The sequence below is a fragment of the Microbacterium sp. NPDC056234 genome (assembly GCF_042267585.1).
In the GTDB taxonomy this organism is placed as follows: domain Bacteria; phylum Actinomycetota; class Actinomycetes; order Actinomycetales; family Microbacteriaceae; genus Microbacterium.
This window is the reverse complement of sequence record NZ_JBHJTE010000002.1, coordinates 168730-280283: the sequence shown is the minus strand read 5'-3', so window position 1 is coordinate 280283 and position 111554 is coordinate 168730. Positions and strand designations below refer to the sequence as shown.

Genomic DNA, 111554 nt, shown 5'->3' with positions numbered 1-111554 from the left:
CTCGTCCCGCAGGCGACGACGACGAAGGCGGATCCGGCCGGATTCTCGGACGGTCTGCAGGCCGGCTGGAACGGCCTGATCGTGTCCCTGAACGCGCTGGTGATCTCGCTCGGGTTCTTGCTGCCGTGGATCGCCGTCGCAGCGGTGGTGCTCGTGATCATCTGGTCGATCCGGCGCGCACGACGGCGGCGAACTGCCGACAGCGCACGGCTCGATCCTTGATTTCACGGGGTATACAAGAAGTCTTGTGAGAGTTTGCATTCCCGCATAGCGTTGCCTGCGTGGAACCGATATCCGTCATCACCGCCGTGCACCATCCCCTGCGCCGGCGCATCATCGACTACCTCCAGCTGCACGACGCGACCCAGGTCGGCACGCTCGCACGGGCCTTCGACGCGCAGGTGGGAAGCATCAGCCACCACCTGCGGATGCTGCAGAAGGCCGGCGTGATCGAGCAGGTCGACGACCCCACCGGCGACAAGAGGACGAGCTGGTGGCGGTTGTCGCGCCGCGGGTTCAGCTGGTCCGAGTCGGACTTCGACTCCCCCGCAGACGCGCTGCTGGCCCGTGAGGCGCAACGCGCGAACGTACGCCATCAGCTGGAACTGCTGCAGCGGTGGCACCGCACCGGGCGCGACAGCGACATCCAGGGATTCGCGACCGACTCGTTGAACTGGGCGACTCCCGGCGAATTGCGCGATCTCGGCCAACGGCTGACCGCGATGCTGAACGAATGGAGCTCAGGGATCGACCGCGAGGACGGGCAGGAGCGCCTTCCCGTCTTCTTCTTCGCCCACGGCTTCCCGACGGAGGTGTGAGGTGACCTCGACGATCGAACCGCGCATGCTCCGGCAGCCGCCGGCGTTCTCCCGCGACCGGATGGTGCAGTCCTGGCTGCTGGTCAAGGCGCTCTCGGACGCGGGAGACGCCGTCTTCACGATCGCGTTCGCGTGGACGGCCGTGCAGATCGCTTCCCCGGCCGTCGCCGGACTGGTGATCGCCGCCGGAACAGTGCCTCGGGCCGTCGTGCTGCTGATCGGCGGCGCCTACGCGGATCGCGGCAACGCGCGCCGGCTGATGGTGATCTTCAACGCGCTCCGTGTCGTCGTGCTGGTGAGCGTCGCGATCTGGTGCCTCGCAACGCCGCCGACCGTGGCGCTCCTGCTGATCGCCAGCGTCGCTTTCGGTCTGTGCGACGCGTTCTTCGAGCCGGCCGCGGGCACCATGCCGCGCCAGCTCGTCGCGCCCTCGGATCTCCCCGCGTACTCCGCCCTCAGCCAGACCCTGTCACGGCTGGGCACCATGGCCGGTGCCGCGGTCGGCGGATTCCTCGTGGCGATGTTCGGCATCGCCGGAAGCGCAGCGATGAACACTCTGACCTACACGATCGTGATCGTTTTCATCGTGCTGTGGATGCGACCACGGTTCGCGCTGCCTCGTGCATCGACCGAGCAGAGCGTGCTCCGAGGCGTCGCCGACGGTTTCCGCCATCTGCGCGACGAACGGGCGACGCGCACGCTGGTCATCGCGCTCTCCGGATTGAACCTCGCCGTCGGGCCTGCGATCGCCATCGGCATCCCCCTGCAGGCGACCGAACGCGGGTGGGGAGCCGGCGCGGTCGGAATCCTCGAGGCACTCGTCGGCGGTGGGGCGATGGTCGGCGCCCTGGTGGTCGTGCGCTGGCGACCGCGCCACGAGGCGCGCGGCGCCTTCATCGCTCTGATCGTCCAGGGCTCGGGAATCATCGCGCTCGGAATCGGCTCGCCCTTCATCGTCGGGGCGGGCGCCCTCGTGATCGGCGTCACGGCCGGGTTCGCCTCCGCGCTGCTGAGCGCGACGTTCGCGGCGACGGCGGCACCGGACTTCCTCGGCCGGCTCGGCTCCGTCCTCCGGCTGGGCGATGACTGCCTCATGCCCGTCGCGATGGCCGCGTTCGGCGCTCTGGCCGGCATCCTCCCGCTGTGGGTGCCGTTCGCCCTGTACGGCGGCGCGATGGCCGTGCTGATGACGGTGCCGCTGAGCAACCGCACGTTCCGACAGATGTCGCTGCGGACGCCCGAACCTGCGCAGTGACGGCTTCCGGCCCCACGGGGTCTGCTCCTGACTCGCACCGAGCGACCACGAAGACGATCCCGACCGGATACGCGAAAACCCCCGGCTGAGCCGGGGGTTCTCGGTGTTGTGTGACCCCAGCGGGATTCGAACCCGCGTTACCGCCGTGAGAGGGCGGCGTACTAGGCCGCTATACGATGGGGCCGTCTTGCGGAGCGTTTCCGTCCCGCGACAACCGTTCAAGTATGCCACGGCGATTCTCGCTCCGCAAAATCGAGGCCGGGCTGACGCAGATCCCGGGCGTGGCGCGCCGATTCGGGTTTGCCGCGGGCGCCTGGAGGGAGTTGACTCTTCCCATGCGCGTCACCAAGTACGAACACGCCGCACTCCGCATCGACGAGAGCGGCGACACCCTCATCGTCGACCCTGGCTCCTTCACGACGCCGCTCGACGACCTCACCGGCGTCGTTGCCGTGGTCATCACCCACGAGCATCCCGATCACTGGACGCCGGAACACCTCGACCGGATCCTGCGCGATGCACCCGGCATCCCGGTCTTCGCTCCGGCCGGCGTGTCGGCGGCCGCCGCGGATCACGAGATCACGATCGTCTCCCCCGGCGAGACGGTCACCGCAGGCAACTTCACGATGCGCTTCTTCGGCGGCGCGCACGCCGTAATCCACGAGTCGCTGCCCACGATCGAGAACGTCGGCGTGCTCATCAACGACGAGCTCTACTATCCCGGGGACTCCTACGCGGTGCCCGAGGATGTCGCGGTGAGCACGCTCGCCGCCCCTCTCGGCGCGCCGTGGTTGAAGATCGGCGAGGCCATGGATTTCGTCCTCGCGGTGAAGCCGCGACGCGCGTTCGGCGTCCACGACATGACGCTGTCCGTCATCGGCAAGGACATGCACCGTGCGCGTCTGCAGTGGGCGACGGAGCAGGAGGGCGGGGAGTTCTTCGTCCTCGAGCCCGGCGAATCGCTCGACCTCTGACATGGCGGACTCCCCTGTCGCCGAGCTCTCCCTCGGCGAGGACGACGTGCGCGCGCTCCTGCGCGCGGGTGCCCCGCACCTGGCCGACCTGCCTCTGTCGTTGGTCACCGAGGGATGGGACAACGCGATCTGGCGCCTCGGCATCGACCTGGTGGTGCGCATCCCTCGTCGCGAACTCGCCGTCGCGCTGATCACGCACGAGCAACGGGCACTGCCGGAACTCGGTCCACGCCTGGCTGCGTTGGGCATCCGCACACCCGTGCCGATCATCGCGGGTCGGCCGAATGCCGGCTTTCCGTGGCCGTGGTCGGTCGCGCCGTGGATCGAGGGCGCCCCGGCGTTCGAGACGACTCGCGCCGACAACGGCCACTGGGCTCCGCGGCTCGCCGCCGTCCTGGGTGCGCTGCACGAACCGGCGCCTCAGGATGCTCCGGTCAATCCTGTCCGCGGCGTCCCGCTCGTCGCACGCGATGCCGTCATGCGTGAGCGACTGACCGAGCAACCCGATCACCCCATGCTGCGCGAGGCATGGGAGGCCGGACTCGCCGCCGCGGCGAGCAGCGAACGCGTCTGGATCCACGGCGACATGCACCCGGGCAACGTCCTGATCGAAGACGGCACCCTGAGCGCGTTGATCGATTTCGGCGACGTCACCGCCGGTGACCCGGCCTACGATCTCGCCGTCGGCTGGCTGCTGTTCGATGCGGAGGGGCGGTCACGATTCCGCGCTGCCACCGGCTCTCGATATGACGAGGCGACGTGGACGCGAGCACGCGCCTGGGCGGCGTACCTCGCCCTCGTCTTCCTGACCCTCAGCGACGACCGCCCGGAGTACCTCGCGCTCGGGCTCAGCACCGCCGCAGAGTTGACGCCCCGGCCGTCCGATCAGCTCTGAGCGGCTCGCACACGCAGATCTCTGGCCAGATGATCGCGCTGTTCGATGACGAGCCGGCGCAGGGCGCCGGGAGCGTCCGCGTTGTCGTCCAGCCAGCCGTCGACGAGCTCGAGCGTGTCCGATTGCGGGAAAAGCCCCCTCACGAGGCGCGATGCGATCTCGATGCTGCGCTCGGACCACGCCGGCCCGATTCGCTCGAAGTATTCGCCATCATGACGTCCGATGAGATCGCGTCGCCCACCGGCGCGGAATCCACCGATCGTCGCGTCCACATGGTCGTTCGACAGGGTCGTGTCCGACCACGCGGCGGTCCATGCGGCATCCCGCACCGCGGCCTGCGGCCGTGCGGCCAGCGCGCCCAGTGCTGCCGTGCGCCCGTCGGCGGTGTCGTCGCGGGCCTGCTCCGCGGCGATCTCGTCCTCGCCGATGGCTCCCGTGGTGGCCAGCGCGGTGACGAATGCCCAGCGCAGCTCCGGGTCGACCGGCAGGCCGGCCGGACCCGCACCCGCCAGCACGGCTCGCACGCGGCCGGCCGTACCGGCATCGAAGGCGGATGCCGCGGCGAACGCCCGCGCCCAGGAGAGCTGGGCGTCGCTGCCGGGATCCGCGGCGTCCAGCGCGTGCTCGGTCGTGCGCAGCCACGCGGTCCGCTCTGCGGCACGCGCCGTCTCCGGGACGTAGTGGCTGAGCGTGAATGCGGCGTTGGCCAGCACTCCGGCGAGCAGGGAGATGTTCGCCTCGGCCGCGGCGTGGGCACGGACGATCTCGAGGTATCGCGCCGCCGAAAGCTCGCCGTCGCGCGTCGCGTTCCACAGCGCAGACCAGACGAGCCCCCTGGCCAGCGCGTCCTCCAGCGTCGAAAGCGCGGCCGTCACGGTCACGAGCGAGCGCTCATCCAGTCGCACCTTGGCGTAGGTGAGATCGTCGTCGTTGAGCAGTACGAGGTCCGCCTCGGGCTGTCCGAACGGGGTGCGCTCCTCCGTGATGTCGAGTTCGACCTTCTCCCGCAGCACCAGTCGCCCGTCGGCGAGGTCGTACAGTCCGACGCGCAGACGATGGGGACGCGGGTCGGTCTGCACGAGCATCCGCCGACCGTCGGCGCCCGACTCCAGCTGGAGAGTCGAGACGCCCGTCGTCTCGAGCCACGCGCGCGACCAGGCGCGCACATCGCGTCCCGAAACTTCCTCGAGCTGCACCAGCAGGTCCTCGAGGGTCGTGTTGCCGAAGGCGTAGGCGGCGAAGTAGCGCCGAGTTCCTTCGAAGAAGTCGTCCTCCCCGACGAACGCCACCAGCTGCTTGAGCACCGAGGCGCCCTTCGCATAGGTGATGCCGTCGAAATTGAGCTTCGCGGCCTCCAGGTCGGGGATGTCGGCGACGATCGGATGCGTCGTGGGCAGCTGGTCCTGCTGATAGGCCCAGGCCTTGCGACGGTTGGCGAAGGTCACCCAGGCGTCGGTGAATCGCGTCGCCGCGGCCGACGAGAGCGAACCCATGTAGTCGGCGAACGACTCCTTCAGCCACAGGTCGTCCCACCAGCGCATCGTCACGAGGTCTCCGAACCACATGTGCGCCATCTCGTGCAGGATCGTGTTCGCGCGCCCGGCGCGTTGCGCGTCGGTGGCGGCTCCTCGCGGGATGTACGCCTCGGTGAATGTGACCAGCCCGGGGTTCTCCATCGCGCCCAGGTTGTATTCGGGCACGAAGATCTGATCGTACTTCCCCCACGGATACGGGTAGGCGAACGCGTCGGTGAAGAAGTCCAGGCCCTGCTGCGTGATCGTCATGATCTCGTCGGCCTCGAGGTGCTCTGCGAGCGAAGCGCGGCACAGGATGCCGAGATCCACGATCTGCTCACCACGCTGCCAGGAGCCATCGACCCGATGGTAGGGGCCGGCCGCGACCGCTGTGATGTAGCTGGAGATCGGCAGCGTCGGCGCGAACTCGACGGTCTGCACCGCATTGTCGATCAGGGTCGAGGCGGGTTCCTGATTCGAGAGCACCTGCCAGCCGGTCGGGGCCTGAACGACGAAGGTGTACGACGCCTTCATATCGGGCTGTTCGAAGCACGCCATGACGCGGCGGGCATCGGCCGGCTCGTACTGGGTGTAGAGGTACGTGGCGCCGTCGACCGGATCGACGAAGCGGTGCAGGCCCTCACCGGAACGGCTGTAGGCGCCCGTCGCGCGGACGATGACCGAGTTGGATGCGGTCAGCCCGGAAACCCGGATGCGCGCGCCGTCGTAGTCCACGACCTGCTCGACGCCGTTGACGACCACCGCGTCGACGGACTCGCCGATGAAGTCGATCCAGGTGGTATCGGTCGTCGCGTCGAAGCTGAGCGTCGTCACGGTCGAGAACCCTGTTCGATCCGGGTCCGGCGCATGCCTGAGATCCAGTTCGACGCGGATGCTGTGCACGATTACGGTCGCGGATCGCGCGGCTGTCTCCTGGCGGGTCAGGTTCGCTGAACTCATGCACCCATCGTTTCATGACACGTTTATGACACGCCCGGCATGTTCGCAGCCGGTATGGGCTAGGCTGAACACACAACTACACGATGGCGGTCGGGCTCTCCGGCTTTCCATCAGTCCGAATGCGCATCGCGCAGGGTGGCCGCTTCCCTTTCATCCTCCATCTCATCCCTCATCGTCACGGCCGCAAAGACCGCCGCCGTCAGCCCGAGGGCACACAGACTGCTCCGTCGAATCATTCGGCAGAGTATGACGGGTCGAATACTGGCCCACGAACACACAAAGGAAAACACAGCATGGCCACTGGCACTGTCAAATGGTTCAACTCCGACAAGGGCTACGGCTTCATCGCTCCCGATGACGGCTCCGCCGACCTGTTCGCGCACTTCAGCGCGATCGCAGGCAGCGGACACCGCAACCTCGAGGAAGCGCAGAAGGTCGAGTTCGACACGGAGCAGGGCCCCAAGGGCCCCCAGGCGACGAACATCCGCGCCCTCTGATCTGATCCGAAAGGACCCGGTCGCGTCAAGCGACCGGGTCCTTTCGTGTATCCAGCCAGCCGAGACCGGCGTTGCGCCGCTCCTGTCAAGGCACTGCGCGATCCTCGCACGCAGCCGTAGCGTGTCCTCGACGAAGGAGGTGCGCGATGACGCACGAGCAGCGCGACGAAGTTGCTGAAGAGCCTCGCGAAGAGGTTCCCCCTGGCGGGGAAGGCGCTGACAGCGGCGCAGTGGACGCGGTCGGTGTCAGCGACGATCAGGTGGGCGAGGTCCCCGATCAGTCTCCGCAGAACGACATCCCCGGCGTCGGCACACGACGCTCCCGCCGATAGAGCGGTCAATTCCTGCGCAGGTCCTCGGCGAGCATCACGAGAATTCCGCTGGGTCCGCGCAGATACGTCAGCTTGTAGACGTCCTCGTAGGTCGCGACGCCGCGCAGCGGATGACACCCGTGCCGGGCCGCGATCTCGAGCGCAGCATCGATGTCATCGACCGAGAAGGCGACGCGATGCATGCCGATCTCATTCGGACGCGTCGGTTGGGTCTCGATCGCCTCAGGGTGGATGTATTCGAACAGTTCAACTCGACCGTTGCCGTCCGGGGTCTGCAGCACCGCGATCCGAGCATGATTGCCGTCGAGTCCGACTGCGGTGTCGGCCCACTGCCCGCTGATGGTGTCCGTCCCGAGGACGGAGAGCCCGAGATCGGTGAAGAACGCGACGGCCTCATCCAGATGGCGCACGGTGATGCCGACATTCTCCAGCGTGATGGCCATACGGAGGATGCTACCGGCCGGGATGCAGAAAATCCCCGCCGAAGCGGGGATTTCGTCACTGCTGGGGTACCTGGACTCGAACCAAGAATGGCGGTACCAGAAACCGCTGTGTTGCCAATTACACCATACCCCAAGGGCGAAACCTGAGCTTCGCACCGAGAGTCAAGCTTACCCGAGCGGCGGCCATAACGCCAAAACGAGGCCCGCAGGCGCCGCCCGGGCGCGTCGTCAGTCGGCCAGGACCTGCGACAGCCCGCGCAGGCGCGAGAGCGTCACATCCTTGCCGATCAGCTCCATCGACTCGAACAGCGGCGGCGACACACGGCGACCGGTGATCGCGACACGCGGCGGTCCGTACGCGACACGGGGCTTGAGTTCGAGGTCATCCACCAGCGCCTTGGCGAGAGCATCCTGAATCACCTGCGGGGTGAAGTCCGTGATCGGTTCGAGGGCGGTGACGCAGGCAGCCAGCACCTCGGCGGCGTTCGCAGGAAGCCCCTTCAATGCGTCGGCGTCGTACGAGACCTCGTCGGTGAACAGGAAGCCGAGCATGCCGGGCACGTCGCCCAGCAGCTGCACCCGCTCCTGCACCAGCGGAGCAGCACGGAATGCCAGCACGAGCTGCTCGTGCGTCGGCTCGTCGAACAGTCCGGCCGCGGCGAGGTAGGGCACGATCCGCTCGGCGAAGTCCTTCTCAGCCAGCATCCGGATGTGGTCGCCGTTGATCGACTCGGCCTTCTTCTGGTCGAAGCGCGCAGGGTTCGGGTTGACGTTCTCGATGTCGAACGCCGCGATGAACTCGTCCAGCGAGAACACGTCGCGGTCCGGTCCGATGGACCAGCCCAGCAGCGCCAGGTAATTCAGCAGACCCTCGTGGATGAAGCCGCGCTCGCGGTGCAGGAACAGGTCGGCCTGCGGGTCGCGCTTGGAGAGCTTCTTGTTGCCGGTCTCGCCCAGCACGAGCGGCATGTGGGCGAAGCGCGGGACGAATGTGGTGACGCCGGCATCGATGAGCGCCGCGTAGAGCGAGAGCTGTCGGGCGGTCGAGGGCATGAGGTCCTCGCCGCGCAGGACGTGCGTGATGCCCATCAGCGCGTCATCGACCGGGTTCACGAACGTGTAGAGCGGGACGCCGTTCGGCCGGACGACGACGAAGTCGGGGAACGAACCGGCGGGGAAGGTCACCTCGCCGCGGATGAGGTCGACGTAGGTGAGGTCCTCATCCGGCACACGCAGGCGCAGAGCAGGCTCGCGGCCTTCGGCCCGGAACGACGCCTTCTGCTCTTCGGTGAGCTCACGGTCGAAGTTGTCGTAGCCGAGCTGCTTCGCGCGTCCGTTCGCCTCGTTGCGCGCGTCGATCTCCTCCGCCGTCGAATAGCTCTCGTAGAGCGCGCCAGTGGCGAGCAGCTTGTCGATCACGCCGCGATAGATGTCGTGACGCTGGGACTGACGGTACGGCGCGTGCGGGCCGCCGGTCTCGACGCCCTCGTCCCAGTCGATCTTGAGCCAGGTCAGCGCGTCCACGAGCTGTCGGAAGCTCTCCTCGCTGTCGCGCGCCGCATCGGTGTCCTCGATGCGGAAGATCATCTTGCCGCCGTTGTGCCGGGCGTAGGCCCAGTTGTACAACGCCGTGCGCACCATGCCGACGTGCGGCAGGCCCGTCGGCGAAGGGCAGAAGCGGACACGGACGTCGGCACCACTGGCGGTCGTGGTGAGAGGATGCGGAGTAGCCATAGCCCTTTGATTCTACGGGGGTGCGGATGCCTCGCCAGGCGCGTTCGACGTGACCTCAGTCGCGGGCTCGACCCACCGCCATCACGGCGACGTGCTCGAGCGGGATCGCACCCCGCACGACGCGCCGCTCGCACACCGCGTCGAAGCCGCCGCGGAACCGCGCGCGATCGTCGGGAGCGAGGGCTGCGTAGAACGCCCCTGCCGATGCGACCCCGCCTTCGGCCGACGCCCACAGGACAGCGGGTTCGGCGTACCACGTCCAGGCGCGCTCGTCGAGCTTCACGTCCCGCCAACCGGCATCCGACAGCATGCCGGCGAAGCCGTCGGCCGTGCGTTCGAAGTCTTTCTCCGCAGGCAGACGTTCGCCGGCGGCTGGGGTGATGTCGGCGCTCTCGCAGACTTCGAGCCAGAACCACGACGGCGATCTGCTCCAGATCGTCGCCGCCAGCACGTCGGCGCTCACCCGCGCCATCTCGCTCGCGGACGCCCGCGGATCCTGGACGTGGTTCAGCACGAAGTTCGCGGTGACGGCGTCGAAGGCGGCATCGCCGAGCCGCAGGTCCGGCAGAGCGCCGTCCCGCATCGGGATGCGGGGGTGGTCGCGCTGCGCGACATCACGCATCGACGGCTCCGGTTCGCAGCCGGTGGCATCCCAACCGGCCTGGGCGAGACGTGCGGCGAGGGCGCCGGTGCCTGCCCCCACGTCGAGGACAGAGCGCCCCCGCGGCGGGCCGAGACCGACGATCAGCGCTTCCGCGGTACCGAGGCACAGCTGCGCGTACGACGCGGCGAACGCCTCCCCCGTGCCGGCCCAGTCCTTCATCGCAGGATGTCCGCCTGCGGCATCCGTCCGCGCGGTGCCAGCGCCGTGATCGCGATGACGAGCGCGAACGCCGCAACGCCGAGTCCCGAGTACTGGAAGTTCGACAGCACGATTCCCGCGAGCACGGCGCCCGCGGCGGCCGACAGGCTCATCAGGGAATCGCTTCGCCCCTGCCGGCGCGTGCGCAGCTCGGGTGCTGACGCCTCGGTGAGAAGGGCCGCGCCGGCGACGGTCGCGGCGCTCCAGCCGAGCCCCAGCAGGATCAGGGCGGTCATGACTCCCCACGCCTGATCGTTCGCGAAGATCGCGAACAGGAGGGATGCAGCGAGCAGCGCCTGACCGAGAAGCACGACGCGAAGCCTGCCCCAGCGGTCGGCGAGGATACCGAACACCGGCGACAGGGCGTACATCCCGGCGACATGCAGAGCGATCGTCACTCCGACGAGCAGCGAGACGTCAGCAGTCGTCGCGTGTCCGCCATGCGACGCGTGCGCCATGTGCGACAGATGGATCGGCGTCATCGCCATGACCGACGCCATGACGACGTGCGATCCGGCGACCGCGAACATCGCGTAGCGCGCGACCGTGGGCCGGTCGACGATCCGAGCCGCGGATGCGGTCGCCGCGGCATCCATCGTCAGTCGCTGTGCGGAAAGCAGCGGATCCGGGCGCAGAGCGACGAGGTAGAGCACGAACGCGGCTGATTGAGCCACCAGCGAGAACAGGTACGAACCGGTCTGCGGCGGCATGCCGACGGCCTGGCCCACGATCTCTCCGGGCCCCAGCAGCAGCGGCCCCGCGACGCCGCCGACGGTCGTCGCCCACACCACGATCGACAGATCCCTGCCACGGTGCTGCGGAGCGGCCAAGTCGGTCGCAGCGAAGCGGGACTGCAGATTCCCGGCGTTGCCGGCACCGATCAACAGGATGCCGACCAGCAGCAGCGGGAATATCCGCAGGGCCGCCGCGAGGATCACGATGGCGATGCCGACCAGGGCGAAGAGATTCCCGAGGGTCAGCGCACGACGCCGCCCGACACGGCTGGCAAGACGCGCGAGCGGGATCGCGCACAGCGCCGCACCCAGGGTGACGGCGGCCGTCGCGAGACCGGACAGAGCGTCATCGCCCGAGAGATCAGCGGCGAGCAGAGCACCCAGCGAGACGGTGGCGCCGAAGGCGATGCCGCCGAGCACCTGCCCGAACGACAGGATGAGCACCGTGCGGCGCTGGACGACCGCCTGCTCGGCCGCCGTCAGAAGAGTCATGCCACAGGTGACGCGTCGCGCGCCTGGTTGCGCAGCACGCCGATGCCCGAGACCTCGACCTCGACCGTGTCGCCGGCAGAGAAGGGCCCGACACCCGCCGGGGTGCCGGTGAGGATGACATCGCCCGGGAGCAGCGTGAACACCGCGGAGGCGTACGCGATGATGTCGGCGACCGAGTGGATCATGTCCGTCAGCGGCGCCTGCTGGCGCACCTCTCCGTTGACGCGGGTCTCGATGGTTGCGGCATCCGCATCGAACTCGGTCTCGATCACGGGACCGAGCGGGCAGAAGGTGTCGAAACCCTTGCCGCGGGTCCACTGGCCGTCCCGGCGCTGCAGATCACGTGCCGTGACGTCGTTGGCGACCGTGTAGCCGAAGACGTACTCGTGCGCGCGATCGGCCGGCACGTTCTTCGCGATCCGTCCGATCACGACGGCGAGTTCGCCCTCGAAGTCGGTCTGCTCGGAAAGAGCCGTCGGGCGGAAGATCGTGTCCCCCGGCCCGATCACCGACGTGTTCGGTTTGAGGAACAGCAGCGGCTCCTCCGGAGCCTCGCCGCCCATCTCCTTCGCGTGGTCGTGGTAGTTCTTGCCCACGCAGACGACCTTCGAGCGCGGGATGACGGGCGCGAGGAGTGCCGCGTCCGCGAGCGGAACGCGATCCCCCGTGGTCTCATAACCGGCGAACATCGGGTCCCCCTCGAGGACGACGAGCTCGCCCTCGTCGAGGATCCCGTAGCGGATGGCGTCGTTGTGGCTGAACCGTGCGATCTTCACCCGACCAGCCTACGACCTCGCGCGCCTCAGGCGTCCAGACGCAGCAGCCAGCCGTGCTTGTCCTCGCGACGGCCGTACTGGATGTCGGTGAGCTCTTCGCGCAGCGACAGCGCGAGTTCGCCCAGCGGCTGGGCATCCTCGAAGTCCGCTGTGACCAGCGCGCCGATCGGCGTCACGACCGCGGCGGTGCCGCACGCGAACACTTCGACGATGTCGCCCGATGCGACGCCATCGCGCCACTCCTGCAGCGACACCGCGCGACGCTCGACCTTGTGGCCGCGGTCCTCGGCGAGCTGCAGGATCGAGTCGCGCGTGATCCCCTCGAGGATGCTGTCGGACTGCGGCGTCACGATCGTGCCGTCCTTGTGGACGAACACCACGTTCATGCCGCCGAGTTCTTCGACGTTGCCGTCCTGGTCGAGGAACACGACCTGGTCGCAGCCCTTCTCGTAGGCTTCGGCCTGCGGCAGAAGGCTGGAGGCGTAGTTGCCGCCGGTCTTGGCAGCGCCCGTTCCGCCCTTGCCGGCGCGGGCATACGTCTCGGACAGCCAGATGCGCACCGGCTTGACGCCGCCCTTGAAGTACGACCCGGCGGGGCTCGCGATCAGGTAGTAGGCCACCTTCTGGGCGGGACGCACACCGAGGAACGCCTCCTTCGCGAACTCGAAGGGCCGCAGGTACAGGCTCTGATCGGCGCCGGACGGCGTCCATGCCCCATCGACGGCGATGAGCTCGCGCAGCGACTGCAGGAAGTACTCGGTCGGAAGCTCCGGAAGCGCCATGCGACGGGCGCTGCGGCGCAGGCGCTCGGCGTTCTTCTCCGGACGGAACGTCCAGATCGAGCCGTCCGCGTGACGGTATGCCTTGATGCCCTCGAAGATCTCCTGGCCGTAGTGCAGCACGGCTGCCGCAGGGTCGAGCGGGATCGGCCCGTACGGCTGGACGCGCGGGCGGTGCCAGCCGCCCTTGGCCGACCAGCAGATGTCGACCATGTGGTCGGTGAAGACGGTGCCGAAGCCCGGCTCCTTGAGAAGCTCATCGCGCTGCGCTGCGGACTTCGCGGCGAGGTTGCGGGTCACGGAGAACTCGAGCGGAGCGAGTTCGGTGTCGGTCAGTGTCATGTTCACATCCTGCGTTCGATGCGGCGGGCGCTCGCGTGCACTCAGACTACGCCTGAAGCCGTGCGATGATCGCGTCGCCCGTCTGGCTGGTGGTGCGCGATCCGTCGCGCTGAGCGATGTCCTCTTCGACCGCGCGGCTGATGCGCGCGGCTTCGTCGCGCAGCCCGAGATGATCGAGCAGCAGCGCGACCGAGAGGATCGCTGCGGTGGGATCGGCCTTCTGCTGACCCGCGATGTCCGGTGCCGATCCGTGGACGGGCTCGAACATCGACGGGAAGTCCCCTCGGGGGTTGATGTTCCCCGAGGCGGCGAGGCCGATGCCACCGGTGACGGCGCCGGCCAGATCAGTGAGGATGTCGCCGAAGAGGTTGTCGGTGACGATCACGTCGAAGCGAGCCGGGTTCGTGACCAGGAAGATGGTGGCCGCGTCGACGTGCAGATAGTCTACGGCCACATCAGGGTGCTCCTGCGCCACCTCGTTCACGACGCGCTGCCAGATGCCGCCGGCGTGCACGAGCACGTTGGTCTTGTGCACGAGCGTGAGCCTTCTGCTCCGGCGCTCCGCCAGGTCGAACGCGTAGCGGACGACGCGCTCGACGCCGAATGCGGTGTTCACACTCGTCTCGTTCGCGATCTCGTGCGGCGTCCCCGTGCGGATGGAGCCGCCGTTGCCGACGTATGGCCCCTCCGTGCCTTCGCGCACGACGACGAAGTCGATCGCCCCCGGTTCGGCGAGCGGGCCCGCCGCTCCCGCGTACAGCTTCGACGGACGCAGGTTCACGTAGTGGTCCAGGGTGAAACGGAGTTTGAGCAGCAGCCCTCGCTCGATGTTGGCGTCCTTGAGGCGAGCGTCGCCCGGCTGGCCGCCCACGGCTCCGAGCAGGATGGCGTCGTGCGCGGCGATCGCTGCGAGATCGTCGTCGGTGAGCGTATCGCCGGTCGCGAGGTAGCGAGCCGCTCCGAGCGAGAAGCGGGTCTTGTCGAAGACGACATCGCTCGAGGCGGTGACGGCGTCCAGCACGCGCTCCGCCTCCGCGACCACCTCGGGACCGATGCCGTCACCGGGGATGACGGCCAGCTTCACGACACGCGACATGACACTCCTTGCATCGGGGAATGCTCCCAGCGTACTGGTCAGTGCCTGCGCGACGCGCGCAGTGTGACGGCCGCGATGACACCTGCCGCGACCACGAGACCCGCTCCGATCAGCGAGGTCACCGTCACACCGGAGCCGAACGCGGATGCCGCTGCATCCCACAGCGCGTCGCCGAGCTCCGCCGGAAGTCGATGGGCCTCGGTGTACGCTCCGGCGAGCGTCTCGCGGGCGGCATCCGCGGCGCCTGCAGGAATCCCGTCCGGGATCACCAGCGAACCACGATAGAACGCCGTGATCAGTCCACCGAGCACCGCTGTGCCGAGCACGGCACCGAGTTCGTACGCCGTCTCGGAGACCGCGCTGGCGGCGCCCGCCTTCTCGGCAGGTGCGCTGGAGAGGATCAGCTCGTTCGAGATCGTCTCGGCCGCACCGATGCCGACGCCGAGCACGATGAACGCGATCACCAGGGGAAGGACGCCGTGATCCTCCGTGCTGAACGCGACCATCAGGTAGCCGAGCACGGAGAAGACCAGCGCAGCGGGCACGACAACGTGCGGGGGCACGCGCCGCGAGACAGGCACCACGGTGAGACCGGCGACGATCATCGCGACCATGCCGGGCACCAGGGCGAAGCCGGCCTGCATCGGCGACAGTCCGAGGACCAGTTGCAGATGCTGCGACACGAAGTACAGGAACCCGACCAGTGCCACGACGCTGAGCAGATTCACCAGGATGGCGCCCGAGAACGAGCCGCGCCGGAACAGCTGCATGTCCAGCATCGGCGTCTGCGCACGCAACTGCCGCCGCACGAACAGCGCGCCCATAAGGATGCCGAGCGACGCCCAGGCGCCGGCACTCCACGTCGGACCGTCCACCGCGAGCGACTTGATCGCGTAGACGACAGGGATCATCGTCGCCATCGACAGCACGATGCTGATCGGGTCGATGCGTCCGGGGTTCGGATCACGGCTCTCCGGCACCAGCAACGGAGCGGCGATCAGCAGCGGGATGAGCACCGGGACCGCGATGAGGAACACAGAGCCCCACGCGAAGTGCTCGAGCAGGAAGCCGCCGACGATCGGGCCGAGGGCTGATCCGGCGGAGAAGGCGGACGCCCAGACGGCGATCGCGAAGCGCCGCTGGTCGCGGTTGCGGAAGATGGAACGCAGCAGGGACAGCGTCGAGGGCATCAGCATCGCGCCGAAGAACCCGAGCAGCGCCCTGGCCGCGATCAGTGCTCCCGCTGTCGGTGCGAAGGCGGCGAGCACCGAGACGGCGGCGAACCCTGTGGCCCCGATCAGCAGCGTCTTCCGGCGGCCGAAGCGGTCACCGAGGGTGCCCATCGTGACGAGCAGTCCGGCGAGCACGAGCGGATAGACGTCGATGATCCAGAGCTGCTCCGCACCGGTCGGCTCGAGCGCGATGGCGATCTCGGGCAGCGCGAAGCTGAGCACCGTGTTGTCCACCGAGACCAGAAGCACCGGGAGCATGAGCACGATGAGCGCCCACCATCCGCGCGCACCGGCACGGGGTGCCTCCACTTCGGCTCCCGTCGTCTGGATCGACGCGGTCATCTTCCACCTCTGCACTCTCCACGACGGTTACTTTACCGTCCGGCTGGTATAGTAACAGAGTTCGAGCTGATCACATCCTGAGCAGAGGTGCCTGATGCCCCGCCCACCCCTCGCGCGCGAGCGCGTCCTCGACGCCTTCGAGGCGATTCTCATCGAGGACGGTGAGCGCACGGCGACCCTTGAGGCGACAGCCAAGGCCGCCGGCGTATCCAAAGGCGGGCTGCTCTATCACTTCGGGTCGAAGGAGGACCTGGCCGCCGGCCTTCTCGAACGCCTCATGCGACTGACGGACGTGGATCTGGTGCGCATGGCCGATGCGCCTGAAGGACCGGTCGCGTACTACATCCGCACCTCCGTCATGGAGGACGACGCGTTGGATCGCGCGCTGATCGCGACGTCACGGCTCGCCCAGGGCGGTGATCCCGCGGCATCCGATGCCCTGCGAGAGGTACGGCGGCGGTGGGCCGAGACGATCCGGCCCCACGTCCGCGACGACGCAGCCCTCGACCTCGTGATGCTTGTGAGCGACGGGCTCTACTTCAACAATTCGCTCGACGTGCACGGCCCCGAGCGGCTGGTCCCCCACGGACCCGAACTACAGGCGCTGATCGACCTCGTGCTGCGCGCGGCCGGTTGACCCCTGCCTGGCAGGTCCCGGCGGGCACGTCGGAGCAGCCGGACCACGTCGTCACGAGGAACGAGGAACGAGGAACGAGGAACGAGGAACGAGGAACGGTATCGCACTCCCCCGCTCGCCCTATCAGTCCTCGGTGATCTCGATCTGGCGGATCACCGATGCATCGATGTCGGCACCGACCTCGGCCAGCAGCTCCTCCGGCACTCGCGAGTCCACCGTGAGGATCGACAGTGCCTGGCCGCCGGCTTCACGACGAGCGATCTGCATGCCTGCGATGTTGATGCCGGCCTCGCCGAACTTCTGGCCGTAGACCGCGACGATGCCGGGGCGGTCCGTGTAGAGCATCACGATGTGATGCTGCTCGAGCGGGACCTCGATGTCGTAGCCGTTCACGCCGACGATCTTCTGCACCATGCGGGTGCCCGCGAGCGTACCGGCGACGGTGAGCACCGTGCCGTCAGCGAGCGCGCCGCGCAGCGTCGTGAGGTTGCGGTACTCGGGGCTGTCCTTCTCGACGATCAGCCGAGCCTCGATGCCGCGCTGCTCGGCGAACAGCGGTGCGTTCACGTAGGAGACGTTCTCGCTGACCACGTTGGACAGGATGCCCTTGAGCGCCGCCAGCCGGTAGACGCTCACGTCGTAGTCGGCCAACTCGCCTCGGACCTCGATGTCGAGGCTGGTGAGCGCGGAGCCGGCCAGGCCGCTGAACACCTGACCGAGCTTCTCGACGAGGTCGATGCCTGGACGCACGAACGGGTCGATGACCCCGCCGGCGACGTTCACGGCATCCGGAACAAGGTCCCCTTCGAGGGCGAGCTTCACCGAACGGGCGACCGACACGCCCGCCTTCTCCTGCGCCTCATCGGTGGAAGCCCCGAGGTGCGGCGTCACGACGACGTTGGGCAGGTCCAGCAGTGCGCGGGCAGAGCCGCCCTCGGTCGGCGGCTCTGAGGTGAAGACGTCGAGTCCGGCGCCGGCGATCTCGCCGGCGACGAGCGCTGCGTGCAGCGCCTCCTCGTCGATCAGACCGCCGCGGGCGACGTTGATCACGTAGCCGGTCTTCTTCATCGCCGCGAACTGCTCGGCACCGATCATGCCGGTCGTCTCCGGCGTCTTGGGCATGTGGATCGTGATGAAGTCGCTCTCCGCGACGAGCTCATCCAGACTGCGCAGCTCGACGCCGAGCTGCTGGGCGCGGGCGCTGGTCACGTACGGATCGAACGCGACGACCTTCATGCCGAAGCCCTGCATGCGCGCGGCGACGAGCGCGCCGATGCGGCCGAGACCGATGATGCCGAGCGTCTTCTCGAACAGCTCGGTGCCGGTGTACGCGCTGCGCTTCCACTCGCCAGCGGCCAGCGAGGCGTTCGCCGCCGGCACGTGGCGGGCGAGGCTCATGATGTGCGTGCAGGTCAGCTCAGCGGCCGAGATGATGTTGGAAGTGGGCGCGTTGACGACCATGACGCCGGCAGCGGTCGCCGCCTTGATGTCGACGTTGTCCAGTCCGACGCCGGCGCGCGCGATGACCTTCAGCTTGGGCGCGTGTCCCAGTGCCTCCTCGTCGACCCTGGTCGCAGAGCGGATCAGCACCGCATCCGCGTCAGCCAGCGCCGAGAACAGTGCCTCCCGATCCGTTCCGTCGACATTGCGGATGTCGAAGTCGGGGCCGAGGGCCTCGATCGTGGCGGGCGAGAGAACTTCGGCGATGAGCACGACGGGCTTCGGCACAGGTGGATCCTTCAGTGTGAGCGTCACAACGCGGGTGGGGATCGATGCGCCGCACGCCTTCGGGGCGCGATCGTCTCCACTGTACCGGAGGGCGAAAGGCTCCCCGTTCCGTGTGACGGCCCGCTCAGGACAGATTCACCAGTGCACTCATGTTCAGGATGCTGTAACCCACCAGACTCAGCCAGAACACGGCGACGACCGACAATCCGGTGAGCATCACGAGCGCCAATTCGCCCACGTTGCGGCGCCGCCCGATCACCCATGCAAGTGCGAACACGATGGCGGGGAAGGCCGCACCGAACACCAAAGTGATCCATCCGCTGCCGGTGAGCCCGGCCGGCCGCGACATCGTGACGATGTGCGCGATGGCGTTCCAGATGGCGTAGGCGTAGAAGAGCCCGCTGACGCCGACGACGAGTGCGGCAAGCCAGCCCGGCGTCGGGCGGTCGGGTGCCTGTTCGACGGTGTTCCCGCTCATGATCCGATCGCTCCCACCATCACGAAGGGCCAGGGCACCAGCAGAACGACACCGGCCAGGAGCAGCAGCACGCGGATCCATGCCTGCGCTCTGCGAGTCAGCACCCAGACGGTGAGCATCCACAGCGCCGGGGCCGCGACGGCCAGCACGAACCAGGGCACATACATCGCGTCCGCGACGATGAGGTTCGCGAGCGGCTTCAGATTGAGTCCGCCGATGACCCACCCCACGGCGTACAGCAGGTAGATCCCGCCGAAGATGCCCACGAACAGCAGCATCGCGGGGCTCATGGCCGCGGATGCCGCCGTATTCGCTGATGTCTCGGCCGCCGGCGCGTCGTCCGCCGGCTCGCGCTCGACCTGCTCGCTGCCCTTGCCGACAGCATTCCAGCCCTGCGGCAGTGCCGGCCTCTGCGCTGGACGATCTTCGTCGCCCTCCCACGAGAGCGCGTCGTCCGGATCCGGTGTCATATCTCCAGCGTAGCGATGCCGCGAGCCCTCCCAGTAGGCTCAGGGCCAGCATTCGATGAGGGGAAGCACACGGTGGCTGAGCAGAACAAGGAATCGGTCGGCGCATCCGCACAGGTGGGCTCGCCCGACGCCGGAGCGGATTGGACGCCGACACCGACGGCGAAGAAGCGGTCGATGACGTTCCGGTGGATCGCCCTCGCACTCTGGGTGCTCGCGATCGCCACGGAGGCGGTCGGGATCTTCTGGCTGCTGCGGCAGCGCGTCTATGTCGGCGAGGACGGCACGCTGGTGCGCGACCCCGATACCGGGCTGCTGGAGGAACAGGGCGTCACGGCGACCTTCCCGCAATGGGCGTTCATCGCACTCATCGTCCTGCTGGTGGTCATCGCCGCTCTGTCCATCGGCGGATCCCTGCTGTGGAAGAAGGCGAACCGCCTGGACCCGGCGAAGAAGTCGGACACCGTCAAGTTCTTCGTACAGAACCAGCTCGGCGTGATCATCGCGATCATCGCGTTCGTGCCGCTGATCATCCTCATCTTCCTCAACAAGGACATGGACAAGGGGCAGAAGGCGACCGCCGGGATCATCGGCATCGCCCTCGCCGCCCTCGCCGTCGTGTTCGGCATCGACTTCAACCCGCCGTCCGTCGAGCAGTACACGGCCGATCAGTCGGCGGTGATCCAGCTGCTCGGCAAGGACGAGGTCTTCTGGGTCGACGGCGGTCAGGTGTATCACGTGTGCGATGAGGTGTCCGACATCCAGACCGGCAGCGAGATCGTCTCGGGCACCACCGCCCAGGCTGTCGAGGCGGGCAAGATCCGGCTGACGCTGAAGTTCGAATCCGAGCTCGAGACCTGTGGCCTGCCCGTGCCGGAGAACGCAGACGAGATCACCGAGGCACTCCGCGCCATCCAGGGCGGTCAGGTCGACACCGTCCTGCCTGCCCCGGTGTGGGCGGAGGACATCGAGCCGCCCATCACTGTGGAGGACGCTCCGGCGGAACAGGAGTAGCCCGGACCAGCAGCACCGCAGAGAACGATCTGTGGCCCTCGAGTCCGGGCCCGATCAGGCCAGCGCCTCGACGAGGCGTTCCTCCGCCGCCGCGAGGTGCTCGGTCAGGAGCCTCGCCGCCCGCTCGCCGTCTCCGTCCGCCACCGCGGCGAGCATGGCCTGGTGCTGGTCGGCGATGGCCGCGGCATCCAGCAGCCTCCTGCCCTGCACTTGCGCCATGCACAGACGCACCTCGTCCAGGACGCTCGCGTACATCCGCGAGGTGCGCTCGCTGCCCAGCGCGTGGATGAGCGCCCGGTGGAATCGCAGGTCTGGGTCGACCGTCGCAGGGTCGGGACCGGCCGGCATCGCCAGGATCTCGGCGTTCGCCTCGGCTGCGGCGGAAGGCACCCGACCGGCGTGCGCGAGTTCGCGCAGCGCGGCGCTCTCCAGCCGGGTGCGGGTCCGGTAGACGTCGCGCACGACCTCCGCATCGATCGCGACGACCCTCGCGCTGCGGTGCGCCGTGCGGACCAGGAGGCCGGCGGAGACGAGCTGCTCGATCGCGGCCTTGGCGCTGGGCCGGGCGACGGCGTACTCCTGGGAGACTCTCGCCTCGGTCACGGCGGTGTCGGGCCGGAGATCGCCGCTGAGGATCCGGGTGCGCAGTCGCTGCGTGACCGCATCCACGACACCGACGACCTCCAAAGCGGGGCCAGGAACGTTCGACATGCGGGTCAGCTTAACGCAATCGCACCCACTCGGTACACTTGTCAGACAATCTGACGCGAAGGAGCTTCTGTGTCCACGACACTCGCCCATCCCCTCGACTCCGACGTGCTCGGACCGGACACCACGGTGACCTCGCGATCGATCGACCGGTTCGCCCGCGCGCACGACGCGTCGCACTACCTGCTGATCCCGGATGCCGTCCTCGCGCCTCAGGACGCCGAGGGCATCGCGCGCGCGTTCGAGGCGGTCCGGTCGGCCGGTCGCTCGCTGACCTTCCGCTCCGGAGGGACGAGCCTGTCCGGTCAGGGCGTCACGGGCGACATCCTCGTCGACACCCGCACGGCGTTCCGCGACATCAGGATCGAGGACGAGGGGGCGCTCGTGCGCGTCGGCCCCGGCGCGACGGTCAGGCAGGTGAACACGCGACTCGCGCGCTTCGGACGCAAGCTCGGCCCTGATCCGGCGAGTGAGATCGCCTGCACGATCGGCGGCGTCGTCGCGAACAATTCCAGCGGGATGGCGTGCGGCATCACCGAGAACTCCTACCGCACGATCGATTCGCTCGTCCTCGTGCTGCCCAGCGGCATGATCCTCGACACCGCGGCTCCGGACGCGAACGAGCGCCTCCGGTCGGCGGAGCCGGAACTGGCCGACGGCCTGCTCGCGCTGCGCGCCCGGCTGCTCGCGTCGCCGGAGGCCGTCGCCTTCGTGCGCGCGCAGTTCTCTATGAAGAACACCATGGGCTACGGGCTGAACTCCCTGCTCGACTTCGACGACCCGGTGAAGATCCTCGAACACCTCGTGATCGGGTCGGAGGGCACGCTCGCTTTCGTCGCCGAGGCTCGGTTCCGCACGATCCGGATCCGCCCGCAGATCGCGACCGGGCTGCTCGTGTTCACGACGCTCGCCGATGCGATGGCGGCCCTTCCCGGACTGGTCGATCAGGGACTCGCCACCGTCGAGCTGCTGGATGCCGCGTCGTTGCGCGTGGCCCAGGGACTCAGCGATGTCCCGGCATCCATCTCCGAGATCGCCGTCGATGCACACGCGGCGCTGCTCGTCGAAGTGCACGCCTCGGACGCCGACGAGCTCGCTTCCGCGTCGGCCGCGGCCATCGCCCGCTTCCAGACCCTCCCGCTGGCCGTCGAGCCGAGGCTGACGACGGATGCCGCCGAGCGCGCATCGCTGTGGCATGTCCGAAAGGGTCTCTACACCGCTGTCGCCGGCGCGCGCCCGTCCGGCACGACCGCGCTGCTCGAGGACATCGTCGTCCCGGTCGACCGTCTCCTCGTGACCTGCGAGCGCCTGATCGAGCTCTTCGCCGCCCATGACTACGACGGTTCGGTGATCTTCGGGCACGCGAAGGACGGCAACGTCCACTTCCTCCTGAACGAGCGCTTCGACGACGAGGAGAGCCTCGCCCGGTATCGCCGCTTCACCGCCGATCTCGTCGACCTCGTGCTCGGCCAGGGGGGCTCGCTCAAGGCGGAGCACGGCACCGGGCGCATCATGGCGCCGTTCGTGCGCCGCCAGTACGGCGACTTCCTCACGGACATGATGTGGGAGATCAAGCGTCTGCTGGATCCCGCAGGGATCCTGAACCCCGGCGTCGTCCTCTCCGACGATCCGGACTCGTATCTGTACGACCTCAAGCGCGTCCCGACCGTCGAGAGCGAGGTGGATCGCTGCGTCGAGTGCGGGTACTGCGAGCCGACGTGCCCGAGCAAGGACATCACCCTCACGCCGCGCCAGCGGATCGTCCTGCGCCGCGACATGGCGTGGGCCGAGGAGCAGGGCGACACCGCGCTGCTCGAAGAGCTCCGGGCGGACTACGACTACGAGGGCGTGCAGACGTGCGCCGTCGACGGCATGTGCGGCGTCGCCTGTCCCGTCGACATCAACACGGGCGACCTCGTGCGCCGACTGCGCGCGGAGGAGGCCTCCAGGATCGCGGACGGCGCGTGGGATGCCGCGGCGAAGAACTGGGCCGCTGTCACCAGGATCGGCGGCGTCGCGTTGAGCGTCGCGGATGCTGTGCCGGCACCGCTCGTGACCGGCGTGACCCGACTCGGCCGCGCGGTTCTCGGCGCCGACACCGTGCCGCTGTACGACGCGGGTCTGCCACGCGGCGGCACGCGTCCGGCTCGCCCCGTCGCCCCGGCGGACGCGCAGGCGGTACTCTTCGGCGCGTGCATCGGGACGATGTTCGGTCCGGAAGGCCACGGTGAGGGATCGCGGGATGCGGTGATGGCGCTGCTCGATCGAGCAGACATCGCCGTCGTCATCCCCGACGACACCGGCGGCCTGTGCTGCGGGACGCCGTGGAAATCGAAGGGGCATCTCGCCGGCTACGACCGGATGACCGACCGAGTGCTGGCGTCGCTGTGGGACGCCAGCCGTCAGGGCGAGCTGCCCGTGGTCTGCGACGCCGCTTCGTGCACCGAGGGCCTGCATGTGATGCTCGCCAAGTCCGTTGCAGAGCGACCGGAGTACACGGGGCTCGTGATCGAGGATGCGACGACCTACATCGCCAGGGAAGTGCTCCCCCGCCTGGCCGTGTCGGCGAAGCTGGACCGGATCGCTGTGCACCCGACCTGTTCGACGACCGCGCTGGGCGCGACCGGCGCGCTCACGGCCCTCGCCGCCGCAGTCGCCGACGAGGTGTACGTCCCCGACGGCTGGGGGTGCTGCGCGTTCGCCGGGGACCGCGGCATGCTGCACCCCGAGCTCACGGCCAGCGCGACGGCCGTCGAGTCCGCCGAGATCGCAGCAGCCGATGCCGAGCGGGGCGGATTCGACGCGTTCGTCTCGGCCAACCGGACGTGCGAGATCGGCATGAGCCGAGCCACCGGCAAGCCCTACCGTCACGTCGTCGAGGTGCTGGAGGAGCTCACGCGCTGAGGCATCCGTCCCTCTGATACGAAGAACGGGCGCCCCGCGAGGGACGCCCGTTCTTCGGTTCCGGAAGGGTCAGCGCGCGGCCGAGCCCTCGGTGTAGTCCTCGTCGGTCTGCTTCCACGAGAACAGCGAGCGCAGCTCGCGACCGGTGACCTCGATCGGGTGCTCCTGCTCCTTGGCACGCAGCTCCAGGAATTCGGCCGCGCCGTTGTCCTGGTCCTCGATGAAGCGCTTCGCGAACGCACCGGACTGGATGTCCGAGAGCACGCCCTTCATGTTCTCCTTGACACGAGCGTCGACGACGCGCGGACCCGAGACGTAGTCGCCGAACTCGGCCGTGTCGGAGATCGACCAGCGCTGCTTGGCGATGCCGCCCTCCCACATCAGGTCGACGATGAGCTTGAGCTCGTGCAGTACCTCGAAGTAGGCGATCTGCGGCTGGTAGCCCGCCTCGATGAGCGTCTCGAAGCCGGCCTGGACGAGGTGGCTCATGCCACCGCAGAGGACGGCCTGCTCACCGAACAGGTCGGTCTCGGTCTCCTCGGTGAAGGTCGTCTTGATGACGCCGGCGCGGGTGCCGCCGATGGCCTTCGCGTACGACAGCGCGACGTTCCAGGCCTGGCCGGTCGCGTCCCGCTCGACGGCGATGATGTCCGGGATGCCGCGACCCGCGACGAACTCGCGGCGCACGGTGTGGCCCGGGGCCTTCGGAGCGATGAGGATGACGTCGACGCCCTCGGGCGCTTCGATGTAGCCGAAGCGGATGTTGAACCCGTGCGCGAAGGCGAGGGTCTTGCCCGCGGCCAGGTTGGGTGCGATCGACTCGGAGTAGATCGTGCGCTGGTGCTGGTCCGGCGCGAGGATCATGATCAGGTCGGCCCAGACGGTCGCGTCGGCGACGTTCTTGACCGGGAACCCGGCCTCCTCGGCCTTCTCGATGGACTTCGAGCCGTCCTTGAGGGCGATGGCGACCTCGACACCCGAGTCGCGCAGGTTCATCGCGTGGGCGTGGCCCTGCGAGCCGTAGCCCACGATCGCGACCTTCTTGCCCTGGATGAGCGACAGGTCGGCGTCGGCGTCGTAGAAGATCTCAGTACTCACTTGTATTTCTCCTTGGTGGTGGTCTGGGTTGGTGTCAGCCGCGCAGGACGCGCTCGGTGATGCTCTTGCCGCCGCGCCCGATGGCGAGCAGGCCGGATTGCGAGAGCTCCTTGATGCCGAACGGCTCGAGGGCGCGGAGGATCGCATCGATCTTGCCCTTGTCGCCCGTGACCTCGATCACGACGGCATCGGCTGCGTAGTCGACGACGGAAGCGCGGAACAGGTTCACGATCTCGATCACATTCGAGCGCGTGGCGTTGTCCGTGCGCACCTTCACCAGCACGTGGTGACGCTGCACGGAGGTCGCGAAGTCGAGCTCGACGATCTTGATGACGTTGATGAGCTTGTTCAGTTGCTTCGTCACCTGCTCCAGCGGCAGCTGGTCGACGTCGACGACGACGGTGATGCGCGAGATACCCGGCACCTCGGTCACGCCCACGGCGAGTGATTCGATGTTGAAGCCGCGACGGGCGAAGAGCCCGGCGACGCGGGTCAGCAGACCTGGGGTGTCTTCCACCAGCAGGCTCAGCACGTGAGTGGACATGAGCTCACATCTCCTCTTCGAAGGACGGCGCGTGGTCGACGGCGTACTGGACGTAGCTGTTGCTGACGCCCTGCGGCACCATCGGCCACACCATCGCGTCGGCGGACACCACGAAGTCGATCACCACGGGTCGGTCGTTGGTCTCCAGCGCCAGCTTGATCGCGGCATCCACTTCCTCTTCCTTCTCCACCCGGATGCCGAGGCAGCCGTATGCCTCGGCGAGCTTGACGAAGTCGGGGACGCGAATCGTGCCGTGACCGGTGTTCAGGTCGGTGTTGGAGTGCCGTCCGTCGTAGAACAGCGTCTGCCACTGACGCACCATGCCCAGCGACGAGTTGTTGATGATCGCGACCTTGATCGGGATGTTGTTGATCGCGCAGGTGGCGAGCTCCTGGTTGGTCATCTGGAAGCATCCGTCGCCGTCGATCGACCACACCACGCGGTGCGGCTCCGCCACCTTCGCTCCCATGGCGGCCGGCACCGAATAGCCCATGGTCCCGGCTCCGCCGGAGTTCAGCCACGAGTTCGGACGCTCGTACTTGATGAACTGCGCCGCCCACATCTGGTGCTGACCGACGCCTGCCGCGTACACGGCCTCCGGTCCTGTCAGCTCGCCGATGCGCTGGATCACGTGCTGCGGTGAGAGCAGACCGTCGCTGGTGGGCTGGAAGCCGAGCGGGAATTCGTCTCGGAGCCCGTCCAGGTAGGACCACCACTCGTCGGTGTCGGGCTTGTCCGCACCCATCGTGCTGCGGAACGCGGTCTCGAGGTCGACGAGCACGTCGCGCACATCGCCGACGATCGGCACGTCGGCATTGCGGATCTTCGAGATCTCGGCCGGGTCGATGTCGACGTGGACGACCTTCGCGTTCGGCGCGAAAAGCGCCGCCTTGCCGGTCACGCGGTCGTCGAAGCGTGCACCGAGAGCCAGGATCAGGTCGGACTCCTGCAGGGCGAGCACGGCCGGGACCGTGCCGTGCATGCCCGGCATGCCGAGGTGCTGCGGGTGCGAGTCCGGGAAAGCGCCGCGTGCCATCAGCGTCGTGACGACGGGTGCGCCAGTGGTCTCGGCGAGGCTCTTGAGCTCCTCCGATGCGCGCCCACGGATGACGCCGCCGCCGACGTAGAGCACCGGCCTCTTGGCCTCGGCGAACAGGTTGGCCGCAGCCTGGATCTGCTTTCCATGCGCCTTCGTCACCGGGCGGTAGCCGGGAAGGTCGATCCTGGGCGGCCAGACGAAGGGAGCCTTGGCCTGCTGGGCATCCTTCGTGATGTCCACGAGGACGGGGCCCGGGCGCCCGGTCGAAGCGATCTCGAAGGCCGCTGCGATGGCACCGGGGATCTCGTTCACGTCCTTGACGAGGATGGAGTGCTTCGTCACGGGCATCGTGATGCCGACGATGTCCGCCTCCTGGAATGCGTCCGTGCCCATCAGGGTCGAGAACACCTGTCCGGTGATCGCGACGATCGGCACGGAGTCCATGTAGGCATCCGCGATCGCGGTGACGAGGTTCGTCGCGCCGGGACCGGAGGTGGCGATCGTGACGCCGACCCGGTTCGAGGCCGACGCGTATCCTTCGGCCGCGTGCCCGCCGCCCTGCTCGTGACGGACCAGGATGTGGCGCAGCTCGGTGGAATCCAGGAGCGGGTCGTACACCTCCATGATCGCGCCGCCGGGGATGCCGAACACATCGGTGACGCCGAGCAGTTCGAGCGACCGGACGACAGCCTGGGCGCCGGTGAGTTCTGGGGCCGCGGCCTGACGGGCCGGCGGCCGTGGCACGGCGGACACGGAATCAGCAGTCATGTTTGTTTCCTCGGATCTGATGAGCGACGTCGATATGAGGCCGACGGGCCTCGGGCGGCCAGAGAGTCAACCGGTCGTCGCTCCCTCGGCTGCGGAGCGCACGAGGGCTGCGTACTTGGCAAGAACGCCACGGGTATAGCGCGGGGGAAGCGGCTCCCAGCCAGAGCGGCGGGAGGCGAGCTCCGCCTCGTCGACGAGTAGGTCGAGAGAGCGAGCTGCGATATCGACCCGTATCAGATCACCATCGCGCACGAAGGCGATGGGACCTGCGTCCACCGCTTCGGGTGCTATGTGGCCGATGCACAGGCCGGTTGTGCCGCCTGAGAATCGTCCGTCCGTCAAGAGTAGTACATCTTTTCCGAGCCCAGCGCCCTTGATGGCTCCGGTGATCGCGAGCATCTCGCGCATGCCGGGCCCGCCCTTGGGACCCTCGTAGCGGATGACGACCACGTCACCGGCCTGGATCGCACCTTCGGCGAGGGCATCCATGGCGGCGCGCTCGCGTTCGAACACGCGCGCCGGCCCTTCGAAGACATCCGCGTCGAAACCGGCGGACTTCACGACGGCGCCTTCCGGCGCCATCGAGCCGTGCAGGATCGTGATGCCTCCCGAGGCGTGGATCGGGTTGTCGAACGTGTGGATGACCTCACCGTCGATCGGGTCCGGGTCCAGGTCGCGGAGATTCTCGGCGACGGTCTTGCCGGTCACGGTGAGAGCGTCGCCGTGCAGGAGACCTTCGTCGAGCATCGCCTTCATGATGACCGGGATGCCGCCCTGACGGTCGACGTCGTTCATCACGTACTTGCCGAACGGCTTCATGTCGGCGATGTGCGGCGTCCGGTCGCCGATCCGGTTGAAGTCGTGCAGATCCAGTTCGACCTGGGCTTCGCGGGCGATCGCGAGCAGGTGCAGCACGACGTTGGTCGAGCCTCCCAGCGCCATCGCGAGCGCGATCGCGTTCTCGAACGATTCCTTCGTCAGGATGTCCTTCGTGGTGATCCCCTGCCGGAGCAGGTTGACGACGGCCTCGCCCGAGCGGTGTGCGAACAGGTCGCGTCGACGATCCGCCGACGGCGGAGCTGCCGAACCCGGCAGGCTGAGCCCGAGCGCCTCGGCGACGGATGCCATGGTGTTCGCCGTGTACATGCCACCGCACGCGCCCTCACCCGGAGCGAACGCGCACTCGATGCGCTTGAGGTCCTCCTCGCTCATCCGGCCGGCGCGGCAGGCGCCGACGCCCTCGAACGAGTCGATGATCGTGATGTCCTTCTCGGTGCCGTCCGAGAGCTTCACCCAGCCGGGGGCGATCGATCCGGCGTAGAGGAACACGCTGGACAGGCCGAGTCGGGCGCTGGCCATGAGCATGCCGGGGATGGACTTGTCGCAGCCCGCCAGCAGCACGGTGCCGTCGAGACGTTCGGCCATGATGACCGTCTCGACCGAGTCAGCGATCACCTCGCGCGACACCAGCGAGAAATGCATGCCCTCGTGGCCCATCGAGATGCCGTCCGAGACGGAGATCGTGCCGAACTGCAGCGGGTAGCCGCCGCCCGAGTGCACGCCCTCCTTCGCTCCCTGCGCGAGCCGATCCAGACTCAGGTTGCAGGGTGTGATCTCGTTCCAGCTCGAAGCGATACCGATCTGGGGCTTGTCCCAGTCCGCATCGCCCATGCCGACCGCACGGAGCATGCCGCGCGACGTGGTGGCTTCGATCCCGTCCGTCACGACACGGCTGCGGGGCTTGATGTCGACGGATGCGTCCGTGGATTCCTGCGAGGCCATGACGGCAGTCTATTCCCGTCCGGCAGCCCGCTCCGTAGCCACCTGCGCCAGAAGCTCGGCGATCTGCTGTGGGCTCTCCACACGCAGCGTCGCCGCCGACTCCCCCGGCCCGACCCGGACGCCGAGGTCGCCGTCCTTGAGGACGCGCAGGGCGTCCTCATCCGTCACATCATCGCCCGCGAACAGGATGCCTGTGGCATCGAAGTGCTCGCGCAGAACGCCCATCGCGGCGTCCTTGCCCTCCGTGCGCGACGAGAACTCCAGAACCCTGTGTCCGGAGCGTCGACGCCAGTGCGGGAAGCGCTCGGCGACCAGCGCGTCGATCTCGGCGAAGACCGCGGCCTCGACCTCGGGCGTCGCGCGGCGGGTGTGCACGCCCATGCCGAAGGTCTTCGGCTCGAACTCAGCCCCCTCGTAGCGCGCGATGATCGGCTTCGCGGCTTCCCAGAGCTCTTCACGCGCCCCGTCCTCGGTCGCCTCGCCGGTCGACGCGGCATCCCCGGAGCCGGGGAACCAGTACTGCGCCCCGTGGGAACCGGCGAGCGCGACCGACGAATCGTCATCGTGCTCGGTGATGATGCGCAGATCGTGCATGCTGCGGCCGGAGACGAAGGCGACCTGCGTGTCGGGAAGCGCGACGAGCCGTTCGATCTGCTCCTTGACCGCCGGCAGAGCCCTGGCGGCCATCGGTTCGGGAACCAGCGGCGAAGCGACGCCGTCGAAATCGAGCGCGATCACGAGCCTGGGCGTGGTGGCGATGGCGGTCAGTGCTGCGTCGGCGGTTCCGGGCGTCCAGGTGCGGGTCACTGCGGTTTCTCCTCAGGAAGGCGGGTTTGCCCTCAGCCTCTCACGGCAGCGGCGTCTGCTTCTCCTTCGCCGCTCGCAGTGCCGCCAGGAAGGATGACGACCACGCGTTCACGTCATGCTCGAGCACGCGCTTGCGGAGCGCTCTCATGCGCTTGCCCTGCTCAGCGGCGGGCATCTGCACGGCGGTCATGATGGCGTCCTTGAGGCCTTCGATGTCATGCGGGTTGACTCGGACGGCCTGGCGCAGTTCATCGGCCGCGCCGGTGAACTCGCTGAGCACCAGGACGCCGCGGTTGTCACGCCGCGTCGCGATGTACTCCTTCGCGACGAGGTTCATGCCGTCGCGCAGTGCGGTCACGAGCATGACATCGGCCGCGAGGTACAGCGCGACCATCTCCTCCCGAGGGAACCCCTGATGCAGGTAACGGATCGCGGTGTGTCCCATGGTGTCGTAGTCGCCGTTGAGACGGCCGACCGAGAGCTCGATCTCATCACGCAGCTGCACGTACGAATCCACCCGCTCGCGGCTGGGACTCGCGACCTGGACGAACGTGACGTCCTCGACGTTCAGCGTGCCCTGTGCGACCAGTTCGGCGTACGCCTTGATGCGATGCCGGATGCCCTTGGTGTAGTCCAGGCGATCGACGCCCAGCAGGATCTTGCGCGGGTTTCCGAGGCTCTCGCGGATCTCCGCCGCCCTGGCCTGGATGTCGGGACGTGCTGCGAGCTCGATGTACGGAACGGTGTCGATCGAGATCGGGAAGGCCTTGGCGAGGACCGTGCGGGTTCCGTCCTCCTCCGGGACGGTGACGTTCGAGCCCTTGACCTCGTGGCGCAGTCGCCGACGGACCGCCGCGAGGAAGTAGCTGGCGTCCTGCGCGCGCTGGAATCCGATCACATCCGCCCCGAGCAGTCCCCGCAGCACCTGGTCGCGCCAGGGCAGCTGTGCGTAGAGACCGTGCGCCGGGAACGGAATGTGGTGGAAGTAGCCGATCGTCACGTCGGGTCGGAGCGCCCGCACCATCTCCGGCACGAGCTGCAACTGGTAGTCGTGCACCCATACCGTGCCGTTCGGTGCGACCGCGGCCGCCGCGGCCTCCGCGAAGCGGCGATTGACGGTCACGTACGCCTCCCACCATTCGCGGTGGTACTGCGGCGGCGATATCACGTCGTGGTAGAGCGGCCAGATCGTGTCGTTGGCGAAGCCCTCGTAGTACTCCTCGACCTCGTCCTCGCTGAGCGCGACAGGGATCAGCCGGAGACCGCCCGTCTCGAACGGTGCGAGTTCGAGGTCCGCCTGACCAGCCCAACCGACCCACGCCCCGTCGACCGAGTGCATGACGGGCTCGAGCGCCGCGACCAGTCCCCCGGGCGAAGTCCGCCAGATCTCCTCGCCATCCGGCCCCTGGACGCGGTCGACAGGCAACCTGTTCGCGACGACGACGAATTCCGCAACGGCCATGGAGACTCCCTCACCCTGATCGGTCTCTCCAGAGTAGCCGGATCGCACCGGAGGGCTCGGGCGGCGCCGTCACGCCCCCGCGCGAGGTGTCCGGCGCGGATCGCTGAGGAACCAGTTCGCGATGCCCGCCATCAGCACGACGGCTGCCGCGCCGGCCGGCAACAGCAGCGCGGCGCCCGTGCCGAGGGACTCCGCGACCTCGCCGGTGATCGCGGATGCCGCGGCCTGGCCGACCACGACCCCTGACCCGAGCATCGTCATGACGGTGGCAGAACGGCCCAGCGGGCTGCGGGCTGCGCCGAAGCTGTACTGCGTGACGAGTGTCGGGCCGATGCCGATCCCCATGATCGCCAGCGCTATCAGCATGGTCTCGACCGAGGAGGCGGAGGCGACCAGCAGCGTGCCGAGGAAAAGGATTCCGCTGAACACCAGCCAGCGGGCTCGCAGCGTGAATCGAGGAGGCAGCCACGCGACGCCGAGCGCCAGCGCCGCCGAGCCGATGCCCATCACTCCGTAGAGAAGACCGGCTTGCTCGGCATCCCCTCGGTCGGCCATGAAGGAGGTGAGAGAGGTCAGCATCGCACCGAAGAAGAGCCCGACGCCCAGGATGCCGAGGACCACCACGAGCAGTTCAGGACGGAACAGCTCGGAAGCCTTCGACGGCGCCGAACCGTCGGCGTGCCGCTCGGCGGAGATGTGGCGTGCTGTGGGGTGCAACGCGAAGGCGCCGACGAAGACGAAAGTGAGGGCAGCGGCGCCCACCAGCGGCGCCCACGGGGCGATGGCCGACGCGAGCACGCCCACCAGGAACGGCCCGAACACGAAAACGGTCTCATCGGCTGCCGACTCGTAGGAGAACGTGCCCGAGATGGTCTTGGTCCGGGTGCTCTCCGGCATCCGCTCGGAGATGATCGCGACCAGACGCGAACGCGACATCGGCGACACCTGCGGCGCCGAGGCCCCGATCAGCAGCGCCGCGATCAGCAGGATCGGGTCCGCGGCCGGGCTGTACACGACCCAGGCGAACACGGCGAGCATGGTGCCGTTCACGACCGCGGAGATCATCAGCACGACGCGCTGGCCGTAGCGGTCGGCCGCAGCACCGAGCAACGGGCCGACGACGGCGGTGCCGAGGCCGACGGCTGCGGAGGTGAGCCCGCCGAGCGCGAGCGAGCCGCGGGCGGAGACGACGACCGTCAGGACGCCGACCACCATCATGGCGAACGGCAGGCGCGCGATGAAGGCGATGATGAAATACGGCAGGCCGGCAAGGCGCAGCAGGCTGGGGGCCGCGGCAGAAGGGGTGTGTGTCTGGGTCATGGCTCTCGCGCGCCCGTGGACGCGGGGATCGGGTGCCGCCGCTTTCCGCCGGGATGCCGACGGCCGGTAGATACACAACTGGGACGCCGAAGCGCCGACCACATCTTACCCGCGAGCACCTGAACGAAACCAGGGGCCCCTTCCCGCGTAGCTCGTCGACTACCGTTGAGCCATGCGCTACCTCTTCAGCACCGGACTTGTCGCAGCGATCTCCGCTGGTGTCTCACTGCTACGCGGCACACGCGCGGAACCTGTGACCTGGCGGGCGGTGCTGTCCTGGGTCAGCTGGGGCATCACGATGGCACTCGCCGTCGGAGCCGTGGTCGATATGAACCGCGAGCGCCGCGGCGTGCTGGTCGATGCCGACTCGCCCCAGTCCGTCAAGAAGGCGAAGAAGGCCCAACGACTGCAGTTCCGGTCGCAGAAGGCTCTCGCGGACGCGCAGGATCACGCGAAGGACCGACGCTGACTGCCCCTCATCTTCCGGGGTGAGGTCCGGGCCTCGCCCGGCGGGTGACACCTCGGTGCGTCAGAGCGTCAGGATGAGCGCCTCCCCCTGACCGCCGCCTCCGCACAGCCCGACGGCGACCGTCCCCGATCCCCGGCGCGCGAGCTCATGCGCGAGATGCACGACCAGGCGATTGCCGCTGGCGCCGATCGGATGCCCGATCGCGATGCCGCCGCCATGGATGTTGACGATGTCGCTCGAGACCCCCAGCTCGGTCTGGGACCGCGCGACGACCGCACCGAACGCCTCGTTGATCTCGACGAGATCGAGATCGGCCGGAGTGATGCCCTGCTTCTCGCACGCCTTCTCGATCGCTCGTGCGGGCTGCGCCTGCAGGGAGTTGTCCGGGCCGGCCGTCTGTCCACTCGCCCCGACGACCGCGAGCACTGTCCAGCCGTGGGCGTCGGCGTTCTGCCGCGTCGTGACGACGACCGCCGAAGCGCCGTCGGAGATCTGTGAGGAATTGCCCGCGGTGATCGAGCCGCCGTCGGCGAAAGCCGCGCGCAGCCCGGCGAGCGTCTCGACGGTGGTCTGCGGACGCACACCCTCGTCCTTCGAGACCACGATCGGTTCTCGGCGACGCTGGGGCACCTCCACCGTCACGATCTCCGCCTCGAAGACCCCGGCATCCTGCGCTGCGGCGGCCCGCTGGTGGGACGCCGCCGCCACCGCATCCTGCGCCTGCCTCGTGAGTTCGTACCTGGCATTGTGACGCTCGGTGGAGGCGCCCATGCTCTCGCGGTCGTACGCATCGGTGAGTCCGTCGAAGGCCATGTGGTCGAGCACCTCGACGCTGCCGTAGGTCCACCCGTCCCTCGAGCCCATCAGCAGGTGCGGCGCGCGGGTCATCGATTCCATACCGGCGGCCACGACGGTGGTCGCATCGCCCGTGCGGATCATCCGCGCGGCGTCGATGATCGCGGTGAGTCCGGAGAGACACACCTTGTTCACGGAGTGCGCCGGGACGTCCCAGCCGATGCCGGCGCCGATCGCCGCCTGACGTGCGGCGTTCTGCCCGGAGCCTGCGGCCAGGACCTGCCCGACGATGACGGCGTCCACGTCGCCGGCGTCCACAGCACCCTGCGCGAGTGCGCCGCGGATCGCGAATGCCCCCAGCTGCGGAGCCGTGAACGAAGCGAGCTGCCCTTTGAGTCGACCCTGCGGGGTCCGGGCTGCGGCGACGATGACGATGTCGGTCATGAGAGCTCCTTCAGGTCCGGTGAGATGACGAGCGCCGGTTCGGTTGCGTCGATGACATCCTGCACCGAGATGCCCGGCGCGGTTTCGACGAGCACGAGCCCGTCCTGAGTGATGTCGATGACGGCGAGATCGGTGATGATGCGATCCACCACCCCTCGTCCCGTCAGCGGCAGCGAGCATTCGTTCACGATCTTGGCCGAGCCGTCCTTGGCGACGTGCTCCATCAGCACGATGACGCGCCCCGCGCCGTGGACGAGGTCCATGGCGCCTCCGGGCCCCTTGACCATCTTCCCCGGGATCATCCAGTTGGCCAGATCACCGGATGCCGAGACCTGCATGGCGCCGAGGATCGCGGCGTCGATCTTGCCGCCGCGGATCATGCCGAAGCTGGTCGCCGAATCGAAGAACGCGGATCCTGGCAGCACCGTGACGGTCTCCTTCCCGGCGTTGATGAGGTCGGGGTCGACGGCATCCTCCGTCGGGTACGGGCCGACGCCGAGGATCCCGTTCTCGGACTGCAGCACGACGGTGACGCCGTCCGGTACGTGGTTCGGTACGAGCGTCGGCAGGCCGATTCCGAGGTTGACGTACGAGCCGTCCTGCAGCTCGGCGGCGGCGCGCGCTGCCATCTGATCTCTGGTCAACGCCATGTCAGGCTCCTTCCTCGGCAGCCGGAACCGTGACGGTGCGGCGCTCGATGCGCTTCGGGATGTCCGTGCCGACCTCGACGATGCGATGGACGAAGACTCCCGCGAGATGGACGCGATCAGGGTCGATCTCGCCCGGTTCCACGAGCTGCTCCACCTGGGCGATGCAGATGCGCCCAGCCATCGCGGCGAGCGGATTGAAGTTGCGGGCCGCCTTGGTGAACACGAGATTGCCGTGCCGGTCGCCTGCCGCGGCGTGCACGAGCGAGAAATCGGTCGTGATGGCATCCTCGAGCACGAATTCCTTCGGTGCCCCTCCGACGTCGAACGTGCGCACGTCCTTGCGGGGTGAGGCGACAGCGATCGTGCCGTCCGAGTTGTAGCGGCGCGGCAGTCCGCCCTCGGCGACCTGCGTTCCGACGCCCGTCTGCGTATAGAACGCCGCGATCCCCGAACCGCCCGCGCGCAGCTTCTCGGCCAGTGTGCCCTGTGGTGTGAGTTCGAGTTCGAGTTCGCCGGAAAGGAACTGCCGCTCGAACTCCTTGTTCTCACCGACGTAGGACGAGGTCATCTTGCGGATGCGGCGAGCGCCGAGCAGGACGCCGAGGCCCCAGTCGTCCACGCCGCAGTTGTTGCTGACGACGCTGAGATCCGTCGTTCCCCGCTCCAGCAGCGCCTCGATGAGGGCGATCGGATTGCCGGACAGCCCGAAGCCGCCGACAGCCAGAGATGCGCCGTCGGGGATGTCTGCCACGGCGTCCGCCGCCGAAGCCCATTGCTTGTCGATCACTCATCACTCCTTCGTGGGTGTCCTTCCAGCATCCGCCTGTCGCGTCCGGTTCTGAAGGGGGGTGCTTGCCATGTGGTCGAATGCGCGGGTAGCGTCCACTATGTGGAACCCACGACGGTGCCCGGTGCACAGGCGGTGGCAAGGGCCGCGCATCTGCTCAGACTGGTGACCGCTAGTGGCGACCTGGGCGGCAGCCTTCAGGAACTCGCACGGGCGGCGGAGCTGTCACGGTCCACCGCCCATCGGCTGCTATCGGCGCTGCGCGCGGAGGGTCTTGTCGATCAGGACGATGCGACGTCGCGATGGATGCCGGGGCCGGAGCTGTATCTCATGGGCACCGTGGCAGCCGCACGGTACGACATCACGGCACTGGCCAGGGACATCGTCCGCTCGCTGGCAGTGAAGACCGAGGAGAGCGCGTTCCTCTCGGTGCGCCGCGCCGATGAGACGGTCTGCCTGCTGCGCGAGGAGGGAGCGTTCCCCATCCGCTCGTTCGTCCTCAGCGAAGGCGTGCGCTTCCCCCTCGGCGTCGCCAGTGCCGGACTCGCGATCCTGGCTTTCCTCCCTGACCACGATGTGGATGCCTACCTCGATCGCCACCCCGACCTGGCCGATCGCTGGGGCCGTTCGCACCGGGAGAAGCAGCTGCGGACCAGACTCGGCGAAACCAAGGAACGCGGTTATGCGATCAACCCGGGGCTGATCGTCGAGGGCAGTTGGGGCATCGGGGCCGCGGTCTTCGATCGACAGGGGCGGCCGGAGTGGGCGCTCAGCCTCACCGGGGTCGAGTTCCGGTTCGGCCCCGACCGCATGGCCGAACTCGGACGGACGCTTCTCGCGCACGCGCATCAGCTGTCATCGCGCATCGCCAATGCTCGGAGGTAACCGAGGAGGTTGCATACCAACGGGTATATACTTGACGGTATGAATCGTTCCGACGTCGTCCCCTCCATCGTGTTGTCGGCGCACGCGCTGGCTCGTATCGCGGCACAGGATGCCAAGAACGAGGCACCCTCGGCGCAATGGCGCGTACTCAGCATCCTGGAGCGCGAAGGCGGCATCCGGCTCGGCGCTCTCGCGAGAACGGCCCGAACGACGCAACCAGGGATGACACGGCTGATCGGCGATCTCGAGCGGGCCGGTCTCGTCGCGCGCGCCGGCGACCCGGTCGACTCGCGAGCCACCGTGGTGAGCATCACGACAGCCGGACAGGAGGCCGTTCGTGCGTGGCGTGCCGAGTTCCGCAGGACGCTCGAGCCACGATTCGTGGATCTCGAGGATGCGGACTGGCAAGTGCTGTCCCGCGCAGCGGAGATCCTCGCGGCGCACACCGCCGCGTCCACAGGCACGAAGACAGGAGACAGCGAATGAGCACCGCGAAAGCGACCGGATCCGTATGGCACCAGCCCGCGCAGGTGTGGGCGGTGGCATTCGCCAGCGTCGTCGCGTTCATGGGCATCGGACTCGTGGACCCGATCCTCCCGGCGATCGCGGAGTCGCTCGAGGCGACCCCGACCGAGACCGAACTGCTGTTCACCAGCTACCTGCTGATCACCGGCCTCGCGATGCTCATCACGAGCTGGATCTCCAGCCGCATCGGCGCCAAAGCGACGCTGCTCATCGGACTCGCACTGATCGTCGCCTTCGCCCTCGCGTGCGCACTGAGCGGCAGCGTGGACGCGATCATCGGTTTCCGCGCCGGGTGGGGTCTGGGCAACGCTCTGTTCATCTCCACCGCGCTCGCGACGATCGTCGGCTCGGCGTCCGGCGGGAGCGCAGCGGCCATCGTGCTGTACGAGGCCGCGCTCGGGCTCGGCATCGCGATCGGTCCGTTGCTGGGTGGCCTGTTGGGCGAACTCAGCTGGCGCGGCCCGTTCTTCGGCGTCGTGGCCCTCATGGCGATCGGATTCATCGCGGTGCTGACCCTGCTGCGCCCCGGTACCGAGAAGCGCGAGCCGGTGCCGTTCTCCGCTCCGTTCAGCGCGCTCGGTCGCCCGGCGCTCGCGATCCTGGCTGTGGCCGCATTCTTCTACAACATCGGCTTCTTCGTTCTGCTGGCCTTCTCCCCGTTCCCCCTCGGCTTCGGCGCCATGGGCATCGGCTTCACCTTCTTCGGATGGGGCCTCGCGCTGGCGGTCACGAGTGTCTGGGTGGCGCCCTGGATGATGCGTCGGATGCGCCGCACCACGATCATCCTGACGATCCTGCCGCTGCTCGCCACGGATCTGATCGTCGCCGGTCTCGTCGCGGAGACCCCGTCGTTCCTGGTCGCCTGCATCATCGTCGGCGGACTCCTTCTCGGCATCATGAACACCGTCCTCACCGAAGCAGTGATGGAAGCGACCGATCTGCCGCGCTCCGTCGCCTCGTCGGCATATTCGTCGGTTCGTTTCATCGGCGGCGCGGTCGCTCCCCCGGTCGCCGCGCTGCTGTGGCACCAGTTCAACGCGACGGTCCCCTACCTGTTCGCCGCGGCCGCCGTGCTCATCGCGACATTGACGATCTTCCTGGGCCGACGCGTGCTCGCACACATCGATGATGAGCCCGAGGATGCCGCGGCGGAGGATGCCGAGGCGATCCTGATCGGCGACGCCGCCTGAGCCGCAGCGGCGGCCACCCCGCGGGTACGGTATCCGTATGAGCGATGCGACCCGCCTGCCCGAACGCTCCCGCCTTGTGCTCCAGCACCTCGCGGATGCCGGCGTCGACGTCGAGATCCGCGTTCTGCCGGACTCGGCCCGCACGGCACCGGAGGCCGCAGCAGCGATCGGCTGCGATGTCGCCGCGATCGCGAACAGCCTCGTGTTCGTCGCCGATGGGGAGCCTGTGCTGATCATGACCAGCGGGGGCCACCGGGCAGACCCGTCGATCCTGGCCCAGCAGATCGGCGTCGGCGAGGTCACGATGGCCCCGGCATCCGTCGTCCGCGAGGCCACCGGCCAGGCGATCGGCGGCGTCGCGCCGGTCGGGCATCCGGCTCGGCTGCGCACCTACGTCGATGAGGCGCTCGAGGTGCACACCGAGATCTGGGCCGCCGCCGGTCACCCGCACACCGTGATGCCGCTGACCTTCGAGCTGCTGCGTGCCCTGACGGGCGGGCAGGCCATCGCCGTCGCCTGACGGTGACCGCGGTCGACGACGAGAACACCGACCTTCTCGCTCGACCACGACCTCGATACCCGCTGCATCCCGGCCCCAGCACCTCGCCGCGCTTATGCAGCGCTCGAAGCTCACAGTGCACTCTTAGGTTCAGAGTGCAAACTTGCATTTCATGAGCGATAGTGCAGATTCATTGCGGGATCAGCGGAAGCGCGAGACCGCTCGGGCCTTGACCGAGGCCGCTCGTCGACTGACGACAGCCCATGGGTTCGCCGGCTTCACCGTCGAGGAGCTGTGTGCCGACGTGGGTGTGTCCCGCCGGACGTTCTTCAACTACTTCGAGAGCAAGGAGAACGCCGTCTTCGGCTTCGCTCTGATGGATGACGCCGAGCACGCGATCGCCGAGGACTTCGTCTCCCAGAGCGGAGACATCGTCGACGACTTCGCGGCGATGCTGACTCGGCGTTGGACGCTCTTCGATCCGATCGCCGAGGCCCCGGCCGTCCTCGCCATCGTCGAGGAGGAGCCCCGGTTGCTCAAGGCGGCTTTCGCGCACCTCGCAGAGAACGAGCGCAGGGACGTCGAACTCATCCAGCGTCGTATCGGCGACACCGATGGCTCCCGCGTCCACGCTGAGGTCATCGTGCAGGTGTTCGGCGCGCTCGTCAGGCTTTGCCTGGACGAGCTGCTGCACCGGCACTCCCCCGATTCCTTCAACGATCTCCTCACCCGAAGACTCGAGATCGCCCGTTCCACCCTGACCTCGTCACAGAAAGCCGACTGATGTCCGCCACCACCACCACGGATGCGCCTTTCCTGCTCACGAAGCGGCGCATCTGGATCATCTTCAGCGCCCTCATCGCGGGCATGCTGCTGTCCAGCCTCGATCAGACGATCGTCTCCACCGCCATGCCCACGATCGTCGGTCAGCTCGGCGGCGTGGACCATCAGGTCTGGATCACGACCGCCTATCTGCTCGCCACCACGATCGTCATGCCCATCTACGGCAAGTTCGGCGACGTGCTCGGTCGGCGCAACCTCTTCCTCGTCGCGATCGCCCTGTTCACTCTGGCCTCTGTCGGATGCGCCTTCGCCACCGACTTCTGGATGTTCGTCGTCTTCCGCGCGATGCAGGGCCTCGGCGGCGGTGGATTGATGATCCTGTCACAGGCGATCATCGCCGACATCGTGCCGGCGAACGAACGCGGAAAGTACATGGGCCCGCTCGGCGCCGTGTTCGGCCTGTCTGCCGTGGCCGGGCCGCTGCTCGGCGGCTTCTTCGTCGACCACATGACCTGGCAGTGGGCGTTCTACATCAACATCCCGGTCGGCATCGCCGCCTTCATCATCGCGCTCGTCGCGCTGAAGCTGCCGAGCAAGAAGGCCGACAAGCCGATCGACATCCTCGGAGTGATCTTCCTGTCGATCGCCACGACGTGCCTCATCTTCTTCACCGACTTCGGCGGCGACAAGGAGTTCGGATGGGACTCGCTCGCCACCTGGGCGTGGGGCGCCGGACTCGTGGTCGCTGCGACCGCCTTCGTCGTCACCGAATCGCGCGTGCAGGACCCGATCATCCCGCTGAGCCTGTTCCGCAATCCGATCTTCGTGAACGCGACCGCGATCGGGCTGGTCCTCGGCATCGGCATGTTCGCCGCGATCGGGTTCGTCCCCACGTTCCTGCAGATGTCCTCCGGCACGTCGGCCGCGGCATCCGGTCTGCTCATGATCCCCATGATGGTCGGCCTGATGGGCACATCGATCGGGTCGGGAATTGCGATCTCCAAGACCGGGAAGTACAAGATCTACCCGATTCTCGGCACGATCATCACCGGTCTGGCCATGGCCGCGTTCACCACGCTCTCCGCATCGACACCGATCTGGCTCATCTGCGTCTTCCTGTTCTTCTTCGGCGCAGGACTCGGCCTCATCATGCAGGTCGTCGTCCTGGTCGTGCAGAACGCCGTCCCCGCGAGCGAGATCGGCACGGCCACGAGCACGAACAACTATTTCCGCGAGGTCGGCGCGTCGCTGGGCACCGCGGTTTTCGGAACGATCTTCACGACCAGGCTCACAGAGAACCTGCTGGGCGTGTTCGCCGAGGCAGGAGCATCACCGGATGCCGCGTCGCAGGCCGCGTCCACGATCGACCCGGCGACTCTGAGCACTCTGCCTGATGAAGTCCGCGACGGCATCGTGACGGCCTACGCGGATGCCCTGGCGCCGGTGTTCTGGTACCTCATCCCGTTCGTCCTGCTGGCGCTCGTGCTCTCGCTGTTCCTCAAGCAGATCCCGCTGTCGGACCAGGCGGGCCTCGTCGCACGAGGGGAAGCGATCGGCGGCGACGAGGCGGAGCGGCTGGAGGCCGAGCTGCGCGGCGGTGGCGCGGGCGCCGCCACCGCTTCGGGCTCGGATGCCGTCAGCGACGACACCGGGACCGTGCCCGTCGCGCGCTGACCGCGAACGATCCGCCACCGGGCCCACCGTCGAATGAGACGGTGGGCCCGTGCGTCGATCTCACGAGCCTGCGAGCGGAATGCGGATGACTCGGTCATCATCTGTGTGCGGGTCTCCGCGACCGTCGGTGTTGTTCGTGATCACCCAGAGTGCGCCATCCGGGGCGACGACGACGTCCCGCAGTCGCCCGTATTCACCGACGAAACGGTCCATGGAGGCCGCAGAGTCGGACAGCGGGACTTCGCGCAGTCGCTCGCCACGCAGGTTGGCGACGAAGACGGTGTCTTCGACGATCGCGATGCCACTCGGGCTGGCGTCCGCCGGCGCCCACTGCGCGAGCGGATCGATCCGTCCCGATAGATCCGCCGCGCCTTCGGCATCCGGCCATCCGTAGTTGCCGCCGGGCTCGATGAGGTTGAGCTCGTCCCAGGTGTCCTGCCCGAACTCGCTCGCGTACAGCAGACCGTCCTCGTCCCAGGTGAGCCCCTGAGGATTGCGGTGACCATAGCTGTACACGGCGGATCCGGCGAACGGGTTGTCGTCCGGGATCGCCCCGTCCGGTGTGATGCGGAGGATCTTTCCCGAGAGGGAGTCCAGATCCTGAGCGGCGGAGCGGTTCCCGGCGTCTCCCGTCGTCACGTAGAGCATGCCGTCCGGACCGAAGGCGATGCGCCCGCCGTTGTGGTTCGTCCCCGCCTCGATTCCGGCGACGAGCGTCTCCGCGGAGCCGAGTCCGAGTTCACCCGCACGACCGGTCAACTCGTAGCGATCGATACGGTTCTCCTGCTCGGCGGTGAGATACACGTACAGATGGCCGTCGTGAGCCGCGATGCCCAGGAGCCCTCCCTCACCACGCGGCTGCACATCGGCGATGGTGCCCACCTCCCGCAGGGCGCCGTCACCGCCGATCTCGAGGATGCGCGCCGACTCGCGTTCGCTCACCAGTGCCGCATCCTCGTGGAACGTGAGGGACCACGGTACGTGCAGACCGTCGGCGACGATCGAAACGGGTCCGGGAGTCGCCGCGACGCCGTCCGCAGGAGCGCTCGTATGCGTCGGCGTGGCCGGAGTCCGGGTCTCCACGGCCGGGGTGCAGCCCACCGCGACGATCATGACGGCCAGGAGCGCGATGACGCCGGAAACCCGCACCTGTCGAACGCGTCTGATGATCTTCATCGTCGAGAACCTCCCGCCGTTTTCGGCGAAGCGCTGACAGAGCAGAAAAGCCCCAGATGACTGGCGAGAGTCTTCTGAGGCTGATCCGTGCACCCCCTGGGACTTGAACCCAGAACCCACTGATTAAGAGTCAGTTGCTCTGCCGATTGAGCTAGAGGTGCGTTGCCGGTCTTCCCCGGCCGAGGAATTACGTTACCAGGTTGTCGCCCGCAAATGAAATCGAGGCCGACATGGCTAGGGAGAGCCTGTGAAGAGCCCGCCCGCGCCGGACTCGGCCGCACCCTGACGACTATTCTGAGGGGGTGACCGACTCCGTTTCTGCCGCCGATCTCCGGGGCGATCTCGAACTCGCCCTCCGTCTCGCGCAGGCCGCCGATGAGCAGTCCCTGCCGCGTTTCGACGCCGCCGATCTCGAGGTCTCCCGCAAGGCGGACCGATCCCATGTCACGGACGCCGACCTGGCCACAGAGCGTGCGATCCGCGGCATCCTCGCGGCCGAGCGTTCCGACGACGGCATCCTCGGCGAGGAGTACGGCACGGAGGGCTCAACGCACCGCCAGTGGATCATCGATCCGATCGACGGCACGGCGAACTTCCTGCGGGGTGTGCCGCTGTGGGGCACCATGATCGCGCTCGCGATCGACGGCGTGCCACAGGTGGGCGTCGTCAGCATGCCGGCGCTCGGACGCCGCTGGTGGGCGGCCTCGGGGCTGGGCGCCTGGACGGGCACCGCAGCAGAACCGCGCGAGCTGCGCGTCTCATCCGTGGACGCCCTCGACGATGCCAGCGTCAGCTTCCAGAGCATCGGGCAGTGGGCGGATGCCGGAAAGCTCGACGACCTCATCCGCCTCGCGGCGCGCGTCTGGCGCGACCGCGCCTACGGTGACATCTACGCGTACATGCTGCTGGCCGAAGGCCGCATCGACATGGTCGCCGAGTTCGACGTGAAGGAATACGACATCGCCGCCGCCGTGCCGATCGTGCGCGAGGCAGGCGGACGCATGACCTCCTACGACGGAGTCGAGACGCTGTCAGCGCTTTCGACACTCGCCACCAACGGGGTGCTGCACGATGCGTTCCTCGAGCTCCTGCACCCTTCCGACTGACGCCCACCCGACAAGGCCCGTGATGATCCCCCGCATCCCCCTCGCCGCAGCCGCCGCCCTTCTGCTCGTCGTGACTCTCGCCGCGTGCGCACAGGCTCCGACGCCTGTCGAGCCCCAGGCGGCCACCCCGCCGCCCGCCGCCGAGACGACCGCACCGGTCGTCAACGAGCCGACCGGCGAGCCGGAGCCCGCGGCGGCTCCCACCTGCGAGACCCTCATCGCCGACGGATACGTCAACACCCTCACCGAGCTCGGATGGAGCGCGAAGCAGTCCGAGTTCCGCATCGGCGAGACCGCCGTCGAGAACGGCATCCACTGCTCCTGGGCGAATTGGGAGGAGGCATCCGACCACGGCCAGTTCTTCGCCTGGGGTGAGCTGACGACGGATCAGGCTGCCGCTGCGCAAAGCGAACTGATCGCGCAGGGGTGGAAGCGCGAGGACGAAGACGGCGCACTCTACTTCACGGAACCAGCCGGGTCGGCTATGGGTGTCGACGAGAACGGGTACGGCATGACATACCTGTTCGGCGATGGCTGGGTGCGTTTCGCCGACACGAAGCAGAGCCTGGTCCTGATCAACTGGCCGTGACCGCGCAGTGGTGAAAGACGAAGAGGTCCGCCTCCCGTGAGAACACGGGAGGCGGACCTCTTGCTTCGCGACAGCGGTTCGGTGGAGCTGGGGGGAATCGAACCCCCGTCCAACGCTGAGTCTCCACGCCTTCTCCGGGCGCAGTCTGTGCAGACGTTCTCCTCGGCTCCGACCTTTGTCACAGACACCTAAGTCGACAAGCCCAGCCTGGGAAGAGTCCCGCGTGACGTCCAGACGCCATCACGCAGCAAGATTCCTAGATGACGCCAGGATCCGTATCGGAATCACATACGGCCTGACGGACTATCGGGCTCGCTTATGCAGCGAGGGCGAAGTCGTTGCGCTTTGTTTCGGCAACTATTGTTTTGCAGGGAGCGTTCACGAGATAACCCTGCATCCTCGGCCCGCTTCTCGTGGATTCACAGGCGCTGTCGAAACCGATCAGCCCCGTGGACCTTCTTGCGAAGGGACCGCTGTCGCACTGTGAAATTACCAATCGGATGCCGGAACACCCGAGCATCTCAGACTACAACGTATCGGCCGGGGACGCCATTCCCGACCCTCGCGTAGAGTCATCGCATGAGCGACGTCATCATCACAGTGCGGGGCCAGAGCGAGGCGCATATCGCCCCGGAACGCGCCACGATCCGGCTGTCCGTGCGCGCCGAGGGGGCGGACAGGGCGGCCGTGGTCGATCAGGTCCTTCGCCTGGCTGAGCCGCTTCGGACCGGGCTCGCCGAGCGATCGGATGCCGGAACTGTTCACGACTGGGCCAGCCAGCGTCTCTCGGTCCGTGCCGAGCGCCCCTGGAGCAGCGAGGGCAAGCGCCTCTCCCCCGTCTACTACGCCGCGGTGGATTTCACCGCCACGTTCACCGAGGCATCCGAGCTGTCGATCTGGGTGTCCGATGTCTCCGCCTGGGATGGTGTCGAGATGGGCTGGATCGACTGGCACCTCACCCCCGAGACCCGAGCGCGGGTCGAACGCGAGGTGGCCGCCGATGCCGTCGGCGTCGCCGTCGCGCGAGCCGAGGCCTATGCGGGCGCCCTCGGGCGCTCCACCGTGATTCCGCTGGAGATCGCGGACGTCGGATTGATCTCCAGCGGGCAGCAGGCCCCTCAGCTCACCGCACTCAAAGCCCGCGGCGCGGCCTTCGCCGCGGCAGACTCCGGGCCGTCGATGGAATACGAGCCGGACGAGATCGTCGTCTCGGCCACCGTCGAGGCGCGCTTCAGCGCGGGCTGATCGGGCGCGAGTCCGGCTCGCGCCCGACCCGGGTCAGTTCGTGACGGAGAACGGGGCGAGTTCCGCCGCGAGACGCTCCGAGACGCGTGCGTGCACGATCGTGCCATGCTCGCCGTGCTCGGATGACAGCAGCATGCCCGTCTCGTGGATCGCAGCGACCAGATCGCCCCGGTCATAGGGCACGAGCGCGTGGATCTCGGCCGCCGGCTTCGGCAGCGCCTCTTCGACGGCGGCGCGCAGCTCGGGGATGCCCTCGCCCGATCGCGATGAGACGAAGTGAGCGCGGGGAACGAGGCCGCGCAGCACGAGCCGCTCGTCCTCGTCGATGAGGTCGGCCTTGTTGAAGACGACGATCTCCGGCATGTCGCGCACGCCGACGTCGCCCAGCACGTCGCGGACCGTCTGCAGCTGACCCGCGGGGTCAGGGTGAGACCCGTCGACGACGTGGAGCACGACGTCGGCTTCGCCGACCTCCTCCAGCGTCGAACGGAATGCCTCGACGAGCTGATGCGGCAGGTTGCGCACGAACCCGACCGTGTCCGTCAGCGTGAATACGCGGCCGTCCGCGGTCTCGGTGCGGCGCACGGTGGCATCCAGCGTCGCGAACAGGGCGTTCTCGACGAGCACACCTGCGCTGGTGAGCGCGTTCAGCAGGCTCGACTTGCCCGCGTTCGTGTATCCCGCGATCGCAACCGAGGGAATCGTATTGCGCTTGCGCTCGGCGCGCTTGGCCTCGCGGGCCGGCGCGAAGTCGCGGATCTGACGACGAAGCAAGGCCATCTTGGTGCGGATGCGGCGACGGTCCAGTTCGATCTTCGTCTCACCGGGGCCGCGCGATCCCATACCGGCGCCACCGGCGCCGACCTGGCCACCGGCCTGACGGCTCATCGAGTCACCCCAGCCTCGCAGGCGCGGAAGCAGGTACTCGAGCTGCGCGAGTTCGACCTGGGCCTTGCCCTCGCGACTCTTGGCGTGCTGGCTGAAGATGTCGAGGATCACGGTGGTGCGATCGATGACCTTGACCTTGACGACGTCCTCGAGCGCGCGCCGCTGACTGGGCGCGAGTTCGGTGTCGGCGATGACGGTGTCTACGCCGGTGGCGGCGACGATGCCCTTCAGCTCCTGCGCCTTGCCGCGTCCGACGTAGGTGGCGGGGTCGGGGTGCGGACGGCGCTGCAGCAGACCGTCGAGCACGACGGCACCAGCCGTCTCCGCGAGGGCGGCGAGCTCGCGCAGCGAGTTCTCCGCGTCCTCCTGCGCGCCCTGCGGGTACACGCCGACGAGCACGACGTTCTCGAGCCGCAGCTGACGGTACTCGACCTCTGTGACGTCCTCGAGCTCGGTGGAGAGTCCGGCTACGCGACGCAGCGCGTGGCGGTCCTCGAGGTCCCACTGGGCGCCGTCGGCGTCGGTGTGGGTCGCTGTCGCGGCATCCTGGATCGCCTGTGCGGCTCCGAACACGTGCGCTTCAGTGCGCTGTTCGGCGTTCGCCAGGACGCGATCGACCGTCTCGTCCGTGCGCTTGTCGTTGGTGGTTTCCGTCATCCGTCCCTGTTCTCTGTTTCTCACGTGGAGCGCCTTAACCTTAACCCCCACCGTCCGGTACGCTCACCTCTATGGGGTCCGACCATTACTTCACTGCGGCCCCGGCAAGCCCCGAGAATCTGCGCACCATCGATGTGACACTGGCCGGTCGGCCGGTCACGGTGACGACAGCTGGGGGTGTTTTCAGCCCCGAGCGGCTGGATGCCGGCACTGCAGTCCTCTTCGCCAACATGCCACCCGTTCCACCCGGTGGGGATTTTCTCGACCTCGGAGCCGGATGGGGACCCATCAGCCTCACGATGGCGATGCTGGCACCGCATGCGACGGTGTGGGCCGTCGACGTCAACGAGCGGGCGCTCGATCTTGTTCGACGCAATGCCCGAGCGTTGGGCCTCGACAATGTCAACGCCGTTCGCCCCGAGGATGTTCCCGCCGACGTGACGTTCCGCACGATCCGTTCGAATCCGCCGATCAGAGTCGGCAAGGACATCCTGCACGACATGCTCGAACAGTGGATTCCCCGACTCGACGAGCGCAGCGACGCCTGGCTGGTCGTGCAGCGCAATCTGGGCGCCGATTCCCTGCAGCGCTGGATGGCGGCGACCTTCCACCCGGGCTACAGCGTGTTCCGCGCGGCGACGGGCAAGGGATACCGAGTGCTCAAGGTGCGAAAGCACGGCACGCCGCCGACCGAGCCGATCGACATCGGCTGAGGGCTCGCGCCTTCGGCGGATCCGGCGCCTGCTGAGGCTCCTTATCGCCCCGCTATGCCGAGCAGATCGGGGAGACGCTTCATGTCGTCGAAGACGGTCGTGCCTTCCCCTTCCAGCCAATGACATGGCGTTATGCCGCCCGAGTATCCGAAAGAGCGCATACCGGCCGCGCGCGCAGCGGCGACCCCGAACCTGCTGTCCTCGATGACGACGCACCGCGCGGGCGAAGCGCCCATGCGAGCCGCGGCGTGCAGGAAGAGGTCGGGAGCCGGTTTGCCTTCGGCGACCTCGGAGGCGCTGAAGATCCGGCCTTCGAAATCCGGCAGCAGCCCCGTCACCCCGAGGGTGCGGCGAATCTTCGCATGAGAGCCGCTGGACGCGACGCACGTCGCCGTGACCGCCGCGATGCGCTCCAGCGCCGCGACGATCCCGTCCACAGGCTCGAGGTCGCGCTCGAACGCCTCATCGTACAGATGCTGGTACGGGGCCTCCCAGTCGTCAGGAAGGGGATGCCCCAGATGGGCTTCGACGTCTGCGCGGAAATGGGCCGCTGAGCGCCCGACGAAGCGATGCACGATGTCGTCTTCGCTGAGATTCCATCCCAGGTCGGCGAGAACGTGGCGATCGATGCGCACGGACAGGCGCTCGCTGTCGACGAGCACGCCGTCGCAGTCGAAGATCACCAGCTCGATCGGCTGCACGTCCACCACCCGATCCGTTGATCAGGCGAGGTCGATCTCGCCCCGGAAGACGAGTTGTGCAGGGCCGGAAAGCGCGACGTGCTCGCCGTCCTCCGCAGGGAACATTCGAACGCCGAGCGTCCCTCCGGGGACCTCGACGCGCCAGTTGTCCGGCGCCCGCTCGCCGGCCCAGTGCCGTACGGCGAGAGCCGTCGCTGCGACGCCGGTGCCACAGCTGAGCGTCTCGCCGACACCGCGCTCGAAGACGCGCATCGACACGTGCCCGATGCCGTCCCGCACCAGCGGCTCACCGGGAACGACGAACTCGATGTTCGCACCGGCGGGCGGCTGCGGGTCCAGGATCGGCGCATACTCGAGTTCGAGCGAGGCCAGTTCCTGCTCGGATGCGATCGCCACGACGACGTGCGGATTTCCGACGTCGATGCCGAGGCCGGGGCGGGCCACGTCGAGCCCCCGCACGCGGGCGAGAGGGTCGACTCCGGACAGCTTCCAGCGCCCGAGGTCCACCTGATATCCGGTCTCACTGCGCGTGACGTCGCGTACGCCGGCACGCGTGCCGATCGGCAGCGTCGATCCGGGCTCGATCGACGCGAGTCCTGCGCGGACCAGGTAATGCGCGAACACGCGGATGCCATTGCCGCACATCTCGGCGATCGAACCGTCCGCGTTGCGGTAGTCCATGAACCACTCCGCAGCAGGCTCCTCCGCCAGCGACGCGGTGCCCTCCGCGATGGCGTTCGAGCGCACGACACGCAGCACGCCGTCGGCGCCGATGCCGAAGTGCCGGTCGCAGATGGCGGCGACCTGCTCGGCGCTCAGTTCGAGCTCGCCGTCAGGGTCGGCGATGATGACGAAGTCGTTGCCCGTACCGTGACCCTTGGTGAATGCGACCATGGGTCCAGTCTATTGACCGTCGAGAGGTCAATCGGTGATCAGGTGCGTGCCACCTCGACAGCCTATTGGGACGACTGCACCCGATACCGACCGCAGAGGAAGCTCTTGTTGCGCGCGAACTCGACGAGTTCGAGGTCGAGCGTCCGAGGCAGAACCGGTGCGCCGGCGCCGAGGGTCACCGGCGCGTACTGCAGCCAGACTTCGTCGAGAAGCCCGGCATCCGCGAACTGACCGGCCAGGTCTCCCCCGCCGACGATCCAGAGATCCTTGCCACCCGCAGCCTCGACCATCTCGGCGTGCACCTCGCGCACGTCGGACTGAGTGAAACGGACGTCCCCGGCATCGGGCGCGGCCAACTCGCGATGCGTGAAGACCCAGGTCGGCTGGGTATAGCCCCACCGACCCTCTTCGTTGCGCATGACCCACTCGTAGGTGGACGACCCCATCGCCAGTGCGCCGATCGTCTCGATGAACACGGGGTAGGCCATGGGACCTTCCTCGTCGAAGTCCTGCTTGAGCAGCCACTCGAGCGAATGCTCCGGCGTCGCGATGAAGCCGTCGAGGCTGCTGGCGGTGAAGTAGTGGGTGGTCATGACCCCAGGATGCCAGTGGCCTCGGACATCGGCGAGACCCAGTCGATTCCGGGATATCGCTTGAACCACGACACCTGGCGCCGCGCGTATCGACGGGTCAACGCCTGCGTCTCGGCGATCGCCTCGGCCTGCGTCATGTCGCCCCTCAGCTGCGCGAGCGCCTGGGCATAGCCGATCGCCCTGCGTGCGGTGACGCCGTCCTCGAGTCCACGCGCACGCAGCGCGGCGACCTCGTCGAGCATCCCCTGCGCCCACATCCGCTCGACCCGGCGATCCAAGCGCTCCACCAGCTCGGCACGCTCGACGTGCACCCCGAGAATCCGGGTGTCCTGTCGCCACAGCACCGGCTGTTCCGGCAGCGCCGCGCCGTGGGTGGTCTCGCCCTGCTCGAGAACCTCCAGCGCGCGCACGATCCTTCTGCCGTTCTTCGGATCCACGCGCGCAGCCGTCGCGGCATCCAGGGTCTGAAGACGCGCGTACAGCGCGCCCGCTCCCCCCGCCTCGAGCTCACTCTCCAGACGTTCTCGTACCACGGCGTCTCTGGGCGGGAACCGGAAGTCGAAGATAACGCTCGACACGTACAGTCCCGATCCGCCGATGAGGATCGCGTCTCCGCCTCGGGCATGGATGTCCGCGATCACGGAACGGGCCAGCGGCTGATACCAGGCCACAGCGGCCTCTTCGGTCACCTCCCGCACATCGAAGAGATGGTGCGGGATGCCGCGGCGCTCCTCGAGCGGCAACTTCGCTGTACCGATGTCCATGCCCCGGTAAAGCTGCATGGCGTCGGCGTTGACGATCTCGGCGGGGTTGCCCCGACTCCGCAGCTCCGCGGCGAGCCGGAGCGCGAGGTCGGTCTTTCCCGTACCTGTCGACCCGACGACCGCCCACAACCGCGCGCTCATTGGGCGAACCGCCGCGCGCCCGCCGGCGAGACCCCGTCGTGGCAGCGAGACCTCGTCGCATTCGCGCCGACAAGACGGGGTCGCGCCGGCAGCGTGGGGTCTCGACGGCCAGGCAGCCTGGTCACACCCCGACGCGCAGTGTCGGCAGACCCAGCGACACGGCGCCTGCGGTGCCGGAGGCGCCCGTCGACGCCGGTACGCCGCACGACTCGGCCTGTGCGCGGTCCCACGCGTCTCCGCCGCGCGTGCGGCGGATCTTCAGCGGTGCGCCCGTGGAGTCGTCCGCGAGCAGATGGAACGGTGCTCCGTGCGTGATCGTGACGGTCACGACGTCGCCGGGACGCGGGATCTCTGATCCCTCGGTCACCTCGAAGTGCACGAGGCGGTTGTCCTCGGCGCGCCCGGTCAGGCGGTGCGTCTCCGCATCCTTCTTGCCCTCGCCGACCGAGACCAGCACCTCGACCTCGCGGCCGACCTGGTTCTGGTTCTCCTCCAGCGAGATCCGCTCCTGCAGGGCGAGCAGGCGGTTGTAGCGCTCCTGCACGATCTCCTTGGGAACCTGGTCCTCCATGGTCGCGGCGGGCGTGCCCTCGCGGATCGAGTACTGGAAGGTGAACGCATTCGCGAAACGCGCCTGTTCCACGACGCGCATCGTGTCCTCGAAGTCCTCGTCCGTCTCCCCGGGGAAACCGACGATGATGTCGGTGGAGATCGCGGCGTTCGGAATCCGATCGCGCACGCGGTCGAGGATGCCGAGGAACTTCTCGCTCCGGTACGAGCGACGCATGGCCTTGAGGACGCGGTCGCTGCCGGATTGCAGCGGCATGTGCAGCTGGGGCATCACAGCCGGCGTTTCGGCCATCGCATCGATCACGTCGTCTGTGAAGGCGGCCGGGTGCGGGCTCGTGAAGCGGATGCGCTCCAGCCCGTTGATCTCGCCCGCAGCACGCAGCAGTTTGCCGAACGCCTGTCGGTCGCCGAACTCGACCCCATAGGAGTTCACATTCTGACCCAGCAAGGTGACCTCGATCGCGCCGTCTTCGACGAGCAGCCGGATCTCGTTCAGGATGTCACCTGGCCGACGGTCCTTCTCCTTGCCGCGAAGGCTCGGGACGATGCAGAACGTGCAGGTGTTGTTGCAGCCGACCGAGATCGACACCCAGCCGCTGTGCGCCGAATCCCGTTTGGTGGGGAGCGTCGAGGGGAAGATCTCGAGGGACTCCAGGATCTCGAGCTCGGCGTCGCCGTTGTGGCGTGCTCGCTCGAGAAGGCCGGGAAGCGAGCCCATGTTGTGGGTACCGAAGACGACGTCGACCCAGGGCGCCTTGTCGAGCACAGCGTCCTTGTCCATCTGCGCGAGGCACCCGCCGACGGCGATCTGCATCCCTTCGCGCTTGTCCTTGCGGCTCTTCAGATGTCCGAGCGTGCCGTACAGCTTGCCCGCCGCGTTGTCGCGGACGGCGCAGGTGTTGATGATGACGACGTCGGCCTCTTCCCCTGCGGGGGCTTTGATGTACCCGGCGCTCTCGAGCGACCCGGAGAGTCGCTCGGAGTCGTGCACGTTCATCTGGCATCCGAACGTGCGCACCTCGTAGGAGCGCTGCCGGCCGTCGACGTCGACGGCAGCAGAGGACGGCGCGATGATTGTCGGTTCGCTGCGCGGAATAGTCATGATCATCCCATTGTACGAGCGACCGATCGACGCAGCGCCCGCGGCGGATCAGTCGGAGTCGACGAACCGCACGCCGCCCCCCGATGCCCCGGAACCTGATTCCGCCAGCGCCGCTTTGGCCGCGTTCATCGCCACCGCGCCGTTGTAGCCGCGGCGCGCGAGCTGTCCGACCAGACGCCGCAGCGCCGTGTCGTTGTCGAGCCGAGACAACGACCGCGCCTTGGTGCGGGCGAACTCCAACGCGCGCTCCGCGTCATCATCCGGAAGCTCGTCGAGAGCCGCGTCGATGACATCACGCGGAATGCCTCGCTGAGCGAGAGCGCGGCTGAGCGCGACCCGCCCCTGACCTTTGCGCTCGACACCGGAGGTGACGAGGTGACCCGCGAGAATCGCGTCATCGAGATAGCCTCGGCGGCAGAAGTCGTCGATGACATCGTCGATCTGCGCGGCGTCGACGCGCTGCCCCTGGAGCTCATAACCCCTCAGCACCGTGCGCGCCTCGGAGATCGAGAGGGAACGCGCCCGCAGCTTGCGCACCAACAGCTCTTCGGCCTTCTCACGAATGCCGTCGGGATCCAGAACCTCTCCCTCGGATCCAGCATCCTCGTGCGGGCGCAGCGCTCTGAGTTTCGGCGTCGCACGAGCCTCCGCACCGTATGCGGGGTGATTCACGCTCGGCGTACCGACACCTGCATCGTCTCCGGCTGTCGCCCATGTCGGGTGCCAGGCGCCGTCATCGCCGGAGCGCCCCGCTGCAGAAGTGGCCGCTCCGGGGAAAGACGCGGCGGCACCAGGGTCAGCCACGGCGTCCGCCGACCGACGAGGTCCGGTCGTCGGCGCGGTACGGCCGAAGAGCGGGATCACGGGGGCGAGGCTCTCCTCGCCCCCGTTCTCACCGGTCATCAGGCAGGACGACGCTGAGCGAGTTCGTCCGCAGCCTCAGGCGCGGCCGCGGCACCACCGATGCCGAGCTTCTGCTTGATCTGCGTCTCGATCGTGAGCGCGATGTCGGGGTTGTTGATGAGGAACGTGCGAGCGTTCTCCTTGCCCTGACCGAGCTGGTCTCCGTCGTAGGTGTACCAGGAGCCGGACTTCTTGACGATGCCGTGCTCCACGCCGAAGTCGATCAGGCTGCCCTCGCGCGAAATGCCGATGCCGTAGAGGATGTCGAACTCGGCCTGCTTGAACGGCGGGGCCATCTTGTTCTTGACGACCTTGACACGCGTACGGTTTCCGACCGCCTCGGTACCGTCCTTCAGCGTCTCGATACGACGGATGTCCAGTCGCACGGAGGCGTAGAACTTCAGCGCCTTACCACCGGCCGTGGTCTCGGGCGAGCCGAAGAAGACGCCGATCTTCTCACGCAACTGGTTGATGAAGATCATGGTCGTGTTGGTCTGATTCAGACCACCGGTGAGCTTGCGGAGTGCCTGCGACATCAGACGTGCCTGAAGACCGACGTGCGAATCGCCCATCTCGCCTTCGATCTCCGCGCGGGGCACGAGCGCTGCGACGGAGTCGATCACGACGAGGTCGATCGCGCCGGAGCGCACGAGCATGTCTGCGATCTCCAGTGCCTGTTCCCCGGTGTCGGGCTGCGACACCAGGAGCGCGTCGATGTCGACGCCGAGCTTCTTGGCGTAGTCCGGGTCGAGCGCATGCTCTGCGTCGATGAACGCCGCGATACCGCCTGCGCGCTGCACGTTCGCGATCGCGTGAAGGGTCAGCGTCGTCTTACCGGAGGACTCAGGGCCGTAGATCTCGATGATCCGTCCGCGCGGCAGGCCACCGACGCCGAGGGCGACGTCCAGTGCGATGGAGCCGGTGGGGACGACCTCGACCGGGGCACGATCGTCGCTGCCCAGTCGCATGACCGAGCCCTTCCCGAACTGGCGGTCGATCTGGGCGAGGGCCGATTCGAGGGCCTTCTCGCGGTCTGCGGGTGATGGCATGACGTGCTCCTTCTGCTCGCACTGTTGCCGCCTGTAGGCTGTCGCGGCCTTCCCTGGCTGGGTTGACTCTCCGACAAGGCGTATGGCTTTCGGCCATGTCCCCCACGGTAGGCGGGGCCTACGACATCGCGTCGCAGGGTCCCCGGAACTGTGGACAACAAGGGGCTGATCACCACTTGTGCAGAACGATACGCCCATCTCGAACACATCTTCGACGACACGCCGATCCGGCTATCGAAGATCGTTACGCCAGAGCGTGCGGACGCAACGCAGGTCAGCGCCGGCGGGGCTCCAGCCGCCCGGCGCCGTGGCGGCGCTCGACAGGAACGTCGGTCTCCGCACAGAGCGCGAGCCAGATCTCGCGCGGTGGCACCCCCGACGCAAGGGCCTCCGATGCTGTGCGCGAGCCGATCTGCCCGAGCACAAGATCATTCACCAGAGTCGCCGAACGCGCGCCGAATTCGGCATCCACGGCACGCAAGAACTCACTTCGTCGCATCGAACAGCCGTGTCCGGAATCAGTGCAGCGAGAGCTGGGTCTCCATCGAGGCCACCAGGTCGTCCGGAACGACGTCCGGGAACACCTGCAGACCCTCGATCACCGAGATGCGGTCACCGACCTCGCGCATGATGGTGGAGATGGGAACGTCGAGCGCCTCGGCCACTGAGGCGAGGATCTCGCTCGAAGCTTCCTTCTGGCCGCGCTCCACCTCACTGAGGTAGCCGAGCGCGACGGAGGCCTTGCTGGCCACCTGACGGAGCGTGCGCCCCTTCTGAAGGCGGAAGTCCCTCAGCACATCGCCGATCTCCTGGCGTACAAGAATCATCGGAACCTCCTTTCGTTCCCGGTCGTCGAGGTCGACGCCGAGCGGATCGCCAGTCTAACCCGACCAGCTGTGGAAAAATCTAGCTTTTCATTCTGTGGTTCAGTTGTGAGCACGGCATCCTGGGCATTCAGCACATCAGAAACAACCGACGAACCGCTCGCCCTATTCCTGAAGGGTGCGAAGGGCCGTCGAGATCGCGGCGTCGACGGACTGGCGACGGATCTCCTCTCGATCACCGCCGAATCGGAAGGCGACCGAACGGGTTCCGGCCGGGGTCGCGATCCCGATGTGAACAGTTCCGACTGGTTGGCCGTCCGGGGACGCCGGGCCGGCGATACCGGTGGTCGCGACGCCGACGTCGGCGTTGCGGCCATCCACTGCGACGGCGGCGCGCACGCCGTCGGCCATCTGCTCCGCCACACGCGGATGCACTGGACCGTGCTCGTCGAGCAGATCGCCGTCCACCCCGAGCAACGTGTGCTTCACGGGCGTCGCGTAGGAGACCACCGCCCCGTTGAGGACCACCGAGGCTCCAGGCACTGCCACCACCGCCGAACTCACCGCTCCCCCGGTCAGCGATTCCGCGATGCCCAGCGTCCACCCGCGCTCGCTCAACAGGGCGACCAGGTCGGCGGCGCTGCTCACGATCGGCCTGCCGAACGTGAGCCCCGCATCTGCGCGATGACGTAGTCGACCCCGCTGAGCACCGTGAGCACCAGCGTCGCGTACATCAGCACGGTGCCGATGCCTGTCCACCAATCCATTCCGATGAACTCGTGCAGAGGCAGCAGCCACCAGCCCAGAGTCACGCCCTGCAGCGCCGTCTTGACCTTGCCCATCCATGCGGCGGCGACGATGTGCTGCTTCGCGACGACGAAGCGATGCACGGTGATGCCCCACTCCCGGATCAGGATGATGACCACGATCCACCACGGCCATTCACCGAGGATGGCGAGGCCGACGAAACCGGCACCGGTGAGAAGCTTGTCCGCGATCGGATCCCAGAGCTTCCCGAAGTCGCTGACGATGTCGTACCTGCGTGCCAGATATCCATCGACCCAGTCCGTCGAGATCGCGATCACGAAGAGAACGCCGGCGATCCACCGCATGACGATATCGCCGGCCCCGTACGTGCCGCCGAGCAGGAGCAGAACGAAGAACACCGCAGCGAGCGGGATGCGCGCGATCGTGATCGCATTCGGCAGCTGCCGCGGGATGGCCATCAGTCGCGACCCGTCAGGCCCCAGGCGTCTTCGTCGCCCTCGGCCTCCTCGACGGGCAGTCCGCGGAACTGCTCTTCGACCGGATCGTACTCCGGTGACTGCGTGGGGGCAGCCGCGGTGTTCGACGCGGATGCCGGCGGCTCGTCGCCTCGGATATGCGCGAGCACCTCGGGGAGCTGCTCGGCCGTCACCAGCACGTCCCGCGCTTTGGATCCCTCGGACGGTCCGACGATCTCGCGCGACTCCAGCAGGTCCATGAGGCGCCCTGCCTTGGCGAAGCCGACGCGCAGCTTCCGCTGCAGCATGGAAGTGGATCCGAACTGGGACGAGACGACGAGCTCGGCGGCGGCGAGCAGAACCTCGAGGTCGTCGCCGATGTCCTCGTCGATCTCCTTCTTCTTCCCCTCCACCGCCTCCGCGACATCAGGACGGTACTCGGGACGCGCCTGCGCCGTCACATGCTTGACGACCGCGTCGATCTCGCTCTCATTGACCCACGCGCCTTGCAGCCGGAACGGCTTGGAGGATCCCATCGGCGAGAACAACGCGTCACCCTGACCGATCAGCTTGTCAGCACCAGGAGAGTCGAGGATCACGCGGCTGTCTGTGACGCTCGTCACGGCGAAAGCGAGGCGCGAGGGCACGTTCGCCTTGATGAGCCCGGTGACGACGTCCACGCTCGGTCGCTGCGTCGCCAGCACCAGGTGGATGCCGGACGCGCGGGCGAGCTGCGTGATGCGGACGATCGAGTCCTCCACGTCGCGCGGTGCGACCATCATGAGGTCGGCGAGCTCGTCGACGACCACCAGCAGGTAGGGATACGGCTTGAGCACCCGCTCGCTGCCGACGGGGACCTCTACCTCGCCGGCGCGCACGGCGCGGTTGAAGTCGTCGATGTGGCGGAAACCGAACGACGCGAGGTCGTCGTACCGCATGTCCATCTCCTTCACGACCCACTGCAGCGCCTCTGCGGCCTTCTTGGGGTTCGTGATGATCGGAGTGATCAGGTGCGGCACACCGGCATAGCTGGTGAGTTCCACCCGCTTCGGGTCGATGAGCACCATCCGCACGTCGGCGGGCTTGGCGCGCATGAGCAGGCTCGTGATCATCGAGTTGACGAAGCTGGACTTACCGGATCCCGTGGAACCGGCGACCAGGAGGTGAGGCATCTTGGCCAGGTTGGCGACGACGATGTTGCCGCCGACATCCTTGCCGACGCCGATCGTCATCGGGTGGGTGCTCTTCTGCGCCGCCGACGAGCGGAGCACGTCGCCGAGCGCCACCATCTCCTTGTCGGCATTCGGGATCTCGATGCCGATCGCGCTCTTGCCGGGGATCGGCGAGAGGATGCGCACGTCATTCGAGGCGACGGCATAGGAGATGTTGTTGGCGAGCTGAGTGATCTTCTCGACCTTGACTCCGTGTCCGACCTCGACCTCGTACTGGGTCACCGTCGGACCTCGCGAGAAGCCGGTCACCTTGGCATCCACCTTGAACTGCGTCAGCACGCTCGTGATCTGCTCGATCACGCGGTCTGTCGCCTCGGAGCGCACGACGGGCGGCGGGCCCTCGGCGAGCACGGAGGCGGGCGGCAGGTGGTACGGCGCCACCGGCGCCTGACGCCCGCGGTCACCGGATCCCTCTGTGCCGAAGCCGTCGAGCCCGGGGAGCTCCGGCTGCTCCCCGGTGTCTCCGCTGTCGTCCATCAGAGCGGTCGACTGCTGCTCGGAGAGCATCGCAGTGAGCGCCTCGACGTCGGTGAGCACTTCGGTCGCGGCATCCTGCGGGTCGGCGACGACGACAGCCTGATCGTAGGCAGGGGTCGCCCTGGTCGGAGCCGTCTGCGTCGAGAGCAGCTCGGTGATGTCCTGCGACCCGGCGGAAGGATCAGGGTCCTCTTCGCGGCCCGTCTTGTTCCTGCGCCACCACGGGAGCACATCCGGGTCATCGGTCTTGTCCGCGTCGTCGACGGCCGGGAGCTCCTTCGTGGCCTTCTCCGGTCGCTCCGCGTCGAACATCCAGGCGTAGAGGTCTCCGAGACGCTGACCGATGCGGTTCGGCGGGGTCTTGGTGAGGATCAGGATGCTGAGCACGATGAGCAGGCTCAGTACCACGTAGGCGACGATCGGCGACAGGAAGGCCAGAGGTTCGCCCAGCATCCATCCGAACAGACCGCCGGAGGCGCTCAGCGCCGGCATCCCATCCCTGGGCTGCGGCCGGTCTCCCGCGACGTGGCAGATTCCGGCGATCGACAGCACCATCAGAGCGAAGCCGATGCCGATGCGGCCGTTGTCGTGCACGGACGAAGGATGCCGGAACAGCCAACCCGCCAGCAGGAGCAGGAGAACCGGCATGAGGAACGCCGTTCGGCCCACGAGCCCGCCGACGGTGTACGCGCTGATGGTCTGAGCGACCTCATTGCCGATGAAGAACCACTCGTCGACGGCCCCGAGGCACGCCAGGAGCACGAGGAACAGCGGGAAGCCGTCGCGGCGGTCGTCCTTCTCGAGCGTCTCAGGGCCGAAGGCGCGGAACAGACCTCCGACGCCGTGCGCCAGGCCCGTCCAGGCGCGAATGACGATGGGCGGCTTGTCGGCGTCGTCGATGTACTTCTTCGGCGCCGGTGCGGCCTTCGACGACGACCGCGATCCCGTCTGCCGCTTCGAGCGCGCCGAAGCGCTCTCGGACGCGCGCGGGGTCTTCGTGGTACTCCTGGCCATGTCCTCTACGGTATGTCCGGGGTCCGACATTTCCCCGCAGTGACGCGGCTTTCCCGCCGATCGCCGACGCGCCGCGACAGCGTCACGCCTCGATGACGAGCGGGACGATCATCGGGCGCCGGCGCAGCTTCTGGTTGACCCAGCGGCCGATGGTGCGTCGCACGACCTGCGACAGCGCGTGCGTGTCGCGCACCCCGTTGCCCGAGGCCTCCTTGAGCGCTGCGACGATCTTCGGCACGACGTCGTCGAACACCGCGTCGTCCTCCGCGATTCCGCGGGCGTGGATCTCCGGGCCGGTGATGATGCGACCGGTCGCTGCATCCACGACCACGATCACCGAGACGAATCCCTCCTCGCCGAGGATGCGACGATCCTTGAGGTCGGCATCCGTGATCCCGCCGACCGTCGAGCCGTCGACGTAGACGAAGCCGATGTCGAGCTGTCCGGCGATGCGGGTCTCGCCGTCCTTGAGGTCGATGATCGTGCCGTTCGTGGCGAGGATCGTGTTCTCCTCGGGGATCCCCGTCTCCTGAGCGAGCTTGGCGTTGGCGACCAGATGGCGGTACTCGCCGTGCACGGGCAGCACGTTCTTCGGACGCAGGATGTTGTAGCAGTAGATCAGCTCGCCGGCCGCCGCGTGACCGGAGACGTGCACCTTGGCGTTGGCCTTGTGCACGACGTTGGCGCCGAGCTTGGTCAGCCCGTCGATCACGCGGTACACGGCGTTCTCGTTGCCCGGGATGAGGCTGGACGCCAGGATGACGGTGTCGCCCTCTCCGACCTCGATGGCGTGGTCGAGGTTCGCCATACGGCTGAGCACGGCCATGGGCTCACCCTGCGATCCGGTCGACATGTAGACGATCTGGTCATCCGGGAGGTCGCGCGCCTTCTTGTAGTCGATCAGGACGTTGTCCGGAACGTGAAGGTAGCCGAGCTGCTCGGCGATGGTCATGTTGCGCACCATGCTGCGGCCGAGGAAGGCGACACGACGCCCGTTCGCGTGCGCCGCGTCGATGACCTGCTGCACGCGGTGAACGTGGCTCGAGAAGCTCGCGACGATCACGCGGCGCGGCGCCTTGCCGATCACCTGATCGAGCACGGGTCCGATCGAGCGCTCCGTCGGCGTGAAGCCGGGGACGTCCGCGTTCGTGGAGTCCACCAGGAACAGGTCGACGCCCTCTTCCCCGAGGCGTGCGAACGCACGCAGGTCGGTGATCCGGCCGTCCAGCGGCAGCTGGTCCATCTTGAAGTCACCGGTGGCCAGCACGAGACCGGCCGGCGTGCGGATGACGACCGCGAGGGCATCCGGAATGGAGTGGTTGACCGCGACGAAGTCGAGGTCGAAGGGCCCGACCTTCTCCTGCTGGCCTTCCTTCACGGTGAGCGTGAAGGCCTTGATCCGGTGCTCCTTGAGCTTGGCCTCGACGAGCGCGAGGGTCAGGCCGGAGCCGATCAGCGGGATGTCGTTCTTGAGCCGCAGCAGGTACGGGACCGCTCCGATGTGGTCTTCGTGACCGTGCGTCAGGACCACGCCGACGATGTCGTCGAGGCGGTCGCGGATCGGTTCGAAGTCCGGCAGGATCAGGTCGACGCCCGGCTGGTGCTCCTCGGGGAAGAGCACGCCGCAGTCGACGATGAGGAGCTTGCCCTCGAACTCGAACACGGTCATGTTGCGGCCGATCTCGCCGAGACCGCCGAGCGGTGTGACGCGCAGGGTCCCTTCCTCGAGAGGTGCTGCTTCAGCGATCGGGATGGACATGCTGTCTCCTCAGTCGGGCGCGTCGCGCGCCCGGTCGTGCGTCAGGCGCGCTCCGCGCCCGTGATGTCTCAACGCGTCGTGCCGTGAACCTTCGGCAGCGCACCGCCGGCGGCCGCGTTGCGGTCAGGGCGGAAGTTGGAGAAGTCGGCACCGGGTACATCGGTGACGACGGCGAGCTCATCCTCGATCAAGGCGGCCTCCCACTCCTCCGGTCCCACCAGGGGCAGGCGGACGCGCGGGCTGGAGATGCGTCCCAGCCCGTGCAGGATGTACTTGGCCGACACGGTGCCGGGGACATGCGTCATGACGGCGCGGACGAGCGGCTCGAGGCGCTTGTGCTCGGCCGTCGCCGCGGCGAGATCGCCGCGGTTCACGGCATCGACGATGGTGCGGTACGGCGTCGCGGTGATGTTGGCGGTCACGCCGATGAGTCCGGTCGCTCCGATGGCCAAGTGCGGCAGCGCGTTCGCGTCATCACCCGAGAAGTACATCAGGTCGGTCTGGTTGAGCACGCGGCTCACCTCGCTGAAGTCGCCCTTCGCATCCTTCACGGCGAGGATGTTCGGATGCTTTGCCAGTCGCAGGATCGTCTCGTACTGGATGGGCACGCCGGTGCGACCGGGGATGTCGTACAGGATCACCGGAAGATCGGTGGCGTCCGCGACCAGGCGGAAATGGGTCAGGATGCCGGCCTGAGTCGGCTTGTTGTAGTACGGCGTGACGATCATGATGCCGTCGGCGCCGGCCTTCTCGCTGGCCTTGTAGAGCTCGATCGCGTGGGCGGTCTCATTGGAGCCGCCGCCGGTGATGATCTTGGCGCGACCGGCGGAGACGGACTTGCCCACCTCGACGAGCTTGAGCTTCTCGGCATCCGTCAGGGTCGAGGTCTCGCCGGTCGTTCCCGTCACCACGACGCCGTCAGCACCCGCGGTGATGACGTCGTCGATGTGCTTCTCGACGGCGGGCCAGTCGACTTCGCCGTCGGCCGTCATCGGAGTGACGAGCGCGACGAGAACCTGTCCGAAAGGGTTGCCCGAATGCGTCATGCTTCCAGCGTATCGGTTCGGCACCCGCTCACGTGCGGCGATACACTCGCCCGCATGGCCTGGCAGACCGAGGGATCCCGCGTCGTCTACGAGAATCCCTGGATCTCTGTCCGAGAGGACTCCGTGACCGGCCCCGCCGGTTCCGGGATCTACGGCGTCGTCACGATGCGTCACCCCGCAGTGTTCATCGTGGCCGTGGACGAGCGGGATCGGGTCTGCCTGGTGAGCCTGGAGCGGTACACGACAGGGCGCTCGATCGAGGTGCCCGCCGGCGGAAGCGATGGAGAGGCGCCGCTCGTCGCCGCGCAGCGGGAGCTCCGCGAGGAGACCGGCCTCGAGGCGGATGACTGGACGCCACTGGGCACCATGAATGCCCTGAACGGGGTCACCGTGGCGCCGGAACACGTCTTCCTCGCTCGGGGACTCGCCCCCGCGGATGTCGGCGACGCGCGGTCGGAAGAGGGCATCGATGACGTGTCATGGGTGCCGTTCGCCGAGGTGCTGCGCATGATCGCCGATGGTCGCATCACCGACGGAGAGACCGTGGCGGCGATCGCCTACGCCGGTATCCGTCTCGGCCGATTCCGCTGAGACCGCAGCAGCTCAGACTCGACCGCGCCTGGCCGCGCGCGAGGTGAGCGAGGCCGGCAGGACCTTGGTGAGAGCGACGATCGCCTTGTAGCGCAGGGACGGGACCGAGACAGCTCTTCCCCGCGCGGCGTCCTGCAGGCCTTCGCGGACGACATCGGCCGCGTCGAGCCACATCACCGACGGGATCCCCTCTTCACCTGGCGGCAGACCCATCCGCTCGTGAAAGCTCGTGTGGGTGAAGCCGGGGCACAGCGCCGTCACGCTGACGCCGTCCCGCGCATACTCGGCATTCGCCCAGCGGCTGAAGCCGATCAGCCAGGACTTGCACGCCGAATACGTCGAGCGGGAGATGAAGCCGGCGACCGAGGCGACGTTGATGATGCGGCCGCCGCGGCCGCGCATGACCGCGAGCGCCGCGTGCATGAGGCGCATCGAGACTTCGACGTGCAGACGCAGATGCCGCACCTCTTCGTCGATGTCGTTGTCCGCGAAGTGCAGAGGGAGTCCGAACCCGGCGTTGTTGATCAGCAGGTCGATCGGATGCTCAGCATCGGCGATGCGCGAGACGACACGATCCAGATCCGCGTCGTCCAGGAGGTCGGCGGCGAGCACTTCGACAGCCACTCCCTGGTGCGCGCGCAGTTCGTCGGCCAGCGCATCCAGAGACCCCGTGGATCGCGCCACCAGCACGAGATCCGCGCCTTTCTGCGCAAGCTGCCGGGCGAACTCCGCGCCGAGGCCGGCGCTGGCCCCGGTGATCAGAGCGATCGGCATCAGCGCTCGTACCGCAGGAAGCGGTAGCGGATACCGGTGCGAGAGGTCTGCCAGTCGCCCTCGGACACCAGCCGCCAGCCGGTCTTGTCCGGAGCGTAGGCGTCGCCGGGGACCTCGAGGTCGATCTCGGTGACCTCGAGCCGATCGGCCTCGCCGATCACCTGACTGAAGATCTCGGCCCCGCCGATGACCCAGACCTCATCGCGCCCGCGCACAGCCTCGGACACGGTGGCCGCGCGACGCGCCCCGTCGGCCGCCCAGTCCTGCCGCCGGGTGATGACCACGTTCTCGCGCCCGGTCAGCGGTCGGAACCGCTCGGGAAGCGAATCCCACGTCTTGCGCCCCATGATGACCGGGGCTCCTAGTGTGACGTCCTTGAAGTGCGCGAGGTCCTCGGGCACATGCCACGGCATACCGCCCTCTGCACCGATCACTCCCCCGCGCGCTTCGGCCCAGATCAGGCCGACCCAGGTCATACCGCCACCGCCGCGCGGATCGGCGGGTGGTGCTGGTAGTCCTCGATGACGAAATCGTCGTACGAGTAGTCGAACACCGATTCGGGCTTCCGTGCGAAGCGGAGCGTGGGGTACGGATAGGGCTCACGGCTGAGCTGCTCGCGGACCTGCTCGACGTGGTTGTCGTAGATGTGGCAGTCGCCGCCGGTCCAGACGAAATCGCCGGGTTCGAGGCCCACCTGGTGCGCGATCATCTGCGTGAGCAGCGCATACGAGGCGATGTTGAAGGGAACGCCGAGGAACAGATCGGCGCTGCGCTGATACAGCTGGCACGAGAGCTTGCCGTCCGCCACGTAGAACTGGAACAGCGCATGACACGGCGCCAGGGCCATGTCGGGGATGTCCGCCGGATTCCAGGCCGACACGATCAGGCGCCGGGAGTCCGGCGACTGCCGGATCTGCTCGATGACCTCGGACAGCTGGTCGATGTGGCCCCCGTCCGGGGTGGGCCATGACCGCCACTGCACGCCGTACACCGGACCGAGATCGCCCGATGCATCCGCCCACTCGTCCCAGATGGTGACGCCGTTGTCCTGCAGCCAGCCCACGTTGGAATCACCGCGGAGGAACCACAGCAGCTCGTACGCGATCGACTTGAAATGCACCCGCTTCGTCGTGATCAGGGGGAACCCCTGCGACAGGTCAAAGCGCAACTGGCGGCCGAACACGCTGAGCGTGCCGGTGCCGGTGCGGTCATCCTTGTGCGTGCCCTCTGCGAGCACTTCACGGAGCAGGTCTTCGTACGGCGTCGGGACGGCTTCGCTCATGCTCCACACGATACCCGCAGACCACCGACATGGTCGCGTCGGTCATGCTTCGCAACAACGACCCCGAGCCGCACCGATCGGTCGTACCCTCGATCCATGTCGCCCGCACTCGCCCTCGCCATCGCCGGTGCGCTGATCGTGCTCAGCGTGATCATCGGCGTCGCCCTGCGCCTCGCCGACGGGCGACGCCGCGGCGGGGGCCACCTGCGGTTCGATCCGGTCGATGCGTCAGGGGCTCTGGGCCCCAGGGCGACGCTGGTCCAGTTCAGCACCGAGATGTGCGCCCGATGCCCTCAGGTGCGCCGGATGCTGCACACGGTCGCCTCTCAGGAGGATGATCTCGCGCACGTCGAGGTCGATCTCACCCATCGTCCCGACCTGTCCAGCCGCTACCGGATCCTCCAGACACCGACGACCTTCGTCGTCGACGGCACGGGGGCCGTGCGCGCCCGTTTCAACGGCGTGCCCCACCCGCACGCCCTCACCGAAGCCCTCGCCGCCGTCTGAGGCGTGCAGACCGGAGCAGAGATGTCCAGCACCGCCGCCTCCCCCGCCGGAATCGACCCGCGCGGCCCGCGTTTCGCCGCCGGCATCACTGCCGCGCTGCTGCTCATCGCCTTCGTGCTGTCGCTCATCGGCGTCTCGACCGCGCGGGACGGGGCGAGCTTCGCCCCGATCGCGCAACGCGCCCTGGACCCCGGCTTCCTGCTCCTGGTCGTGATCGCTCTGCTTTTCCTCTGGGCCGTCGCCTGGCCGCGGACGGCGCCGTGGGGCGTGGTGTTCCGCCGTTCGATCCGCCCGCGTCTGTCAGCGCCGACAGAGCTCGAGGATCCGCGGCCTCCTCGCTTCGCGCAGGGCGTCGGCCTGTTCGTCGTGAGCCTCGGGCTCGTCTTGCACCTGTTCGGCGTTCCGTGGGCGCTGCCGATCGCGGCCGCCGCGGCGTTCATCGCCGCCTTCCTGAACGCGGCATTCGGCTTCTGCCTCGGATGCCAGCTGTACCTCCTGCTGCAGCGAGCGGGCTGGGTCGGGCGATCGGCACAGGCCTCCTGACCCACCCGGTTCCGTCCGCACCGACCGCTCGCTAGGCTGGCTCCACCACCCGCCTGACCTTCGGAGGACCATCATGCCCGTCACCAGCGAAGCCACCACCACCTGGACCGGTTCCCTCACCGAGGGATCGGGCACCGTCTCGTTCGCCACCTCGCACCTCGGCACCTTCCCGATCGATTGGAAGGCCCGCAGCGAGGGCTCCGAGACGACGACGACGCCGGAGGAACTGATCGCGGCGGCCCACGCCTCGTGCTTCAGCATGGCGTTCTCGCACGCACTGGCCGAGAACGGCACACCCCCCGAGCGCGTCAACACCACCGCGTCGGTCACCTTCAAGCCGGGCACGGGCATCACCGGCAGCCATTTGAACGTGAACGCGTCCGTACCTGGTCTGTCAGCCGAGAAGTTCCAGGAGATCGCCCAGGCCGCGAAGACCGGATGCCCGGTGTCGCAGGCACTCTCCGGTATCGAGATCACGCTCGAGGCGACGCTGGCCTGAGTCTCCTGCCCGATCGCATCCGTCCGGCGAGCAGGTGCGTCAGCGCGTCTGCTTCTCCACGCGGATCGCTTCCCGGATGCTGGCGCGGGCGTCCTTGCGACGCCCCGCCGCATCCTGCACGACGCCGAGCCGATACCGCGCACGCCAGTCCTCGGGCGAATGCTCCGCTGCCTCTCGATATCGGTCGACGATTCCGTCGGCATCCTCTTTCGCGATCTTCCCGCTCGGGGTCAGCTCGGTCTCGGCCTCCGGCATGCCGCCCTCGGCATCCAGTCGCCGCCCCAGACGGTCGGCCGACATCCCGAACTGGAGCTCGCGGACCAGCGCCCAGACTCCGATCAACGGCAGAATGATCGCGGCGAAACCCATGGCCGCGGCGATCGGCTCGCCCGTACCGATGAACAGGAAAGCCTGTTGTCCGGCGACGACGAAGTACAGGATCAGGCAGACGCCCATCAGGACGATGCCGATGCGAGCGGTCACGAACGGGCTCGGATGCCGATGTCGACCATGTTCTCCAGCCCGACGACGACGCCCTGCGCACGGAGCGCGAAGGGAACGGCGAGCCGGATCCCCGGCGCGTACGCGAGCGCGGGTTCGACTGTGTCGTGCGTGAACGTGAGCGATTCACCGGGGCCGGAGAGGACGACGTCCTGTCGGGCGATGACGCCAGGCCGGCGCAGCGAGTGGATCGGTACGCCGGCGACCTGCTGACCCCGGGCGCGCTGGTCCACGTGCGGAGCACTCACCGGTCCCTGATCGGCGCGGGCCGTCGCGATCAACTCCGCGGTGCGGACCGCCGTGCCGCTGGGCGAGTCGATCTTCGTGTCGCGGTGCGCCTCGACGATCTCGGCCGAGTCGAAGAACGGAGCAGCGGCGGACGCCAGAGCCGAGCCGAGGACGGAGCCGAGCGAGAAGTTCGGGATGAAGACGGCCCCGGTACCCGCGGCTTCAACCAGCGGGCGGACCAGCGCGATGCGCTCGTTCGACCAGCCGGACGTGCCCACGAGTACGTTGAGACCGCGCTCGAGCGCCGCCCTGACGACCTCGACGCTGACCTGAGGGGTCGACGCGTCGACCACGAGATCGGCGCCATCGAGCTCGGACCAGTCGCTCGTCGAGGTGAGAACGCGGGACACCTCGAAGCCGTCGAGGTCGTCGATCACGGCCCGGATGATCGACCCGAGCTTCCCTGTGCCGCCGACGAGTGCTACCTGCGTGGTCATGCTCCCAGTCTATTTCGCGGCCGTACCCGCCCCGGACGCCGCGCGGCGCGCTCGCGATGTGCCGAATCCCGGGTGGGTCGCTGCTCGGCCGGCGTGTCACGGCCCGGACACGCCGACGAACCACCGGGGCGTCCGGGATTCGACACGCTCACGACACAAGTAGCGTTGGTTCCATGCTCGAGTTCCGCGATGCCTCTCCCGCTGACCCCGTATCGCACGCGATCCTCGTCGAGTACTTCGCCCTGCGGGCGGCGGAATTCCCCGGCGGGACGTACACGCCGACATTCCCGATCCCCAGCGCGTTCGAGCCGCCCGCCGGCGTCTTCCTGCTCGCGGGATCGGCCGGAGCGCCCGTCGGCTGCGGAGGCATCCGACAGCTGGACGACTCGGCCGCCGGCATCCGCTACGAGGTCAAGCACCTGTTCCTGCGGCCCGAGACGCGCGGCCAGGGCTGGGGCCGCGCGATCCTCGACGAGCTCGAGCACCGCGCACGCCGGTGGGGAGCCGCCGAGCTCGTGCTGGACACCCATCACACGCTGGAAGCCGCCGGCGCCCTCTATGCGCGCAGCGGCTTCGAGCAGATCGAGCGATACAACGACAACCCGAACGCCACGCGCTGGTATCGCAAGACGCTGATCTGACCCGGCTGTCAGACGGGGATGGTGTCCGGAAGCCCTGTTCGCAGCTCCACAGGCAGGTGTCCGAGGTCGTTGTGGGTCAGCAGCGTCCACGGACGTCCTTGCTTCTGCGCGATCACCGTCAGACCGCAGTGCGCCTGGTTCAACGTCATCCAACGCCACTCCGGCGCGCCCAGCACCTCTCGCACGAACCACGAGATGACGAAGTTGTGTGTGATCAGGACCTCGTGGACGTCCCCCTGCTTGCGCACCAGGAATTCGTTCACCGCGTCTGCCATCTGCGCGCCACCCGCTTCGATCTCGGCATCCGTGACCGACCCGAAGAACGGCTCGAACGCCGCAGGGGTGTCCTCCGTGAGGCCCGTCGGCACGCAGTCGAACAGCAGCGCCGAGGGTTCGGGATCGACAGCGGGCAGGCGCGCGGAGATCGCGCGCGCCGTCTCCGTCGCCCGCAGCAGCGGCGAATGCCACACCGAGTCGAGCGGGAGTCCGGACAGCCGATCGGCGATCAACTCCGCCTGTCGCTGTCCCCGAGGAGAAAGGGGTCCGTCGTCGACGCCGTGCTCGGCATCCTGATGTTCACCGTGTCTGACCAGATATATATAGTGCGTCACAACCCACTCGCTTCGTCGCCCGGCCCCTTCGGCAGGCCTGTCCAGCCTAACCGAGCGACGCGGATGCTCAGTCGCCCGCGCGGGTGAGGTCGGCGATCTGCGCCCGCGACAGCGCGACGCCCGCCCCCTGCATGAGCTCGTCGACGTGCTGGGTCGCGAACGTGTTCACGATGGGCGCGACGACGGTCCTCTGCGCGAGGAGCCATGCGATCGACGCTGCCGCCACCGGCACCTGAAGCTCATCGGCGACCTGATCCAGAGCCCTGAGGATGCGGTTGCCCCGACGGTTCAGGTGCTCACGCAGCTGCGACCCGCGAACCCCCTGCGATGCGCGCGCCTTGTTGCGATGCCGCCCCGACAGGAAGCCGTGCTCGAGGGCGTGCGACGGGGTCACAGCCAGCGTCTGCGCACCGGCGACCAGCCGCATGTCGCCCTCGAACGGCTGACGACGCACCAGGTTGTAGGGTGCATCGAGCACCTCGATCCGCGGGTAGCCCGCCGACGCGAGGATACGCGCTTCGACGAGCCGCTCCGGGCTGAACCCGAAGGCGCCGACCGCACCGATCTTCCCCGCTTCGCGCAGCCACTCGACGGTCGCCAGCGTGTCCTCGATGTTCGTCGTCGCGTCGAACGTCGCATCCAGATAGAGCACGTCGACGCGATCCACGCCGAGGCGGGTCAGCGAACCTTCGACCGCACGGACGAGGTTGACGGACCCGAGGCCCGGGTTGTCGGCGTGGGAGCCGATTCGCGCGCTGAGGACGATCCCGTCCCTGCGTCCTCGCGATCGCAGCCACTGGCCGATGATGTGCTCACTGCGACCGCCCGAGAACCCGTCGGCGGTGTGGACGGCGTTGCCGCCGAACTCGACGTAGCGATCGAGGATCTCGTGGCTGGTCTCGAGATCGACGTTCCAGCCGAACTCGGCAGCGCCCAGCATGAGGGGGAAGGTCTCCAGACCGGTCTCGCCGAGCGGGACGCGCAGGCTCTCACCGACGCCGGGTCCGACGACCGGGATCGGCGCGGACGGATGCTGCGGGTGGGCGCTCTGGGCCACCTCGGGTGTCCCGGCGGTACCGACGCCGAATATCCGCATGCTCTCACCCCCGCGAGTCGACCTGCATTGTCATGCGCTGTATGCACCCCCCGGTGCTTTTCTTCGAGAGTAGATGACTCTCGCGCACTCCCCCGCCGATCCGGCGAACGGCGAGAGAATTCGCCATAACGTTTTCATCACGCCGGACACGACGAAGACCCGGATCCTCCCGTGGACGGGGCGGATCCGGGTCTTCGATGGATCAGAGGATCAGGCCTCGGTGGACTCGACCGCCGGCGCCTCTTCGGCGGCCGGAGCGTCGTCCAGGACGGGCTCGAGCGACAGCTTGCCGCGGTCGTCGATCTTCGTGATCTTCACGAGGATCTTCTGCCCGACCGAGAGCACGTCGTCGACGTTCTCCACGCGCTTTCCGCCGGCGAGCTTGCGCACCTCGGTGACGTGCAGCAGGCCGTCCTTGCCCGGAAGCAACGAGATGAAGGCGCCGAAGGTGGCGATCTTCACGACGGTGCCGAGGAACTGCTCGCCGATCTCCGGGTTGGTCGGGTTGGCGATCGCGTTCACCTGTGCACGAGCGGCCTCCGCCGACGGGCCATCGGTTGCGCCGATGTAGACGGTGCCGTCCTCCTCGATGGAGATCTGCGCGCCGGTCTCGTCCTGGATCGCGTTGATCGTCTTGCCCTTCGGGCCGATCAGCTCGCCGATCTTGTCGACCGGGATCTGGACGCTGATCACGCGAGGCGCGGTCGGAGCCATCTCGTCCGGCGTGTCGATCGCCGCGTTGAGGACGTTCAGGATCGTCAGACGCGCATCCTTCGCCTGCGTCAGCGCGCCGGCGAGGACCTCGGACGGGATGCCGTCGAGCTTCGTGTCCAGCTGGATGGCCGTGACGAACTCGCTGGTGCCTGCGACCTTGAAGTCCATGTCACCGAGCGCGTCCTCGGCGCCGAGGATGTCGGTCAGCGCCGCGTAGCGGGTCTGACCGTTGACCTCGTCGGACACGAGACCCATCGCGATGCCGGCGACGGGCGCGCGCAGCGGCACACCTGCGTTCAGCAGCGACAGCGTCGACGCGCAGACCGAACCCATCGACGTCGAGCCGTTGGAGCTCAGCGCCTCGGAGACCTGACGGATCGCGTACGGGAACTCCTCGCGGCTGGGCAGCACCGGCACGAGTGCGCGCTCGGCGAGGAAGCCGTGCCCGATCTCGCGACGCTTCGGCGACCCGACGCGACCGGTCTCACCGGTGGAGTAGGGCGGGAAGTTGTAGTGGTGCATGTAGCGCTTGCTCGTCACCGGGGACAGCGAGTCGATCTGCTGCTCCATCTTGAGCATGTTCAGCGTGGTGACACCCATGATCTGGGTCTCACCGCGCTGGAAGATCGCCGAGCCGTGTACGCGAGGGATGACCTGCACCTCGGCATCCAGCGGACGGATGTCGGCGAGGCCTCGACCGTCGATGCGGATGCTGTCGGTGAGGATGCGTCCGCGGACGATCTTCTTGGTGACCGACTTGTACGCCGCTGAGAACTCGAGGGTCGCGACAGCCTGCAGCTCGCCGGCCTCGACGGCCGCGATCAGCTCGGCGTGCACGCGCTCCTTGATGGCGTCGTCAGCGCTCTGACGCTCCTTCTTGTCGGCGATCTGGTAGACGCCGACGAGGTCGTCGTACGAGCGCTGCGCGACGAAGTCGTAGGTCTCCTGGCTGTACGGCAGGAACACCGGGTAGACACCCGGCTCCTTCGACGACGAAGCGGCGAGTTCGGCCTGAGCCTTGACCAGCTGCGCGATGAACGGCTTGGACGCCTCGAGGCCCTGGGCCACGACCTCTTCGTTGGGCTTGGTGGCGCCCGACTTGATCAGGTTCCAGCTGTTCTCGGTGGCCTCGGCCTCGACCATCATGATCGCGACGTCTTCGGTGCCATCCGCCTTGGTGACCACACGGCCGGCGACGATGAGGTCGAACACGGCCTCGGAGACCTGCTCCGCGGTCGGGAATGCAACCCACTGGTCCTCGTGCTGTCCGCCTCCCGGGATGAATGCCAGACGGACACCGGCAACCGGTCCCGAGAACGGCAGACCCGAGATCTGAGTCGAAGCGGATGCCGCGTTGATCGCCAACGCGTCGTAGAACTCGCCGGGCGCGATCGACAGGACGGTGATGACGATCTGAACCTCGTTGCGCAGGCCGTCGACGAACGACGGGCGCAGCGGGCGGTCGATCAGACGGCAGACCAGGATCGCCTCGGTGGAGGGGCGACCCTCGCGACGGAAGAACGAACCGGGGATCTTGCCGGCAGCGTAGGAGCGCTCCTCGACGTCGACCGTCAGCGGGAAGAAGTCGAAGCCTTCGCGCGGGTGCTTTCCTGCGCTGGTGGCCGAGAGGAGCATGGTCTCGCCGTCGAGGTACGCGGCGACTGCGCCCTGAGCCTGCTGCGCGAGGCGGCCGGTCTCGAAGCGGATGGTGCGGGTGCCGAAGCGGCCGTTGTCGAGAACGGCCTCTGTGGCGGTGATTTCAGGACCTTCCAAGAGGTCTCTCCTTCTTTGTTTCCTCTCGCGGTTCCGTGTGATCCGCGAGCGTGCATCGGAGCGGAGACGAAGAGTCCGGGCGCGCGGGCATTCCCGCGAATCTCACCTGCGCTGGCCACCAGTAGAAGACCACCCGACCGCTCGTGCCGAGGAACCCACCACAGGGGACCAGCTTCTCGCCGATTCCACTCCCTGCCAGCGTACCAGCGAGGACCGGAATTCCCTCGATCGCAGTGGGAATCCCCACCCGTCACGAGCGGCGCTCAGCGCACGCGGGCGCCGCGCAGGCTGGTCGAACGTCCGATGTACACGTAGTCCTCGTGCTTGGCGACGCGTCCGTCCCCGGCGACGCGACCGCGCATCCGACGCCACGCCCATGGGAGCGCATGCTCCCGCCACCAGGCTGCACGCGTCGCGGGCTCTGCGTCGTGGAGCACAGCGTCCAGGGCGCCGAGCGCCTCGGCGTGCGGCACGTCCAGAACCTCGCCGGCACGGTACGCGAGGAATCGATGACCTCGGCTGCCGAGGTGAACCAGATCCTCTCCCCAGTTCTCGCGGTCGGCGAGGGACGGGTGCAGGTCGGTATCCAGGAGCATGGCTCCGGTCCGGGCGGCGATCCCGGCGAGCGCACCGGCGAACTCGCCGAATCGACGAGCGAAGAGTCCGGCCGCTCGACGATCGGGCAGGAACGGCGTCACGAGCAGGACATCGGCACCGTCGGAGCGCAGCGTTCGCACGGCTTCCTCGAGCCTCGCCGCCAGTGCGGCGACATCGGCGTGGGAGCGGACCAGGTCGTTGGCGCCCACCAGGATCGACACCAGATCCGGCCGCAGTTCACGGGCGCGCTGCAACTGTTCGCCGCAGACGTCGTCGACGCGTCGTGAACGCACCGCGAGGTTGGCGTAGTGCAGCCCGCCACGCGCCGCGAGCAGGAGCGCCAGCCGGTCGGCCCAGCCACGCAGCGCGCCATCGGGGGCCGGGTCGCACAGCCCTTCGGTGAGAGAGTCGCCGAGAGCGACGAAGCGATTCCAGCGACGTCCGGGGTAGGACAGCGCCGGTTCAGGCCGCTGCGCCCGCGGCGAGCGCAGCGCTCGATCCACTCCATGGAGCATCGCGGCCTCATCGAAGTGGCCGAGCAGCTGCGCGCACACCGCCGACCAGCTCCGGCCGGCAACGGCGATGCGACCGGCTTCGCCGAATGCGCGCCGTTTGCGCGCGTCACCGGCCAGATCGGCCACCCGCATGCGCAGGTCGTCCAGATCGCCCGGTCGGTACAGCCAACCGTCGATTCCCATTCGAACCAGATCCAGCGGGCCGCCGCTGCCGGTCGCGACGATGGGGACGCCGCTGGCGTGCGCCTCCTGCAGCGTCTGTCCGAACGTCTCGCTCTCCCCCGTGTGCACGAACACGTCGAACGACGCCATCGCGATCGCAAGGTCCTCGCCATCGAGATGCCCGAGGAACAGTGCCCCGGGCAGCGCGGTCTCCAGGCGCGTCCTGGCCGGGCCATCGCCGACGATCACCAGGCGCACTCCCGGGATGTCCTGCAGCACGTGCAGATCTTCGACCTGCTTCTCCGCCGCCAGGCGTCCGACGTAGCCGACCAGCACCTGTCCGGTGGATGTCCGCTGCCAGGCGTCGTTTCTCCGGCCGGGCTGGAATCGCTCGGCATCCACGCCTCTGCCCCACCGCCGCAGCCGATCCACGCCGAGTCCGGCGAGCTGCCGCTCGGACTCCGTCGAGGGCGCGAGCGTCAGGGTCGCCCGGCGGTGAAGCCGCACGATGTGGTTCTGCGCGAACGCCGTGGTCGCCGCAAGGCGGTAGCGCTCGGTGTACGCGGCGACATCGGTCTGATAGGCCGCGACCGCGGGGACATCGAGACGCCCGGCGGCGAGGACTCCCCGCCAGCCGAGCGCGAAAGGCGATGCGAGATGGACGACATCGGGGCGGAAGCGCTCTAGGGATGCCGTCACGCGGTGCGCGGTCGCAGCCCCGACCCGGACGTTGCGGTAGCCCGGCAGCGCCAGGCTCGGAACCGGCTCCACGCGGGCGCCGTGCAGGGACTCGGGGATGCCGACGGCATCCGGAGCGAGCACGTGGGCGACATGCCCCTCGCGCTCGAGGTGACGAAGGATCTGCATGACAGATCCCGTCACACCGTTCATGTGCGGCAGGAAGGATTCGGTCACGATCGCGACTCTCACGGTGTCAGGATGCCGCGCCCGTTCGCCCCCGAACCGCCAGGAGCACCGGTTGTCGCGCAGAGTTCACCCGTTGCACGGCTGCCGGTCACCCGCTATCCCCGATTCGGTTCCCGTTCACCTCGGAACGGCACAGTGGCAGGGTGATCACTGATGGCATCGCCGAACTCGTCGCGGGTCCTTGGGCGCTGGCGGTGATGTCGCTGCTGGTCCTGGGCGACGCGTTCTTCGTCGTCGTCCCCGGCGAGATCGCGGTGACGGCCCTCGGCGCCCTCGCGATCTCCACCGGTTCGCCCGACTTGTGGGCCGTGATCGTCTGCGCCGCGGCCGCCGCGATGGTCGGCGATCTGCTCTGTTACGCGATCGGGCGGTGGGCGGGCACCGACCGGTGGAGATGGATGCGCGCCGAGCGGGTACGACGTGCCCAGCGCTGGGCGCGAGGACGTTTGGAGTCCGGCACGGCTGTCGTGCTGTTCACGGCCCGGTTCATCCCGTTCGCCCGTCTGGCGATCAATCTGGCAGCAGGGGCCACGCGCATCCCCTTGCCTCGGTACGGCGCACTCGTCGCACTCGCCGCCACCGGGTGGGCGGCCTATCAGGCCGCGATCGGCGCGCTCATCGCGGCGGTGCTTCCTGGCGGCCCCGTGGTCGCGATCGTCGTGTCCGTGATCTGCGCGGTGGCGATCGGCGCCTTGATCGATCTCGTGCTCCGCCGTCGTTCACGCAGTAAGAGCCACTCCCCCTCTGAGCCCATGTCCGACTAGGCTGGCCGAATGAGCACGCCAGACGACGCCGTCTCCTCCTCGGACGAGATGAAGCGCAAGTTCAAGGAAGCGCTCGAGAAGAAGAACGCGCAGCATCGCCAGGGAGAGGCGCACCTGGACGGCGACTCCGCCATCCACGGGACGCATTCGGCCCAGACGCACCGCGAGTTCCGACGCAAGAGCGGTTGACCGCACAGAGAAGGCCGCCCCACTCGGGGCGGCCTTCGTTCTGTCCGGCGGTGCGACGTCCTGGCGTCAGTCGCCGGCGAGGCCGCCGAGCAGGTGACCGAACGATCGTCCCTCGCCCAGATAGGTGGCCGGGTCGAACGGATCACCGGCGGACGCGGCGTCCTTGCGGGCGATCGCGTCGGCCAGTTCCCTCGCGCCCTTCTCGACGCGTTTTCCGAGCGGAGCGACCTCATCTCCTCCGCCGCCCCAATCGCTGGATGCCGCGAACACCCCGGTGGAGACCGGCTCGGCGTGCAGGTAGGCGAACAGCGGTCGGATGGCGTAGTCGATCGCGAGCGAATGACGTGCCGTGCCCGCATTCGCGCCGATGAGGACGGGCTTGCCGGTGAGCGAGTCGACCTCGAGCACATCGATGAACGACTTGAACAGACCCGAATAGCTCGTCGAGAAGATCGGCGTGACGGCGATCAGGGCGTCTGCAGAGACGACCGTGTTGATCGCCGTCTCCAGCGCGGGTGGGGCGAATCCCGTGAGCAGGTTGTTCGTGATGTCGTGCGCGAGATCGCGCAGCTCGATCACGTCGACGCTGACCTCGATATCGCGCTCGACGAGCAGCCGAGTCGTCTCGGCGGCCAGTCGATCGGCGAGCATGCGGGTCGACGACGGGTTCGAGAGTCCCGCCGACACGACCGCGATCCGACGCGTGGTCATCTCAGGCCTCCTTCCGGCCGAGCCCGAATGCGGCCCCGGCCGGCTGCGGGGTGTCCTGGTACGGCGATCCGGCGGTCAGGTTGTCCCCGCGGTTCGCACCGGGGCGCGCTTCACGGGTCGGGCCGTCGCCGTATGCCGCTGCGACCAGAGAAGCGTGCGTCGGAGCATCCGGAGCGGCAGCTGGACGATTCTTCGCCAACTCCCGTCGCAGCACCGGCACCACCTCACCGCCGAGGATGTCGAGCTGCTCGAGCACCGTCTTCAGCGGCAGACCGGCGTGATCCAGCAGGAAGAGCTGGCGCTGGTAGTCGCCGAACGTGTCGCGCATCGCCGCGTAACGATCGATCACCTGCTGGGGCGAGCCGACCGTCAGAGGAGTCATCTCCGTGAAGTCCTCCATGCTGGGGCCGTGACCGTACACCGGCGCGTTGTCGAAGTACGGGCGGAACTCGTTCACGGCGTCCTGCGAATTCGCACGCATGAAGACCTGTCCGCCGAGTCCGACGATCGCCGTCTCCGGAGCACCGTGCCCGTAATGGGCCCAGCGCTGGCGGTACAGCTCGATCAGGCGCTGGTAGTGCTCCTTCGGCCAGAAGATGTTGTTCGCGAAGAATCCATCGCCGTAGTACGCGGCCTGCTCGGCGATCTCGGGCGTGCGGATCGAACCGTGCCACACGAACGGTGCCACGCCGTCGAGCGGACGAGGCGTCGAGGTGAAGCCCTGCAGCGGGGTGCGGAACTTGCCCTCCCAGTCCACGACGTCCTCGCGCCACAGCCGGTGCAGCAGGTTGTAGCTCTCGATCGCGAGCGGAAGACCCTGGCGGATGTCCTTGCCGAACCACGGGTACACGGGACCCGTGTTGCCGCGCCCGATCATGATGTCGGTGCGTCCGTCCGACACGTGCTGGAGCATCGCGAAGTCCTCGGCGATCTTCACCGGGTCGTTCGTGGTGATCAGGGTCGTCGAGGTGGAGAGGATGATCCGCTCGGTCTGCCCGGCGATCGCAGCGAGCGTCGTCGAGGGCGATGAGGACCAGAACGGCGGATTGTGGTGCTCGCCGATGGCGTAGACGTCGAGGCCGACGTCCTCGACGTGCTTCGCGATCGTGATCGCGTCCTTGATCTTCTGCGCCTCACTCGGCGTCTCGCCCGTGACGGGGTTCTGCGTGATGTCGCTGACGCTGAAGATGCCGAACTGCATCCCCGCGGTGACGGTCTGCTCGCTCATGTGATGCTCCGTGTCTCTCCAGAACGGATGCTGTGGCATCCGCTTCTATTCATTTGAATGTATCCGTGTCAACGCGACGCGCACAACTTTATTCCCCGGACGTTCCGCCCGACCCCGGGTAGCCTCGGAGCATGAGCAGTGCCGCGCAGCCTCCGACCGGCCCGGTCACCGGATCCATTCCGCGGCCGCGTCGTCGCGTTCCGTTCTGGGACAACGCCCGCTACGCCTGCATCGTGCTGGTGGTGCTGGGTCATGCCATCCAGCGTCTCACCTACGACTCCGACATCGCCATGGCGCTGTATCTGTCGTTCTACGCGTTCCACATGCCCGCCTTCGCGATCATCGCCGGCTACTTCTCGAAGTCCGCGCCGCCGACGAAGCGCCAGATGGCGCGCGTGATCACCGACATCCTGGTGCCTTACGTCATCTTCGAGATGCTCTGGACGCTCACCAAGTGGCTCGTCGAGGGCCAGGCGAGCCCGAACCTCACCCAGCCGTCCTGGACGCTCTGGTTCCTGCTCGCGCTGGGTATCTTCCGGCTCGTGCTGCCCTACCTCGCTCTGCTGCGATGGCCTGTGGTGTGGTCGCTGCTGATCTCGATCGGCGCCGGCTACCTGCCGAACGTGGACAGCACCTTCTCCCTGTCGCGCACGCTCGGGTTCCTGCCGTTCTTCGTGCTGGGCTGGTGGCTGCGCGAGCACGACATCGTGGAACGCTTCCGATTGATCGATTTCCGGCCGTGGTGGCTGCGCGTCGTGGCGGTCGTGATCTTCGTGGTCGACGGCTTCGTGGCGTGGAACTGGGTGGAGATCTGGTCCAGCGTCGACCTGGACAAGTGGTTCTTCTATGTCGACTCCTACTCCGATCTCGGGAGCGAGGAATGGTGGTCCGGAGGAGTGCGCCTGGTTCTGATCGCACTCGGATTGCTGCTGAGCGCGGCCTTCTTCGTGCTCATCCCCCGCCGAACGACGTGGTGGACCCAGTTCGGTCAGTACACGATGTACGTCTACCTGCTGCATTCGTTCGTTCTGTACCCGTTCCGCGAATCCGGCGTGCTGCGCGACGCCGAACCCACATGGCTGTGGCTGCCCAGCGTCATCCTGCTCTCCGTCGCGATCGCAGTCGTTCTGGCAACCCGCCCGGTCAGGTGGCTGTTCCGGCCGTTGGTCGAGCCGCGACCGGCGTGGCTGTTCCGCGACCGATCGCTCGTACCGGACCCGACCCGCCGCAACGATCCGACCGGATCGCGCAGGCCCCGAACCCGCGACTGACGCCTCGGCGGTAACGCGGCGCAATACGGCTCGCCCCGGCGAGCCGACAGACTTAGCCTCGGGTCATGGCTGATCTGAACCTCCCGATCCTCGACCTGTCGCGTCTCGACGAGGGCGCCGACTCCGCAGCGCGATTCCGCGATGACCTGCGCGCCGCGACGCACGACGTCGGCTTCTTCTATCTCACCGGAACCGGCGTATCCCCCGAGCTCACCGCTCGCCTGCACCAGGCGGCGAAGGACTTCTTCGCCTTGCCGGAGGCGGACAAGCTCGCGATCGAGAACGTCAAGAGCCCGCACTTCCGCGGATACACGCGCATCGGCGGAGAACGCACGCAGGGCGAGGTGGACTGGCGGGAGCAGATCGACATCGGTCCGGAGCGCGAGGTGGTCGAGGGCGGACCGTCGTTCAACCGCCTGATCGGTCCGAACCTGTGGCCCGCCGCGCAGCCGGACCTGCAGGACGTGGTCCTCGAGTGGCACGCGAAGCTCAGCGACGTGGCCAGGAAGCTGCTGCGCGCCTGGGCGCTGGCGCTCGGCGCCGAGGAGGACTACTTCGAGTCGAACTTCGGTGAGCCGTCGACCCTGATCAAGATCGTGCGCTACCCCGGCACCCGCGAACCCGAGCCGCAGCAGGGCGTCGGTGCGCACAAGGATTCCGGCGTACTGACTCTGCTGTGGGTCGAGCCGGGCAAGGGAGGACTCCAGGTCGAGCGCGACGGCCAGTGGGTCGCCGCCCCGCCCGTCGATGGCGCGTTCGTCGTCAACATCGGTGAACTGCTGGAGTACGCCACCGGTGGCTATCTCAAAGCGACGAATCACCGCGTGATCTCGCCGAAGGCGCCGGACGAGCGCATCTCCGTGCCGTTCTTCTTCAACCCGGCCCTGGACAGGAGGCTGCCGATCATCGACCTTCCGCCAGAGCTCGCATCGCAGGCCACCGGGGTGACGCACGACCCCGGCAACCCGATCCACAGCCTCTACGGCGACAACGCGTTGAAGTCGCGCCTGCGCGCGCACCCTGACGTGGCGGCGATTCATCATTCCGACCTGGTCGGCGCGAAGGTCAATTAAATCAACCCTTGTGTTTATTCACCGTGCATGCCAATCTGTCGCATGTCCCGATGATCGACGGCGCCAGGCGCCCCCCACAATTGGATCCCTCGATGAAGAGAATGATCTCGGTCGCCGCTGTCGCGACGGCCGTCCTGCTGTGCCTGATTCCCGCACCCGCCACCGCCGCATCGAACGCCTCGCCGGCGGCAGCGCAAGGCGACACGAGCGAGTTCCGCGGCGTGAACTGGGCTGATCCACGCGACAACTACGCCGATGACGAGGTCGTGCCTTCCGGCTTGAGCACTCTCGACGACTATGCCGCCACCTATTCGAAGGCATCGGGGATCATCGCGGAGTTCAAGCGCGAATTGCGTGCGAACACGGTCCGTCTGCCGATCAATCCCGCCAGCGTCGGAACCGAGTGGTGGGGCTCCTACCGCGCGGCCATCGACGCGTCGGTGGACAGGGGATTCAAGGTCATCCTCAGCTACTGGGAGGCCGATGACGCCAAGGACGGCAGGGTCGACGATGCGGCTGCATTCGACGCCATGTGGCAGACCGTGGTGTCGCAGTACGGCGCGAATCCGCGGGTGTACTTCGAGATCATGAACGAGCCGTTCGGCTACTCGCTCGATGAATGGGTGACGCTGACGTCCGGGTGGCTCGCCGACCACAGCGATGTGCCGCGCAAACGCGTGATCGTCTCCGGAACCGGGTACAACGATCATGTCGACGGTGTCGGCGCCGCTCCCGAGCTCACCGGCACCCTGCTGTCGTTGCACTTCTACGGCTTCTGGGGATCGGACACGACCGAAGAGGCCTGGAAGGCCAACCTGCTCCCCCGCCTCGGCCCCTATGGGTGGCGGACGCTGATCACCGAGGCCGGGTCGCCCATGACGACAGGTCTGAACTACGGCAACCACGAGGGCAACGTCTCAACCGCCTATCTCGGCGCGCTCACCGAGGTGGCTCGTGCGAACGGCATGGGCACGGTCTACTGGCCGGGGCTGCGGACGGGCGACTCGTATTCCCTCACCGAGCAGGACGCCGCCGGCGGGCTGACGGTGACCAATACCTCCGGTCTGGCGCAGCTGCAATGGGGCTGGGGTCTGCTGAAGCGAGAGCAGCTCAACGACCTGCCGCCGGCCCCTCCGGGTGCGCCGATCCGAAGCGTCGCGCACGACGTCTGCATCGACGTCCCAGGCGCGTCGACCACGGCGGGAACGCGACTGGGTCTGTGGAACTGCAACGGCGGCGAGAATCAGTCGTTCCATTGGACGGATGCGGGCGCACTCAGCATCTACGGATCGAAATGCGTCGCCGGAGTCGACGGTGTCACCGAGGGCTCGGCCCTGCAGATCCTCGATTGCGACGGCACCGAGGAGCAGCGCTGGTCGGTGAACGGCGACCGGACGATCAGCAGTGTCGCCGATCCGGGCCTGTGCGTGTCGACGCCGGAGACGTCCTGGGGTGTGTCCCTCGCTGTCTGCGATCCGGCGAGCATCACCCAGCAGTGGCAGTACGCCGGCTGACTCCGAGCAGCCGGACTCGCGCAGTCCCGGAAAGGACGAAGGCCTCCCCACACCGTGGGGAGGCCTTCTCAAGAATGTTCTGCGCGATTGTACGCTGGCTCGCTCCGCGTTATCGGCGAAGGCCCAGGCGTGCGATCAGCGAGCGGTAACGCTCGATGTCGACGCTCTGGAGGTAGCCGAGCAGACGACGGCGCTGACCCACGAGCAGGAACAGGCCACGACGCGAGTGGTGGTCGTGCTTGTGCTCCTTGAGGTGCTCGGTGAGGTCCTTGATGCGCTGCGTCAGCATCGCGGCCTGCACCTCGGGGGATCCGGTGTCACCGGGGTGCGTCGCGTACTCTTCGATGATCGCCTTCTTGACGTCTGCTTCCAGTGCCATAGATTCGATCCCCTCTCTGCTTGTTGCGCGGCGCCCGACGCCTGATGCGTGGGCTCTCTTTATCCGCGGCCGATCGAACGGCAACTGAACGAGTCTACCAGCCCGCGAGTGAGCCGACGACAGCCGTGTGCCGATAGCCTCGTGACGTGTCTTCCGCCCTGATCGACCTGCGACCGTTCCGGGCCAGCGGAGCCTTCACTCGGATGTGGATCGGTTCCACCCTCGCCGGACTCGGCGGACAGCTCACGATCGTCACGGTGATGCTGCACGTGTTCGAGCTGACCGGCAGCACGTTCGCGGTGTCCATGATCGCCTTCGCCGGTCTCGTGCCCATGATCCTGGCGGGCGTGTACGGCGGGATGCTGGCCGACGCGTTCGATCGGCGCACGGTGGCCCTGATCGCCGCGGTCATCACGTTCGCGTCCACAGCCATGCTGGCGCTGCTGACCTGGACGCAGCTGGAGACGATCTGGTGGCTGTACGCCCTGAGCATCATCAACTCCGCCGCGAACTCGGTCGGCATGGCCACGCGCACCGCGATCGTGCCCCGCCTTCTCCCCCGCGACCTGCTCGCCGCCGCATCCGCTCTGAACGGCGTCACGTTCGGTCTGATGGTCATGGTCGGGCCGGCGCTGGCCGGGATCCTCGTCGCTACGACCGGATACGGCTGGACATACACGATCGACGTCGCGCTCATGCTCGCGATGTTCCTGGGGCTGTGGACGCTGCCCGCACTGCGCCCAGAGGGTCCGGTCCTGCGGCCCGGCCTGGAATCGCTCGTCGACGGCTGGCGGTTCCTGAAGCGCGCGGGAAACATCCGGATGCAGTACGTGCTGGACGTCATCGCGATGACGTTCGGTCAGCCGCTCGCACTCTTCCCCGCACTGGGCACTGTGTTGCTGGGTGGCGGAGCAGTGACCACCGGCATACTGACGGCCGCCGTCGCCGCAGGAACGTTCCTGTCGAGCCTCTTCTCCGGCCGCGTCGTGCGGTACCGCTGGCACGGCCGCGGCATCCAGCGCGCCATCGCCGTGTACGGCGGATCGATCCTGATGTTCGGCCTGGTGCTGGTGCTCGGCACTGCGCTGCCACCCGCGTCTGAGACGTCGCCGAATCTCGCACTCATCGCGCTGGCGTGCGTCGCGCTGGCCGCCTCCGGCGCCGCCGACAACATCAGCTCGATCTATCGGAACACCATGATGCAGGCGGCCGTGCCCGACGGCATCCGCGGGCGCCTGCAGGGGATCTTCATCGTCGTCGTGGCCGGAGACCCCCGCCTCGGCGCGCTGTATGCGGGAACACTCGCGACCCTCACAGCACTGTGGTTCCCTCCGCTGCTCGGCGGCATCCTGGTCATCGCGCTCGTGGCGATGCTCGTGCGGAGGCATCCGCGCTTCCGCACCTATGACGCAGAGAACCCCGAGCCCTGACGGAATCGGGGTTCTGGCGGGAAGCGATCAGTCCTGCTGGAGGGATCCCTGCAGGTCGAGGTTGATCGTGATGTCCTTGCCGACGAGGACACCGCCGGTCTCGAGCGCGGCGTTCCAGGTGAGGCCGAAGTCCTCACGGTTGACCGTGGTGCTGGCCGACGCGCCGGCCTTGTAGTTGCCCCACGGGTCGACACCGAAGCCACCGAAGTCGAACGCGAAGGTGACCGGCTTCGTGGTGCCGCGGATCGTCAGGTCGCCGTCCACGAGGAAGTCGCCGTCCTCGACCCGGGCGCCGGTGGAGACGAACTCCATGGTCGGGTGGTTCTCGACGTCGAAGAAGTCGGCCGAACGCAGGTGCGTGTCGCGACCCTCGTCCTTGGTGTCGACCGAGGCCACGTCGACGCTGGCCGTCACCGTCGCATCGAGCGGGTTCTCCGGTGCGACCAGCGTCGCGCTCTTCATGCCGAAGGTGCCGCGGACCTTCGAGATCATCATGTGACGGACGCTGAACGTGACCTCGCTGTGGGCGGGGTCGAGGACCCAGGTTCCTGCGCGGTAGCCGGGGACGTCGATGGTGGTCATGTGCTCTCCTCGAGAAAGTCAGGCCGCGTTCGCGGCGTTCGATACAGGGTAACTCGTATGCGTGTGAATGTATTCCGAACAGTGGGTGATATGCCGAAGGCCCCCGTGCGCACTGCGCGTCACGAGGGCCCTCGAGTTCATCGGGTCAGCCGACGGCCACCAGATCGATGATGAAGATCAGGGTCTTGCCCGAAAGGAAGTGACCGGCACCCGCGGGTCCGTAAGCCAGGTGCGGCGGGATGACGAGCTCACGTCGGCCGCCCACCTTCATTCCGGGGATGCCGTCCTGCCAGCCCTGGATCAGGCCGCGCAGCGGGAACTGGATGGTCTCGCCACGGCCCCAGGAGGAGTCGAACTCTTCACCGGAGTCGAACTCGACGCCGGCGTAGTGCACGGTCACGGTGTCGCCGGGCTTGGCCTCGGGGCCGTCACCCTCGATGAGGTCTCGGACCACGAGCTCCACAGGAGCGGGACCGGAGGGAGCGTCGAACTCAGGCTTCGTACGATCAGTCATGCCTCCATACAACCCGAGCCGACTGCCCCGGTCAACGTGACGGACCCTGCTGACAGCGAACACCGGAGCCGCGAAATCCCTCTTGACAGTGCGTCCGACCGGGTGCACCCTGGTCTCAGATCAACTCAGCGCCCGGGAGTCTCGCAGGCATCGCCGCAGCACCGGGCGCTGAGTCTTGCTATCGGCAGGTGAATCGCCGCTCAGTACGCGAGCAACGCCGCCCTCGCCGCTCTCGTGCGCATGAGCAGCGCGTGCTCGTCCTCGGCCGCGTAGCGGTCGCGACCGGTCATGGCACGCTGACGGACGGCGGCGAGCGCAGTCGCATCCTTGATGAATCCGCGCATGATGGGACGGCGGTCGCCGCGCAGCGTGGCCGCCCAGTTGAGGCCGACCTTGCGCCCCGCCGGTGTCGCGAGCATGTCGACCTCCTGCGGTGTGAACCACCCCGCGACCGCGTACTCGGACAGACGCTCCCTGGTCAGGCGCGCCTCCTCCCGCTTGAGGGCGACGATGCCGAGGATGAAGCCGACGAACAACGGCACCTGCAGCGTCACGTACAGCAGGAAGAAGTCGGCGAAGGTCGCGGAACCGTTCCAGAACCCGTGCAGCAGCATCGCGCCGAGCATGCCCAGTGCGCCAGCCCCCAGCACGCCGGGGACAGAGGCGCCACGCCTGGCGGCGAGCCCGATCGCGAATCCGGTCAGTGCCGTGAACATGGCGTGTGCGAACGGCGACATGAGCCCTCGGAGCACGAACGTCATCGTCAGCTGCTCTCCCCCGCCCTCGATCAGACTGATGGCGAAGTACTGGATGTTCTCCGTGAAGGCGAAGCCCGCCCCGACCAGCGCCCCGTAGACGATCCCGTCGACCGGACCGTCGAACGTGCGCCTGGCCATCAGGTAGATGAGGAAGACGCCCAGCCCTTTGAACAGCTCCTCGACGATCGGCGCTTGAATCACCGCTGCGGCATCGACGTCTTCGAAGCCGAACATCATGTCGAACAGCAGAGTGAGACCGACCGCGGCGAGAGCGCCCCAGGCGATGGCGAAGAACACGATGCGCTTGGGCTCCGGCTCCCAGCGATCGATCAACCGCACGCCGAAGAAGACGATGGCGAGCGGGATCAGCGCAAGCACGAGTCCGATCATCGACGCGACGGAGCCCAACGCCCACACGAAGTAGCCGGCGAGCGCGATGAGCACGAAGCCGAGAACGCCGAACAGCCAGATCGAGACCGTACGCCCCTTCCTCACCGGCATCGGCAGCTGCGGGAGGGCGGGCGCGGGGGCCGGAGCCGCCGGGGCCGCCGGAGGCGTGTAGACAGCCGGCTGAGCAAGGGCGGACGCGTAAACGGGGCGCCCGAAGGGCGCCGGCGTGTACTGCGGCTGCTGCGGCGGCGCGTAGAGCGGTTGCGGCGCGCCCGGTTGCGCAAGACGCTGCGCCGGCGGCGCTGCGGGTGCGTGCAGCGGTGGTGCAGGCGGCTGGACAGGCGGCGGCGTGTACGGCTGCGGAGGCTGCGGGGTGTAGCCCTGCCCCGGGGGGACTTGCGGCTGCGGCTGGACGGGCGGCTGGGCCGGCGGCGGCGGCGTGTACGGCTGCTGAGGCTGGTCGGATCCTCCGAAGGTCATGGGTAGAGCCTAGAGCCACCATCCCCGCAGCCGCCTGCGCGCCGGGTACCGTAGAGACATGCGATTCGCCCATCTGGTGCGTTCCGACTCGCCCGACGCCGCGCTCGCGGTCATCGATGGCACGGACGCGATCCTCGTCTCCGACCTCCTCGACGCCGCGCCGGCGACGCTGCAGCACCTCATCGACGGGGGCGACGAAGCATTGGATGCCGTGCGCACCGCTCTGGCTGCGGGCACCGCTCCGCGGCATCCGCTGGCCGGCTTCGGTTGGGCGTCGGCCGTCATCGCGCCGCCCGTCGTCCTCGCGGTCGGCCTCAACTACGCGGCGCATTCGAGCGAGCTCGGGTTGAAGACCGACTCCGCTCCGACCGTCTTCACGCTGTGGCCCAATTCGCTCACCGGCCACGAGCAGACCACGGGTTGGCCGCGGTCGCTCAGCGAATCCGTCGACTACGAAGCGGAACTGGGCGTGCTCATCGGACGCGCGGCGAAGAACGTCTCCGCCGACGACGCGCTGTCCCACGTCTGGGGTTACACGGTCGTCAACGACATCACGGCACGCGACATCCAGTTCGCCGAGGCGCAGTGGTCGCGGTGCAAGTCGTTCGATGGCTTCACGCCGACGGGTCCCGTCGTCGTGACCGCCGACGAGATCGCGGACCCGCAGGACCTGCACATCTGGACGATCGTCGACGGGCGCACCGTGCAGGATGCCTCGACGGGACAGATGGTGCGCTCCGTGGCGAAGCTCATCGCCCACCTGTCCCAGTCGATCACCCTGCTCCCGGGAACTCTCATCTCGACCGGAAGCCCCGGAGGCGCGGGATACTCCCGCGACCCGCAGATCTTCCTTCGCGACCGGTCGACGGTCACGGTCGGAATCGACGGCATCGGCGAGCTCACCACGCTCTGCCGGATCTACGACTGATCCGAGAGGGCGGGCTCGGCCCTCAGCCGCTGACTTCTGGCGTGATGATCGGGATCGCCTGGGTGACCGCCTCGAGACCGGACAGACGTGCCGGCGAGAGCTGCTTGGTCACCTCGTCGCGCGTCATGAGCTCCGCCTCGACGACGAGGTCTGCGACGTTGCGATTGGTCAGCAGTGCGGTCTTGGCGAGAGCAGCGGCCGCCGCGTAGCCGATGAACGGCGTGAGCGCGGTGATCACCCCGACAGACGCTCCCACCATCGCACCGAGGCGGTCGGTGTTCGCGGTGATCCCGTCGACGCAGTTCACGCGCAGCGTCCACATCGCCTGCCGCATCCAGGTGATGGACTGGAAGATCGAGTGCGCGATGACCGGCTCGAACGCGTTCAGCTGCAGCTGCCCGCCCTCGACCGCCATCGTCACGGTCGCGTCGGCGCCGACGACCGAGAAGGCGACCTGGTTGACGACCTCGGGGATCACGGGATTGACCTTGCCCGGCATGATGCTGGAGCCGGCCTGCTTTGCCGGGAGATTGATCTCACCGAGTCCGGCCTGCGGACCGGAGGACAGCAGGCGCAGGTCGTTGCAGATCTTGGACAGCTTGATGGCGTTGCGCTTGAGCGATGACGAGAACGACATGAAGGCGCCCGTGTCGCTGGTGGATTCGACGAGGTCGGTCGCCGTCTCGAGATCGAGACCCGTGATCTCGCGCAGGTGCTTGATCACGGCCGGGGCGTAATCCGGGTGAGTCGTGATCCCCGTGCCGATCGCGGTCGCGCCCATGTTGACCTCGAACATCAGCGAGGCGTTCTCGGTCAGGCGGCTGTGGTCCTCACCCAGGGTGGTGGCGAACCCGTGGAACTCCTGTCCGAGCGTCATGGGCACGGCATCCTGCAGCTGCGTCCGCCCGACCTTGAGGACGTTGTGGAATTCCCCCGCCTTCGCCAGGAACGAACGGCGCAGCAGATCGAGCTCTTCCAGCAGCGAGCGCAGCGTCAGTGAGAGGCCGACCTTGATCGCGGTCGGGTACACGTCGTTCGTGGACTGGCTGCGATTCGTGTGGTCGATCGGCGAGAGGAACGCGTAGTCGCCCTTGGTGCGGCCGGCCATCTCGAGCGCGATGTTGGTGATGACCTCGTTGGCGTTCATGTTGGTCGAGGTGCCTGCCCCGCCCTGGATCACACCGACCGTGAACTGGTCGTGGAATTCGCCGTCGATCACGCGCTGGGCGGCGGCGTCGATGAGGTCCGCCCGTTCGGCGTCGAGCACACCGATCTCCCGGTTGGCCCGCGCGCTCGCCTGCTTCACCATCGCGAGCGCCCTGACGAGGTCGGGATAGACCGAGATCGGCCGCTTGCTGATCGGGAAGTTCGCGTCGGCGCGGGCGGTGTGGATGCCCCAATAGGCGTCCGCAGGGATCTCCATGCTGCCGAGCGAATCGGTCTCGGTACGGGTCAGGGCAGGCGCATCAGCGGCCATGTGTCACATCCTCGTGGGTCGTGGCTGAGTGAGAAGCGGGGGATGCACCCAGTCTAGTCCGCCGCGCTGCGCCAACCGGGCTTGCGGGAGAACGCCTCCATGCGCTCCGAAGGAGACAACGCGGCCATCCGATCCAGCCACGCCTCCGAGAAGATGTCAGCGGTCTCGGCCTGGGTCACCGGCACGACCGTGTGCGTGATCGTGTCGTCGTGGACGTGCACCAGCGCGAACGCCTGCGCCGCGTCCATCCCGTTCACGTCGCGGGCCGGCTTCGCCACGTTCATCGTGTAGCAGGTCGCGGAGGCCACGCTCACCGGCACCCCGGCGAATGTGCCGTGCGACGAGTAGTGCAGATGCCCGGCCAGGATGCCGCGCACATCCGTGTCGCGGATGACGGCGGCCAGCTCGTCCTGATGGCGAAGCTCCAGGATGTCGAACAGCGGCAGGTGGCTGGGGATCGGCGGATGGTGCATCGCGAGCAGCGTGCCGTGCGGCGCCGGGACGCGCAGCTCATCCGCCAACCACGCGAGCTGCCCCTCGTCCAGGTCGCCGTGATGCCACCCCGGGACCGAGGTGTCGAGCGCGATCAACCGCAGTCCGTCGAGGTTCCACACGCCGGTGACCGGCTCTTCGGTGGCCTCGACATCCAGCAGCTCTCGACGCAGAACAGGACGTTCGTCATGGTTGCCGGCCACCCAGACGACCGGTGCACCGAGCTCGCTGGCGACCGGCCCGACGGCGGCGCGAAGCCGTCGATAGGCGTCGGGTTCGCCGAGGTCGGTGAGGTCACCGGTGATCACGATCGCCGCGGGCGACGGATGCACGGCGCGGATCGCTTCGAGCGTTCGAGAGAACGTCTGCTCGACGTCGAAGCGCCCCGCCAGCCGTGCGCCGGCGGCGAGGAAGTGCGGATCGCTGACGTGGATGATCGTGTGCGACGCCGGCTGATGGCGACCGAAGACGTAGGGGCCAGGCATGGCCCCCAGCCTACGGCGAGGTCAGTGGCCGATGACGATGATCAGGATGCCGGCGATGACAGCCACGGCGCACATCGCGAAGCAGGCGTACGCGCCCACCAGCGCGAGACGCTTCTGGCCGTCGGTCAGCGGACTCTTCTTGGCCGCCTTGGCCGCCTGCTTCTCCGCGCGCCGGAGTTCCTTCTCGCTGACCACGGTGATCGCATCGGTGAACTCGGCCGGGCTCACGACGGGTGCGTGTCCACTGCGGACCAGCAGGCGCAGCCCGATCGCGTAGAACGTGACGATCGCCGCGGCGCCGACGAGCGCCGCCACGAACACCTGGAGGAAGGCCAGCCAGTCGATGGAGACGCTCATTCGCCCTTCTCCTTGGTCGTCGTGGTCTGCTGCTGCTTCTTCTTGGCCTTGGCGCTCGCCTTGGCATCCGCTTTGGCCTTCTGGCGCGCCTTCGCCTCGGCGCGGGCCTGCTCGATGCGCTGCTGCCGGCGCGTGGGCGGCGGGGTGTCGGGGAGTTCGACGGCGTGGCCGGACTCCGCGACGTCGCTCATGGCGTTCGCGTGCGTGACCGCGTTGCGACGCGAACGAAGGAACAGGCCGAGGATGATCACGACGGCCAGCACCGCATCGATCGCCACGCCCCAGGGGCCGAGCCACACGACCAGCAGGGCGGCGAGAGCACCGACCGCGCCGGCGGCCGGCAGCGTCAGCAGCCAGCCGATCGCGATGCGACCGGCTGTCCGCCAGCGCACGGTCGAGCCGCGACGTCCGAGACCCGAGCCGATCACGGAGCCGGACGCCACCTGGGTGGTGGACAGCGCGAAGCCGAGGGCGCTGGAGGCGAGGATCGTCGCCGCCGTGGAGCTCTCGGCCGCGAACCCCTGCGCCGGCTTGACGTCGGTCAGCCCCTTGCCGAGCGTGCGGATGATCCGCCAGCCACCGAGGTAGGTGCCGAGTGCGATCGTGAACGCACATGCCACGATCACCCAGAACTCGGGCTCGTGATGCTCGGCGGACTGCCAGCCGATGGTGATCAGGGCGAGGGTGATGACACCCATGGTCTTCTGCGCATCGTTCGTGCCGTGCGCGAGCGCGACCAGTGAAGAGGTGAAGATCTGACCCCAGCGGAACCCGTCACGGCCGTCCGGCTTGTTGTCGTAGCGACGCGTGATCGTGTACGCGATCTTGGTCGCGATGAAGGCGATGATGCCCGCCGTCAGCGGGGCGATGAGCGCGGGAAGGACGATCTTGGACAGCACCATGCCGAAGTCGATCGCGCCGAGGCCGGCGCCGACGAGCGTGGCGCCGATCAGGCCGCCGAACAGTGCGTGGGAGGAGCTGGACGGCAGGCCGAGCAACCAGGTGAGCATGTTCCAGGTGATCGCGCCGATGAGGCCCGCGAAGATCAGGGCGAGGAACAGTTCGGCGCCGGAGTCGATGATGGCGTCTTCTCGGATGATGCCACCGGAGATCGTCTTGGACACCTCGGTGGACAGGAATGCGCCGACCAGGTTGAGCACCGCAGCCAGGAGCACAGCGGTCTTGGGCTTGAGGGCACCGGTCGCGATGGGCGTCGCCATCGCGTTCGCGGTGTCGTGGAAGCCGTTCGTGAAGTCGAAGAAGAGTGCCAGCAGGATCACCAGCACGACGATGAGGGCTGCGGTTTCCACCGTTCGCTTTCGGTCGTTCGGGAAGAGGGAGATGTCGACGGGATCGACGTGGTGAACGAAGAGTTCACCGTGGGTTTTACTTCCGTTTACCGGCCCCCGAGAATCCTCCCACCGTCGTCGGCGCCGGTCAACTCGGCCTCGGCTAACGTGGAACGGTGACCGACGCCCCCGCAGCCGCCCGCCGTTCCCGCATCCGCACCCACCACGGTGACGTCTTCGACGACCCGTACGAGTGGCTCCGCGACAAGGACTCCCCCGAGGTGATCGCTCATCTCGAGGCGGAGAACGCCTTCACCGAGGAGGCGACCGCCCACCTCGAAGGGCTGCGCGAACGCATCTTCGAGGAGATCAAGGGGCGCGTCCGGGAGACCGACCTGTCAGTGCCGACGCGCCGAGGCGACTGGTGGTACTACAGCCGCACCGAGGAGGGCTCGCAGTACGGCATCCACTGCCGTGCCGCCGCCGCGGCGGACGACTGGACTCCCCCGGTGCTCGAGCCCGGCATTCCGGTGCCGGGCGAGGAGATCCTGCTCGACGGCAACGCCGAGGCGGACGGTCACGAGTTCTTCGCGCTCGGCGCGTTCGACACGTCCGACGACGCGACGAAGCTGCTGTGGTCGACGGATTTCGACGGCGACGAGCTGTACACCGTCCACGTGCGCGACCTCGGCTCCGGGGAGACGCTCTCCGATGAGATCGAGAACACCGGCAGCGCGTTCTTCACCCCCGACGGCACCGGCGTCATCTACACGACGCGAGACGACGCGTGGCGTCCCGACACCCTCTGGCTGCACCGGCTGGGCACTCCCGTCGCGGAGGACGTCAAGCTCTTCCACGAGGCGGACGAGAAGTTCTGGCTCGGCGCAGGCATCACGCGCAGTCGCAAGTACCTGGTCATCGGGGTGGGCTCCAGCATCACCAGCGAGGAGTACCTCGTCGATCTGTCCGACGATCTGACCGCCGAGCCACGGTTGATCTGGCCGCGGCGCGAGGGCGTCGAGTATTCGATCGACCACGCTGTCGTCGACGGCGACGATCGGCTGCTCATCCTGCACAACGAGCAGGCCCTCGACTTCGAACTCGTCTCGGTCTCGGCGTCCGATCCGCAGTCGGAGCGACGCATCGTCATCGCGCACGAGCCAGGCCGCCGTCTGCTAGGCATGGACGCATTCCGGGACTTCGCCACGGTCGAGTACCGCCGCGACGGGATCGAGCGCGTCGGTCTGCTGGACTATACGACGGATGCCGTCGACGAGCTGCGCTTCGACGAACCGCTGTACTCGGCCGGCGTCAGTGGGAACCCCGAATGGCACTCGCCGTTCCTGCGGCTCGGTTACGGGTCCTTCGTCACGCCGGGGACGGTGTACGACCTGGAGCTGGCGACGCGGACGCTCGTCCTGCGCAAGCAGCAGCCGGTGCTCGGCGGCTACGATTCTGCCGAATACGGCCAGGAACGGGCGTGGGCCACGGCATCCGACGGCACGCAGGTGCCGATCTCACTCGTCTGGAAGCGCTCTTTCGGCGCCCCTGGCGACGCTCCTCGCCCGCTGCACCTCTACGGATACGGGTCGTACGAGCACTCGATCGATCCGGGCTTCTCGGTCGCGCGACTGAGCGAGCTCGACCGCGGCGTGGTCTTCGCCGTCGCCCATGTTCGTGGGGGCGGCGAGATGGGGCGCCAGTGGTACGAGGACGGCAAGCTGCTGCACAAGCGCAACACGTTCACGGATTTCCTCGCCTGCGCCGAGCATCTGGTCTCGACCGGTGTGACCTCGCCTGAGCGGCTGGTCGCCGAGGGCGGAAGCGCCGGCGGGCTGCTCATGGGAGCGGTCGCCAACCTCGCGCCGGAGCTGTTCGGCGGCATCCTGGCTGCCGTCCCGTTCGTGGATGCGCTGACGACGATCCTCGACCCGTCGCTGCCGCTGACGGTGATCGAGTGGGACGAATGGGGAGACCCTCTGCACGATCCCGATGTCTATGCGTACATGAAGTCCTACACGCCGTACGAGAACGTGCGCGAGGGCGAGCGCTACCCGCGGATCCTCGCGATGACCTCCCTCAACGATTCCCGTGTCGCGTATGTCGAGCCCGCGAAGTGGGTCGCGAGACTCCGCGAGGCCGGAGCATCCGACGTGCTGATGAAGTGCGAGATGGTCGCGGGGCACGGCGGCGTGAGCGGCAGGTACAACTCCTGGCGCGAACGCGCATTCGAGCTGGCCTGGATGCTCGATGTGCTGGGGCTCGCGGACTAGAACCGGCACCCGTGCCGCGCGAAGCGCTCGGCGCGGATCAGCCGAAGAGCGCAGCGGCCTCGTCGTAGCGGTAGCGCGGCACCGTGTTCAACTCGCCGAGTGCGTCGGCGAAAGGCACCCGCACGATGTCGGTGCCCTGCATGGCGACCATCTGGCCCCAGGCGCCGTCCATGATCGCGTCGGCGGCGTGCAGCCCGAGACGCGTCGCGAGCACACGGTCGAAGGCGGAAGGCGAACCGCCGCGCTGGATGTGTCCGAGGATCGTCGCTCGCGTCTCGATGCCGGTGATGCGCTCGATCTCGGGTGCCAGCTGGTCGCCGATTCCACCGAGGCGAGGACGGTTGAACGCGTCCAGCCCCTTGTCGCTGTAGGCCTCATCCATGCCGGACAGCTTGAAGCCCTCCGAGACGACGACCAGCGGAGCGCGGCCGCGGTCGTGTGCGCTGGTGACCAGTTCGGCGATCTCCTCGATCGACATCGGCACCTCGGGGATGCAGATGACGTGAGCGCCGGCGGCCATGCCTGCGTGCAGGGCGATCCAGCCGACGTGCCTGCCCATGACCTCCGCCACCATGCAGCGCTGGTGCGAATCGCCGGTCGTGCGGAGGCGGTCCATGGCGTCGGTCGCGATGTTGAGGGCGGTGTCGAAGCCGAACGAGTAGTCGGTCGCCTGCAGGTCGTTGTCGATCGTCTTCGGCACGCCGAGGACTTTGATGCCGTCCTTGGACAGCCGATCTGCCGCGGCGAGAGTGCCCTCGCCGCCGATCGCGATGATGCCGTCGATCTTGTGGCCGTACAGGGTCTTGGCGATATTCTCGGCGCCACCGCGCTCCCCCTCGTAGGGGTTGGTGCGGCTGGTGCCGAGGATCGTTCCGCCGACCTTGGACAGCCCCTTCACCTCGTGACGCGTGAGCGGCATGAAGTCGCCCTCGACGACCCCGCGCCATCCGTCCCGGATGCCGACGAACTCGAGGTCGTACGCCGTGGTGCCCTTGAGCACGATGCCGCGGATGACCGCGTTGAGGCCGGGGCAGTCGCCGCCTGACGTGAGGATGCCGATCTTCATGCTGCTGCCTTCACTCGTTCGGGTGGGAGGGTGTGGACGAGGCGACGCTGCCTGCGATCGACACTACTGCCGATGACGCCTCCGGCGCCATTCGAGGCGTCGAAAACAGCTGTTCTTACCGCCACTCGGACACAATCTCGACGATCTTCGCGAAATCCGCGGCCCGCAAGCCGGGAAACGACGCAAGAACCGCCGATCTTGATCCCTCTATTCGCCGCCCAGCGCCTGGCGCAGCAGATGCATGAGCGCCGCCAGCTGCACGGATTCGCTCGCCGCCTCGGGAACGGCTTCGCCGTCGAGCGCGCGCGCGGCAAGACCCTGTTTCTGATCGATGAGCTCGGCGATCTTCGTGTCGATCGTGTGCGCCGCGATGATGCGCCACGCCGTGACCGGCTCGTCCTGACCGATGCGGTGCACGCGGTCGATCGCCTGCGTCTGCTCGGCCGCGGTCCAGCTCAGCTCGGCCAGCACCACGTTCGAAGCCGTCTGCAGGTTGAGCCCGACGCCGGCAGCGGTCAACGAGCAGACGGCGATGCCGACTCCCTCATCGCCGTTGAAGTCGTCGATGGCCTGCTGACGCACCGGCGTCGTCTGGTCTCCGCGGATCGAGACGTAGCGGATGCCGGATGCCGCGAAGTGCGCCTCCGCCTGGTCCATCACGTCGATGTGCTTGGCGAAGAACACGACCTTGCCGACCGAGCGCTGCAGCTGTGCGGCGTAGTCCGCGGCGAGATGCGCCTTGGCCTGACCGATCTTGCGCACCATCGTGAAGACGTTGTCGCCGCCGGTGCCTGCCGCCTTCGACTCCTCGAGCTCCCCGGTCGCGACCAGACGGACGATGTCCTCGTCGATCTCGCCGTGCGCCAGGCCGCGGTCGCCCCGCGACTCGATGATCCGGCGGTACTTGGCCGCCAGACGCTCGCCGAGCTCGCGCTCGGCCTGTCGGATGCTGCGGCCGTACTCGTCGTCTAGTTGGACCGGGAGGTCGGCGATGAGCTTGTCCGGCAGGTCGGCCGCGACGTCCTTCTTCTTGCGCCGGACGATGCCCATCGAGATGACCGCGTCCCGCGCCTCGGCGTAGAACGCCTTGTCGGCCGGGGTGAGCCCCGTGGCGTCGAGCTTCTCCATGAGCTCAGAGCCCGGCTTGTCGCCGGTCGTCCACCCCAGGAAGCGCCAGATCGCGTCGAAGTCCTCGACGTCGTTGATCAGCGGCGTTCCGGTCAGCGCCATCATGAGCGGGTTCCCGCCCGGCGTCTGCGCGCGGACGCGCGACGCCAGGGCCAGCACGTTCTGCGAACGCTGGGAGGTGAGGTTCTTGATGAAGTGCGCCTCGTCCACGACCATCCCGCGCAGCCCGATCGAGCCGAGCCAGGACAGGTGGCGGTCGAGGATCTCGTAGTTCACGATGAACACGTCGGCGAACGCGTCGATGTCGGTGCCATCGCCCTGGATGACGGTCGCACGCCGCTGGGGCGTCCACCGCTCGACCTCGCGCGCCCAGTTCATCTTCACGACGTTCGGCACGACGACCAGCAGCGGGTACGCGCCCGCCACCGATGCGGCGAGCACCGACTGCGCGGTCTTGCCGAGGCCGGGCTCATCCGCGAGCAGGAAGCTGCGGTGCCCCGCCTTGACGGCCTCGAGGAAGCGGGACTGGTGCACCATGACCTCGAGCCCCTTCGGGGACACGTGGTCGAACTCGGGCGTGGGAGGCAGATCCATCGACGCGGATGCGCCGCCAGCGCCGGTCTCGAACGCCTTGTACAACGGGCCCATCAGCTCCCACCCGTCCAAGCGGCGACGCGGCGTGGATGCCGGTCGCGGCGTCAGATCAGGGGCGAGGAACGGGTTCGCGAGCTGACGCGCTTCCACGGACGGCGGCGTGACCTGACGCTCGGCCGCGGCGGCGGAGACCACAGGCGCCTGCACGATCGGAGCGATGTCCGTGATGATCAGCTCTTCCGGGGCGAGTTCGGCGCCCGATTCGAGCAGCCAGTCCCTGCGCATCCGCTTGGCGACAGGACTCGTCGCCGAATCCACCTCCAGCAGCTGGATCAGCGAGGTGTCGCGCGCCGCGGTCTTGGCGAGGATCGTCGCGACGCCGTCCAGGCGCTTGAGCAGCTCTGCGCGCGCCGAGTCGGCGATCTCGGCATCCGCCTTCACTCTCGCACGCTCCTCGCGCACCAGGAAGGCGATCACCTGGAACTTGACCCGGTTGGTCGGGCCGAGCTTTCCGCGCTGAGCCTTCGCCTCCACCTCGCGAACCTTGCGCGCAAGGATCGGGATCAGCGGTGCGTCGTCGTCTCGACGGGATGTCTTCCTGCGCCGCGTAGCGGCGGTTGCCGTAGTCGGCATGCTCCTCCTGAGCGTGAATCGACGGAGTGCCGCAGACGGCCTCCGAGCCGTTCTCGATGTCCGCGTGTGGCGCCAGCCAGGACCGTGCGGACGGGTGATACCCGGCTCCCCCGCGTTCGTCACGTCGAGCGTTCAGTGGAGCCTGGGGCCATTTTACGCCATTCTGAGCGCGCCGCGCGCTGATACTCCCGCGACGGCGCGTCGGACCGCCTCCCCTAAGGCCAGAGTGTCGACTCGATGTCTTCGAGGTATCCGGTCATCTCCGTGTTGAGCCACTTCGTGGACACCCACACGCCGTCCCGGACGAGTTGGATCTCGCCGCCGACCCCCGTGTACCCGGACTCCTCGTCATCGTACGAGACCTCGACCGCGCAGCGCGCGGCACCGTCCGCTTCCGTGCATTCCAGGCCCTGCGTCGTGAACGCCTCCAGCAGATCGGTGCGCTGCTCGACGTCCACCAGCGCCAGCGTCGTGGTGATGCCGACTTCTGAAGCGACACCCCATGTGCACCGCAGGCTCTCGAGCGTCGCGAGCATCTCCAGCGCGACGGCGACGTCGGTGGATGCCATCGTGAGCGTCGGATCGTTCAGCGGCAGACCACCGTCCTCGAACCGCTGGCGTAGTGCGGGGCTGAACACCTGATCGCAGGATTCCGGTAGCGAGATCGCCTCGCTCTGCTCCGGCGAGGGCGTCGGCGACGGCGTCGGGTCGGGCGATACAACCTCGGACGGTGCCGACGTCGGCGACGCGGACGGCGCGGCCTCCGGCGCGCACCCGACGAGCGCGAGGATCAGCATGCCGACGCCGACGCTCAGTCCCACCCGCTTCATGCTCTGATGCTACTGCGCGACGGTCCCGCCCACAGCAAGCAGTTCGCGCGCGGCATCCACATCGGCCCCGATCTGCACCTTCAGCTTCTCGATGCCCTCGAACGCGACCATTCCGCGCAGCCGATGCGTGAACTGCACGGTGGCGTCGTGGCCGTACAGATCCAGACTCGTCTCGTCGAGCACGTGCGCTTCGACCTGCCGCCGCGGGACGTCGTCGAACGTCGGGTTCGTCCCGACGGAGATGGCGGCCGGATGCCGGATGCCGGTGTCATGATCCACCAGCCACCCGGCGTAGACACCGTCGGCGGGCACGAGCGCATCGACGATGTCCGAGAGGTTCGCCGTCGGGAAGCCGAGCTCGCGTCCGCGCTTGAGCCCGTGCACGACCTCGCCTCGCACGTCCGGTGCGCGACCCAGCAGATCCGCGGCCTGCTCGACCGACCCCTCTGCCAGAAGCTCACGGATCCAGCTGGAGGACACCCGGCGCTCCGAGCCGGGGAGGAAGACGTCCTCGACCACCTCGACGGAGAAGCCGCACTCCGGGCCGAGCCGACGCAGCAGGTCGGGGTCCCCGGCTCCACCACGACCGAACCGGAAATCGCGTCCGACCAGCACGGTCTCGACCTGAAGCGCGTCCACGAGGATCTGACGGACGAAGTCCTCGGCCTCCAGGCCCGCGAGCGCCTCGTCGAATCTCAGGACGAGTGCGGCGTCCAGCTCGAGATCGCCGAGGAGCTCGAGCTTGCGCTCTGTGCTCACCACGTTCTCGGGGCACCGGTCGGGGCGCAGCACGGCGAGCGGGTTGCGGTCGAACGTCACCGCGACGGCACGGGCACCGGCAGCCGCAGCATCCTGGAGCAGCCGGTCGATGACCGCGCGATGTCCGGTGTGGACGCCGTCGAACTTGCCGATCGCGACCACCGACGGACCGAAGCCCTCCGGCACTTCTGAGGGATCGCGGAAGACGATCATGCGGCAACCTCTGACGGTCGATGAGCGCGCAGCCACCAGAGTCCGAACACCGGCAGAACGAGCGGGATGAACAGGTATCCGCGGCCGTACAGCGACCAGACGGTCTCGTGCTGGAACAGCTCGGGGTACACCAGGCTCAGCGTGCCGACGATCAGCACGCCGGCGAGTTCGAACGCGATGGCGATCCACGCGATCGTGTACCAGCCGCGACGGTTGGAGAGCACGAGCGCCAAGGTGGCGAGGATGTACACGACAGCGGCCGCGGCGGACAGCGAGTAGCTCAGGGGCGCCTCGTCGAAGCGCTGCACGATCTGGACGAAGCTGCGGCCGGTGGCAGCCAGCGCCATCACGGCGTAGACGATCACGAGGACGCGGCCGATGCCGGTCATCCTGGTGCGGGTGGCGGTGGTGCTCATAGCGCCTTCCAGTTTAGGCGCGCCGATGCCTGATGGACGCCGCAGCTCCGACCCGCCGACCGCCTCGCAGCACCCGCCGCGATGCTCACGCGATCTGAACGGTCCAGATGACGTGCATGCGCCATGCCATGATCGCCACGGACAGCGCCACCACGCCGAGGATGACCGTGCTCCACCGGCTGCGCTCCATGAGCGCCCAGATCACTCCGCCCACCGGCAGCATGACCGCGGAGACGAGATACACCCAGTACTCCAGCAGGTCTCCCGACGGCGGATTGCCGACGAACGGGGCCACGATCGCGACCACGACCTGCACGATCAGCAGCAGCTCGACGATCGCGAGGCTGCCGACCGTGTAGTCGCTCGGTCGGCGCCCAGCAAGGCCTGCGACGATGCAGAACAGGCCCGCGGCGACCGCCACGGCGATCTGCAGGATCGTGAACCACAGGATCATCGGGTCTCCTCAGGCATGTTCATGGTGCTCTTGAGGTCCGCCCCGCGTCGCTCGACGATCCCGACCAGCGAACCATCAGGCGCGACGGCCGCCGCGGGAAAGGACTCCGCCCTGTCGGCCTGCCCGACGAGGCGCTTGCCGTGGCGCAGGTCGCGCGCTTCGTCGGCGCTCACGTCCACTCGCGTGAGCACGAGCGCCGCGGCGTCGGCCGGCTCGATGGTCGCCGCTCCTGCGAGATCGTCTGTCGTCACGGCATCCGCGATGTCGAAGGGCCCGATCCGCGTCCGTCGCAACGCCGTGAGGTGCCCGCCGACGCCGAGATGGGCACCGAGGTCTCTCGCCAGCGCGCGGATGTAGGTGCCCGACGAGCAGTCCACAACGACATCGAGTTCGACGCCTTCGGCGTCATCGCGCCGCTCCAGCACGGCGAACCGCGAGACCGTGACCTCTCGCGCCTTCAGCTCGACGCTCTCGCCGGCTCGTACCAGGTCGTAGGCGCGCCGTCCGTCGACTTTGATGGCCGAGACGGCGCTCGGCACCTGCGAGATGGCACCGCTGAGGCCGGCGATCCCTGCGGTGATCCGCTCGTCCGAGACGGCCGCGATGGACCCGGCATCCGCACGTGCCGTGATCTCACCCTCTGCATCGTCCGTCGTCGTGGCCTGGCCCAGCCGGATCGTGGCGAAGTAGGTCTTGTCGGCGCCGACGATGTACGTGAGCAGGCGGGTCGCACCCTCGATGCCGAGAACCAGCAGACCCGTCGCCATCGGATCGAGCGTGCCCGCATGGCCCACCTTGCGGGTGCCGAACGCGCGGCGCGTGCGCGCCACGACGTCATGACTGGTGATACCGCCCGGTTTGTCGACGAGCAGGATGCCGGGAGAGACCATTCCCCCAGCCTAAGCCGTGACTCATCCGCACACCTCGTACGACGGTTCGTCGCGCGTGGTGACGGTCACCGCCCAGGCCCGCTCGGCTCCTGTCAGGAACTGGAAGAAGATCTGTCCGTCGGACTCCGACGCCACGCGGATCCACTCGCCGTCGACCGTGGCCGTACCCTCCTCGGCCTCCGGGTACGCGTCGAGGATCTCGTCCCTCGTCGCGCCGACGCCGATGCCCTCCGCCGTCTCCGGGCCGACCGCGCCCGTGACCGAGTCGGCCATGGTGGATGCCGAGATCTCCGAGATCGGTTCGCTCTGATCCTCGGCGCCGCGGACGAAGTGCATGCTGAAGGAGTTGTCGGGGGCGTTCCAGAACGCCGCCCAGGAGCACGCAGCACCGTCGCTGGTCCAACTGGTGGGCAACTCCGCCAGAGCGGCGTCGAATTCGCCGCCGATCAGGACCGGGCCCATGCCATCCGCGCTGACGATCCAGGTCGACGGGTCATCCGGGTCCGGTTCGCCCGCGCTTCGGGATGCCGTCGCGGACGGCGTCGACTGCGCAGCGGGCGCGGAGCCCGTCGGCGTCTGCTCCGGTCCGCTCACCGGTGTTGCGCACCCGGCGAGCAGCAGCGTGGCGGTCAGCAGTGCGATGGCGCCCCTGCGAATCCTCATGGCGGTTCTCCCTGCTCTCCCCCGCGAATGAGCATGGTCGATCCGTCTAGGCTAACGAGGTGCCCGCGTCACCGACACCCCTGCCCGACCTCGTGAAGGTCTCGGAGTGGTATCGATCGGAGGCCCGCGATCTCCCCTGGCGACGATCCGAATTCCACGACGCGTATGCCGCATGGGGAACGCTCGTGAGCGAGTTCATGCTGCAGCAGACTCCGGTCTCCCGGGTCATTCCGCACCTCGAGGCCTGGTTGCGTCGCTGGCCGGATCCGACTGCGATGGCTGCGGCCTCGCCGGCCGAGGTCGTGACGCAGTGGGCGAATCTCGGCTATCCGCGGCGCGCGCTGTGGCTTCACGGCGCGGCGGTGGCCGTGTCAGAGCGACACGACGGAGTGGTCCCGCGCGACGTCGCGGATCTGCTCGCACTCCCCGGTATCGGCGATTACACGGCACGTGCTGTCGCGGTCTTCGCGTACGGCGACCGCCATCCGGTCGTCGACACGAACACGCGCCGTGTGCTCGCGCGCGTGATCGACGGCACCGCCCAGCCCGGGCCGCCGTCCCGACGCGATCTCGAGTCCATGCAGCGGCTCCTGCCTGCGGACGACGCCGAATCGGCGCTGTTCAACGCCGCCGTGATGGAACTCGGCGCCGTGGTCTGCACGGCCAGGGCTCCCCAGTGCGAGCAGTGCCCGATCCGCGACGCGTGCCGCTGGTTCGCCCTCGGCCGCCCGGTGGGCGTGGACACGCGTCGCCGCCAGGCGAAGTACGAGGGCTCTGACCGGCAGGCCAGAGGCGCGGTGCTCCAGACGCTGCGACTGGCGCCTGCCGCCCGAGTACCGCTGGTCGATGTGATCCCCGACTGGCCGGACACCGCGCAGCGCCATCGCGCCATCGACTCGCTGATCGCCGACGGTCTCGCCGAGGCCGCCGACGGCTTCCTCTCTTTGCCGCGCTGAGCGTCTCAGACGTGCAGGTTCGTGCGATGCGCGAGCACCGTGAGCTCGACCCTGCTGCGTGTGTCGAGCTTCGCGAAAACCCGCCCGACATGGACCTCGACCGTGCGGACCGACAGACTCAGCCGATCCGCGATCTCCCGATTGGGGATGCCGTCGACGACGAGCATCGCCACCTGGAGTTCCCGCTCGGTCAGCAACGGCGCCCAGGCTGCGCGGCACGCGGCCATCGGATCCAGGACCGAGACGTTGATCGGCACCGTGTCCAGGCCCGCGAGGCGTTCGATCTGCTCTCCGAGCTTGGCGAGCTTGCGCTCGACGCTGTCCCGCCAGGCATCCGCACCGGCGTCCGAGAACAGGCTGTGCGCCGCGAGCAGATGATGCCGCCCGGCCGCACGGTCGTCGCGGATCACGCAGGTCGTTCCGAGCAGCGCCTCCACGCGACCGCGCTCGAACGGGGAACGCACCGAGCGCGCACGCTCCGCGATGTCCGGGTACTCGCGTTGCCACGCCCCCTGCGCCGCCGTCCGGATCCGCAGGTACAGCTCCAGCGACAGCTTCTGGTCGGCCGGCTCCACGGCATCCGAAGCGATGTGGGGGCCGAGCTCCTCGAGACCGGGAACCGCCAGCGCAGGGCTCGGTCCCCCGCGGTCGTGCCAGATGCGCAGCTGCACACCCGCGTCCTGCACGGCACCGGCGAGGTAGGCCTGGAGCGCACGGTCGACGAGGAGATCGGGCCGGATGCCGTTGGGCAGCGCTTCGGTGAGGCTGCGCACCACTGGGCCGACCTCGCCCAGCACTGCAAGATCCAGCCGCCGCGCCAGGACGGCGCCGAGACCGGCGAACGGCAAGCCGATGGGGTGGCTGACCATCGCCTCCTGCATCCGTGAGCGTGCGGTCGCGATGTCACCCTGCCAGAAGCGAAGGAGCACCTCGATCACGGCTCGGTACGCGGAGGCGAGCGGTGTGCGCTCGAAGCCCTGCAGGAACGCGTCGGGTTCGTCGACGATACCCGCCTCGTGCCTGGCAAGGATGCCGAGGCCCTGGTCGATGTCTCCGGCGAGGGCGAGGCGCACAGCGGTGACCACGCCGTACGACAGAGGGCCCTGTTCGAGCGGGGGATCCGCCTCGTCACCGCTGAGCAGCCAGCAGAGCGCCACTGCCGGGCCGCGGATCGCACCATCCGCTCCCGCCCGCACATCCGCATCGCGGACTTCGGACAGCCACATCCGCATGGCACCGTCCGCTCCGCGTTCGGCGGACAGCATCGCCGCCATCCCCGCCGCGCGAGCCCAGCCGTGCCAGGCGTACCTGCCCTCGGCGTCATCCGGGCGGAGCGCCGCGGCATCCGCGATCGGGAGCGTTCCGCGAAGCGCGGTCTCGGCGATCACGAGCGGTGCGAGCGCCCGCGAGCGGTACGCGGGCGAACCGCCGGGGAACAGGGTCCCCAACCAGGCGACGGCGTCCGCCAGCAACCCGGCGCACAGGGCTGCGTTGCCGGCGATCTGCCGTGCTTCATCCGCATCCTCTCCATCGACATGATCGAAGACCTCGACGGCGATGTGGAATGCGATCAGCGACTGGCCCGCTTCCGCCAGTCCGCGTGCCGCAGGCAGAAGCTGCTCGGCGACCGCCGGAGTCTTCGCCGTCGCGCCACGCGCCACATGCCATGCGGCGCGCACCGCATCGCCCTCCTGCGCGTGATACTCACTGAGGCGCCGGTGCGCCGATGCGCTCTCAGCGGGCGAGGCGCTCCCCTCCAGCCAGTCGGCCAGCGCCGGTTCGCGCAGCGTCACACGGCCCGCGTTCACGTCCAGATACCCTCCCACGGCGCCCGTCGACAGATCCTCGGCGGAGAGCCCGGTCGTCGCCAGGACCACATCGAGCCGATCCGTCGTTCCCAGCGCGAGGACGATCAGGGCATCCCGCTCACCGTCCGACAGCGCAGACGATCCGTCCACGCCGAGCGCGGACGAGGGCACCGGCAGCGGAACGGGCAGCGCACGCAGCCCCTGCCGCTGGCTCTCGGTCAGCGCACCGACGACGTGACGGACCAGTTCGTCAGCGGTGCCGATTCTCGCATGGAGGCGAGCGAGCACGTGCGGGGCGACGACGAGGCCCTGAGCGCGCAGCGCGCTGACACCGTCGAGGACGACGCGTGCGTCGGGTGCGCCGACGGGTCGGGCGTCAGCGGCGTGCCGTGCACCCGTGTCGCCCATGACCCTGCCCTCTCGGATCCCGCGGAGGCGGTCCCGATCGACGACAGGCTAACAAACGACCGTGCGATCCGTGCGGAACGTACCGCGAGGGTCAGGAAGTCAGTCTTCCTCGTCGTCGGTGCGGTACGGGTCTGCGTCGCCCGCGTGCTTCGACGTCGCAGCGAGCCTGGCGACCTCGGCATCCCGCTGCTGCGCCTCGCGCAGCAGTGCCGAGATGTGATCGGCGTTCTCCGGAAGCGCGTCCGGGATGAACTCGAGCGTCGGCACCAGACGGGTGCTCAGCTGGCGACCCACTTCGGATCGCAGCATCCCCGTCGCCGAGGTCAGTGCCGCGGCGCTGGAGACGCGCTCCTCCTCGGTGCCGAGCACCGTGTAGAAGACGCTGGCATGCTGAAGGTCACCCGAGACGCGGACATCGGTGATGGTGACGTAGCCGAGGCGCGGGTCGCGCAGGCCCTTGTCGAGCCGCTCGGCCAGGATGACGCGAATGCGATCCGCGAGACGCGCCTGTCGTTCTCCAGCCATTTCCTTCTCCCTCGTTGAGACTCGTCGGGCGGGGATGCACTGCGCATCCCCGCCCGACGATCAGACTCGATCAGCCACGTGGCTTCTCGACGAGCTCGATGGTCTCGATCTCATCGCCGATCTGGATGTCGTTGTACTTTCCGAGGCCGATACCGGCTTCGAAGTCGGTGCGGACCTCGGTGACGTCGTCCTTGAAGCGACGCAGCGACTCGATGGCCAGGCCATCGGCGATGACGACGCCGTCGCGGATGACGCGCGCCTTGGCGTTGCGCGTGATCGTTCCGGAGCGGACGATGACACCCGCGATGTTGCCGACCTTCGAGGAGCGGAACACCTCACGGATCTCGGCCACACCCGACTGGACCTCTTCGTACTCCGGCTTGAGCATGCCCTTGAGCGAGCTCTCGATCTCGTCGATCGCGTTGTAGATGACGGAGTAGAAGCGGATGTCCACGCCCTCGCGGGAAGCGCGCTCGCGCGCCTTCGTGTCCGGACGGACGTTGAAGCCCACGATGATCGCGTTGTCGATCGTCGCCAGGTTCACGTCGGACTCGGTGATCGCACCGACACCGCGGTGGATGATGCGCAGCTGCACCGAATCGTCGACCTCGATCTTGAGGAGCGACTCCTCCAGCGCCTCGACGGCACCGGAGACGTCACCCTTGATGATGAGGTTGAGCGACTCGACCTTGCCCTCTTCGAGAGCACGGGTGAAGTCCTCGAGCGAAATGCGCTTGCGGGCCTTGGCCAGCTGAGCGTTGCGCTCGACTGCTTCACGCTTCTCGGCGATCTGGCGCGCCATGCGGTCCTCTTCGGTGACGATGAAGACGTCACCGGCGCGGGGCACGGAGTTCAGACCCTGCACCTGCACGGGGCGCGACGGGTACGCCTCGAGGACGGCCTCGCCGTTCTCGTCGGCCATCGCACGGACGCGGCCGTATGCCGTGCCCGCGACGATCGCGTCACCGATCCGGAGCGTTCCGGACTGGATCAGCACGGTCGCGACCGAACCGCGGCCCTTGTCGAGCTTCGCCTCGATGGCGACACCGCGAGCGGCCTTGTTCGGGTTGGCCGTGAGGTCCAGCCCCGCGTCGGCCGTGAGCAGGACGGCGTCCAGGAGCTCCTGGATGCCGGTGCCGGCACGAGCCGAGACATCCACGAACATGACGTCTCCGCCGTACTCCTCTGCGACCAGACCGTACTCGGTGAGCTGCTGACGCACCTTGGCCGGGTTGGCCTCGGGCTTGTCGACCTTGTTCACCGCGACCACGATCGGCACGTTGGCCGCCTGAGCGTGGTTGAGCGCCTCGACCGTCTGCGGCATGATGCCGTCGTCGGCCGCGACCACCAGGATCGCCAGGTCGGTCACCTGCGCACCACGGGCACGCATGGCGGTGAACGCCTCGTGACCCGGGGTGTCGATGAAGGTGATCGCGCGCTCGATCTCTTCGTGCTCGGTCCAGACCTGGTACGCACCGATGTGCTGGGTGATGCCGCCGGCCTCGCCCTCGATGACGTTCGTCTGACGGATCGCGTCGAGAAGTCGGGTCTTACCGTGGTCGACGTGGCCCATGACGGTGACCACAGGAGGACGGATCTCGAGATCGGACTCATCCTCTTCGGCCAGTTCCTGCTCGAGGTCGAGACCGAAGCCCTCGAGGAGCTCCTTGTCCTCGTCCTCGGGCGAGACCATCTGGATCTTGTAGCCGAGCTCCTCACCGAGGACCTCGAAGGTCGCTTCATCCAGCGACTCGGTGGCCGTGGCCATCTCGCCCAGGTTGAAGAGGATGGTGACGAGCGTTCCGGGCTGCACGACGTACCCGCGCAGAGCCTCGAGCTTGTCCGCGAAGTCGGCGATCGATGCGCCACGGCGAAGGCGAATGACCTCGCCGTTGCCCTTCGAGACGTTGACGCCGCCGACGACCGGCGCCGACCGCATCTCGAATTCCTGCCGCTTCGCCCGCCGCGACTTGCGCTGCTTGCTCTTGCCGCCTCCCTTTCCGAAGGCGCCTGCCGTACCACCACCGGGGCCGCGACCGCGACCACCGCCACCGCCGGGGCGACCGGCGAAGCCGCCGGCCGGACGCTGGAAACCACCGGCACCCGCGCCGCCGCCTGCGCCGCCCGGACGACCGGGACCGCCAGGCCGCTGCTGGAACGGAGCGCCACCGGGGCGACCACCCTGACCACCGCGCGGAGCGCCGGGGCGGGGGGAACCGGGACGAGGAGCACCAGGACGCGGAGCACCGGGACGCGGCGCCTGCGGCCGCGGGATGTTCCCCGGGGTCGGACGCTGGCCCATGCCCTGCGCCGAGGCGAAGGGGTTGTTGCCCGGACGGGGACCTGCGGGGCGCTGCCCCATGCCCTGCGCCGAGGAGAACGGGTTGTTGCCCGGACGCGGAGCACCGGGCTTGGGTGCGGCCTTGTCAGCCTTCGGGGCCGCCGGTGCGGGAGCGGGCTCGGCTGAGGCAGGGGCCTCGGGTGCCGGTGCCGGTGCCGCAGGCTCTGCGGGAGCCGGCGCCTCGGGGGCCGGCTTCGGACCCGGCTTGGGACCGGGGGTCGGCGCAGCAGCGCCGGGCTTGGGGGCGGGCGCAGCCTTCGGCTTCGCAGGCTCCGTCTTGGCCGCGGGCTTCGCAGCTCCGTCGGCCTCGATCGCCGCGCGCAGCTTGCGCGCCACCGGCGGTTCGATGGTCGATGACGGGCTCTTCACGAACTCGCCGAGCTCTTTGAGCTTGGCGAGTGCGACCTTGCTGTCGACGCCGAGTTCAGCGGCGATCTCGTGCACACGTGGTTTGGCAGCCACAATTCTCCTGTCTGGGTCGGTCCACCCAGGCAGGGCAGACCACTAGTCGCGGACGGGTCTCATTTCGAGCCGTTCACTTTGTTTCCATAGCCGTTCAGCCGTTTCTCGATGGTCTGCGTGTCCAGCGGAGCTGTGACACGGAGTGCTCGTGCGAAGGCCCGGCGCCGCAGCGCCTTGTCCAGGCACTGCGGATCCGGATGCACCCACGAACCTCTTCCGGGAAGAACCGCGCGCTCATCGATGACGAGGGCGCCGTCCTGGGCGACCACCCTGAGGAGGTCTGACCGGGAGGCACGTGCACGGCAACCGACACACGTTCGTACAGGTTCCATCTTACACCTCAGGACCGATGCCCGAGCGACGTCGACCGGCCGTCGCTCGCGGAATCATTCGTCGAGGATGCTGTCCGGCTGGATGTCGATCTTGGCACCGGTGAGCTTCGCCGCCAGACGGGCGTTCTGGCCTTCCTTGCCGATCGCCAGCGAGAGCTGGTAATCGGGTACGAGTGCACGGACGGCCTTCGTGTTCGCGTCGAGCACGAAAGCGCTCGTGACCTTCGCCGGCGACAGCGCCTGTGCGACGAAGGTGGCGAGATCCGGGTTGTAGTCGACGATGTCGATCTTCTCCCCTGCCAGCTCTTCCGTGACAGCGCGCACTCGACGGCCGAGTTCACCGATGCACGCGCCCTTGGCGTTGATCGCCGGATCGTTCGCCGTGACCGCGATCTTCGTGCGGTGTCCCGCCTCGCGCGCAAGCGACACGATCTCGACGAGCCCCGCCGCGATCTCGGGAACCTCGAGAGCGAAGAGCTTGCGAACCAGGCCAGGGTGCGTTCTCGACACGGTGATCTGGGGACCCTTGAGCCCCTTCGCCACGCTCGTGACGTAGACGCGCAGTCGGGTTCCGTGGGAGTACTCCTCGCCGGGGACCTGCTCCTCGGGCGGCAGGATCGCCTCGACGGAACCGAGGTCGACGTGGATCATGCGGGGATTCGGTCCCTGCTGGATCACGCCAGCGACGATGTCGCCTTCCTTGCCCCGGAACTCGCCGAGCACCGCGTCGTCGGCGATGTCACGCAAGCGCTGGCTGATGACCTGCTTGGCGGCGAAGGCAGCGATGCGTCCGAAGTCATCGGGCGTCGTGTCCTCCTCGCCGATCACGGCGCCGGATTCATCCAGCACGGGCTGCATCACGGCGACATGGCCGGTCTTGCGGTCCAGATCGACGCGCACACCGGCGGGGACGACCCCGTCTTCGGAGATGTGCTTGCCGTAGGCGGTGAGGATGGCCTGTTCGATGATCGAGACGAGTTCGTCGAACGGAATCGCCTTCTCCTTCTCGAGCCCGCGCAGCAGTCCGAGTTCGATATCCATGGGCGTCTCCCTATTCAGCTCTTATCCGCGGGCATCCCGCGGGCATCGGACCAGGATACCGGACGCGAGCCACTTCGACCGAGTCGAAGGAAACGCGACGGCGCCCTCCACCCCCGCGAACAGGGATGAAGGGCGCCGCGCAGCGTCTGTCAGCCGCGGTAGACCTGGACGACGGACGGACGAGGCGCCGTCGCGACGTCACCGGGTGCCGTGGATCCGTAGTCCGGGAACAGCGACCGCGGCGATTCGAACGTGCCGTCCTCGCCCGGATGCTGCACGGCCACGAAGACGAGACCGTCCTTGTCGTGGATGACCGGACCGCAGGTCTCTGCGTCGCGCGGCACGGCGAGGAACTGCTGGACGTGGCCGCGCTCTGCGCCGTTCAGCGGAACCTTGAAAAGTCCGTCGCCGTAGCCGATCGTGCCTGGCTGGCCGTCGGTCGAGATCCACAGCTCGCCGTCCGAGTCGAACGCGAGGTTGTCAGGGCAGGAGATCGGCGAGACCTTGTCCTTCGGGAATCCGGCGAAGTACGCATTGCCGAACGTGTTCGGATCCCCGCACAGCAGCAGCACGCTCCACCCGAACGTCGTTCCGCTCTGCCCGGCCGTCTCCGTGAGCTCCAGCACGTGGCCGTACCGGTTCCTGACGATGGGGTTGGCCTCGTCGGCGACGGTCCTGGCGGAGTTGTTCGTGAGGGCGACGTACACCTTGCCCGTGACCGGGTTGGGCTCCACGTCCTCCGGACGGTCCATCTTGGTCGCCCCGACGGTGTCGGCCGCGAGGCGGGTGTAGACGAGCACCTCTTCCGTGCTGAAGCCCGGCACGACGCTCGCGCCGTCCTGGGTGAGTGGGATCCACTGGCCGCTGCCGTCGAACGCGCCGTCGGACGGCAGAGCACCGGTGCCGGTGATCTCCGCGGCAGGCGAATCGCCCGTGAACTTCGCGACGTACAGGTCGCCCTCGCTCAGCAGGCGCAGGTTCTTCTTGCGCGAGCCGGAGATGCGGTTCTTCGAGACGAACTTGTACAGGTAGTCGTTGCGCTCGTCGTCGCCCATGTAGGCCACGACACGACCGTCCTCGGCCACGTGCACGTTGGCGCCCTCGTGCTTGAAGCGCCCCATCGCGGTGTGCTTGAGCGGCGTGGACGTCGGATCCTGCGGGTCGATCTCGACGATGTAGCCGAAGCGGTTCGGCTCATTCACGTAGCCGGGGTCGTGCGCGTTGAAGCGCGGGTCGTACGTCTCCCATCCGGTCGACGTCGACGTCGTGCTCGAACCGCTGTAGCGCTTCTGCTGCGGCGTGTTCGCGGCCCACGCGAAGTATCCGTTGAAGTTCTCCTCGCCCGACAGGATCGTCCCCCACGGGGTCGTTCCTCCCGCGCAGTTGCCCAGCGTGCCGTGCACCCAGCGACCCTCGGGGTCTGCGGCGGTCTTGACCAGGTCGCTCCCCGCTGCGGGACCCGTGAGTTCGAAGACGGTCTCGACCGTGATGCGGCGGTTGCGGCGCCCGTCGACCACATAGCTCCACGGCTCGCCGGTCCGGCGGCGACGGATGTCGACGACCGAGAGACCCTGGGCTGCCTTGTAGATGTCACCGCGACGGCGGAGCTCGGCGGCGTCCGTCGTGGAGGGGAACATGATGCCCGGGTTGACGTACTCGTGGTTGTTGACGAGAACGCCGGTCTTGCCGCTGCGATCGGCGATGATGTCGAGGTAATCGCAGTTGTAGCCGAACTGCTCGGCCTGCGCTTCGGGCGTCTGCGCGTTCAGATCGAAGGCGGGAGTGCGCGAGAACAGCGGGTCCCCCCAGCGGATCAGCGGGTCCCACGTGTATCCGGTCGGAACCGTGAACGCATCGACCTCGGCGGGCACGGGCGCGATCGCCGTGAAAGGAAGACTGCCGCGCGCAGGCCGCCCGAAGGATGCGCCGGTGCCGGCGACGCCTGCGGCCTGCGGCGTCGACGTGGGTGCGCCTCGCCCGACTCCCACGACGACGGCGACGGCCGCCGCCGCGCCGAGTCCGAGGACTGCGCGGCGCGAGAAGACGGTCGACGCGATCGACCGGAAGCTCTCGTTCGAGGAGGTGTTGCACTCCGGGCCGAGGCAGGCGTTCGCGCACTTGAGTTCGCAGGTCACCGCAGAGCGCTTCCCGCTCACATGCGGTGCCATCGGCAGGGTGCGGCGGGGGATGTCGGTCAGGCTCATCATCGGTCCTTGTCGTCGGGTGGTGTTGCCGATGCCACGTTGCTCGCACCGGATGACCGCCGAGTGAACGACCGCTGAAGACCGGGTGACTCAGCCCGCGGACTCCAGCGCGTTGAGCGCGTCGATCAAGCGGTAGAGCCCGCCGACTTCTCGCTGCCGGAGGCGCAGCGCGACACGCGGGAGCTCGACGCGATCACGGTCGCTCACCTCGACGGGGAGCGGATCCGTGCGCTCGATCAGCCCCGACGCGACGAACGGCGCGAACTCGGTGTTCAGAGCCTCCAGCTCGGCATCCGTCGGCGCCGTCTTCACCCGCAGGACCAGCACATCGTCCACCCAGCGAAGCGAATCGTAGTTGCGCCAGAATCCGGTGATCCGGGCGACGGCCTGCTCTGCGGAGTCCGTGACGAGCACGCGATCGAAGTCGTGCGGCGAGATGACGCCCGCAGGGATGAGCTGGTCGACGACGAATCGCTCGAGACCGCGCCAGAACGTGCCGCCGGGGGCGTCGAGGAGCACGATCGGCGTCGGCTCGGCTTTGCCGGTCTGCTGAAGCGTCAGCAGCTCGAACATCTCGTCCATGGTTCCG

At 67.9% G+C, this 111554-nt stretch carries 108 protein-coding genes, 3 tRNA genes and 1 other RNA gene (2 of these 112 only partly in view); 35 read left to right on the top strand and 77 right to left on the bottom strand.

Going from position 1 to position 111554, the window contains the following annotated elements; all coding sequences use genetic code 11:
- The 3 genes in view from ACFCYE_RS07180 to ACFCYE_RS07170 are tightly spaced (at most 59 nt apart) and all read left to right on the top strand, a layout consistent with a single transcriptional unit that may run on beyond the window.
- On the top strand, window positions 1-222 hold the 3' end of the coding sequence (locus ACFCYE_RS07180; protein WP_376177555.1) for a DUF4349 domain-containing protein. 867 nt of this gene lie to the left of the window's left edge; the window shows 222 of its 1089 coding nt (coding positions 868-1089); its start codon lies beyond the left edge, outside the window; it ends in the stop codon at window positions 220-222.
- Window positions 223-281: 59 nt separating this feature from the next.
- Window positions 282-818, top strand: a complete 537-nt coding sequence (locus ACFCYE_RS07175) for an ArsR/SmtB family transcription factor (protein ID WP_376177553.1) — start codon at window positions 282-284, stop codon at window positions 816-818.
- A 1-nt stretch (window position 819) separates the two neighbouring features.
- Window positions 820-2073 carry an MFS transporter gene (locus ACFCYE_RS07170; protein ID WP_376177551.1) on the top strand — a complete coding sequence of 418 codons (1254 nt, stop codon included), beginning with the start codon at window positions 820-822 and terminating at the stop codon, window positions 2071-2073.
- Window positions 2074-2184: 111 nt separating this feature from the next.
- Here ACFCYE_RS07170 and ACFCYE_RS07165 read toward each other — a convergent pair.
- Window positions 2185-2257: transfer RNA gene (locus tag ACFCYE_RS07165), tRNA-Glu, on the bottom strand.
- Window positions 2258-2408: 151 nt separating this feature from the next.
- Here ACFCYE_RS07165 and ACFCYE_RS07160 point away from each other — a divergent pair.
- Both ACFCYE_RS07160 and ACFCYE_RS07155 read left to right on the top strand, forming a co-directional pair.
- Window positions 2409-3047 carry an MBL fold metallo-hydrolase gene (locus tag ACFCYE_RS07160; RefSeq protein WP_376177550.1) on the top strand — a complete coding sequence of 213 codons (639 nt, stop codon included), beginning with the start codon at window positions 2409-2411 and terminating at the stop codon, window positions 3045-3047.
- A gap of 1 nt (window position 3048) precedes the next feature.
- Complete coding sequence (locus ACFCYE_RS07155; protein WP_376177549.1) at window positions 3049-3942, top strand: aminoglycoside phosphotransferase family protein; 894 nt, start codon at window positions 3049-3051, stop codon at window positions 3940-3942.
- Here ACFCYE_RS07155 and pepN read toward each other — a convergent pair.
- A complete protein-coding gene (gene pepN / locus ACFCYE_RS07150) occupies window positions 3933-6416 on the bottom strand; it encodes an aminopeptidase N (protein WP_376177547.1) in 2484 nt (827 codons plus the stop codon). The genes ACFCYE_RS07155 and pepN overlap by 10 nt on opposite strands.
- 293 nt (window positions 6417-6709) lie before the next feature.
- On the opposite strand from pepN, the gene ACFCYE_RS07145 reads away from it, so the two are divergent.
- Window positions 6710-6913 (top strand): cold-shock protein, encoded by a 204-nt coding sequence (locus ACFCYE_RS07145; RefSeq protein WP_264157619.1) that lies wholly within the window; start codon window positions 6710-6712, stop codon window positions 6911-6913.
- A 146-nt stretch (window positions 6914-7059) separates the two neighbouring features.
- Window positions 7060-7245: a hypothetical protein gene (locus tag ACFCYE_RS07140; RefSeq protein ID WP_376177546.1), complete on the top strand. Its 186-nt coding sequence runs from the start codon at window positions 7060-7062 to the stop codon at window positions 7243-7245.
- 5 nt (window positions 7246-7250) lie between these two features.
- Here ACFCYE_RS07140 and ACFCYE_RS07135 read toward each other — a convergent pair whose 3' ends face one another.
- The 9 genes from ACFCYE_RS07135 to ACFCYE_RS07095 form a co-directional block, all read right to left on the bottom strand.
- On the bottom strand, window positions 7251-7688 hold the full coding sequence (locus tag ACFCYE_RS07135; RefSeq protein ID WP_376177545.1) for a VOC family protein: 438 nt from the start codon (window positions 7686-7688) through the stop codon (window positions 7251-7253).
- A gap of 61 nt (window positions 7689-7749) precedes the next feature.
- Window positions 7750-7821, bottom strand: a tRNA-Gln gene (locus tag ACFCYE_RS07130).
- Window positions 7822-7916: 95 nt separating this feature from the next.
- The gene (gene gltX, locus ACFCYE_RS07125) at window positions 7917-9422 is read right to left on the bottom strand and encodes a glutamate--tRNA ligase (protein ID WP_376177543.1); all 1506 of its coding nucleotides are present in this window, start codon (window positions 9420-9422) and stop codon (window positions 7917-7919) included.
- Between the two features lie 55 nt (window positions 9423-9477).
- Window positions 9478-10245, bottom strand: coding sequence for a class I SAM-dependent methyltransferase (locus ACFCYE_RS07120; protein WP_376177542.1), 768 nt, complete (start codon window positions 10243-10245; stop codon window positions 9478-9480).
- On the bottom strand, window positions 10242-11510 hold the full coding sequence (locus ACFCYE_RS07115; protein ID WP_376177540.1) for an MFS transporter: 1269 nt from the start codon (window positions 11508-11510) through the stop codon (window positions 10242-10244). The genes ACFCYE_RS07120 and ACFCYE_RS07115 overlap by 4 nt, the downstream gene beginning before the upstream one ends.
- A complete protein-coding gene (locus ACFCYE_RS07110) occupies window positions 11507-12286 on the bottom strand; it encodes a fumarylacetoacetate hydrolase family protein (RefSeq protein ID WP_376177538.1) in 780 nt (259 codons plus the stop codon). The genes ACFCYE_RS07115 and ACFCYE_RS07110 overlap by 4 nt, the downstream gene beginning before the upstream one ends.
- A 26-nt stretch (window positions 12287-12312) precedes the next feature.
- On the bottom strand, window positions 12313-13407 hold the full coding sequence (locus tag ACFCYE_RS07105) for a branched-chain amino acid aminotransferase (RefSeq protein WP_376177536.1): 1095 nt from the start codon (window positions 13405-13407) through the stop codon (window positions 12313-12315).
- Between the two features lie 46 nt (window positions 13408-13453).
- The gene (locus ACFCYE_RS07100) at window positions 13454-14503 is read right to left on the bottom strand and encodes a 3-isopropylmalate dehydrogenase (RefSeq protein WP_376177535.1); all 1050 of its coding nucleotides are present in this window, start codon (window positions 14501-14503) and stop codon (window positions 13454-13456) included.
- A 38-nt stretch (window positions 14504-14541) separates the two neighbouring features.
- A complete protein-coding gene (locus ACFCYE_RS07095; RefSeq protein WP_376177534.1) occupies window positions 14542-16077 on the bottom strand; it encodes an MFS transporter in 1536 nt (511 codons plus the stop codon).
- A gap of 94 nt (window positions 16078-16171) precedes the next feature.
- Here ACFCYE_RS07095 and ACFCYE_RS07090 point away from each other — a divergent pair, with 94 nt between their 5' ends.
- Window positions 16172-16714, top strand: a complete 543-nt coding sequence (locus ACFCYE_RS07090; protein ID WP_376177533.1) for a TetR/AcrR family transcriptional regulator — start codon at window positions 16172-16174, stop codon at window positions 16712-16714.
- 123 nt (window positions 16715-16837) lie between these two features.
- Here ACFCYE_RS07090 and serA read toward each other — a convergent pair whose 3' ends face one another.
- The 3 genes from serA to ACFCYE_RS07075 all read right to left on the bottom strand — a co-directional run bounded on the left by serA (window position 16838) and on the right by ACFCYE_RS07075 (window position 19390).
- A complete protein-coding gene (serA, locus tag ACFCYE_RS07085; RefSeq protein WP_376177531.1) occupies window positions 16838-18442 on the bottom strand; it encodes a phosphoglycerate dehydrogenase in 1605 nt (534 codons plus the stop codon).
- Window positions 18443-18566: 124 nt separating this feature from the next.
- The gene (locus ACFCYE_RS07080) at window positions 18567-18920 is read right to left on the bottom strand and encodes a hypothetical protein (protein WP_376177529.1); all 354 of its coding nucleotides are present in this window, start codon (window positions 18918-18920) and stop codon (window positions 18567-18569) included.
- Complete coding sequence (locus ACFCYE_RS07075) at window positions 18917-19390, bottom strand: hypothetical protein (RefSeq protein WP_376177528.1); 474 nt, start codon at window positions 19388-19390, stop codon at window positions 18917-18919. The genes ACFCYE_RS07080 and ACFCYE_RS07075 overlap by 4 nt, the downstream gene beginning before the upstream one ends.
- A gap of 72 nt (window positions 19391-19462) precedes the next feature.
- Between ACFCYE_RS07075 and ACFCYE_RS07070 the strand changes: the two genes are divergently transcribed.
- Window positions 19463-20401 carry a hypothetical protein gene (locus ACFCYE_RS07070; protein ID WP_376177526.1) on the top strand — a complete coding sequence of 313 codons (939 nt, stop codon included), beginning with the start codon at window positions 19463-19465 and terminating at the stop codon, window positions 20399-20401.
- Window positions 20402-20455: 54 nt separating this feature from the next.
- Here the strand turns inward: ACFCYE_RS07070 and ACFCYE_RS07065 are convergent, their stop codons facing one another.
- Window positions 20456-21112 carry a GntR family transcriptional regulator gene (locus tag ACFCYE_RS07065; RefSeq protein WP_376177525.1) on the bottom strand — a complete coding sequence of 219 codons (657 nt, stop codon included), beginning with the start codon at window positions 21110-21112 and terminating at the stop codon, window positions 20456-20458.
- Window positions 21113-21181: 69 nt separating this feature from the next.
- Between ACFCYE_RS07065 and ACFCYE_RS07060 the strand changes: the two genes are divergently transcribed.
- On the top strand, window positions 21182-24013 hold the full coding sequence (locus tag ACFCYE_RS07060) for an FAD-binding and (Fe-S)-binding domain-containing protein (protein WP_376177524.1): 2832 nt from the start codon (window positions 21182-21184) through the stop codon (window positions 24011-24013).
- Window positions 24014-24082: 69 nt separating this feature from the next.
- On the opposite strand, the gene ilvC is transcribed toward ACFCYE_RS07060, so the two are convergent.
- From ilvC to ACFCYE_RS07025, 7 genes are all read right to left on the bottom strand, one after another.
- The gene (ilvC, locus tag ACFCYE_RS07055; protein WP_376177523.1) at window positions 24083-25111 is read right to left on the bottom strand and encodes a ketol-acid reductoisomerase; all 1029 of its coding nucleotides are present in this window, start codon (window positions 25109-25111) and stop codon (window positions 24083-24085) included.
- A gap of 34 nt (window positions 25112-25145) precedes the next feature.
- Complete coding sequence (gene ilvN, locus ACFCYE_RS07050; RefSeq protein ID WP_264157600.1) at window positions 25146-25655, bottom strand: acetolactate synthase small subunit; 510 nt, start codon at window positions 25653-25655, stop codon at window positions 25146-25148.
- 4 nt (window positions 25656-25659) lie between these two features.
- On the bottom strand, window positions 25660-27462 hold the full coding sequence (locus tag ACFCYE_RS07045) for an acetolactate synthase large subunit (protein WP_376177521.1): 1803 nt from the start codon (window positions 27460-27462) through the stop codon (window positions 25660-25662).
- Between the two features lie 66 nt (window positions 27463-27528).
- Window positions 27529-29244, bottom strand: coding sequence for a dihydroxy-acid dehydratase (gene ilvD, locus ACFCYE_RS07040; RefSeq protein ID WP_376177520.1), 1716 nt, complete (start codon window positions 29242-29244; stop codon window positions 27529-27531).
- A gap of 9 nt (window positions 29245-29253) precedes the next feature.
- Window positions 29254-30051: a trehalose-phosphatase gene (gene otsB, locus ACFCYE_RS07035; protein ID WP_376177518.1), complete on the bottom strand. Its 798-nt coding sequence runs from the start codon at window positions 30049-30051 to the stop codon at window positions 29254-29256.
- A gap of 40 nt (window positions 30052-30091) precedes the next feature.
- The gene (locus tag ACFCYE_RS07030; protein ID WP_376177516.1) at window positions 30092-31513 is read right to left on the bottom strand and encodes a trehalose-6-phosphate synthase; all 1422 of its coding nucleotides are present in this window, start codon (window positions 31511-31513) and stop codon (window positions 30092-30094) included.
- A gap of 69 nt (window positions 31514-31582) precedes the next feature.
- On the bottom strand, window positions 31583-32833 hold the full coding sequence (locus tag ACFCYE_RS07025; protein ID WP_376177515.1) for an MFS transporter: 1251 nt from the start codon (window positions 32831-32833) through the stop codon (window positions 31583-31585).
- 172 nt (window positions 32834-33005) lie between these two features.
- On the opposite strand from ACFCYE_RS07025, the gene ACFCYE_RS07020 reads away from it, so the two are divergent.
- Window positions 33006-33302, top strand: a complete 297-nt coding sequence (locus ACFCYE_RS07020; RefSeq protein ID WP_376177513.1) for a hypothetical protein — start codon at window positions 33006-33008, stop codon at window positions 33300-33302.
- Window positions 33303-33362: 60 nt separating this feature from the next.
- Here ACFCYE_RS07020 and ACFCYE_RS07015 read toward each other — a convergent pair whose 3' ends face one another.
- From ACFCYE_RS07015 to ACFCYE_RS07005, 3 genes are read right to left on the bottom strand one after another with little or no spacing between them, the layout of a single operon-like run.
- Window positions 33363-34541, bottom strand: coding sequence for an acetyl-CoA C-acyltransferase (locus tag ACFCYE_RS07015; RefSeq protein ID WP_376177512.1), 1179 nt, complete (start codon window positions 34539-34541; stop codon window positions 33363-33365).
- On the bottom strand, window positions 34538-35191 hold the full coding sequence (locus ACFCYE_RS07010; RefSeq protein ID WP_376177510.1) for a CoA transferase subunit B: 654 nt from the start codon (window positions 35189-35191) through the stop codon (window positions 34538-34540). The genes ACFCYE_RS07015 and ACFCYE_RS07010 overlap by 4 nt, the downstream gene beginning before the upstream one ends.
- Before the next feature lies 1 nt (window position 35192).
- The gene (locus ACFCYE_RS07005) at window positions 35193-35978 is read right to left on the bottom strand and encodes a CoA transferase subunit A (RefSeq protein ID WP_376177509.1); all 786 of its coding nucleotides are present in this window, start codon (window positions 35976-35978) and stop codon (window positions 35193-35195) included.
- A 102-nt stretch (window positions 35979-36080) separates the two neighbouring features.
- Here ACFCYE_RS07005 and ACFCYE_RS07000 point away from each other — a divergent pair, with 102 nt between their 5' ends.
- The 6 genes from ACFCYE_RS07000 (at window position 36081) to ACFCYE_RS06975 (ending at window position 41534) form a co-directional block, all read left to right on the top strand.
- Window positions 36081-36863, top strand: a complete 783-nt coding sequence (locus ACFCYE_RS07000; RefSeq protein ID WP_376177508.1) for an IclR family transcriptional regulator — start codon at window positions 36081-36083, stop codon at window positions 36861-36863.
- Window positions 36864-36902: 39 nt separating this feature from the next.
- Window positions 36903-37349, top strand: coding sequence for a MarR family winged helix-turn-helix transcriptional regulator (locus tag ACFCYE_RS06995; protein WP_376177506.1), 447 nt, complete (start codon window positions 36903-36905; stop codon window positions 37347-37349).
- Entirely contained in the window at window positions 37346-38578 is a 1233-nt protein-coding gene (locus ACFCYE_RS06990) for an MFS transporter (RefSeq protein WP_376177504.1), read from the top strand. The genes ACFCYE_RS06995 and ACFCYE_RS06990 overlap by 4 nt, the downstream gene beginning before the upstream one ends.
- A gap of 37 nt (window positions 38579-38615) precedes the next feature.
- Window positions 38616-39098, top strand: a complete 483-nt coding sequence (locus tag ACFCYE_RS06985; protein ID WP_376177503.1) for a YbaK/EbsC family protein — start codon at window positions 38616-38618, stop codon at window positions 39096-39098.
- A 151-nt stretch (window positions 39099-39249) separates the two neighbouring features.
- Complete coding sequence (locus ACFCYE_RS06980) at window positions 39250-39861, top strand: TetR/AcrR family transcriptional regulator (RefSeq protein ID WP_376177501.1); 612 nt, start codon at window positions 39250-39252, stop codon at window positions 39859-39861.
- Window positions 39861-41534, top strand: a complete 1674-nt coding sequence (locus ACFCYE_RS06975; RefSeq protein WP_376177500.1) for an MDR family MFS transporter — start codon at window positions 39861-39863, stop codon at window positions 41532-41534. Before ACFCYE_RS06980 ends, ACFCYE_RS06975 begins: the two co-directional genes overlap by 1 nt.
- Window positions 41535-41594: 60 nt before the next feature.
- Here ACFCYE_RS06975 and ACFCYE_RS06970 read toward each other — a convergent pair whose 3' ends face one another.
- Window positions 41595-42710 carry a PQQ-dependent sugar dehydrogenase gene (locus tag ACFCYE_RS06970; protein ID WP_376177499.1) on the bottom strand — a complete coding sequence of 372 codons (1116 nt, stop codon included), beginning with the start codon at window positions 42708-42710 and terminating at the stop codon, window positions 41595-41597.
- Window positions 42711-42798: 88 nt separating this feature from the next.
- A tRNA-Lys gene (locus tag ACFCYE_RS06965) sits at window positions 42799-42871 on the bottom strand.
- 141 nt (window positions 42872-43012) lie between these two features.
- Between ACFCYE_RS06965 and ACFCYE_RS06960 the strand changes: the two genes are divergently transcribed.
- Both ACFCYE_RS06960 and ACFCYE_RS06955 read left to right on the top strand, forming a co-directional pair.
- Window positions 43013-43816 (top strand): inositol monophosphatase family protein, encoded by an 804-nt coding sequence (locus ACFCYE_RS06960; RefSeq protein WP_376177497.1) that lies wholly within the window; start codon window positions 43013-43015, stop codon window positions 43814-43816.
- A 22-nt stretch (window positions 43817-43838) separates the two neighbouring features.
- Window positions 43839-44405, top strand: a complete 567-nt coding sequence (locus tag ACFCYE_RS06955; RefSeq protein WP_376178142.1) for a hypothetical protein — start codon at window positions 43839-43841, stop codon at window positions 44403-44405.
- A 79-nt stretch (window positions 44406-44484) separates the two neighbouring features.
- Here the strand turns inward: ACFCYE_RS06955 and ssrA are convergent.
- Window positions 44485-44854: a transfer-messenger RNA gene (gene ssrA, locus ACFCYE_RS06950) on the bottom strand.
- 130 nt (window positions 44855-44984) lie between these two features.
- On the opposite strand from ssrA, the gene ACFCYE_RS06945 reads away from it, so the two are divergent.
- Entirely contained in the window at window positions 44985-45650 is a 666-nt protein-coding gene (locus ACFCYE_RS06945; protein WP_376177496.1) for an SIMPL domain-containing protein, read from the top strand.
- A 33-nt stretch (window positions 45651-45683) separates the two neighbouring features.
- Here the strand turns inward: ACFCYE_RS06945 and hflX are convergent, their stop codons facing one another.
- Window positions 45684-47195 carry a GTPase HflX gene (hflX, locus tag ACFCYE_RS06940; RefSeq protein ID WP_376177494.1) on the bottom strand — a complete coding sequence of 504 codons (1512 nt, stop codon included), beginning with the start codon at window positions 47193-47195 and terminating at the stop codon, window positions 45684-45686.
- A gap of 71 nt (window positions 47196-47266) precedes the next feature.
- On the opposite strand from hflX, the gene ACFCYE_RS06935 reads away from it, so the two are divergent.
- On the top strand, window positions 47267-47908 hold the full coding sequence (locus ACFCYE_RS06935) for a class I SAM-dependent methyltransferase (RefSeq protein ID WP_376177493.1): 642 nt from the start codon (window positions 47267-47269) through the stop codon (window positions 47906-47908).
- 41 nt (window positions 47909-47949) lie between these two features.
- On the opposite strand, the gene ACFCYE_RS06930 is transcribed toward ACFCYE_RS06935, so the two are convergent.
- The 14 genes from ACFCYE_RS06930 to dapA form a co-directional block, all read right to left on the bottom strand.
- Complete coding sequence (locus ACFCYE_RS06930; RefSeq protein ID WP_376177492.1) at window positions 47950-48615, bottom strand: HAD family hydrolase; 666 nt, start codon at window positions 48613-48615, stop codon at window positions 47950-47952.
- A 15-nt stretch (window positions 48616-48630) separates the two neighbouring features.
- Window positions 48631-49503, bottom strand: a complete 873-nt coding sequence (gene dapF, locus ACFCYE_RS06925; protein WP_376177490.1) for a diaminopimelate epimerase — start codon at window positions 49501-49503, stop codon at window positions 48631-48633.
- Window positions 49504-49565: 62 nt separating this feature from the next.
- Window positions 49566-50096: a dihydrofolate reductase family protein gene (locus ACFCYE_RS06920; RefSeq protein WP_376177489.1), complete on the bottom strand. Its 531-nt coding sequence runs from the start codon at window positions 50094-50096 to the stop codon at window positions 49566-49568.
- Window positions 50093-51001, bottom strand: coding sequence for a tRNA (adenosine(37)-N6)-dimethylallyltransferase MiaA (gene miaA / locus ACFCYE_RS06915; RefSeq protein WP_376177487.1), 909 nt, complete (start codon window positions 50999-51001; stop codon window positions 50093-50095). Before miaA ends, ACFCYE_RS06920 begins: the two co-directional genes overlap by 4 nt.
- A 121-nt stretch (window positions 51002-51122) precedes the next feature.
- The gene (gene miaB, locus ACFCYE_RS06910) at window positions 51123-52673 is read right to left on the bottom strand and encodes a tRNA (N6-isopentenyl adenosine(37)-C2)-methylthiotransferase MiaB (protein WP_376177486.1); all 1551 of its coding nucleotides are present in this window, start codon (window positions 52671-52673) and stop codon (window positions 51123-51125) included.
- 48 nt (window positions 52674-52721) lie between these two features.
- Window positions 52722-53576 carry a regulatory protein RecX gene (locus ACFCYE_RS06905; protein ID WP_376177484.1) on the bottom strand — a complete coding sequence of 285 codons (855 nt, stop codon included), beginning with the start codon at window positions 53574-53576 and terminating at the stop codon, window positions 52722-52724.
- Window positions 53576-54625 carry a recombinase RecA gene (gene recA, locus ACFCYE_RS06900; protein ID WP_376177482.1) on the bottom strand — a complete coding sequence of 350 codons (1050 nt, stop codon included), beginning with the start codon at window positions 54623-54625 and terminating at the stop codon, window positions 53576-53578. Before recA ends, ACFCYE_RS06905 begins: the two co-directional genes overlap by 1 nt.
- 274 nt (window positions 54626-54899) lie before the next feature.
- Window positions 54900-55124 carry a DUF3046 domain-containing protein gene (locus ACFCYE_RS06895; RefSeq protein WP_376177481.1) on the bottom strand — a complete coding sequence of 75 codons (225 nt, stop codon included), beginning with the start codon at window positions 55122-55124 and terminating at the stop codon, window positions 54900-54902.
- Window positions 55125-55143: 19 nt separating this feature from the next.
- Window positions 55144-55452 (bottom strand): helix-turn-helix domain-containing protein, encoded by a 309-nt coding sequence (locus ACFCYE_RS06890; RefSeq protein WP_376177480.1) that lies wholly within the window; start codon window positions 55450-55452, stop codon window positions 55144-55146.
- 162 nt (window positions 55453-55614) lie between these two features.
- Entirely contained in the window at window positions 55615-56097 is a 483-nt protein-coding gene (locus tag ACFCYE_RS06885; RefSeq protein ID WP_376177479.1) for a CinA family protein, read from the bottom strand.
- The gene (pgsA, locus tag ACFCYE_RS06880) at window positions 56094-56675 is read right to left on the bottom strand and encodes a CDP-diacylglycerol--glycerol-3-phosphate 3-phosphatidyltransferase (RefSeq protein ID WP_376177477.1); all 582 of its coding nucleotides are present in this window, start codon (window positions 56673-56675) and stop codon (window positions 56094-56096) included. The genes ACFCYE_RS06885 and pgsA overlap by 4 nt, the downstream gene beginning before the upstream one ends.
- Window positions 56675-59395, bottom strand: coding sequence for a DNA translocase FtsK (locus ACFCYE_RS06875; protein ID WP_376177476.1), 2721 nt, complete (start codon window positions 59393-59395; stop codon window positions 56675-56677). The genes pgsA and ACFCYE_RS06875 overlap by 1 nt, the downstream gene beginning before the upstream one ends.
- Window positions 59396-59477: 82 nt before the next feature.
- Window positions 59478-61154, bottom strand: coding sequence for a ribonuclease J (locus ACFCYE_RS06870; RefSeq protein ID WP_376177475.1), 1677 nt, complete (start codon window positions 61152-61154; stop codon window positions 59478-59480).
- A gap of 68 nt (window positions 61155-61222) precedes the next feature.
- Window positions 61223-62200 (bottom strand): 4-hydroxy-tetrahydrodipicolinate synthase, encoded by a 978-nt coding sequence (gene dapA / locus ACFCYE_RS06865; protein ID WP_376177473.1) that lies wholly within the window; start codon window positions 62198-62200, stop codon window positions 61223-61225.
- A gap of 54 nt (window positions 62201-62254) precedes the next feature.
- On the opposite strand from dapA, the gene ACFCYE_RS06860 reads away from it, so the two are divergent.
- Window positions 62255-62791: an NUDIX domain-containing protein gene (locus tag ACFCYE_RS06860; RefSeq protein WP_376177472.1), complete on the top strand. Its 537-nt coding sequence runs from the start codon at window positions 62255-62257 to the stop codon at window positions 62789-62791.
- 12 nt (window positions 62792-62803) lie between these two features.
- On the opposite strand, the gene ACFCYE_RS06855 is transcribed toward ACFCYE_RS06860, so the two are convergent.
- Genes ACFCYE_RS06855 through ACFCYE_RS06845 form a run of 3 tightly spaced genes read right to left on the bottom strand, consistent with a single transcriptional unit; the run spans window position 62804 to window position 64847 of the window.
- Window positions 62804-63565: an SDR family NAD(P)-dependent oxidoreductase gene (locus ACFCYE_RS06855; RefSeq protein WP_376177471.1), complete on the bottom strand. Its 762-nt coding sequence runs from the start codon at window positions 63563-63565 to the stop codon at window positions 62804-62806.
- On the bottom strand, window positions 63565-64041 hold the full coding sequence (locus ACFCYE_RS06850) for a dihydrofolate reductase (protein ID WP_376177469.1): 477 nt from the start codon (window positions 64039-64041) through the stop codon (window positions 63565-63567). Before ACFCYE_RS06850 ends, ACFCYE_RS06855 begins: the two co-directional genes overlap by 1 nt.
- Window positions 64038-64847: a thymidylate synthase gene (locus ACFCYE_RS06845; protein WP_376177467.1), complete on the bottom strand. Its 810-nt coding sequence runs from the start codon at window positions 64845-64847 to the stop codon at window positions 64038-64040. Before ACFCYE_RS06845 ends, ACFCYE_RS06850 begins: the two co-directional genes overlap by 4 nt.
- Before the next feature lie 96 nt (window positions 64848-64943).
- Here ACFCYE_RS06845 and ACFCYE_RS06840 point away from each other — a divergent pair, with 96 nt between their 5' ends.
- The 3 genes from ACFCYE_RS06840 to ACFCYE_RS06830 all read left to right on the top strand — a co-directional run bounded on the left by ACFCYE_RS06840 (window position 64944) and on the right by ACFCYE_RS06830 (window position 66396).
- Window positions 64944-65354 (top strand): thioredoxin family protein, encoded by a 411-nt coding sequence (locus tag ACFCYE_RS06840; RefSeq protein ID WP_376177466.1) that lies wholly within the window; start codon window positions 64944-64946, stop codon window positions 65352-65354.
- Window positions 65355-65375: 21 nt separating this feature from the next.
- Window positions 65376-65897, top strand: coding sequence for a DUF4395 domain-containing protein (locus ACFCYE_RS06835; protein WP_376177465.1), 522 nt, complete (start codon window positions 65376-65378; stop codon window positions 65895-65897).
- A 73-nt stretch (window positions 65898-65970) separates the two neighbouring features.
- Window positions 65971-66396 carry an OsmC family peroxiredoxin gene (locus ACFCYE_RS06830; protein ID WP_376177463.1) on the top strand — a complete coding sequence of 142 codons (426 nt, stop codon included), beginning with the start codon at window positions 65971-65973 and terminating at the stop codon, window positions 66394-66396.
- Between the two features lie 39 nt (window positions 66397-66435).
- Here ACFCYE_RS06830 and ACFCYE_RS06825 read toward each other — a convergent pair whose 3' ends face one another.
- Together ACFCYE_RS06825 and dapB are read right to left on the bottom strand one after the other, a co-directional pair.
- On the bottom strand, window positions 66436-66879 hold the full coding sequence (locus ACFCYE_RS06825) for a tetratricopeptide repeat protein (RefSeq protein ID WP_376177462.1): 444 nt from the start codon (window positions 66877-66879) through the stop codon (window positions 66436-66438).
- Window positions 66876-67622, bottom strand: coding sequence for a 4-hydroxy-tetrahydrodipicolinate reductase (gene dapB / locus ACFCYE_RS06820; protein WP_376177460.1), 747 nt, complete (start codon window positions 67620-67622; stop codon window positions 66876-66878). The genes ACFCYE_RS06825 and dapB overlap by 4 nt, the downstream gene beginning before the upstream one ends.
- 173 nt (window positions 67623-67795) lie before the next feature.
- On the opposite strand from dapB, the gene ACFCYE_RS06815 reads away from it, so the two are divergent.
- Window positions 67796-68263, top strand: coding sequence for a GNAT family N-acetyltransferase (locus ACFCYE_RS06815; RefSeq protein WP_376177458.1), 468 nt, complete (start codon window positions 67796-67798; stop codon window positions 68261-68263).
- An 8-nt stretch (window positions 68264-68271) separates the two neighbouring features.
- On the opposite strand, the gene ACFCYE_RS06810 is transcribed toward ACFCYE_RS06815, so the two are convergent.
- From ACFCYE_RS06810 to ACFCYE_RS06795, 4 genes are all read right to left on the bottom strand, one after another.
- Window positions 68272-68874 (bottom strand): histidine phosphatase family protein, encoded by a 603-nt coding sequence (locus ACFCYE_RS06810; protein WP_376177456.1) that lies wholly within the window; start codon window positions 68872-68874, stop codon window positions 68272-68274.
- 67 nt (window positions 68875-68941) lie between these two features.
- On the bottom strand, window positions 68942-69970 hold the full coding sequence (locus tag ACFCYE_RS06805; protein WP_376177454.1) for an aldo/keto reductase: 1029 nt from the start codon (window positions 69968-69970) through the stop codon (window positions 68942-68944).
- Between the two features lie 210 nt (window positions 69971-70180).
- Complete coding sequence (locus ACFCYE_RS06800; protein WP_376177453.1) at window positions 70181-72457, bottom strand: polyribonucleotide nucleotidyltransferase; 2277 nt, start codon at window positions 72455-72457, stop codon at window positions 70181-70183.
- A 263-nt stretch (window positions 72458-72720) separates the two neighbouring features.
- Window positions 72721-74646: a GDSL-type esterase/lipase family protein gene (locus tag ACFCYE_RS06795; RefSeq protein ID WP_376177452.1), complete on the bottom strand. Its 1926-nt coding sequence runs from the start codon at window positions 74644-74646 to the stop codon at window positions 72721-72723.
- A gap of 155 nt (window positions 74647-74801) precedes the next feature.
- Between ACFCYE_RS06795 and ACFCYE_RS06790 the strand changes: the two genes are divergently transcribed.
- On the top strand, window positions 74802-75422 hold the full coding sequence (locus ACFCYE_RS06790; RefSeq protein WP_376177450.1) for a DedA family protein: 621 nt from the start codon (window positions 74802-74804) through the stop codon (window positions 75420-75422).
- Window positions 75423-75431: 9 nt separating this feature from the next.
- Window positions 75432-75611: a DUF5302 domain-containing protein gene (locus ACFCYE_RS06785; RefSeq protein ID WP_264157548.1), complete on the top strand. Its 180-nt coding sequence runs from the start codon at window positions 75432-75434 to the stop codon at window positions 75609-75611.
- Window positions 75612-75677: 66 nt separating this feature from the next.
- On the opposite strand, the gene ACFCYE_RS06780 is transcribed toward ACFCYE_RS06785, so the two are convergent.
- Together ACFCYE_RS06780 and ACFCYE_RS06775 are read right to left on the bottom strand one after the other, a co-directional pair.
- On the bottom strand, window positions 75678-76322 hold the full coding sequence (locus tag ACFCYE_RS06780) for an FMN reductase (RefSeq protein ID WP_376177448.1): 645 nt from the start codon (window positions 76320-76322) through the stop codon (window positions 75678-75680).
- A 1-nt stretch (window position 76323) separates the two neighbouring features.
- Entirely contained in the window at window positions 76324-77550 is a 1227-nt protein-coding gene (locus tag ACFCYE_RS06775) for an LLM class flavin-dependent oxidoreductase (RefSeq protein WP_376177447.1), read from the bottom strand.
- A 131-nt stretch (window positions 77551-77681) separates the two neighbouring features.
- Between ACFCYE_RS06775 and ACFCYE_RS06770 the strand changes: the two genes are divergently transcribed.
- The 3 genes from ACFCYE_RS06770 (at window position 77682) to ACFCYE_RS06760 (ending at window position 81408) form a co-directional block, all read left to right on the top strand.
- The gene (locus ACFCYE_RS06770) at window positions 77682-78821 is read left to right on the top strand and encodes an acyltransferase family protein (RefSeq protein ID WP_376177446.1); all 1140 of its coding nucleotides are present in this window, start codon (window positions 77682-77684) and stop codon (window positions 78819-78821) included.
- Window positions 78822-78886: 65 nt separating this feature from the next.
- A complete protein-coding gene (locus ACFCYE_RS06765; RefSeq protein ID WP_376177444.1) occupies window positions 78887-79894 on the top strand; it encodes an isopenicillin N synthase family dioxygenase in 1008 nt (335 codons plus the stop codon).
- A 92-nt stretch (window positions 79895-79986) separates the two neighbouring features.
- A complete protein-coding gene (locus tag ACFCYE_RS06760) occupies window positions 79987-81408 on the top strand; it encodes a ricin-type beta-trefoil lectin domain protein (RefSeq protein ID WP_376177443.1) in 1422 nt (473 codons plus the stop codon).
- A gap of 109 nt (window positions 81409-81517) precedes the next feature.
- Here ACFCYE_RS06760 and rpsO read toward each other — a convergent pair whose 3' ends face one another.
- Complete coding sequence (rpsO, locus tag ACFCYE_RS06755) at window positions 81518-81787, bottom strand: 30S ribosomal protein S15 (RefSeq protein ID WP_017203073.1); 270 nt, start codon at window positions 81785-81787, stop codon at window positions 81518-81520.
- Between the two features lie 146 nt (window positions 81788-81933).
- Here rpsO and ACFCYE_RS06750 point away from each other — a divergent pair, with 146 nt between their 5' ends.
- Window positions 81934-83217, top strand: coding sequence for an MFS transporter (locus ACFCYE_RS06750; protein WP_376177441.1), 1284 nt, complete (start codon window positions 81934-81936; stop codon window positions 83215-83217).
- Between the two features lie 27 nt (window positions 83218-83244).
- On the opposite strand, the gene ACFCYE_RS06745 is transcribed toward ACFCYE_RS06750, so the two are convergent.
- From ACFCYE_RS06745 to ACFCYE_RS06735, 3 genes are all read right to left on the bottom strand, one after another.
- The gene (locus ACFCYE_RS06745; RefSeq protein ID WP_376177440.1) at window positions 83245-83799 is read right to left on the bottom strand and encodes a YceI family protein; all 555 of its coding nucleotides are present in this window, start codon (window positions 83797-83799) and stop codon (window positions 83245-83247) included.
- A 145-nt stretch (window positions 83800-83944) separates the two neighbouring features.
- Entirely contained in the window at window positions 83945-84313 is a 369-nt protein-coding gene (locus tag ACFCYE_RS06740; RefSeq protein WP_376177438.1) for an FKBP-type peptidyl-prolyl cis-trans isomerase, read from the bottom strand.
- A gap of 200 nt (window positions 84314-84513) precedes the next feature.
- Window positions 84514-85941 carry a PrsW family intramembrane metalloprotease gene (locus ACFCYE_RS06735; protein ID WP_376177437.1) on the bottom strand — a complete coding sequence of 476 codons (1428 nt, stop codon included), beginning with the start codon at window positions 85939-85941 and terminating at the stop codon, window positions 84514-84516.
- A gap of 58 nt (window positions 85942-85999) precedes the next feature.
- Here ACFCYE_RS06735 and ACFCYE_RS06730 point away from each other — a divergent pair, with 58 nt between their 5' ends.
- Window positions 86000-86869, top strand: coding sequence for a fumarylacetoacetate hydrolase family protein (locus ACFCYE_RS06730; protein ID WP_376177436.1), 870 nt, complete (start codon window positions 86000-86002; stop codon window positions 86867-86869).
- Between the two features lie 22 nt (window positions 86870-86891).
- Here ACFCYE_RS06730 and ACFCYE_RS06725 read toward each other — a convergent pair whose 3' ends face one another.
- From ACFCYE_RS06725 to ACFCYE_RS06710, 4 genes are read right to left on the bottom strand one after another with little or no spacing between them, the layout of a single operon-like run.
- A complete protein-coding gene (locus tag ACFCYE_RS06725; RefSeq protein WP_376177435.1) occupies window positions 86892-88346 on the bottom strand; it encodes an aspartate ammonia-lyase in 1455 nt (484 codons plus the stop codon).
- A 53-nt stretch (window positions 88347-88399) separates the two neighbouring features.
- Window positions 88400-89323 (bottom strand): phosphodiesterase, encoded by a 924-nt coding sequence (locus ACFCYE_RS06720; RefSeq protein WP_376177433.1) that lies wholly within the window; start codon window positions 89321-89323, stop codon window positions 88400-88402.
- Window positions 89324-89344: 21 nt separating this feature from the next.
- A complete protein-coding gene (locus ACFCYE_RS06715) occupies window positions 89345-89680 on the bottom strand; it encodes a peptidase (protein ID WP_376177431.1) in 336 nt (111 codons plus the stop codon).
- Window positions 89677-90990 (bottom strand): anion permease, encoded by a 1314-nt coding sequence (locus ACFCYE_RS06710; RefSeq protein WP_376177430.1) that lies wholly within the window; start codon window positions 90988-90990, stop codon window positions 89677-89679. Before ACFCYE_RS06710 ends, ACFCYE_RS06715 begins: the two co-directional genes overlap by 4 nt.
- 155 nt (window positions 90991-91145) lie before the next feature.
- Between ACFCYE_RS06710 and ACFCYE_RS06705 the strand changes: the two genes are divergently transcribed.
- Window positions 91146-93242 (top strand): S9 family peptidase, encoded by a 2097-nt coding sequence (locus tag ACFCYE_RS06705; RefSeq protein WP_376177429.1) that lies wholly within the window; start codon window positions 91146-91148, stop codon window positions 93240-93242.
- Between the two features lie 37 nt (window positions 93243-93279).
- Here ACFCYE_RS06705 and ACFCYE_RS06700 read toward each other — a convergent pair whose 3' ends face one another.
- From ACFCYE_RS06700 to ACFCYE_RS06665, 8 genes are all read right to left on the bottom strand, one after another.
- A complete protein-coding gene (locus ACFCYE_RS06700; RefSeq protein WP_376177427.1) occupies window positions 93280-94308 on the bottom strand; it encodes a 6-phosphofructokinase in 1029 nt (342 codons plus the stop codon).
- Window positions 94309-94515: 207 nt separating this feature from the next.
- Window positions 94516-96663 (bottom strand): DEAD/DEAH box helicase, encoded by a 2148-nt coding sequence (locus ACFCYE_RS06695; RefSeq protein ID WP_376177426.1) that lies wholly within the window; start codon window positions 96661-96663, stop codon window positions 94516-94518.
- 215 nt (window positions 96664-96878) lie between these two features.
- Complete coding sequence (locus ACFCYE_RS06690) at window positions 96879-97493, bottom strand: hypothetical protein (RefSeq protein ID WP_376177424.1); 615 nt, start codon at window positions 97491-97493, stop codon at window positions 96879-96881.
- A gap of 9 nt (window positions 97494-97502) precedes the next feature.
- Window positions 97503-98465 carry a bifunctional riboflavin kinase/FAD synthetase gene (locus ACFCYE_RS06685; RefSeq protein ID WP_376177423.1) on the bottom strand — a complete coding sequence of 321 codons (963 nt, stop codon included), beginning with the start codon at window positions 98463-98465 and terminating at the stop codon, window positions 97503-97505.
- The gene (locus tag ACFCYE_RS06680; RefSeq protein ID WP_376177421.1) at window positions 98462-98881 is read right to left on the bottom strand and encodes a hypothetical protein; all 420 of its coding nucleotides are present in this window, start codon (window positions 98879-98881) and stop codon (window positions 98462-98464) included. Before ACFCYE_RS06680 ends, ACFCYE_RS06685 begins: the two co-directional genes overlap by 4 nt.
- 85 nt (window positions 98882-98966) lie before the next feature.
- Window positions 98967-99335, bottom strand: a complete 369-nt coding sequence (locus tag ACFCYE_RS06675) for a hypothetical protein (protein WP_376177419.1) — start codon at window positions 99333-99335, stop codon at window positions 98967-98969.
- The gene (truB, locus tag ACFCYE_RS06670; RefSeq protein ID WP_376177417.1) at window positions 99332-100225 is read right to left on the bottom strand and encodes a tRNA pseudouridine(55) synthase TruB; all 894 of its coding nucleotides are present in this window, start codon (window positions 100223-100225) and stop codon (window positions 99332-99334) included. Before truB ends, ACFCYE_RS06675 begins: the two co-directional genes overlap by 4 nt.
- Before the next feature lie 21 nt (window positions 100226-100246).
- Entirely contained in the window at window positions 100247-100888 is a 642-nt protein-coding gene (locus tag ACFCYE_RS06665) for a hypothetical protein (RefSeq protein WP_376177416.1), read from the bottom strand.
- Window positions 100889-100968: 80 nt separating this feature from the next.
- Between ACFCYE_RS06665 and ACFCYE_RS06660 the strand changes: the two genes are divergently transcribed.
- Window positions 100969-101844, top strand: a complete 876-nt coding sequence (locus ACFCYE_RS06660; protein WP_376178140.1) for an A/G-specific adenine glycosylase — start codon at window positions 100969-100971, stop codon at window positions 101842-101844.
- Window positions 101845-101849: 5 nt separating this feature from the next.
- Here ACFCYE_RS06660 and ACFCYE_RS06655 read toward each other — a convergent pair whose 3' ends face one another.
- From ACFCYE_RS06655 to ACFCYE_RS06625, 7 genes are all read right to left on the bottom strand, one after another.
- Window positions 101850-104060: a LuxR C-terminal-related transcriptional regulator gene (locus ACFCYE_RS06655; RefSeq protein WP_376177414.1), complete on the bottom strand. Its 2211-nt coding sequence runs from the start codon at window positions 104058-104060 to the stop codon at window positions 101850-101852.
- Window positions 104061-104159: 99 nt separating this feature from the next.
- Entirely contained in the window at window positions 104160-104585 is a 426-nt protein-coding gene (gene rbfA, locus ACFCYE_RS06650; RefSeq protein WP_376177412.1) for a 30S ribosome-binding factor RbfA, read from the bottom strand.
- Between the two features lie 70 nt (window positions 104586-104655).
- A complete protein-coding gene (gene infB / locus ACFCYE_RS06645) occupies window positions 104656-107388 on the bottom strand; it encodes a translation initiation factor IF-2 (RefSeq protein WP_376177410.1) in 2733 nt (910 codons plus the stop codon).
- A gap of 59 nt (window positions 107389-107447) precedes the next feature.
- Window positions 107448-107720, bottom strand: a complete 273-nt coding sequence (locus ACFCYE_RS06640) for a YlxR family protein (RefSeq protein ID WP_376177408.1) — start codon at window positions 107718-107720, stop codon at window positions 107448-107450.
- A gap of 54 nt (window positions 107721-107774) precedes the next feature.
- Window positions 107775-108761, bottom strand: coding sequence for a transcription termination factor NusA (gene nusA, locus ACFCYE_RS06635; protein ID WP_376177406.1), 987 nt, complete (start codon window positions 108759-108761; stop codon window positions 107775-107777).
- A gap of 149 nt (window positions 108762-108910) precedes the next feature.
- Window positions 108911-110965, bottom strand: a complete 2055-nt coding sequence (locus tag ACFCYE_RS06630) for a PhoX family phosphatase (protein ID WP_376177404.1) — start codon at window positions 110963-110965, stop codon at window positions 108911-108913.
- A gap of 90 nt (window positions 110966-111055) precedes the next feature.
- Window positions 111056-111554, bottom strand: the 3' end of a protein-coding gene (locus ACFCYE_RS06625) for a TIGR00730 family Rossman fold protein (protein ID WP_376177403.1). 518 nt of this gene lie beyond the right edge of the window; 499 of the gene's 1017 nt are visible here — the last part of the coding sequence; its start codon lies beyond the right edge, outside the window — the gene reads right to left on this strand; it ends in the stop codon at window positions 111056-111058.

Excerpts from the sequence above, each read along its gene's own strand:
- ACFCYE_RS06860 (WP_376177472.1), top strand. The coding sequence starts at position 62,255 with ATGGCCTGGCAGACCGAGGGATCCCGCGTCGTCTACGAGAATCCCTGG.
- gltX (WP_376177543.1), bottom strand. The coding sequence starts at position 9,422 with ATGGCTACTCCGCATCCTCTCACCACGACCGCCAGTGGTGCCGACGTC.
- ACFCYE_RS07100 (WP_376177535.1), bottom strand. The coding sequence starts at position 14,503 with ATGTCGCGTGTCGTGAAGCTGGCCGTCATCCCCGGTGACGGCATCGGT.
- miaB (WP_376177486.1), bottom strand. The coding sequence starts at position 52,673 with ATGACTATTCCGCGCAGCGAACCGACAATCATCGCGCCGTCCTCTGCT.
- ACFCYE_RS06855 (WP_376177471.1), bottom strand. The coding sequence starts at position 63,565 with ATGCCGATCGCTCTGATCACCGGGGCCAGCGCCGGCCTCGGCGCGGAG.
- ACFCYE_RS06980 (WP_376177501.1), top strand. The coding sequence starts at position 39,250 with ATGAGCGATAGTGCAGATTCATTGCGGGATCAGCGGAAGCGCGAGACC.
- ACFCYE_RS06700 (WP_376177427.1), bottom strand. The coding sequence starts at position 94,308 with ATGAAGATCGGCATCCTCACGTCAGGCGGCGACTGCCCCGGCCTCAAC.
- ACFCYE_RS06870 (WP_376177475.1), bottom strand. The coding sequence starts at position 61,154 with ATGTCCATCCCGATCGCTGAAGCAGCACCTCTCGAGGAAGGGACCCTG.
- pgsA (WP_376177477.1), bottom strand. The coding sequence starts at position 56,675 with ATGGCCATCCCGCGGCAGCTGCCGAATGCGATCACGATCGCGCGCATC.
- ACFCYE_RS06725 (WP_376177435.1), bottom strand. The coding sequence starts at position 88,346 with ATGGCCGCTGATGCGCCTGCCCTGACCCGTACCGAGACCGATTCGCTC.
- ACFCYE_RS07030 (WP_376177516.1), bottom strand. The coding sequence starts at position 31,513 with ATGGCCGTTGCGGAATTCGTCGTCGTCGCGAACAGGTTGCCTGTCGAC.
- ACFCYE_RS06830 (WP_376177463.1), top strand. The coding sequence starts at position 65,971 with ATGCCCGTCACCAGCGAAGCCACCACCACCTGGACCGGTTCCCTCACC.
- ACFCYE_RS06745 (WP_376177440.1), bottom strand. The coding sequence starts at position 83,799 with ATGACCACCATCGACGTCCCCGGCTACCGCGCAGGAACCTGGGTCCTC.
- ilvN (WP_264157600.1), bottom strand. The coding sequence starts at position 25,655 with ATGTCCACTCACGTGCTGAGCCTGCTGGTGGAAGACACCCCAGGTCTG.
- ACFCYE_RS07020 (WP_376177513.1), top strand. The coding sequence starts at position 33,006 with ATGCGCTACCTCTTCAGCACCGGACTTGTCGCAGCGATCTCCGCTGGT.
- recA (WP_376177482.1), bottom strand. The coding sequence starts at position 54,625 with ATGCCATCACCCGCAGACCGCGAGAAGGCCCTCGAATCGGCCCTCGCC.
- ACFCYE_RS07115 (WP_376177540.1), bottom strand. The coding sequence starts at position 11,510 with ATGACTCTTCTGACGGCGGCCGAGCAGGCGGTCGTCCAGCGCCGCACG.
- ACFCYE_RS07090 (WP_376177533.1), top strand. The coding sequence starts at position 16,172 with ATGCCCCGCCCACCCCTCGCGCGCGAGCGCGTCCTCGACGCCTTCGAG.
- ACFCYE_RS06990 (WP_376177504.1), top strand. The coding sequence starts at position 37,346 with ATGAGCACCGCGAAAGCGACCGGATCCGTATGGCACCAGCCCGCGCAG.
- ACFCYE_RS07015 (WP_376177512.1), bottom strand. The coding sequence starts at position 34,541 with ATGACCGACATCGTCATCGTCGCCGCAGCCCGGACCCCGCAGGGTCGA.
- ACFCYE_RS07105 (WP_376177536.1), bottom strand. The coding sequence starts at position 13,407 with ATGACACTGACCGACACCGAACTCGCTCCGCTCGAGTTCTCCGTGACC.
- ACFCYE_RS06955 (WP_376178142.1), top strand. The coding sequence starts at position 43,839 with ATGATCCCCCGCATCCCCCTCGCCGCAGCCGCCGCCCTTCTGCTCGTC.
- ACFCYE_RS07095 (WP_376177534.1), bottom strand. The coding sequence starts at position 16,077 with ATGACCGCGTCGATCCAGACGACGGGAGCCGAAGTGGAGGCACCCCGT.
- ACFCYE_RS06895 (WP_376177481.1), bottom strand. The coding sequence starts at position 55,124 with ATGCGACGAAGTGAGTTCTTGCGTGCCGTGGATGCCGAATTCGGCGCG.
- ACFCYE_RS06715 (WP_376177431.1), bottom strand. The coding sequence starts at position 89,680 with ATGAGCGTCTCCATCGACTGGCTGGCCTTCCTCCAGGTGTTCGTGGCG.
- ACFCYE_RS07120 (WP_376177542.1), bottom strand. The coding sequence starts at position 10,245 with ATGAAGGACTGGGCCGGCACGGGGGAGGCGTTCGCCGCGTCGTACGCG.
- ACFCYE_RS07140 (WP_376177546.1), top strand. The coding sequence starts at position 7,060 with ATGACGCACGAGCAGCGCGACGAAGTTGCTGAAGAGCCTCGCGAAGAG.
- ACFCYE_RS06995 (WP_376177506.1), top strand. The coding sequence starts at position 36,903 with ATGAATCGTTCCGACGTCGTCCCCTCCATCGTGTTGTCGGCGCACGCG.
- ACFCYE_RS07155 (WP_376177549.1), top strand. The coding sequence starts at position 3,049 with ATGGCGGACTCCCCTGTCGCCGAGCTCTCCCTCGGCGAGGACGACGTG.
- dapF (WP_376177490.1), bottom strand. The coding sequence starts at position 49,503 with ATGGTCGCATTCACCAAGGGTCACGGTACGGGCAACGACTTCGTCATC.
- miaA (WP_376177487.1), bottom strand. The coding sequence starts at position 51,001 with ATGAGCGCGCGGTTGTGGGCGGTCGTCGGGTCGACAGGTACGGGAAAG.
- ACFCYE_RS06640 (WP_376177408.1), bottom strand. The coding sequence starts at position 107,720 with ATGGAACCTGTACGAACGTGTGTCGGTTGCCGTGCACGTGCCTCCCGG.
- ACFCYE_RS06875 (WP_376177476.1), bottom strand. The coding sequence starts at position 59,395 with ATGGCCAGGAGTACCACGAAGACCCCGCGCGCGTCCGAGAGCGCTTCG.
- ACFCYE_RS06975 (WP_376177500.1), top strand. The coding sequence starts at position 39,861 with ATGTCCGCCACCACCACCACGGATGCGCCTTTCCTGCTCACGAAGCGG.
- ACFCYE_RS06985 (WP_376177503.1), top strand. The coding sequence starts at position 38,616 with ATGAGCGATGCGACCCGCCTGCCCGAACGCTCCCGCCTTGTGCTCCAG.
- ACFCYE_RS07010 (WP_376177510.1), bottom strand. The coding sequence starts at position 35,191 with ATGGCGTTGACCAGAGATCAGATGGCAGCGCGCGCCGCCGCCGAGCTG.
- ACFCYE_RS06740 (WP_376177438.1), bottom strand. The coding sequence starts at position 84,313 with ATGACTGATCGTACGAAGCCTGAGTTCGACGCTCCCTCCGGTCCCGCT.
- ACFCYE_RS06690 (WP_376177424.1), bottom strand. The coding sequence starts at position 97,493 with ATGAAGCGGGTGGGACTGAGCGTCGGCGTCGGCATGCTGATCCTCGCG.
- ACFCYE_RS06760 (WP_376177443.1), top strand. The coding sequence starts at position 79,987 with ATGAAGAGAATGATCTCGGTCGCCGCTGTCGCGACGGCCGTCCTGCTG.
- ACFCYE_RS06695 (WP_376177426.1), bottom strand. The coding sequence starts at position 96,663 with ATGCCGACTACGGCAACCGCCGCTACGCGGCGCAGGAAGACATCCCGT.
- ACFCYE_RS07075 (WP_376177528.1), bottom strand. The coding sequence starts at position 19,390 with ATGACACCGGATCCGGACGACGCGCTCTCGTGGGAGGGCGACGAAGAT.
- ACFCYE_RS06890 (WP_376177480.1), bottom strand. The coding sequence starts at position 55,452 with ATGATTCTTGTACGCCAGGAGATCGGCGATGTGCTGAGGGACTTCCGC.
- ilvD (WP_376177520.1), bottom strand. The coding sequence starts at position 29,244 with ATGGCCTCGCAGGAATCCACGGACGCATCCGTCGACATCAAGCCCCGC.
- ACFCYE_RS06845 (WP_376177467.1), bottom strand. The coding sequence starts at position 64,847 with ATGAGCGAAGCCGTCCCGACGCCGTACGAAGACCTGCTCCGTGAAGTG.
- ACFCYE_RS07135 (WP_376177545.1), bottom strand. The coding sequence starts at position 7,688 with ATGGCCATCACGCTGGAGAATGTCGGCATCACCGTGCGCCATCTGGAT.
- ACFCYE_RS06805 (WP_376177454.1), bottom strand. The coding sequence starts at position 69,970 with ATGCGGATATTCGGCGTCGGTACCGCCGGGACACCCGAGGTGGCCCAG.
- ACFCYE_RS06815 (WP_376177458.1), top strand. The coding sequence starts at position 67,796 with ATGCTCGAGTTCCGCGATGCCTCTCCCGCTGACCCCGTATCGCACGCG.
- ACFCYE_RS07080 (WP_376177529.1), bottom strand. The coding sequence starts at position 18,920 with ATGAGCGGGAACACCGTCGAACAGGCACCCGACCGCCCGACGCCGGGC.
- ACFCYE_RS06765 (WP_376177444.1), top strand. The coding sequence starts at position 78,887 with ATGGCTGATCTGAACCTCCCGATCCTCGACCTGTCGCGTCTCGACGAG.
- ACFCYE_RS06630 (WP_376177404.1), bottom strand. The coding sequence starts at position 110,965 with ATGAGCCTGACCGACATCCCCCGCCGCACCCTGCCGATGGCACCGCAT.
- ACFCYE_RS06665 (WP_376177416.1), bottom strand. The coding sequence starts at position 100,888 with ATGAGGATTCGCAGGGGCGCCATCGCACTGCTGACCGCCACGCTGCTG.
- ACFCYE_RS06735 (WP_376177437.1), bottom strand. The coding sequence starts at position 85,941 with ATGACCTTCGGAGGATCCGACCAGCCTCAGCAGCCGTACACGCCGCCG.
- dapB (WP_376177460.1), bottom strand. The coding sequence starts at position 67,622 with ATGACCACGCAGGTAGCACTCGTCGGCGGCACAGGGAAGCTCGGGTCG.
- ACFCYE_RS06780 (WP_376177448.1), bottom strand. The coding sequence starts at position 76,322 with ATGACCACGCGTCGGATCGCGGTCGTGTCGGCGGGACTCTCGAACCCG.
- ACFCYE_RS06850 (WP_376177469.1), bottom strand. The coding sequence starts at position 64,041 with ATGACCTGGGTCGGCCTGATCTGGGCCGAAGCGCGCGGGGGAGTGATC.
- ACFCYE_RS07145 (WP_264157619.1), top strand. The coding sequence starts at position 6,710 with ATGGCCACTGGCACTGTCAAATGGTTCAACTCCGACAAGGGCTACGGC.
- hflX (WP_376177494.1), bottom strand. The coding sequence starts at position 47,195 with ATGACGGAAACCACCAACGACAAGCGCACGGACGAGACGGTCGATCGC.
- ACFCYE_RS06905 (WP_376177484.1), bottom strand. The coding sequence starts at position 53,576 with ATGACCGGTGAGAACGGGGGCGAGGAGAGCCTCGCCCCCGTGATCCCG.
- ACFCYE_RS06720 (WP_376177433.1), bottom strand. The coding sequence starts at position 89,323 with ATGCCTGGCCCCTACGTCTTCGGTCGCCATCAGCCGGCGTCGCACACG.
- pepN (WP_376177547.1), bottom strand. The coding sequence starts at position 6,416 with ATGAGTTCAGCGAACCTGACCCGCCAGGAGACAGCCGCGCGATCCGCG.
- rbfA (WP_376177412.1), bottom strand. The coding sequence starts at position 104,585 with ATGGCTGGAGAACGACAGGCGCGTCTCGCGGATCGCATTCGCGTCATC.
- ACFCYE_RS06970 (WP_376177499.1), bottom strand. The coding sequence starts at position 42,710 with ATGAAGATCATCAGACGCGTTCGACAGGTGCGGGTTTCCGGCGTCATC.
- ACFCYE_RS06655 (WP_376177414.1), bottom strand. The coding sequence starts at position 104,060 with ATGGGCGACACGGGTGCACGGCACGCCGCTGACGCCCGACCCGTCGGC.
- ACFCYE_RS06675 (WP_376177419.1), bottom strand. The coding sequence starts at position 99,335 with ATGATCCTGTGGTTCACGATCCTGCAGATCGCCGTGGCGGTCGCCGCG.
- truB (WP_376177417.1), bottom strand. The coding sequence starts at position 100,225 with ATGGTCTCTCCCGGCATCCTGCTCGTCGACAAACCGGGCGGTATCACC.
- ACFCYE_RS06685 (WP_376177423.1), bottom strand. The coding sequence starts at position 98,465 with ATGATCGTCTTCCGCGATCCCTCAGAAGTGCCGGAGGGCTTCGGTCCG.
- ACFCYE_RS06770 (WP_376177446.1), top strand. The coding sequence starts at position 77,682 with ATGAGCAGTGCCGCGCAGCCTCCGACCGGCCCGGTCACCGGATCCATT.
- ACFCYE_RS07160 (WP_376177550.1), top strand. The coding sequence starts at position 2,409 with ATGCGCGTCACCAAGTACGAACACGCCGCACTCCGCATCGACGAGAGC.
- ACFCYE_RS06945 (WP_376177496.1), top strand. The coding sequence starts at position 44,985 with ATGAGCGACGTCATCATCACAGTGCGGGGCCAGAGCGAGGCGCATATC.
- nusA (WP_376177406.1), bottom strand. The coding sequence starts at position 108,761 with ATGGATATCGAACTCGGACTGCTGCGCGGGCTCGAGAAGGAGAAGGCG.
- ACFCYE_RS07025 (WP_376177515.1), bottom strand. The coding sequence starts at position 32,833 with ATGACCCAGACACACACCCCTTCTGCCGCGGCCCCCAGCCTGCTGCGC.
- dapA (WP_376177473.1), bottom strand. The coding sequence starts at position 62,200 with ATGACGCATTCGGGCAACCCTTTCGGACAGGTTCTCGTCGCGCTCGTC.
- ACFCYE_RS06835 (WP_376177465.1), top strand. The coding sequence starts at position 65,376 with ATGTCCAGCACCGCCGCCTCCCCCGCCGGAATCGACCCGCGCGGCCCG.
- ACFCYE_RS07065 (WP_376177525.1), bottom strand. The coding sequence starts at position 21,112 with ATGTCGAACGTTCCTGGCCCCGCTTTGGAGGTCGTCGGTGTCGTGGAT.
- ACFCYE_RS06680 (WP_376177421.1), bottom strand. The coding sequence starts at position 98,881 with ATGAGCACCACCGCCACCCGCACCAGGATGACCGGCATCGGCCGCGTC.
- ACFCYE_RS07045 (WP_376177521.1), bottom strand. The coding sequence starts at position 27,462 with ATGACTGCTGATTCCGTGTCCGCCGTGCCACGGCCGCCGGCCCGTCAG.
- rpsO (WP_017203073.1), bottom strand. The coding sequence starts at position 81,787 with ATGGCACTGGAAGCAGACGTCAAGAAGGCGATCATCGAAGAGTACGCG.
- ACFCYE_RS06730 (WP_376177436.1), top strand. The coding sequence starts at position 86,000 with ATGCGATTCGCCCATCTGGTGCGTTCCGACTCGCCCGACGCCGCGCTC.
- ACFCYE_RS06920 (WP_376177489.1), bottom strand. The coding sequence starts at position 50,096 with ATGACCACCCACTACTTCACCGCCAGCAGCCTCGACGGCTTCATCGCG.
- ACFCYE_RS06775 (WP_376177447.1), bottom strand. The coding sequence starts at position 77,550 with ATGAGCGAGCAGACCGTCACCGCGGGGATGCAGTTCGGCATCTTCAGC.
- ACFCYE_RS06935 (WP_376177493.1), top strand. The coding sequence starts at position 47,267 with ATGGGGTCCGACCATTACTTCACTGCGGCCCCGGCAAGCCCCGAGAAT.
- ACFCYE_RS06840 (WP_376177466.1), top strand. The coding sequence starts at position 64,944 with ATGTCGCCCGCACTCGCCCTCGCCATCGCCGGTGCGCTGATCGTGCTC.
- ACFCYE_RS06785 (WP_264157548.1), top strand. The coding sequence starts at position 75,432 with ATGAGCACGCCAGACGACGCCGTCTCCTCCTCGGACGAGATGAAGCGC.